At 36.7% G+C, this 115,343-nt stretch carries 109 protein-coding genes (2 of these 109 only partly in view); 36 read left to right on the forward strand and 73 right to left on the reverse strand.

Going from position 1 to position 115,343, the window contains the following annotated elements; all coding sequences use genetic code 11:
• The 3 genes from ACQ33O_RS04075 to ACQ33O_RS04085 form a co-directional block, all read right to left on the reverse strand.
• A protein-coding gene (locus tag ACQ33O_RS04075; RefSeq protein WP_430994283.1) for a gliding motility-associated C-terminal domain-containing protein crosses the window boundary here: on the reverse strand, positions 1-1,987 show its start. The gene continues 2,984 nt to the left of window position 1, outside the view; the window shows 1,987 of its 4,971 coding nt (coding positions 1-1,987); its start codon is at positions 1,985-1,987; the stop codon falls past the left edge of the window.
• Between the two features lie 426 nt (positions 1,988-2,413).
• Positions 2,414-3,277: a hypothetical protein gene (locus ACQ33O_RS04080; protein ID WP_430994284.1), complete on the reverse strand. Its 864-nt coding sequence runs from the start codon at positions 3,275-3,277 to the stop codon at positions 2,414-2,416.
• A 361-nt stretch (positions 3,278-3,638) separates the two neighbouring features.
• The gene (locus tag ACQ33O_RS04085; RefSeq protein ID WP_430994285.1) at positions 3,639-6,626 is read right to left on the reverse strand and encodes a T9SS type A sorting domain-containing protein; all 2,988 of its coding nucleotides are present in this window, start codon (positions 6,624-6,626) and stop codon (positions 3,639-3,641) included.
• A 496-nt stretch (positions 6,627-7,122) separates the two neighbouring features.
• Here ACQ33O_RS04085 and ACQ33O_RS04090 point away from each other — a divergent pair, with 496 nt between their 5' ends.
• Positions 7,123-7,836, forward strand: a complete 714-nt coding sequence (locus ACQ33O_RS04090; protein WP_430994286.1) for a LytR/AlgR family response regulator transcription factor — start codon at positions 7,123-7,125, stop codon at positions 7,834-7,836.
• Between the two features lie 15 nt (positions 7,837-7,851).
• Positions 7,852-9,219: a sensor histidine kinase gene (locus tag ACQ33O_RS04095; RefSeq protein ID WP_430994287.1), complete on the forward strand. Its 1,368-nt coding sequence runs from the start codon at positions 7,852-7,854 to the stop codon at positions 9,217-9,219.
• On the opposite strand, the gene ACQ33O_RS04100 is transcribed toward ACQ33O_RS04095, so the two are convergent.
• The 6 genes from ACQ33O_RS04100 to ACQ33O_RS04125 form a co-directional block, all read right to left on the reverse strand.
• Positions 9,220-10,047, reverse strand: coding sequence for a phytanoyl-CoA dioxygenase family protein (locus tag ACQ33O_RS04100; RefSeq protein WP_430994288.1), 828 nt, complete (start codon positions 10,045-10,047; stop codon positions 9,220-9,222).
• Positions 10,048-10,140: 93 nt separating this feature from the next.
• Complete coding sequence (locus ACQ33O_RS04105) at positions 10,141-10,302, reverse strand: hypothetical protein (protein ID WP_430994289.1); 162 nt, start codon at positions 10,300-10,302, stop codon at positions 10,141-10,143.
• 38 nt (positions 10,303-10,340) lie between these two features.
• Positions 10,341-10,517, reverse strand: a complete 177-nt coding sequence (locus ACQ33O_RS04110) for a hypothetical protein (protein WP_430994290.1) — start codon at positions 10,515-10,517, stop codon at positions 10,341-10,343.
• A gap of 301 nt (positions 10,518-10,818) precedes the next feature.
• A complete protein-coding gene (locus tag ACQ33O_RS04115; protein WP_430994291.1) occupies positions 10,819-12,141 on the reverse strand; it encodes a M23 family metallopeptidase in 1,323 nt (440 codons plus the stop codon).
• A gap of 78 nt (positions 12,142-12,219) precedes the next feature.
• Positions 12,220-12,816, reverse strand: coding sequence for a YdcF family protein (locus ACQ33O_RS04120; RefSeq protein WP_430994292.1), 597 nt, complete (start codon positions 12,814-12,816; stop codon positions 12,220-12,222).
• Positions 12,817-13,062: 246 nt separating this feature from the next.
• Positions 13,063-13,986: a PfkB family carbohydrate kinase gene (locus tag ACQ33O_RS04125; protein ID WP_430994293.1), complete on the reverse strand. Its 924-nt coding sequence runs from the start codon at positions 13,984-13,986 to the stop codon at positions 13,063-13,065.
• Between the two features lie 187 nt (positions 13,987-14,173).
• Here ACQ33O_RS04125 and ACQ33O_RS04130 point away from each other — a divergent pair, with 187 nt between their 5' ends.
• A complete protein-coding gene (locus ACQ33O_RS04130; protein ID WP_430994294.1) occupies positions 14,174-14,782 on the forward strand; it encodes an L-threonylcarbamoyladenylate synthase in 609 nt (202 codons plus the stop codon).
• A 90-nt stretch (positions 14,783-14,872) separates the two neighbouring features.
• On the opposite strand, the gene ACQ33O_RS04135 is transcribed toward ACQ33O_RS04130, so the two are convergent.
• Both ACQ33O_RS04135 and ACQ33O_RS04140 read right to left on the reverse strand, forming a co-directional pair.
• On the reverse strand, positions 14,873-15,175 hold the full coding sequence (locus ACQ33O_RS04135; RefSeq protein ID WP_430994295.1) for a hypothetical protein: 303 nt from the start codon (positions 15,173-15,175) through the stop codon (positions 14,873-14,875).
• A 108-nt stretch (positions 15,176-15,283) separates the two neighbouring features.
• Positions 15,284-15,880 (reverse strand): ribonuclease HII, encoded by a 597-nt coding sequence (locus ACQ33O_RS04140; protein WP_430994296.1) that lies wholly within the window; start codon positions 15,878-15,880, stop codon positions 15,284-15,286.
• A 61-nt stretch (positions 15,881-15,941) separates the two neighbouring features.
• Here ACQ33O_RS04140 and ACQ33O_RS04145 point away from each other — a divergent pair, with 61 nt between their 5' ends.
• Together ACQ33O_RS04145 and ACQ33O_RS04150 are read left to right on the forward strand one after the other, a co-directional pair.
• Entirely contained in the window at positions 15,942-16,871 is a 930-nt protein-coding gene (locus tag ACQ33O_RS04145) for a COX15/CtaA family protein (RefSeq protein ID WP_430994297.1), read from the forward strand.
• Positions 16,872-16,917: 46 nt separating this feature from the next.
• Positions 16,918-19,137: a hypothetical protein gene (locus ACQ33O_RS04150; RefSeq protein ID WP_430994298.1), complete on the forward strand. Its 2,220-nt coding sequence runs from the start codon at positions 16,918-16,920 to the stop codon at positions 19,135-19,137.
• 1 nt (position 19,138) lies between these two features.
• Here the strand turns inward: ACQ33O_RS04150 and ACQ33O_RS04155 are convergent, their stop codons facing one another.
• The 5 genes from ACQ33O_RS04155 to obgE form a co-directional block, all read right to left on the reverse strand.
• Positions 19,139-20,038, reverse strand: coding sequence for a diacylglycerol/lipid kinase family protein (locus ACQ33O_RS04155; RefSeq protein ID WP_430994299.1), 900 nt, complete (start codon positions 20,036-20,038; stop codon positions 19,139-19,141).
• Positions 20,039-20,046: 8 nt separating this feature from the next.
• Positions 20,047-20,589: a hypothetical protein gene (locus ACQ33O_RS04160; protein ID WP_430994300.1), complete on the reverse strand. Its 543-nt coding sequence runs from the start codon at positions 20,587-20,589 to the stop codon at positions 20,047-20,049.
• Between the two features lie 82 nt (positions 20,590-20,671).
• Positions 20,672-21,607: a CPBP family intramembrane glutamic endopeptidase gene (locus ACQ33O_RS04165; RefSeq protein WP_430994301.1), complete on the reverse strand. Its 936-nt coding sequence runs from the start codon at positions 21,605-21,607 to the stop codon at positions 20,672-20,674.
• 100 nt (positions 21,608-21,707) lie between these two features.
• Positions 21,708-22,523: a hypothetical protein gene (locus tag ACQ33O_RS04170; RefSeq protein WP_430994302.1), complete on the reverse strand. Its 816-nt coding sequence runs from the start codon at positions 22,521-22,523 to the stop codon at positions 21,708-21,710.
• A 70-nt stretch (positions 22,524-22,593) separates the two neighbouring features.
• Positions 22,594-23,598 carry a GTPase ObgE gene (gene obgE / locus ACQ33O_RS04175; RefSeq protein ID WP_430994303.1) on the reverse strand — a complete coding sequence of 335 codons (1,005 nt, stop codon included), beginning with the start codon at positions 23,596-23,598 and terminating at the stop codon, positions 22,594-22,596.
• Between the two features lie 56 nt (positions 23,599-23,654).
• Here obgE and ACQ33O_RS04180 point away from each other — a divergent pair, with 56 nt between their 5' ends.
• Complete coding sequence (locus ACQ33O_RS04180) at positions 23,655-24,113, forward strand: DUF1801 domain-containing protein (protein ID WP_430994304.1); 459 nt, start codon at positions 23,655-23,657, stop codon at positions 24,111-24,113.
• A gap of 85 nt (positions 24,114-24,198) precedes the next feature.
• Here the strand turns inward: ACQ33O_RS04180 and ACQ33O_RS04185 are convergent, their stop codons facing one another.
• From ACQ33O_RS04185 to ACQ33O_RS04215, 7 genes are all read right to left on the reverse strand, one after another.
• A complete protein-coding gene (locus tag ACQ33O_RS04185) occupies positions 24,199-24,480 on the reverse strand; it encodes an antibiotic biosynthesis monooxygenase (RefSeq protein WP_430994305.1) in 282 nt (93 codons plus the stop codon).
• The gene (locus ACQ33O_RS04190; protein WP_430994306.1) at positions 24,481-25,125 is read right to left on the reverse strand and encodes a DsbA family protein; all 645 of its coding nucleotides are present in this window, start codon (positions 25,123-25,125) and stop codon (positions 24,481-24,483) included.
• Positions 25,126-25,159: 34 nt separating this feature from the next.
• Positions 25,160-28,015 (reverse strand): DNA polymerase I, encoded by a 2,856-nt coding sequence (gene polA / locus ACQ33O_RS04195; RefSeq protein WP_430994307.1) that lies wholly within the window; start codon positions 28,013-28,015, stop codon positions 25,160-25,162.
• A gap of 111 nt (positions 28,016-28,126) precedes the next feature.
• A complete protein-coding gene (locus ACQ33O_RS04200; RefSeq protein WP_430994308.1) occupies positions 28,127-28,858 on the reverse strand; it encodes an esterase family protein in 732 nt (243 codons plus the stop codon).
• Positions 28,859-28,913: 55 nt separating this feature from the next.
• Entirely contained in the window at positions 28,914-30,896 is a 1,983-nt protein-coding gene (locus ACQ33O_RS04205; RefSeq protein ID WP_430994309.1) for a hypothetical protein, read from the reverse strand.
• Positions 30,897-30,935: 39 nt separating this feature from the next.
• Entirely contained in the window at positions 30,936-32,969 is a 2,034-nt protein-coding gene (uvrB, locus tag ACQ33O_RS04210; protein WP_430994310.1) for an excinuclease ABC subunit UvrB, read from the reverse strand.
• Positions 32,970-33,016: 47 nt separating this feature from the next.
• A complete protein-coding gene (locus ACQ33O_RS04215) occupies positions 33,017-33,469 on the reverse strand; it encodes a methylglyoxal synthase (protein ID WP_430994311.1) in 453 nt (150 codons plus the stop codon).
• 202 nt (positions 33,470-33,671) lie between these two features.
• On the opposite strand from ACQ33O_RS04215, the gene typA reads away from it, so the two are divergent.
• Positions 33,672-35,480 carry a translational GTPase TypA gene (gene typA, locus ACQ33O_RS04220; RefSeq protein ID WP_430994312.1) on the forward strand — a complete coding sequence of 603 codons (1,809 nt, stop codon included), beginning with the start codon at positions 33,672-33,674 and terminating at the stop codon, positions 35,478-35,480.
• A gap of 122 nt (positions 35,481-35,602) precedes the next feature.
• Positions 35,603-35,830: a hypothetical protein gene (locus ACQ33O_RS04225; protein WP_430994313.1), complete on the forward strand. Its 228-nt coding sequence runs from the start codon at positions 35,603-35,605 to the stop codon at positions 35,828-35,830.
• Here the strand turns inward: ACQ33O_RS04225 and meaB are convergent.
• From meaB to ACQ33O_RS04245, 4 genes are all read right to left on the reverse strand, one after another.
• Positions 35,824-36,714, reverse strand: a complete 891-nt coding sequence (gene meaB, locus ACQ33O_RS04230; protein ID WP_430994314.1) for a methylmalonyl Co-A mutase-associated GTPase MeaB — start codon at positions 36,712-36,714, stop codon at positions 35,824-35,826. The two genes, ACQ33O_RS04225 and meaB, sit on opposite strands and share 7 nt — an antisense overlap.
• Positions 36,715-36,729: 15 nt before the next feature.
• Positions 36,730-38,520 carry an ABC transporter ATP-binding protein gene (locus tag ACQ33O_RS04235; RefSeq protein ID WP_430994315.1) on the reverse strand — a complete coding sequence of 597 codons (1,791 nt, stop codon included), beginning with the start codon at positions 38,518-38,520 and terminating at the stop codon, positions 36,730-36,732.
• Between the two features lie 99 nt (positions 38,521-38,619).
• Positions 38,620-39,423, reverse strand: a complete 804-nt coding sequence (locus tag ACQ33O_RS04240) for a glycosyltransferase (protein ID WP_430994316.1) — start codon at positions 39,421-39,423, stop codon at positions 38,620-38,622.
• A 13-nt stretch (positions 39,424-39,436) separates the two neighbouring features.
• Complete coding sequence (locus ACQ33O_RS04245) at positions 39,437-40,480, reverse strand: glycosyltransferase (RefSeq protein ID WP_430994317.1); 1,044 nt, start codon at positions 40,478-40,480, stop codon at positions 39,437-39,439.
• Positions 40,481-40,577: 97 nt separating this feature from the next.
• Between ACQ33O_RS04245 and ACQ33O_RS04250 the strand changes: the two genes are divergently transcribed.
• The 8 genes from ACQ33O_RS04250 (at position 40,578) to ACQ33O_RS04285 (ending at position 48,399) form a co-directional block, all read left to right on the forward strand.
• The gene (locus tag ACQ33O_RS04250) at positions 40,578-41,213 is read left to right on the forward strand and encodes an LON peptidase substrate-binding domain-containing protein (protein WP_430994318.1); all 636 of its coding nucleotides are present in this window, start codon (positions 40,578-40,580) and stop codon (positions 41,211-41,213) included.
• A 98-nt stretch (positions 41,214-41,311) separates the two neighbouring features.
• Complete coding sequence (locus ACQ33O_RS04255; RefSeq protein ID WP_430994319.1) at positions 41,312-42,043, forward strand: type III pantothenate kinase; 732 nt, start codon at positions 41,312-41,314, stop codon at positions 42,041-42,043.
• Positions 42,036-43,388, forward strand: a complete 1,353-nt coding sequence (locus tag ACQ33O_RS04260; RefSeq protein WP_430994320.1) for a hypothetical protein — start codon at positions 42,036-42,038, stop codon at positions 43,386-43,388. The genes ACQ33O_RS04255 and ACQ33O_RS04260 overlap by 8 nt, the downstream gene beginning before the upstream one ends.
• Positions 43,389-43,399: 11 nt before the next feature.
• Complete coding sequence (lptC, locus tag ACQ33O_RS04265) at positions 43,400-43,978, forward strand: LPS export ABC transporter periplasmic protein LptC (RefSeq protein ID WP_430994321.1); 579 nt, start codon at positions 43,400-43,402, stop codon at positions 43,976-43,978.
• A gap of 27 nt (positions 43,979-44,005) precedes the next feature.
• Positions 44,006-44,362 (forward strand): ArsC family reductase, encoded by a 357-nt coding sequence (locus ACQ33O_RS04270; protein WP_430994322.1) that lies wholly within the window; start codon positions 44,006-44,008, stop codon positions 44,360-44,362.
• Between the two features lie 38 nt (positions 44,363-44,400).
• Positions 44,401-44,811: an OsmC family peroxiredoxin gene (locus ACQ33O_RS04275; protein ID WP_430994323.1), complete on the forward strand. Its 411-nt coding sequence runs from the start codon at positions 44,401-44,403 to the stop codon at positions 44,809-44,811.
• Positions 44,812-44,975: 164 nt separating this feature from the next.
• Complete coding sequence (locus tag ACQ33O_RS04280; protein WP_430994324.1) at positions 44,976-45,794, forward strand: SDR family oxidoreductase; 819 nt, start codon at positions 44,976-44,978, stop codon at positions 45,792-45,794.
• 118 nt (positions 45,795-45,912) lie between these two features.
• Complete coding sequence (locus ACQ33O_RS04285) at positions 45,913-48,399, forward strand: DUF5916 domain-containing protein (RefSeq protein ID WP_430994325.1); 2,487 nt, start codon at positions 45,913-45,915, stop codon at positions 48,397-48,399.
• On the opposite strand, the gene lysS is transcribed toward ACQ33O_RS04285, so the two are convergent.
• Positions 48,400-49,929, reverse strand: coding sequence for a lysine--tRNA ligase (gene lysS, locus ACQ33O_RS04290; RefSeq protein WP_430994326.1), 1,530 nt, complete (start codon positions 49,927-49,929; stop codon positions 48,400-48,402).
• 128 nt (positions 49,930-50,057) lie between these two features.
• Between lysS and ACQ33O_RS04295 the strand changes: the two genes are divergently transcribed.
• Together ACQ33O_RS04295 and ACQ33O_RS04300 are read left to right on the forward strand one after the other, a co-directional pair.
• Positions 50,058-50,762: a DUF4197 domain-containing protein gene (locus ACQ33O_RS04295; protein ID WP_430994327.1), complete on the forward strand. Its 705-nt coding sequence runs from the start codon at positions 50,058-50,060 to the stop codon at positions 50,760-50,762.
• A gap of 17 nt (positions 50,763-50,779) precedes the next feature.
• Complete coding sequence (locus ACQ33O_RS04300; RefSeq protein WP_430994328.1) at positions 50,780-51,241, forward strand: energy transducer TonB; 462 nt, start codon at positions 50,780-50,782, stop codon at positions 51,239-51,241.
• 8 nt (positions 51,242-51,249) lie between these two features.
• Here the strand turns inward: ACQ33O_RS04300 and ACQ33O_RS04305 are convergent, their stop codons facing one another.
• Complete coding sequence (locus ACQ33O_RS04305) at positions 51,250-51,507, reverse strand: hypothetical protein (RefSeq protein ID WP_430994329.1); 258 nt, start codon at positions 51,505-51,507, stop codon at positions 51,250-51,252.
• Between the two features lie 92 nt (positions 51,508-51,599).
• Between ACQ33O_RS04305 and ACQ33O_RS04310 the strand changes: the two genes are divergently transcribed.
• Positions 51,600-52,259, forward strand: a complete 660-nt coding sequence (locus ACQ33O_RS04310; RefSeq protein WP_430994330.1) for a sterol desaturase family protein — start codon at positions 51,600-51,602, stop codon at positions 52,257-52,259.
• Here ACQ33O_RS04310 and ACQ33O_RS04315 read toward each other — a convergent pair whose 3' ends face one another.
• The 6 genes from ACQ33O_RS04315 to ACQ33O_RS04340 are packed head-to-tail and all read right to left on the reverse strand — an operon-like array spanning position 52,260 to position 57,637.
• The gene (locus ACQ33O_RS04315; protein WP_430994331.1) at positions 52,260-52,580 is read right to left on the reverse strand and encodes a hypothetical protein; all 321 of its coding nucleotides are present in this window, start codon (positions 52,578-52,580) and stop codon (positions 52,260-52,262) included. It lies immediately after the preceding gene.
• Entirely contained in the window at positions 52,580-53,326 is a 747-nt protein-coding gene (locus ACQ33O_RS04320) for a TIGR02757 family protein (protein WP_430994332.1), read from the reverse strand. The genes ACQ33O_RS04315 and ACQ33O_RS04320 overlap by 1 nt, the downstream gene beginning before the upstream one ends.
• Before the next feature lie 28 nt (positions 53,327-53,354).
• Positions 53,355-54,494: a cystathionine gamma-synthase gene (locus tag ACQ33O_RS04325; protein WP_430994333.1), complete on the reverse strand. Its 1,140-nt coding sequence runs from the start codon at positions 54,492-54,494 to the stop codon at positions 53,355-53,357.
• 44 nt (positions 54,495-54,538) lie between these two features.
• On the reverse strand, positions 54,539-56,422 hold the full coding sequence (asnB, locus tag ACQ33O_RS04330) for an asparagine synthase (glutamine-hydrolyzing) (RefSeq protein WP_430994334.1): 1,884 nt from the start codon (positions 56,420-56,422) through the stop codon (positions 54,539-54,541).
• Between the two features lie 33 nt (positions 56,423-56,455).
• Entirely contained in the window at positions 56,456-57,013 is a 558-nt protein-coding gene (locus ACQ33O_RS04335) for a DUF2911 domain-containing protein (RefSeq protein WP_430994335.1), read from the reverse strand.
• A gap of 24 nt (positions 57,014-57,037) precedes the next feature.
• Positions 57,038-57,637, reverse strand: a complete 600-nt coding sequence (locus ACQ33O_RS04340; protein WP_430994336.1) for an ACP phosphodiesterase — start codon at positions 57,635-57,637, stop codon at positions 57,038-57,040.
• Positions 57,638-57,754: 117 nt separating this feature from the next.
• Here ACQ33O_RS04340 and ACQ33O_RS04345 point away from each other — a divergent pair, with 117 nt between their 5' ends.
• The 6 genes from ACQ33O_RS04345 (at position 57,755) to ACQ33O_RS04370 (ending at position 65,516) form a co-directional block, all read left to right on the forward strand.
• Positions 57,755-58,729, forward strand: coding sequence for a deoxyhypusine synthase family protein (locus ACQ33O_RS04345; RefSeq protein WP_430994337.1), 975 nt, complete (start codon positions 57,755-57,757; stop codon positions 58,727-58,729).
• Positions 58,730-58,803: 74 nt separating this feature from the next.
• Positions 58,804-59,493 carry a DUF4919 domain-containing protein gene (locus ACQ33O_RS04350; protein WP_430994338.1) on the forward strand — a complete coding sequence of 230 codons (690 nt, stop codon included), beginning with the start codon at positions 58,804-58,806 and terminating at the stop codon, positions 59,491-59,493.
• A 177-nt stretch (positions 59,494-59,670) separates the two neighbouring features.
• On the forward strand, positions 59,671-60,777 hold the full coding sequence (locus tag ACQ33O_RS04355; RefSeq protein ID WP_430994339.1) for a DUF4856 domain-containing protein: 1,107 nt from the start codon (positions 59,671-59,673) through the stop codon (positions 60,775-60,777).
• A gap of 105 nt (positions 60,778-60,882) precedes the next feature.
• On the forward strand, positions 60,883-61,971 hold the full coding sequence (locus tag ACQ33O_RS04360; RefSeq protein ID WP_430994340.1) for an imelysin family protein: 1,089 nt from the start codon (positions 60,883-60,885) through the stop codon (positions 61,969-61,971).
• 10 nt (positions 61,972-61,981) lie between these two features.
• The gene (locus tag ACQ33O_RS04365; RefSeq protein ID WP_430994341.1) at positions 61,982-63,340 is read left to right on the forward strand and encodes an HTTM domain-containing protein; all 1,359 of its coding nucleotides are present in this window, start codon (positions 61,982-61,984) and stop codon (positions 63,338-63,340) included.
• Positions 63,341-63,431: 91 nt separating this feature from the next.
• Positions 63,432-65,516, forward strand: a complete 2,085-nt coding sequence (locus ACQ33O_RS04370) for a TonB-dependent receptor family protein (protein WP_430994342.1) — start codon at positions 63,432-63,434, stop codon at positions 65,514-65,516.
• Positions 65,517-65,518: 2 nt separating this feature from the next.
• On the opposite strand, the gene ACQ33O_RS04375 is transcribed toward ACQ33O_RS04370, so the two are convergent.
• The 5 genes from ACQ33O_RS04375 to prfA all read right to left on the reverse strand — a co-directional run bounded on the left by ACQ33O_RS04375 (position 65,519) and on the right by prfA (position 70,668).
• Positions 65,519-67,099 (reverse strand): M28 family peptidase, encoded by a 1,581-nt coding sequence (locus ACQ33O_RS04375; RefSeq protein ID WP_430994343.1) that lies wholly within the window; start codon positions 67,097-67,099, stop codon positions 65,519-65,521.
• A gap of 66 nt (positions 67,100-67,165) precedes the next feature.
• Positions 67,166-67,615: a ribose 5-phosphate isomerase B gene (gene rpiB, locus ACQ33O_RS04380; RefSeq protein WP_430994344.1), complete on the reverse strand. Its 450-nt coding sequence runs from the start codon at positions 67,613-67,615 to the stop codon at positions 67,166-67,168.
• Positions 67,616-67,703: 88 nt separating this feature from the next.
• Positions 67,704-68,588, reverse strand: coding sequence for a twin-arginine translocase subunit TatC (tatC, locus tag ACQ33O_RS04385; protein WP_430994345.1), 885 nt, complete (start codon positions 68,586-68,588; stop codon positions 67,704-67,706).
• A gap of 317 nt (positions 68,589-68,905) precedes the next feature.
• The gene (locus tag ACQ33O_RS04390; protein WP_430994346.1) at positions 68,906-69,529 is read right to left on the reverse strand and encodes a hypothetical protein; all 624 of its coding nucleotides are present in this window, start codon (positions 69,527-69,529) and stop codon (positions 68,906-68,908) included.
• A 74-nt stretch (positions 69,530-69,603) separates the two neighbouring features.
• Positions 69,604-70,668 (reverse strand): peptide chain release factor 1, encoded by a 1,065-nt coding sequence (gene prfA, locus ACQ33O_RS04395; RefSeq protein ID WP_430994347.1) that lies wholly within the window; start codon positions 70,666-70,668, stop codon positions 69,604-69,606.
• Between the two features lie 136 nt (positions 70,669-70,804).
• Here prfA and ACQ33O_RS04400 point away from each other — a divergent pair, with 136 nt between their 5' ends.
• Positions 70,805-71,989, forward strand: coding sequence for an amidohydrolase family protein (locus ACQ33O_RS04400; protein ID WP_430994348.1), 1,185 nt, complete (start codon positions 70,805-70,807; stop codon positions 71,987-71,989).
• Here the strand turns inward: ACQ33O_RS04400 and recO are convergent.
• Positions 71,984-72,715 (reverse strand): DNA repair protein RecO, encoded by a 732-nt coding sequence (recO, locus tag ACQ33O_RS04405; protein WP_430994349.1) that lies wholly within the window; start codon positions 72,713-72,715, stop codon positions 71,984-71,986. The genes ACQ33O_RS04400 and recO overlap by 6 nt on opposite strands.
• Before the next feature lie 156 nt (positions 72,716-72,871).
• On the opposite strand from recO, the gene ACQ33O_RS04410 reads away from it, so the two are divergent.
• On the forward strand, positions 72,872-75,274 hold the full coding sequence (locus tag ACQ33O_RS04410) for an efflux RND transporter permease subunit (protein WP_430994350.1): 2,403 nt from the start codon (positions 72,872-72,874) through the stop codon (positions 75,272-75,274).
• Position 75,275: 1 nt separating this feature from the next.
• Here ACQ33O_RS04410 and ACQ33O_RS04415 read toward each other — a convergent pair whose 3' ends face one another.
• From ACQ33O_RS04415 to alaS, 6 genes are all read right to left on the reverse strand, one after another.
• On the reverse strand, positions 75,276-76,442 hold the full coding sequence (locus ACQ33O_RS04415; protein ID WP_430994351.1) for a redoxin domain-containing protein: 1,167 nt from the start codon (positions 76,440-76,442) through the stop codon (positions 75,276-75,278).
• Positions 76,443-77,885, reverse strand: coding sequence for an Asp-tRNA(Asn)/Glu-tRNA(Gln) amidotransferase subunit GatB (gene gatB, locus ACQ33O_RS04420; protein ID WP_430994352.1), 1,443 nt, complete (start codon positions 77,883-77,885; stop codon positions 76,443-76,445).
• A 195-nt stretch (positions 77,886-78,080) separates the two neighbouring features.
• Positions 78,081-79,112: a PDZ domain-containing protein gene (locus ACQ33O_RS04425; RefSeq protein ID WP_430994353.1), complete on the reverse strand. Its 1,032-nt coding sequence runs from the start codon at positions 79,110-79,112 to the stop codon at positions 78,081-78,083.
• Between the two features lie 197 nt (positions 79,113-79,309).
• Positions 79,310-79,813, reverse strand: a complete 504-nt coding sequence (locus ACQ33O_RS04430) for a GNAT family N-acetyltransferase (RefSeq protein ID WP_430994354.1) — start codon at positions 79,811-79,813, stop codon at positions 79,310-79,312.
• A gap of 17 nt (positions 79,814-79,830) precedes the next feature.
• Positions 79,831-80,754 carry a bestrophin family protein gene (locus ACQ33O_RS04435; RefSeq protein ID WP_430994355.1) on the reverse strand — a complete coding sequence of 308 codons (924 nt, stop codon included), beginning with the start codon at positions 80,752-80,754 and terminating at the stop codon, positions 79,831-79,833.
• A gap of 21 nt (positions 80,755-80,775) precedes the next feature.
• A complete protein-coding gene (gene alaS, locus ACQ33O_RS04440) occupies positions 80,776-83,394 on the reverse strand; it encodes an alanine--tRNA ligase (RefSeq protein WP_430994356.1) in 2,619 nt (872 codons plus the stop codon).
• 215 nt (positions 83,395-83,609) lie between these two features.
• Here alaS and ACQ33O_RS04445 point away from each other — a divergent pair, with 215 nt between their 5' ends.
• The 3 genes from ACQ33O_RS04445 (at position 83,610) to ACQ33O_RS04455 (ending at position 85,823) form a co-directional block, all read left to right on the forward strand.
• Complete coding sequence (locus tag ACQ33O_RS04445; RefSeq protein ID WP_430994357.1) at positions 83,610-84,581, forward strand: peptidoglycan DD-metalloendopeptidase family protein; 972 nt, start codon at positions 83,610-83,612, stop codon at positions 84,579-84,581.
• Between the two features lie 145 nt (positions 84,582-84,726).
• Positions 84,727-85,257 (forward strand): MerR family transcriptional regulator, encoded by a 531-nt coding sequence (locus ACQ33O_RS04450; protein WP_430994358.1) that lies wholly within the window; start codon positions 84,727-84,729, stop codon positions 85,255-85,257.
• A 47-nt stretch (positions 85,258-85,304) separates the two neighbouring features.
• Positions 85,305-85,823: a thioredoxin family protein gene (locus ACQ33O_RS04455; RefSeq protein WP_430994359.1), complete on the forward strand. Its 519-nt coding sequence runs from the start codon at positions 85,305-85,307 to the stop codon at positions 85,821-85,823.
• Here the strand turns inward: ACQ33O_RS04455 and ACQ33O_RS04460 are convergent.
• From ACQ33O_RS04460 to rsfS, 6 genes are read right to left on the reverse strand one after another with little or no spacing between them, the layout of a single operon-like run.
• Positions 85,807-86,910 carry a mechanosensitive ion channel family protein gene (locus ACQ33O_RS04460; protein WP_430994360.1) on the reverse strand — a complete coding sequence of 368 codons (1,104 nt, stop codon included), beginning with the start codon at positions 86,908-86,910 and terminating at the stop codon, positions 85,807-85,809. The two genes, ACQ33O_RS04455 and ACQ33O_RS04460, sit on opposite strands and share 17 nt — an antisense overlap.
• Positions 86,911-86,918: 8 nt before the next feature.
• Complete coding sequence (locus tag ACQ33O_RS04465) at positions 86,919-87,740, reverse strand: hypothetical protein (protein ID WP_430994361.1); 822 nt, start codon at positions 87,738-87,740, stop codon at positions 86,919-86,921.
• Positions 87,741-87,761: 21 nt separating this feature from the next.
• Positions 87,762-88,517 (reverse strand): UDP-2,3-diacylglucosamine diphosphatase, encoded by a 756-nt coding sequence (locus ACQ33O_RS04470; RefSeq protein ID WP_430994362.1) that lies wholly within the window; start codon positions 88,515-88,517, stop codon positions 87,762-87,764.
• 44 nt (positions 88,518-88,561) lie between these two features.
• A complete protein-coding gene (locus tag ACQ33O_RS04475) occupies positions 88,562-89,188 on the reverse strand; it encodes a LutC/YkgG family protein (RefSeq protein WP_430994363.1) in 627 nt (208 codons plus the stop codon).
• A gap of 7 nt (positions 89,189-89,195) precedes the next feature.
• On the reverse strand, positions 89,196-91,280 hold the full coding sequence (ftsH, locus tag ACQ33O_RS04480; protein WP_430994364.1) for an ATP-dependent zinc metalloprotease FtsH: 2,085 nt from the start codon (positions 91,278-91,280) through the stop codon (positions 89,196-89,198).
• Between the two features lie 47 nt (positions 91,281-91,327).
• On the reverse strand, positions 91,328-91,732 hold the full coding sequence (gene rsfS / locus ACQ33O_RS04485) for a ribosome silencing factor (RefSeq protein WP_430994365.1): 405 nt from the start codon (positions 91,730-91,732) through the stop codon (positions 91,328-91,330).
• A gap of 134 nt (positions 91,733-91,866) precedes the next feature.
• Between rsfS and ACQ33O_RS04490 the strand changes: the two genes are divergently transcribed.
• Positions 91,867-92,607: a biotin--[acetyl-CoA-carboxylase] ligase gene (locus ACQ33O_RS04490; protein WP_430994366.1), complete on the forward strand. Its 741-nt coding sequence runs from the start codon at positions 91,867-91,869 to the stop codon at positions 92,605-92,607.
• On the opposite strand, the gene ACQ33O_RS04495 is transcribed toward ACQ33O_RS04490, so the two are convergent.
• The 5 genes from ACQ33O_RS04495 to ACQ33O_RS04515 all read right to left on the reverse strand — a co-directional run bounded on the left by ACQ33O_RS04495 (position 92,602) and on the right by ACQ33O_RS04515 (position 96,669).
• A complete protein-coding gene (locus ACQ33O_RS04495; protein WP_430994367.1) occupies positions 92,602-92,892 on the reverse strand; it encodes a DUF4157 domain-containing protein in 291 nt (96 codons plus the stop codon). The genes ACQ33O_RS04490 and ACQ33O_RS04495 overlap by 6 nt on opposite strands.
• Entirely contained in the window at positions 92,879-93,355 is a 477-nt protein-coding gene (bcp, locus tag ACQ33O_RS04500; protein WP_430994368.1) for a thioredoxin-dependent thiol peroxidase, read from the reverse strand. The genes ACQ33O_RS04495 and bcp overlap by 14 nt, the downstream gene beginning before the upstream one ends.
• A 59-nt stretch (positions 93,356-93,414) precedes the next feature.
• Positions 93,415-95,151 carry a M23 family metallopeptidase gene (locus tag ACQ33O_RS04505; protein WP_430994369.1) on the reverse strand — a complete coding sequence of 579 codons (1,737 nt, stop codon included), beginning with the start codon at positions 95,149-95,151 and terminating at the stop codon, positions 93,415-93,417.
• A gap of 70 nt (positions 95,152-95,221) precedes the next feature.
• Positions 95,222-96,175 (reverse strand): CvpA family protein, encoded by a 954-nt coding sequence (locus ACQ33O_RS04510; RefSeq protein WP_430994370.1) that lies wholly within the window; start codon positions 96,173-96,175, stop codon positions 95,222-95,224.
• Positions 96,176-96,246: 71 nt separating this feature from the next.
• Positions 96,247-96,669 (reverse strand): YMGG-like glycine zipper-containing protein, encoded by a 423-nt coding sequence (locus tag ACQ33O_RS04515; RefSeq protein WP_430994371.1) that lies wholly within the window; start codon positions 96,667-96,669, stop codon positions 96,247-96,249.
• A gap of 410 nt (positions 96,670-97,079) precedes the next feature.
• Between ACQ33O_RS04515 and carB the strand changes: the two genes are divergently transcribed.
• Together carB and ACQ33O_RS04525 are read left to right on the forward strand one after the other, a co-directional pair.
• Positions 97,080-99,923 (forward strand): carbamoyl-phosphate synthase large subunit, encoded by a 2,844-nt coding sequence (carB, locus tag ACQ33O_RS04520; RefSeq protein WP_430994372.1) that lies wholly within the window; start codon positions 97,080-97,082, stop codon positions 99,921-99,923.
• A 106-nt stretch (positions 99,924-100,029) separates the two neighbouring features.
• Positions 100,030-100,590 (forward strand): ORF6N domain-containing protein, encoded by a 561-nt coding sequence (locus tag ACQ33O_RS04525; RefSeq protein WP_430994373.1) that lies wholly within the window; start codon positions 100,030-100,032, stop codon positions 100,588-100,590.
• A gap of 562 nt (positions 100,591-101,152) precedes the next feature.
• Here the strand turns inward: ACQ33O_RS04525 and ACQ33O_RS04530 are convergent.
• The 9 genes from ACQ33O_RS04530 to ACQ33O_RS04570 form a co-directional block, all read right to left on the reverse strand.
• Positions 101,153-102,538 carry a Sau3AI family type II restriction endonuclease gene (locus tag ACQ33O_RS04530; protein WP_430994374.1) on the reverse strand — a complete coding sequence of 462 codons (1,386 nt, stop codon included), beginning with the start codon at positions 102,536-102,538 and terminating at the stop codon, positions 101,153-101,155.
• Entirely contained in the window at positions 102,513-103,808 is a 1,296-nt protein-coding gene (gene dcm / locus ACQ33O_RS04535) for a DNA (cytosine-5-)-methyltransferase (RefSeq protein ID WP_430994375.1), read from the reverse strand. Before dcm ends, ACQ33O_RS04530 begins: the two co-directional genes overlap by 26 nt.
• Complete coding sequence (locus ACQ33O_RS04540) at positions 103,798-104,127, reverse strand: helix-turn-helix domain-containing protein (RefSeq protein ID WP_430994376.1); 330 nt, start codon at positions 104,125-104,127, stop codon at positions 103,798-103,800. Before ACQ33O_RS04540 ends, dcm begins: the two co-directional genes overlap by 11 nt.
• Positions 104,128-104,214: 87 nt before the next feature.
• Complete coding sequence (locus ACQ33O_RS04545) at positions 104,215-104,664, reverse strand: very short patch repair endonuclease (protein WP_430994377.1); 450 nt, start codon at positions 104,662-104,664, stop codon at positions 104,215-104,217.
• Positions 104,654-105,400 carry a hypothetical protein gene (locus tag ACQ33O_RS04550; RefSeq protein WP_430994378.1) on the reverse strand — a complete coding sequence of 249 codons (747 nt, stop codon included), beginning with the start codon at positions 105,398-105,400 and terminating at the stop codon, positions 104,654-104,656. The genes ACQ33O_RS04545 and ACQ33O_RS04550 overlap by 11 nt, the downstream gene beginning before the upstream one ends.
• 290 nt (positions 105,401-105,690) lie before the next feature.
• Entirely contained in the window at positions 105,691-106,668 is a 978-nt protein-coding gene (locus ACQ33O_RS04555; protein WP_430994379.1) for a hypothetical protein, read from the reverse strand.
• Between the two features lie 21 nt (positions 106,669-106,689).
• Positions 106,690-107,379: a hypothetical protein gene (locus ACQ33O_RS04560; RefSeq protein WP_430994380.1), complete on the reverse strand. Its 690-nt coding sequence runs from the start codon at positions 107,377-107,379 to the stop codon at positions 106,690-106,692.
• Positions 107,380-107,685: 306 nt separating this feature from the next.
• The gene (locus ACQ33O_RS04565; protein WP_430994381.1) at positions 107,686-107,868 is read right to left on the reverse strand and encodes a hypothetical protein; all 183 of its coding nucleotides are present in this window, start codon (positions 107,866-107,868) and stop codon (positions 107,686-107,688) included.
• 48 nt (positions 107,869-107,916) lie between these two features.
• Complete coding sequence (locus ACQ33O_RS04570) at positions 107,917-108,396, reverse strand: hypothetical protein (RefSeq protein ID WP_430994382.1); 480 nt, start codon at positions 108,394-108,396, stop codon at positions 107,917-107,919.
• A 116-nt stretch (positions 108,397-108,512) separates the two neighbouring features.
• Between ACQ33O_RS04570 and ACQ33O_RS04575 the strand changes: the two genes are divergently transcribed.
• Positions 108,513-108,962: a hypothetical protein gene (locus ACQ33O_RS04575; protein WP_430994383.1), complete on the forward strand. Its 450-nt coding sequence runs from the start codon at positions 108,513-108,515 to the stop codon at positions 108,960-108,962.
• Positions 108,963-109,024: 62 nt separating this feature from the next.
• Positions 109,025-109,495 carry a hypothetical protein gene (locus ACQ33O_RS04580; RefSeq protein ID WP_430994384.1) on the forward strand — a complete coding sequence of 157 codons (471 nt, stop codon included), beginning with the start codon at positions 109,025-109,027 and terminating at the stop codon, positions 109,493-109,495.
• 5 nt (positions 109,496-109,500) lie between these two features.
• On the opposite strand, the gene ACQ33O_RS04585 is transcribed toward ACQ33O_RS04580, so the two are convergent.
• Positions 109,501-110,679, reverse strand: coding sequence for a class I SAM-dependent methyltransferase (locus ACQ33O_RS04585; protein ID WP_430994385.1), 1,179 nt, complete (start codon positions 110,677-110,679; stop codon positions 109,501-109,503).
• A gap of 174 nt (positions 110,680-110,853) precedes the next feature.
• On the opposite strand from ACQ33O_RS04585, the gene ACQ33O_RS04590 reads away from it, so the two are divergent.
• Positions 110,854-111,396 (forward strand): hypothetical protein, encoded by a 543-nt coding sequence (locus ACQ33O_RS04590; protein ID WP_430994386.1) that lies wholly within the window; start codon positions 110,854-110,856, stop codon positions 111,394-111,396.
• A 62-nt stretch (positions 111,397-111,458) separates the two neighbouring features.
• Here the strand turns inward: ACQ33O_RS04590 and ACQ33O_RS04595 are convergent, their stop codons facing one another.
• The 5 genes from ACQ33O_RS04595 to leuD form a co-directional block, all read right to left on the reverse strand.
• Positions 111,459-111,908, reverse strand: coding sequence for an RNA recognition motif domain-containing protein (locus ACQ33O_RS04595; protein WP_430994387.1), 450 nt, complete (start codon positions 111,906-111,908; stop codon positions 111,459-111,461).
• Between the two features lie 78 nt (positions 111,909-111,986).
• Positions 111,987-113,057 carry a 3-isopropylmalate dehydrogenase gene (leuB, locus tag ACQ33O_RS04600; protein ID WP_430994388.1) on the reverse strand — a complete coding sequence of 357 codons (1,071 nt, stop codon included), beginning with the start codon at positions 113,055-113,057 and terminating at the stop codon, positions 111,987-111,989.
• A 70-nt stretch (positions 113,058-113,127) separates the two neighbouring features.
• A complete protein-coding gene (locus tag ACQ33O_RS04605) occupies positions 113,128-113,415 on the reverse strand; it encodes a four helix bundle protein (RefSeq protein ID WP_430994389.1) in 288 nt (95 codons plus the stop codon).
• A 145-nt stretch (positions 113,416-113,560) separates the two neighbouring features.
• Positions 113,561-115,075 carry an alpha-isopropylmalate synthase regulatory domain-containing protein gene (locus ACQ33O_RS04610; protein ID WP_430994390.1) on the reverse strand — a complete coding sequence of 505 codons (1,515 nt, stop codon included), beginning with the start codon at positions 115,073-115,075 and terminating at the stop codon, positions 113,561-113,563.
• 71 nt (positions 115,076-115,146) lie between these two features.
• Positions 115,147-115,343: the final stretch of a 3-isopropylmalate dehydratase small subunit gene (gene leuD / locus ACQ33O_RS04615; RefSeq protein ID WP_430994391.1), read on the reverse strand. 400 nt of this gene lie beyond the right edge of the window; only the last 197 of its 597 coding nucleotides appear in the window; its start codon lies beyond the right edge, outside the window; the stop codon is at positions 115,147-115,149.

Here is a 115,343-nt window from a genome sequence, read left to right on the forward strand (position 1 = left end):
TTACTGATGCTGCAGTAAGATCTACTGTTGCAGGGGCGCAGACAGCAGGAGGGTTTGTAGTACTAAATGATATTGAACCGATAAAAACTGTATCAGGACAAGATTTTACATTATCATAAATAGCTCTATACATTGTTTGAACCGTTGGAGAAACAGTGATGGTGTTTGTTGTTCCGGTAACGCTTGTCCAAAGACCACCACCGTTAGTACTTTGTTCCCACGCATATGGCAATCCTGTATTGACGGTAGATAATTGAGTACTAAGAATAGATGTGCCACCTGTACAAACAGTTCTGTTAGAAGTTTTAACTCCGGCACAATCGCTTAATGGGGCAACATGGTATTGTGCTGAAGAAGAATAATGGTTGGCTGCTATCCATGTAAATAATTGTGCAGCCCGGCAGGTAGTAGCATCTTTCGATTGGTTGATACCTACTTCCATATTTAAAAAACCTTTGGTTACATCAATATTATTTGCAGCCAGCGGGATAGAAACTTCTACTATCCAGCTTGCAGCCAGTTTAGTGATCTTATGAGTAGCTCCTGCAAAATTGCCATAAGCCTTGTTACTCCCGGTAGAATAACCTGCACCAAATTGTTTAGGATTTCCGGCAGCATCTTTTATATAAATTTCAACACCATCCATCCAGTAATATTGACCAAGTGTGTTTGACGGATTATCATCATACACTTCTACATAGAAATAAATATTAGTATTATCATATACAGTTTTCCATCTTGCGGCAGGCGTTTCCTGTATACCGTTACCACCACAATCTTGTGCACCACCCAAGGCCAGGCTTTTACTTCCGTCAACCGAAACCCACGGTGCTGCGTACCATACCGGTTCTGTATCGGCCCCATCAACCGTGATAGATTCACAAACTTTAGGTATGGTAAATAAACCTGTAGGGCCGCAACAGTTAACGGGTGTAATGGTTGCGCTTACTGTTGCATTTGTTCTTGTACAAGTTACTCTATACATAGTTGCAACTGTTGGTGTAACATCATAGGTGCTTGAAGTGGTAGCGGTTACCGGAGTCCAGTTGGCACCACCATTTGTACTTTGTTCCCATGTATATGTATCGGTTATTGATCCGATACCTTGTGCAGTAAGTGTAGTTGGTGTTCCTTCACAAATACTTGTTCCGTTAGATGAAGCTAATTGTTGGGTGATGCAACCATATACCTCTATCTCATCAATACCCCATACATCATTATTGCCCCATGCATTCGGTTGAAAATTTAAAGTAAAACCATCATCGTTTGTATTATTCGGATTTTGTCCTAATTGAAAATTGCATTCGTACCAAGATGCGTATTCGTCCCACATTAAACCATAAGTTTGGTTGTTGCCATCCCAACCTCCTGTTGTTGTTTGATTACAGGCTGCATTATTTTCCACTCTTGTCCATGTACCGTTACTAACTCCACCACCTGAAATATCTAAGCCCGTAAGACTTCTAAATTTTATAGTCGTGTAAAGAGATTGATTACAATCTGCATACGCTGTTGCATTACGCATCTTTACTCTTACACAATATCTACCACCTGTTTGCAAACCAGTAATTTTGTAAACAGCAAAAGCATTTGCATTATCATTTGGTCTGATAAGAAATACGCCATCAGTAGTTTTATTTACCAATGCCGCACCTGTAGGTCCGTTTACTGTACTTGGGTTACTTACAATTGTATAAGTACCGCCGCCGGTGGATGTAAGATTTCCGTTGGTAGACGTATAGGCTGCCGGGTCTCTCATGTAAAAACTTTCGTTTGTTAAACCTCCATAAGCAAGGTCGTTTACAGTCCAGCGTCCAGTAGTGGTGCCGGTTGTGTTAGCAAAGGTTACCCTTCCTACAAGTTGAGTAGGGCAGGAGCTATTACAAGTAACATAAGTAAGCTGAGCATAAAGGTTCGAGCAAAAAACAGATAGGATCAAATACAAACAAGTACTACAAATCCTTCGGATCAATTTAGAATATTCCATACAAGCAGAGTTAAATTTTATTGGCCTCACAGCAAGCTCAAATATAAAGCATGTGCAGGGATGCCCTTTAATCATCAATTGATTTTCTCTGCATATAGTATCTGCAAAAGTGCTGCTTTTGTAGCCGATATCAGGATATCGGTATTATCGTTGTTTACCCGTTTTTACGGCGGATACCGAGACAAATGCTCGTGGTAATAAGAGATACAGTTAACGTGATGAATGCTGCCTGGTCAAATCTATCCATTACAGGGAATACACTTCACTTATTAACAGGTCACAAATCTAAATTTTATTTTGCAAATAACATTAATATTAAAGTGGTATGTAAAGGAATGTCGGGCAAATAGATATGCCGATTCTACATGGAGCAGATCGCTACTAAGGAAGGAATTATATTTTGGTCGCAATTTTTGTTGATATGCTTTATTTAATTACTCTTACTTTAAAAGTTCCCGAAGCAGGATTCTCGCCAAGTATATTCTTTGGAGAAAATCTCACCGTTACGGTATTGGCAGCACTCACCCATGCCATAAACATTGCTGTTCCGCTGACAGAGGCATCGGGAACACCTAAGATAACAGGGTCACCTACGGCTGCTCCCGTTACTGTAATATTTAAATCCGCAACAGACCCTGATCCGGTATTTGGAAAATCAAGTGCTGCAGAACCGGATAATGATTTGTCTAACGTATATGCATAGCTGGCATCGCTTAATGTAAGATCGGATCCGTTGTAATTAACAGCCCCTGTCTCTAATGTTGTTTGTGAAGCAACTCCACTTGTGAATTTTAATGGTGCAGTATTCGCAGTTGCGGTTCCTGCTTTTAAATGGAGTACCGCAGTTGGCGCAATACCAAAACCAATTCGACCATTACTATCTAACACCATTCTTTCGGTATTATTGGTTCGAAAACGTAGGCTTGCATTGTTTGTAGTACCTAAAAATTGCGATCCGGAATTTATTCCACTATTGCCTAATAAACCCCACACAGAATTATTGCTGAAAAGAGATACCCAACTTGCTGAACTTGAAGTTCCTGTGTTGAATTTGAAAGTACTGTCGGTTGTACTGAAAGCCAGTAGTCCTGTAGCAGGTAATGGAATGCTTGCTATTTGTGCTGTGGTCATTCTTGGTATCAGTAAACCTTTATTCGTACTGCTAATATCTAACATAGCGCTTGTGTCCGGTGTACTACCCGTAGCATTAATAGCAACATTTTGTCCGTGGCTTTCTGATAGCGATACCATCAGGTATAGCGACAAAGCGATAAGGGGCTTTTGTTTCATGTTATAGGATTTTGGACACCATGATAACGGGGATTTCGATCAAAATATTTTAATTTTTTTGTTTAATGTTTAATGTTTTTTATAAAAATCTATTAAACATATATTTTACGCAGTTTTACTGCTTTTTATACATACTAAAAAATAAAAATTTAAAAAGATGATAAAGTGTAAATCACATAAAAGTTTAGTACAGAAAAAGCGGCTAATCTATATTTTAATTTTTCTAATACTAACGGTTATGTATGTACCAACAATTAAAAAACAAAAAAGGGCTGGTAGAAACCAGCCCCGACTACGAAACAATCCTATATACCAAATAGAAAAACCTAATGCTTGACTATTAGTTCGTTTATCAAAATTTTTATTTAATTATTTTTTTTATTACTATGTTATTGGTTGTCTGAATCTGCATTACATAAGATCCTCTATTTAATCTGCTAAGATTTTCAATAGTAAGATTATTCATGCCTTTGTGAATGATTACTTGTTGATTTACAATAACTTTTCCTGTATTATCAAACAGACGGATATAAGCTATGCCGTTTGCATCAGATAATACATCCGCATTAATTTTATTGGTAAAAACTGTTGGATAAATTGTTGCAGTAGATACACTCTTGTTACTTGCATTCAACGCAATAACATTGCTATACACATAAGTTCCGTTTATATCTGTTGCTTTTACTCTGTAGTAATAAACACCGGCAACTATGTTGTCATTGTATTGATAATTTAAATCAGTGTTGCTGTTTCCCGCTGCATTGATCTTTCCAACAAGTTGATATGTAACTCCATTACTACTGCGTTCAATTTCAAACGAATAACTATTGATCTCTTGTTTAGTTGTCCATGTTAGCTTAGCTGTTCCATTGATGTAGGCACCTTTCAGTTTAGTTTGTTTAACAGCTAAAGGTCCGCCGCCTGAACACATTTGAGTATTAAACAGATACGCTTTTCCTACACCGTTATCACCGATCGCTAAACTGAATAAAGTGCCTAGTGTGCTGCCAAGGTTTAAAAGTCCTGCTCCAAAATCCAGGGTTCTTGATGGTGAACCTGTTAATATTCTGTTTTCGAAACTGCCACCCTTTACATGCCCTGCTCCAGCCACACTAAATCCAATCAACGAAGTAGTATTGATTCCTAAAAATGCATCTTCAGTTGCTGTTAATGTCCAAGCCGGAGTTGTTTGATAGGTGCCATTTGCTTTTCCAAGATAAACGTAAGCTGCACCACCCGAAACATTTGTATTCAACAATTGTAGTCCTGATGATGCCGGTTCACCAATAATGATATCTCCTATTCCATCACAGTTAACATCGTATGCATTATCAAGTGCATAACCGAACAAGAGATTAGCTTGTATGAATCCTAAAATTGTATTGCTATTTCGTGGCGAACTTAAAGTTTGATCAGGCGTAACAAATCCGCTTGGACTAGAGGTTTTCTTTTTGAAAACATTTACAGTTCCGGTTTTCAGATCAAGTCCTAAAACATTAATGATCGTTCCACCTAAAGGAGCACCTACTAACACGCCACCTGTTCTGTTACCGTTAGCATCTTTTATACCTTTTACAGATACACCAAACAAGTTTGCAAGATTGGCAACCGACCCGACAAGATTGGTAAGTAAACCACCGGAAGTAGCTGTTAGCGTAGCTCCCGGATTTACGTTTACACCTGAACCCGTACCATAATAAATACTGGCACTTCCTTGTAATAATTTACCATTTAGAATACCACCGAGTGAGCTAAGGTTAACTCCGGCAGGTGCCGATGCAACTACATCTGCTCTTCCGTCGCCATTGTAATCTCCTAAGCCATCTACGCAGTAACCAAAAAGCAAACCATTGATATTGTTTGCTAAAAGACCAAGTCCCAGCAAACTTGTTTTGATAGGGTTTAGTTTGATCAATGAATGAGAATCATCATTTTGATTTGATAGGAAAACAAATGCACCGCCAGATTGCACATCCAGCAAAGAAATACCTAAAACAGTTTTAATACCTGCGTAAGTAGGGGCTCCGACAATAATATCTTTTTTACTGTCATTATTTAGATCCTGTGTAACTGCTACAGAAAAGCCAAACAATGCCTTTACTGATAGATTGAGATTGTGTTCTAAAATACCATTGCCGTTTAACGATAAGGTTAGCAAAGGATTACAGCCTGTAGTCAACGTTGCTCCGTCGTACGCATATACTTTACCGATAGTGCCTGATGCTGTTGAGCTACCACCGGCAGAAATAGTTACAACATCCATCGGTGCACCAATAATGATATCATTCTTACTATCTCCGTTAATATCTCCACCGGCAATGCTGTAACCAAACAATGCACCTGCAATAGGTGTAGTTGGTTGCAGCACGGCAGATGGTGTAGTAGACAAACCTCCAATTCCTCCATAATATATAAACACAGCACCTACATTTGCCAGGGCGCTTGTTCCGGAAATAATATCAACACTAGCAGGGGCACCTACGGCAACATCATCAAATCCATCTCCGTTTACATCACCCAAACCGGCAACAGAAAATCCGTATGCTGCGTCGATGGCCAATTGACCAATAAGCGTAGGTAAGATACCATCAGCACTGGTGGTCCATTCTGGTGTTTTATTCAACGGATCAATTGTGAGCGGATACTTTGCATGCTGATCTTTTACTACGATAGCTACCAGATTGTTACCACGTAACTCCATAGATGCAGCGATAGGTTTTTGATCGGCATCCCATACGTTTAGATCCTGATAATATAATTTCACGCTACCGGCATCATCCTTAAACTCTAAGCCATTGTTAACCAATGATGGTGAAAGAGAACCATCAAGCTTAAGTAATACTTCTAAGTCGTCATTACCTGCAGGTTTGTTTTTTACAATAAAGTTTTGTCTTAAGCCGGCAGCGCTATTATTATATTCAATATCGAAATCTGTATATGAAAAAATTAAATTTGATTTGTTTGATGTCAGCGTGAATGTATTGTCAGGATAAAAATGTGTTGCACCTTTTTTTATTTCTGTAAGCGACAAGTTTTCTTGCCAATCAGGTACATCTTTCTTCATATGCGAATATTTTATCGGAAATACTTTGTAATCAGTAGGTGTGATAAAAAAACCTATATGTTGTGTCTTGTTAACCACAGTATAAGTAAATGCATTAGTATTTTCTTTAAAGAAATATTCGCTTTCTTTAATTATGTTTTGCGCTTTGTCAAGCCAAACTTCGTCTATGGAATTCTTTACACCTGTTGACAAGTTACTTTTAGTGAAATCTTGTTTTGTTTTTGTTTGAGTAAATGCTGTTGATAGCAGCAGCATTAAGATTACTGTAGAGGATAAGTGTTTCATAAAGTGTGGGTTTAGGTATGTTAAATATTTATTTTTTAAATTCTCACTTTACACATCATCAGCATATTATGCCCGTCAAATAAGGGTTTTATGTGTTATAAGAATATGAATTTTGTAATGGATAGTATCATGGGTAAGTATCATCTATGGAAAACAGAATTCTAAAAACTATCAAGAGTTGTAAGGGGTAACTCTGTTTCGATATTACATTTTCATTTGATCAAGAAAAGAGAAGATATTCTCAATTGATGATGAAAATACTAACGGTACAAACCTAGTAAAAGTGACCACCCTGTGCAATACTTAAATTTTATAAGCGTTATGAAAAGCAGAAAAAGTTATGTGAACGACATTTTCGAAACGAAAAAACACTTGAACATCACTTTGCAAAAAAATACACAACACTACTTGCAATTCAGATTTTAAGTTTGTAAATTTCTAATACGATAATGTGCATTAAACCCCGGTTTACATAACAGCATGAAAACCATTACCTATGACATTTACTATATTAGTAATAGAAGATGACCCGATCGATCTTATATCAATTAAGGCAAAACTTCGTGAGCTAGGTTATGATGAGCCAGTTGTAGCGGATCAAAAAGCTGATATTAATTCGATCATGCAAGCAACAACACCTCAATTGGTTATCTCTGATATTTATTATGATCATAAACCTTTAGGGCTTGCGCTGATCGACATTTGCAAAACATACAATACTCCACTCATCTTAATTACAGCCGATACCAGGTTTGATACTTATAATCTGGCCAGCCAACACGATAAGGTGACCTATCTGGTAAAACCATTTCATCATTTTACTTTAAAGACCTGTATTGATATGCTGTTAACGCAGGTTAGTACGCAGGCATCTGCTGACGACAAATTCTATTTTGTAAAGGATTATACCAATCATAAAGTAAAGCTGAACTATAAAGATATTATGTTCCTTGAGTCTGACGGGAACGCCTGTCATATACATTGTATGAAAGATAAATACCTCATGCGAATGAGTTTAGCCAAATTAGGTGCTGAGTTAGACGATCGTTTTGTACAGGTGCATAAAAGTTACATAGTGAACAGAGATAATGTAAGTAAAATTTCCGCGGCTCATTTGCAAGTTGCCACACATGAGATACCGATCGGAAGAAAATATAAAGGAGAGATCGTAAAATTATATCCTGGTGTAGTACACCATGGTACAAGCTAATATAAACAACATAGTATGAAAGGAAGATTACACATCGGTGTGATGAAAGGCATTGAAAAATTTGCTCAACTCGGAGTAGATGATTCAATGGACTTTGTTGTGCAAAAAAGGATCCGAACCATTAATCTAAGCATATTCATTTGTCTTCCGCTTATTTCAGTTTACTGGGCATTAAGCTATTTTTCCAAACACGTTCTGCTCGCAGACTTCTATCTCTTTCTTATTGTTACACTTATATTTATGCTATGGTGTAATTATCTTAAAAAAGGGGAGTCTTACCGTATTGGTACATTGGTAGTGTTGGTATTGTCAATGTCTGTGGCCGGAATATTGTTTAATAACGGTCAGGAGTACTATGTTTTATTAATATCGCTTTTGTCTATTCTTTTTTATGACCTCCGGAAAAAGCAATTATATCTGAGCATATTTTATGCTGTTTCATTTGTAAGCGTTGAAATCATATCAGCTTTTACAAACCCTGTTGAACAAGCCCCGGGATATATTAAAGTGGTTAATATGATCGTTGTGCTTTCGATCCTGCTATACTTTTTATACGATATCAAAAAAGTCTATATTGAATTTCTAAAGGAAAACATAGAAGAGAAAAGGTTGTTACAGGAGTCTAATAAACTTTTGGTGCAGCAAGCGGTTTCACTCGAAATAAAAAATAAGAATATTCAGGATCTGAAGAATAAAAATGAAGAACTTACTTCTGTCATTTATCATCAGTTGCGTTCTCCCATTGCTGCATTTGCCGATATTTTGACACAATACCTTGAATCATCAATTTATACAAAAGAAGAGTTCAGAGAAATGTCTGAATTGGTTCATAAAAAAGTAACAGGCACATTAAGTGTGGTTGACAATATGCTTAAATGGAGTAGAGAGGGAGTGGACGGATCAAAATCAAAAGATATGCTTTGCGATGTAAGCGATGTTATTCAAAAAGTGCTGATACAATTTCAGTCGCAGGTAGAGAAAAAAAATTTAAAAATACTTTTTTCTAAACCATTAAAAAGATATTCCAATGCTGATGAAGAGCACGTTTTGATAATACTGCAGAATGTTTTATCAAATGCGGTTAAGTTCAGCCCGCCGAATGAAGAAATTAAAATAGAAGTTACTTATTTGCCGGATGCCTGTCAGGTACTTGTAAGTAATAAAGGAACGGGGATCAGTGCAGATCGAATAAAAGCACTTTTCTCACATAGGCATATTGTTTCTGAAAAAGGCACCATGGATGAGACGGGTACAGGTTTTGGATTGAAAATATGCCAGAAGCTTGTTGAAAAAAATCACGGTTCTATTCAAATACTCAGTAAAGAAAATAGAAATACTACTGTTGTGATTGAATTACCGGTGATGATGCCTAAGGCAGGATGATCAAAAAAATCCTTTTACTTCTCTCATATCTCTTTGCAGCCAGTTATTTGCCGGATAATGAGTATTTCGGTTGATGGTATGAATAGAATATGCTTGTCTTGATTTGCCTGATGTATTGGGCAAACTATAATGAGGTAACAAACCATGTAACACAATGCAAGAGCCTTTTTTCACTTCCAACGGAATCATACCTTCCATTTCATAAGGAGTATTATCGAGTATCGCCATTTCTGTTCCGCCCCCTTCCTTTTTTCTAAACCAACTACGCAGTGGAGTTAGGTGTCCCCCAGGTTTTGCCCATAGACATCCGTTTTCTTTTGTGGCATCTTCTAAAGCAAACCAAAAGCCGATGCAACTATCAGGCTCTGTATATAAAAATGTAGAGTCTTGATGCGTATCTACCACACCGCCAATTTTAGCATGCTTAAATATCTGCATACTTTGAATGATCAGATAATCATCCAGCTGAAGATCACTTGCCAGCTTTTTCATTTGAGGTGAACGGGAAAAATTATTGAACACGGGATCAAGATCATGCAGGCCATGTCCGATCTTATTAAGCGAATGAAACAGATCGCCTTTTAATTTGCCTTTATCATCAAAAGCATCTTTTTCAAAAAAGAAAGAAATTTTATCTCCGGAATTTATAAAATAATCGTCGCTTGTTTTTGCCTGATCGGTAGTTTGAAAAACCGAAGGGTGCCCATCGAAGTTAAAATTTCTTGCCAGTTCTTCACCACGTTGCATGAGTGCATCGCATTCTGCAGCAGTATTGAAGTTGTCGAGAACAAGGTAGCCATTGGTTTGAAATTGTTGGAGGAGTGTCATTTAAACTATCTTCTTTAAAATGTTATTGCATTAAAGATAGTTTTTATTTATTATTTTAGATTGCAGCTCAATATAATAGCTGAAAATATCCGACTACGCTCTATTTCTCCTGTCAAACATTGTTCTTCCATGCCGATGGATATTCCAAAGATCAGCAGCTGTAAATACTTTTTTAAGATTATTTACAGTTGTTGTAGTTGCAGGATTTGCTGTTTTGCTAACTACTTTAAGTGGGTTGTTGTGTAAAGTGTTCATTTTGTTGTGTTTTAGTTGTGATGATTTTATTGAATTGTTTAAGCACATCTTCTCCTGTCAAACATTGTTCTTCCATGACGATGGATATTCCAAAGGTTGGCAGAAGTGAATACTGTTTTAAGGTTATTTACTGTTGTTTGATCTGCTGTGTTATTGATAACTGCAGTTTCTGTTTTACTTGCAACTTTTAATAAGTTGGTGTGTTGAGTGTTCATTGTTTTAAATTTTAATTGTTTATTTACTTTGATAACACAAAGATAAAAACATTTTAGTACTATGCAAAACAAAGTAGTAGTCTATGTTGTAGTAATATTCATTATTTTATACTCGATTTTGTCTATATAATATTGATAATCAATACTGTTTATCAAAATCGGTTTATCTAATCAATAATTTTGTTGATTTGATGAACGGCAAAAATAGCCATATGAGTGGTAGTTAACTCTGTAATCAAATTGGGGTTTACTCTAAAATCGATAAAAATCATCTTCCAAAATGCTTAAGAAAAGATGGATTTTAGTGGTATACCTTTAAAGAATGGTCGGTATTTACCTTTACAGTGGAGGAAGAAAAGGCTTTTAAGCTTCTGCATTCGGCAGTGGTATTAATAATGGGCAGGTTGGGAACTCCTGAATATATAATAACATTCGTTGTACTTGTTGGTACGGAGCCACAACTCCAGTTAGCTGCTGTTGCCCAATCTGTACTTGTTACACCGGTCCAGGCATTGTAATTTTCGCCACAGGTTCTTATCTCAAAATTTTTCGAACAGGTGATACCGTTATACACTGCCTGAAATGTATATATGCCCGGAGTTGTGGGTAGCTTTTTAGAAGCTCCATAAATCCCGTAGTTTATAGTAGATGCAAAACTTTGTGTCCATGAAGTACCAAAAACGGAAGCATCCGGGTTTAAAATACTCATTGTTGCTGTGGTACCGCTTGTTGGGTTTCTTACAAAAATGTAAAACTTTGCATAGCCCGGAGCTAATCCTGTTCCTTGAAAAGGTGTAACGAAAACACTGCTTTCATTTACCGTTTCAGTTGTTCCACAAATAGCCGGCGATGTATAGTCGGTTGTAAAAACAGCAGCTTTTATTACAGTGGGTTCGGTATATGGTTTTTGAGTGACCCATCTGCTGTTTAAACTAACGGTATTGCATGTACCGGAAAATGGATCAATATAAGTTGTATTGGTATTGCCTGTCCAAACTTCAAAATGCAGATGAGGTCCGGATGAGCTTCCCGAACTTCCTACTACTCCTAAATATTCTCCGGCGACTACGCTTTGTCCGATCGATTTGGTAGTAACCTTGCCCGATTTCATGTGCCAGTATAAAGTATACGAACCATCTGCATGTCCGAGAATTACATAATTAGCTGTGAGGCCGCTGCCAACTCCTACACAATTTCTGTCGTTCTCACCATCGTGTTTATCTATAATGGTCCCTGCAGCGGCAGCAATTACTTCTACCTGATTGTTATCCATTTTATAAAAACCAAAAGGGCCGATGGCAATATCAGTTCCTCTATGGCCATTATAGGTAATGGTACCGCAGTTGTAATCTTTAACCGCAGTTGTGTTATCATGATCTACGTGAGCGCTGATATAATAATAACTGCAGTCGGCAAGATCAGAAGCTGCTTTCAATGGCCAGTTAAGTAACACGGGAGCTTCGGGTCTTTTTAGTTGCACGGTTGTTGTATTCGCTTTGCAGCGCATTTCAATTGCAGCATATTGATGGGAAGTAATACAAGAATCATTTGCATTTTGTGCATGGCTTTTAAGTAGATGGATACTTAAAAAAAGTAGCAGTCCAATGGCAGGTTTTATTTTCATTCGTTCTGGTTAGAATACTGATGACCTTAGTATTGCTTTCGATGCCTACTAAAGGTAGGGAACTAAATTGAGTTGTTACTATCCCTTGATCTTGTAGATAACATAGGCTGCGGATTCTTTTAAATATTTATCCCAACTAAGCAGGTTTTCGGGAGAAGGGATGATTCCGTCAAGATGATAGCCTGCATTTCCAACTGTATAATTACAAGGAAACGAAACGGTTTTTACTCCTGCATTTTTAAAAATAAGCGATGCCCTTGGCATATGGTAGGCAGAAGTAACGAGTAGATACGGAGCTTTCAATCCTGCTGTATCAAGTAGTTTTTTGGTATTGGCAGCATTTTCAGCCGTGTTGTTAGATTTATCTTCATATAGGATAACGCTATCGGGAATACCCATTTCATGCAATTCTTTACGGACCCAATCGCCTTCAGTAAAATCTTTATTTGATCTTTTACCGTTGCCGCCACTGATGAGTATGTGTTGTATTTTTTTTTGTTGATAGAGTTTTACTATTTGTATGAATCTGTCAGATGTTGCATTAAAATAACCATTGTTGTTTTCGTCAGGGCTGGCAAATCCTCCTAACAAAATACCACAACTGTAAGTATTGTCTTTGGACACATCTCTTGGTTTTGGCTGCCACCAGTTTGCATACCAGGTTATAAGCCACATATTGCTAAATATAAGAAATACCAGCAATGCGGTATACTTGCAAATTTTTTTAACCTTCGGGGACTTAAAAATAAAATATGCAATAATCAGTATTACCAGCCAGTTAATGGGGGATAATATAAATGATAAGATCTGTGAAGCGATGATATGCATAATTTTAAATTTTAATGATATCTGAATAGTAGATTAAAAAATACCGATAGTTGTTTGGCTATCGGTATTGAATATTATTATTTTCGTAAAGATTTATACAAGGTCTATATCAAAATTCACTAATTGTACAAACTCGTCTATTCTTGAAGCGATGTCTGATTTAGTAATTTCTTTTAGTTTGTTAGGGCCGAATTTTTCAACACAAAAACTTGCTAAAGCACTACCTACAATGATCGCAGTTTTCATGTTTTCGAAACTGATATCTTTTGTTTTGGCAATGTGACCAATGAAGCCGCCTGCAAATGTATCACCAGCCCCAGTTGGATCAAACACTTCTTCTAGAGGCAATGCAGGTGCAAAGAAAACATGATTTTCATGGAATAATAAAGCGCCATGCTCACCTTTTTTGATGATCAAAAATTTAGGACCCATTCCCATTATTTTTTTTGCAGCTTTCACCAACGAAACTTCTCCGCTTAATTGCCTTGCTTCACCATCATTCACTAATAACACATCTACTTTTTTCAGCACTTCTTTTAATCCGTCCAAAGCAATATCCATCCAAAAATTCATTGTGTCCAGTACAATTAATTTCGGTCTTGTTTTAAGCTGGTTGATAACACTTAATTGAATTTTCGGATCAAGATTACCAAGCATTAAAAATTCTGCACCCTGATAACTATCAGGTACTATAGGATTAAAGTCTGCCAATACATTGAGGTCGGTAATCAATGTATCTCTTGAATTCATGTCAAGGTGATATTTTCCACTCCAGAAAAAAGATTTTTTATCGGCAACGATTTCAACGCCATCTAACTCAACGCCACGTTTTTTAAGGTCATCCATTTCTTCTTTAGGAAAATCATATCCTACAATAGAAATTTGTTGAATGGGAGTAACAAAATTGCTGGCTGCAAGCGCCACATAAGTAGCTGACCCCCCTATAATTTTATCTACTTTTCCAAATGGTGTTTCAATGGCATCAAAAGCCATGGTACCTACAGTAATTAAAGACATAGTTTACTTTTTTAATTTTTTATCGGTGCAAAAGTAACGGATTATAGGGGCTTTTGGGTAAGTTGCAGTGGGTTTTTATTATAGTTTAGGGGTTTAGTGGGTTTAGAGGTTTAGAAGGTTTAGTTTAAGCGTTTTTTTGAAAAATTTATAATCTTTAAATAACTCCCCTTTAGGGGATGGGGGTAACATGCTTATACAAATACATCCGGAGAATCCGCAGCCAAGGCTTATCAAGCAGGTGGTAGAATGCCTGAAAGACGGGGGTATAATTGTGTACCCCACCGATACGATCTATGGGTTGGGTTGCGATATTGGCAAACCAAAAGCTATTGAACGGATATGTAAAATAAAAAACATAGATCCTCAAAAGGCTCAACTTTCATTCATCTGTAATGACTTAAGCCATTTGAGCGACTATACAAAAAGCATTGACACACCGTTGTACAGAATGCTGAAAACATATCTGCCAGGGCCTTATACTTTTATTTTACCGGCAAGCAAACAAGTGCCTAAAATATTGCAGAGCAAGAAGAGTACTGTTGGTATTCGTGTGCCCGACAACGTTATATGTCATCATATTTTACGTGAATTAGATAATCCTATACTGAGCGCTTCTTTGCCCGGAGAAATGGTAGAAGAATATACAGACCCCGAGATCATCTGGCAAAAATTTGAACATCTGGTCGATTTTGTAATTGACGGCGGGATGGGAGGCATGGTGCCTTCTACCGTTGTGGATTGTACTTCGGATGAATGGTCAATTATCAGACAGGGGCTAGGTGTATGGGAGGAATAAAATATAATAGCCGGGAAGCCGAAAAGACGACTGTTATACTGTAACAATTTTTCGTCTTCCCGTCTCCCCGGCTATGTTTTTCAGTTTAACTTATTTTCTATCTCTTTTGTTATGTTTTTTACGGAAAATATCTCTGTTTGCATGTCTTTTATCTTTACGAATGTCTTTGCGTTCTGCCGGTGTAATTACACCATCTGCCTTAGCTACTTTTTTTTCTTTACGAATCTTTCTTTGATCGTGTCTTAATTTTTTTGCTTCGGCTTTAGTAAGTTCACCACTCTTTACACCTTGTGTAATGCGTTGGTGTTGGCTGCCAGTTGGCGATTGTGCATTAGCACTAAAAGTTGCTACACTTAAAAATGCAACTGTTGCAAGAATTAATTTTGCTTTCATGTTTTTATATTTTTTTAATGAATAATTTTTTAACCGGTTTAGTATATACAGACGGAAACGGGGAAAGAAGGTTTAATTGATCCGGATCGTTTTTTTGAGAACGAATTGTTAAAACAAGGGCAATTGTTTAGGAAGGATATTGAAACTCATGCGATGGTATTGGCATAATCCGTTTGTTTCAATGGCTTTGCGATGTGTGGCTGTGCCGTATCCTTTATTTTTATCCCAGCCATACTCAGGAAATTTTAAAGCAATTTTTTGCATGAACTCATCCCGATATGTTTTTGCAAGAATACTGGCAGCTGCAATGGAAGCATATTTCCCATCGCCTTTTACAATGCAATGATGTTGAATTTTTTTATAAGGTTTAAAGCGATTGCCATCTACCAATAACAATTCGGGAACTGTAGTAAGTTGATCTAAACTAAGATGCATGGCTTTATATGAGGCTTGCAAAATATTGATCCGGTCTATTTCTTCATTGCTTACCTGACTAACGGCAAATGCAATGCTTTCTTTTTCTATGATCGGCCTCAGCATATCTCTTTCTTTTTCTTTTAATTGCTTACTATCGTTCAATAATGGGTGATGAAATTTTTTTGGTAAGATAACGGCAGCAGCAAATACCGGCCCTGCGTAGCAACCTCTTCCGGCTTCGTCTAATCCGGCTTCAATAAGTTTGTTTTGATAAAACGGGAGTAACATTATCTTTCAAAAATAATCAATAAATAATCTGTTCAATCAAATGCTGTAATACCTTTGTAGTATGACAAGATCGATCAAACGCTGGGCCATTGCAACTTTTATTCTTTGTTTTTTAGTGATCATTGCCGGGGGGGTAGTACGTACTACGCAAAGCGGCATGGGGTGTCCGGATTGGCCAAAATGTTTTGGGAAATGGATACCGCCTACAAATGCAAGTGAACTTCCCGCTGATTTTGAAAAGTATTTACGCAAACAGGATATCGATCATACATTTAATGCTTTTCATACCTGGATAGAATATTTTAACCGCTTGTTTGGGGTGTTGCTTGGGTTATTTGGTATCATTCAACTGGTCCTATTATTCAGGAAACGCAATTTCAACAGACAAGCATATAAATTATCGGCCGCTTTTCTGATCGTGGTTATTTTAACCGGCTTATTTGGCGCACTGGTGGTTAAATTCAATCTGGCACATATCAGTATATCTGTGCATTTATTATTTGCAATCATATTAGTACAAATTCAACTGGCCTTACTGCTCTCTTTAAATGGCACATTGAACTCCGTTATTACAAGTGCTGCTTTTCGAAAATGGATGATGGTTTTTTTAGTGATGATTTTCATCCAATCTGCCTTGGGTACAATGGTGAGAATGTATGTTGATGATGTTTCAAAAGCATTGCACTATGGCGATAGAGGAAGTTGGCTGGCAGAGCAACCATTGGCTTTCATTGTTCATCGTAGTTTTTCGTGGGTTGCGCTGTTACTCTCAGGATTTATTTTTTGGAAATACAGATATTATTCTGAGCTTAAAAAGAAAGTATCTGTATTATTGGTGTTTGTTGTTTTAAATATGATAGCCGGAATAGTGTTGTATTATGCTGAGATGCCCGCTGTAGCTCAACCTGTACATTTGTTGCTGGCAACCTTTGCAATTACACAATCTGTGTATACCCTGCTACAATTAAAGACGGGAAAAAGCGTTATTTAGCTATATAGTTGTATCTTTTATCTGCTGATAAAACCATAGTCTATTTATGAAACGTTTGCTGAAAGATATCTTTTATTCTTTTCCGGTTCAGCTTTTCATTTTACATTTCCGTAAATACCAGATATTATTATTGTTTTGGTTTTTGATGACAAGCACTATCAACAGTGGGTTTATGCACAGCTATGGAGCCGATGCATTGTTCTTTGTTCCTGAATATCTTGGCAAAGTAAACGCACTGAGTACAGCTTTTGTAGGGATGGCGTTAGGTGTTTTTTTTATGTGCTGGAATATCACCACGTTTATTCTTCATACAAGACGATTTAAATTTCTGGCAACTGCATCCAAACCATTTTTAAAATACTGTCTTAACAATGCTGTTTTCCCTTTACTGTTTTTAATATTCTACATTATTAGGTCTTTACAATTTAATATCGATAAGGAACTTTTAAGTATAGGCGAGGCATTGGGTTTATTGGGAGGGTTTTTAGGCGGTTTCTTTGTTTTGATCGTTACTTCTTTTGTTCTTTTCTTTAGTGCAGACAAAAGAATATTAAAAGGAATTGCTCCGATAATCGGAAACCCGGACGCTTTTAAAGCAAGTTTTGATCCGGATAAAAAAAGACAGAGTGATGCTTTTGGAATGAAGGTAGGCTACTATTTCAGCACAAGATTAAAACTTAGAAAAGCAAGAAATGTTTCTCATTACAGTCAGGATTTTTTGGATGCGGTTTTTAAGCGGCATCATTTTTCAGGTATGATTGGTGTTATTGTCGCTTTTATTTTTTTAATTGTTTGCGGATTTTTTTTAGATCTTAAATTTTTTCAGGCGCCAGCTGCTGCTAGTATCATTATCTTCTTTGCAGTATTGATCGCTGTTATTGGCGCACTCACTTATTTTTTACAAAGCTGGAGTGTTTTATTTGTGATTATTTTATTTATTGCGCTGGATATTTTGTATCAGTACGATATTATTGATCCACGTAACAAGGCTTACGGACTTAATTACCTGAATAAAAATGAACGTCCGGAATACAGCAAAAGATCATTACAAAAATTATGTACGCCTGAACTGATAGATGCGGATAGGGCAAATATGCTGGCAATTTTGGAGCAATGGAAAAAGCGGCAAAATACAGATAAGCCTGTTATGTTATTCATCAATGTGAGTGGCGGGGGGATGCGTAGTGCAGCTTTTGTGATGAATACCTTACAGCAGTTGGACAGTAGCACCAATGGAAAATTGATGAAACAAACTTTCCTGATCAGTGGCGCAAGTGGTGGTATTTTGTCGGCAACTTATTTTAGAGAATTATATCGACAAAAAATAAACGGGGCGAATATTAATCTGTATGATCCGGAATATACAAATACTATTTCTCAGGATCTGCTTAATCCTATTTTTTCATCGTTGGTAAGCAGAGATATTTTTTCACCCGTACAACGATTTTCGGTTGGTCCATACCGTTATATAAAGGACAGAGGTTATGCCTTTGAGCAAAAGTTAAACGAAAACTCGGGCAATATTCTTGATAGGCAATTGAAGGACTATGTCGATGATGAAAAAAATGCAAGAATACCGTTGATGATCTATAACTCTGTAGTAACCAGAGATGGTCGTAAACTGATGATCGGAACACAGCCCCTCAGTTTTATGATGAAGCCGGCCTGTTATGCAACAGATAGTTTATATAGCCCGGATGCGATCGACTTTGCATCACTTTTTAAAAAGCAGGATCCTTTTAACCTTCGATTACTCACGGCATTACGCATGAATGCTACATTTCCTTATGTGTTACCAAATGTATTATTACCAACCAGCCCTGTAATAGATGCAATGGATGCCGGATTGAGAGATAATTACGGACAAGAAACAACCTTACGTTTTATAGATAATTTTAAGGAATGGATATCCGAAAATACAGGTGGAGTAATGATCATTCAAATTCGTGATAGATTGAAAGACAACTGGCAACAACCTTTTGAAACAGGATCGATCAGCGATATTGTTGTAAAGCCAGCTACTATGTTGCAACACAACTGGTATAAATTACAAGATTATTTTCAAGGAGATCAGTTCAGTTATTTAAATGATTCACTGCAAACAAAAACACAACGACTAACGTTTATGTATGTACCGGACAAGGAAGATAAAGGAGCTGCGTTGAATTTTCACCTGACTGCAATAGAAAGAAAGGATGTAGTTCAATCATTTAAAAAACCCTATAATCAGCAACTGCTGGAAATATTGAAAGCAACTTTGAAATAGTTTAAGGCTGTATCAATTTGAATGCATCCGGTATGATCTCGAATGTAAATTTTTTGGCTGTAGTTGCCGGATCACCATCGATGTGTAGTGGAGCATTCTCCGGATTTTTAATGATCAGTTTATCCGTTTGAAAATAGATAACATCTTTATCGTGAAAGGTTTTATCGGTGTAGTTAGCAGGTTCTCCTTTACTGATATGTTTAATAACGGTCCACAATAACCTCAGTTTGCTCATTTTTCTTACTATCACAACATCTATCAAGCCATCGCTAAGACTGGCTTTTGGAGCGATGGTAAAATTGTTGCCAAACTGGTTGCTGTTGGCTATACTAATAAAGTAGGCATGAGTGATAAAGGTTTTTCCTCTATCTGTAATTTCAAATTCAAAGGGCTCGGCAGATAAAAAATTATTGAGGGTTTGTTTTACATAAGTAGATAGACCCCTTGTTTGCTGATTAGCAAAATCATGGGCTACCTGTGCATCAAACCCCAATCCGCAAAGCATACAACTGAATGTGTCGTTAATGAAAAATGAATCTATATAAGAAGCTTTGCCTTTAAAGATCAGATCTAGTGCTTTATCGAATTGCCTTGGAATTTTAGCGGCCAGCGCAAGCCCGTTTCCTGAACCCAAAGGAATGATGCCGATCTTCACATCAACATCTAATAATGCATTAACGATCTTATTAATGGTGCCATCGCCTCCACAAATAACGATGTCGGTTATCTCTTCTTTATCAATTTTGTCTTTTAGAAAAAAGTAATTGCCGGCTGCATTTGTGTGTAGAATTTCGAAAGGGATGTTTTCCTGTGCAGTTCTCTCTTTTATCTTTTGAAGCAGTACCTGTTTATCCTTTGTGCCGGAAATGGGGTTAATGAAATAAATGATTTTACGCTGCATAGAGTTTTCTAGTTAACCCGTTTCAGATCTTTGAGTAAAAATTCTTCGTCGTAATTGGGTTGTGATCTTGTTTTATAATGAAACTCTAAAGAGTTACGCAAAGCCGCACTGCTTTTTATAAGTTTGTTTGTAAAGTAATCACTTAAAGGGTAAATTGAAAATTTCTCGCCTTCTTTTTTTATTTCTGCCAAATAGGTTCTTCCGGCAATAGTAGCATTTATAAATTGTTTGTCAACTGCAGTCGATAGAAAAGCTGTGCCTTTTATAGTGTCGTCGGTAACAACTCTGTATTTGATAAATTCCTCCGTATAGCCAATAATAGAAATATCATATTCCATATCATTCTTTTTAGAGAAAATAATTTTTACCGGTTCGGTTTTCGTGTGCTTGTCGTCGATTATTTTGGTAACCAGGGTTGCCCATTTGCCTAATAGTGATTCATCTACCGGTTGTTGTGGCTTTTCATCTAACGCATAGGGAGACGAGTATGGACAGGCCGTTAACGTAATGGCTAGTATAAACAGGATTGGTAAGTATAGAATGCGTTTCATTAGGTAGCCAAAATTACTTTATTGGTAAAAAAGCTAATTGGACATTTTATAAACGTATGGGGACAATTCTTTATTGCAAGGCTCATTTTTTTAACAGCCAGCCTAACCAACCACCTATTTCCATCATCCAGGCTATACCGAGGTGAACGATTAGTCCTCCCCAGATGCTTCCGGTATTAATGGAGATGATACCCAGGAGCATACCACCAAAAAAGCTACTAATGGCTTCACCCATAGGTTTTCCCAAATGTATGGTGCAATAAAAGCAGGCGATAGGGATAATACAGTGAGTGCCGCAAATTTGTGCAAGCGCAAGCACTAAGAAACCCCTAAAGAAAAACTCAATGCTTACAAAATCGAAACCGTAGCTTAATTCGAAAATAAGGTATCGCCACTTATCAGCCAATGAATTTGAAGGGAGATCGTTCAAGATCTTTGCCTTAGGATAAGTTTGCAGAAAATCATTTTGAGTGCTTGCTAAAGCTATTAATGGGATCATAATTGCCAGCATGATCAGGTAAGGAGACAAATGATCTAAAGGTTTAATACCGTAAAAGGGTTGATTGTTTCGGTCCTTTAAAAACCAGACAATAATAACGGGAATGAGTACAACAAACACCCGTACTATCCAGTTAATGCTTTGGAAATAAAATAATCGATCAGGACCATTCCATTTTGAAAACATCCATGCCTTATGAAAATCAAAGTTTACTCTGAAGGAAAAAAAAGCAGGGGCTAATAAAAGCATAATCCAGAACCAAACGTTTTTTATATGATCAATTTCTTTAAAGAAGAAAGATTGGATTGCAAATGCAATTGCAAATGGCACGAGGTATAAAAGATAATACAACCCAAAGCTTTGCAATTTTGTTTTACCGGTTGTTATATATTTTTTTTCGAGACCATGCCAGTAATTAAGATAGATAACGCCGCCAAGCATACAAATAATAATGCAGAAGTATAACCAGTTAAATTCTCGGTTGTAAAACTCCCTCAGATATTTGATGATCGATTGCAATAAGTTTTTTTTATAAAGATAATCATCTGATATTTTATTAAATAAAAACCTCCGTAGAAAACTACAGAGGTTAAATATATTACGAAGAAAGAAAGCCTATTTACTTGTAGCCTATCCAGGTTCTTTTTTCAATACTAAAAAGCCAGTAAATGCCATTTGCATAAGCAAAGTTGAAAGATTTTTCAACCGGAGCGTCATCGGGCAACAGAAGCTTACTTTTTAATAAACCTGTTGAAAGATCATATAATTCAATTCGCTTTTGTTCAACATTTAATAATCCAACTTCCGATTTAGCTAATCCGGTATAAATAATAGAAGTGTAATTATAAGTTTCGAGTGTTTCATCATCTGTATCTATAAAATCATCTTCTATTTTTCCATGATGTATCTGGATCGCATCTACAAAAACCCCATTGTTGTCATAACGGTCAATATAGGTTTTGTTTAAAAAAAGTACTTCATCTTTTCTGGGATTAAGAACACCAACACTCTGTGCATCAGGCTGATTCATGCCTTCAATGTCAATAGTATTGTCTTCAATAATACCTTTTTTATCGAGTGTATAAGTGAACCAGCCCCCATTGTCGTATGCGTTACCGCTGATGGCTTTGGTCTTTGGATTATACCATAAGCCTCTTACATCAACCATGGCGGTTACATCATCTTTTGATAAACGCTTTCCTTTAACATCAAAAACTGCAAATGGATACCCGGTATTGCCGGCAAAGGAAGCGTAATATTTTTTCTGTATAGGATGCCATACAACAGATGCCCCACGTGTGCCACACATATCATCATCGGCTGTTTTGGGCATTTTTAATTCAAGCGTTTTTTTAAGCTTGGCTTTTGTTTGGGCCGATATTTCGGTTGTAGAGAAAAAAAGACTGGCGATTGCTAAAAGGAGTATTCGTTGCATAAGGTTAAAGTTTTTAGAGTGCTAAGAAAATAATAAATAAGCTATAAAACAATACCCGTGCTATGGTATTTTATAAATTCTTTTTGGCGTCGTTGAGCGTTTTCCACAACATGTCTTTAAGTTCTGTTAAACCCTGACCTGCAACGGAGGATATAAAGATATGGGGTATTTTTTTAGGAAGTTCTTTTTTTATGGCGGCTTTCAACTCATCATCCAGCATATCGCTTTTGCTGACAGCGATCACAAAATCTTTTTGCAGCATTTCCGGATTGTATTCCTTCAATTCATTTACAAGAATTTCAAATTCTTTTTTATGATCTGCACAATCTGCAGGAATCAGAAAAAGTAAAATAGAGTTGCGTTCTATATGCCTTAAAAAACGATGGCCAAGACCCTTTCCTTCAGCAGCACCTTCAATGATACCGGGCAGATCGGCAATACAAAAACTCTTACCATCTCTATATTCCACCATACCCAACTGCGGTGTAAGTGTAGTAAATGCGTAGTTAGCAATTTTAGGTTTAGCTGCGGTTATGCTTGACAGTAAGGTTGATTTTCCTGCATTCGGAAAACCTACTAAGCCTACATCTGCCAGTACTTTTAACTCAAGCAGTTTCCATCCTTCAACACCCGATTCGCCGGGTTGTGCATAGTCGGGAGCTTGATTGGTAGCAGTTTTAAAATTTGAATTGCCTAATCCGCCTCTGCCACCTTTCAGCCAAATAACTTCTTGCCCGTCTTCTAAGATCTCTACTTCTTTTTGACCCGTTTCTTCATCTCTTGCAATAGTACCCAACGGAACCTCAATGATGATATCTTTACCAAACCTGCCTGTCTGATTGTTTTTATTACCACCTTCTCCATTCTCTGCCAGCACATTTTTATAATATCTGAGATGCAGCAGTGTCCATAGTTGCGAATTACCACGTAAAATGATATGTGCTCCACGACCACCATCGCCGCCATCGGGCCCGGCCATTGCATTGTACTTAGTGCGCATGAAATGCTTGCTGCCTGCACCTCCATGTCCGCTGCGACAGAATATTCTGATATAATCGATGAAGTTCTTTTCCATTATTGTGGCAAATATAACTTATATATTTTTTAGTAAATTTATTAAAACTTACTGCCATGCAATCGAAAGCTGCAACTGTTGATGCGTATATAAAAGAATTACCTCCTGAAAGGCAGGTAGCTATAAAAAAACTAAGAGCTCTTATCAAGAAAAACATACCAAAAGGGTTCAAAGAAGAAATGGGCTATGGGATGATGGGCTATGTAGTGCCACATAGTATTTATCCGGAAGGGTATCATTGTACTCCAGAATTACCGTTGCCATTTTTAGGGGTGGCATCGCAAAAAAATTTCATAGCTGTGTATCACATGGGTATTTATGCCGATAAAAAATTACTTGATTGGTTTACAAAAGAGTTTGCAAAAACAGGCTTAGGGAAATTAGATATGGGAAAAAGTTGTATGCGCTTTAAGAATCTCGACAAGATCCCTTACGAGTTGATAGGAGAGTTGGTTTCAAAAATTACTGTAGCGGATTGGATAAAATTGTATGAAGAAAAATTTAAAAAACGATAGAGGCACGGATGAGACAGATTTTTGCAGATTAAGCGGATAAAATCTGCGTTGGTCCGTATCAATCATCATTATCCGTGTTGCTATATCATAAAATACCTTCTTCCAATTGATCCAGATAAATAAACTCCGGCGCTTTAACACCTGCATCTTTTCTGATCTGTATCAATCCTGGTGATTCAAAAAAATGTTTTGCCTTTTCAAGCGATGACCATTTTGAAAAATGTACAATTTTATTTGAATTTTTTTCATACGCCAATACTTGATAAGCTATTTCACCTGCTTCTTTTCTGATGTCAGCGGCATTGTCAAAAATTTTTTTCCATGCAGGGTAGTCTGCTACTTCATGAATAATTAAAACGTATTGCATTTATTGTTGTTTAAGTACGGCTTCAATTCTTTCTTTTAATGTATCATATGGCGTAAATCCCTGGGCAAGTAAATAAAATTTTGACTCACTCATTTGTACAAGTACTTGTGGAAACGACTCAACATTTAGTTGTTTGCACAAAGCAAATTCGTAATAAGCCTTTTCTTTGTACTCTTCGCTTTTTAGTTTACTGTAAAACGTTTCAGCGTGTATCTGGTATTTTTCGAGAAGATGACGATAAGCTTCATTGTCGTCCAAATCTCTTCCTTCATATTTCAATGCATATTGTAGATCACTTGCAAAAGCTAATTGTTTATCAGGAAATAATTCTTTGAAGATGCATAATGCAATAGCAGGTTTTTCGGAATCCATTACCCAATCGCTTTTATCAGGATTGTTGATATGCCATAAAAAATCTTCGCCGAATTTTCTTCCGGTCAATTCTTCTACACGTTTATATGCACTTTGTATGAATGGGGCTATTTTTCCTATCGGCATTTTTTGTTCGCCGATCATCATGCCGCCGCTGAGAACTTCAATGTCTAATTGGTCTCTGTATTCTTCGGCAATTTCCAGCATTATAGGGCTGAAGCCGTAACACCAGCCGCAGTAGGCATCATAACAATAAATTAGGATAGGATTCATAAATTAGTTTTTTAATTCCTTCACTCTTTAATTTCTAATGAGCAACCAACCAATTTTCCCCAACACCAATTTCAGCATCTGTGGGAACGCCATTAGGTAAAGCCAATGCAGTTTGCATACAATTTAATATTACCGGTTTGATGATTTCAATTTCATCTTTGTGTGCATCAAAAACCAATTCATCATGCACCTGCAATAACATTTTGCTTTTGAAATTTTGTTTTTTGAATTCATGATGAATTTTGATCATTGCCAGTTTGATCATGTCTGCTGCTGTGCCTTGTATCGGACTATTGATGGCGTTACGTTCCGCAAAACCACGAACCGTAAAGTTGGCTGAAGTAATATCTTTCAACCAGCGCTTACGTCCCATCAAGGTTTCAACATAGCCCGTTTCTTTCGCAAAGTTGATGGTGTCGTCCATATATTTTTGGATAGAAGGGAATTCTTTTTTGTAGTTGTCTATTATTTCTTTTGCCTCTGTTCTTGAGATAGATAAATTTTCTGCTAGTCCGAAAGCACCTTGCCCGTAGATGATGCCGAAGTTTACACTCTTTGCTTTGTAACGCATTTCTTTTGTTACTTCTGAAACATCTACATTAAATACTTTAGCAGCAGTAGCGGTGTGAATGTCAATGCCGGTTTTAAAAGCATTGCACATGTTTTCATCACCACTGATAGCTGCAACAATGCGTAATTCTATTTGTGAATAATCGGCACTTATTAGTACATGATTTTCATCTCTTGGTATGAATGCTTTCCTGATCTCTTTTCCTTTATCTGTTCTGATAGGAATGTTTTGTAGGTTGGGATTGTTGCTACTCAAACGGCCCGTAACTGCTACCGCTTGTGCATAGGAAGTATGTACACGATTTGTTTTTCTGTTGATCATTAATGGCAATGCATCAACATAAGTAGATTTTAATTTGGTGTATTCTCTAAAAGCGAGAATATCATCAACGATTTTATTTTGTGATGCTAATTTCAATAAAACATCTTCGCCTGTTGCATACTGACCTGTTTTTGTTTTTTTTGCTTTAGGGTCTAGCTGCAGTTTATCAAACAATACTTCACCTAATTGCTTAGGACTTGCTAAGTTAAAACGAACCCCAGCTTGTTTGTATACACTTTCTTCTGCGGTCTTTGCTTCCCTCTCTAATTCTTTACTGTATTCGTGTAAGAATTTTTCATCAATACGAATGCCTTCAAATTCCATGGCTGTTAATACTTTTACCAATGGGTTTTCTACTTCATAAAAAACTTTTTCTACTTCTTTTGTTTTTAACATCGGAAGAAAAATATTCTTTAGTTGTAATGTGATATCTGCATCTTCAGCAGCATATTCTTTTACTTTTTCAATTTCCACATCTCTCATATTGCCCTGACCTTTTCCTTTCTTGCCGATTAGTTCATCAATTTTCACGGGAACATAGCCTAAAAATCGTTCACTCAGATCGTCCATGCTGCGTTTGCCTTCCGGTTCAATTACATAATGTGCAAGCATTGTATCGAAAATATTTCCTTTCAATTCAAAGCCATACCATTTTAAAATAAGCATATCATACTTGATATTTTGCCCAACCCATGTTTTACTTTCATCATTGAATAAAACTTCGAACTGCTTTAAGATCTTTAGTGTTTCTGGTTGTGAAGCAGGGCAAGGGATATAATATCCTTCGCCGGGCTTTATAGAAAAACTTAAACCAACCAACTCTGCGTCATTTGCATCAATGCCGGTGGTTTCTGTATCAAAACAAATTTCATCTGTTGTTTGAAGAAGCGCAACAAGACTTGCAATTTTTTCCGGTGTATCAGTTAATTCATAATCATGTTCTGTATTGTGGATGTTTTTGTCGGCAGCCATAGTAACCTGTTCTGAACTACTGTCGGGATTTTCAACCACCGTTGGAGTTTCGGGTGCTTCAATAATATTTCCGAAAAGGTCCATTTGAACCTGAGCAGGCTTAGCATTCTCAGTCGTCCGTTTTCCGTTGTCTGTCGTCGGCAAAGCAATATCTTCTCCAAGCAATCTTTTTCCAAGCGTTCTGAATTCCAATTCCTCAAAAATTTCTTTTAAAGCTGCTGCATTCTTTTCTTTTATTCTGAAATTTTCTTCATGAAATTCTGCCGCAGGAATATCTGTAATGATGGTTGCTAATTTTTTACTCATCAATGCCAGTTCTTTCCCGGCAACAATTTTTTCTCCGAGTTTGCCTTTGATGTTTTCTGCATTGGCTAAAACATTTTCTAAAGTGTTGTACTCTTTTAAAAGTTTAGCAGCAGTTTTTTCTCCTACACCCGGTATACCCGGGATATTATCAACGGCATCTCCCATCATGCCAAGTATATCTACAACCTGACTCACATTTTCTATATCCCATTTTTCGCAAACTTCTTTTGGACCGAGTATTTCGTGTGTATTGCCTTGATAAGGCGGTTTGTAAATTTTAATGTTTTCTGAAACCAATTGTCCGTAATCTTTATCAGGCGTAACCATAAAAACTTCATAACCGGCTTTCTCCGCCTGTTTTGCTAATGCACCAATTACATCATCTGCTTCGTAACCATCTATGGCAATAACAGGAATATTCAATGCTTCGATGATTCTTTTTATATCGGGGACCGCAGAAGAAATATCTTCAGGTGTTTCTTGTCGATTGGCTTTGTAATCTGCAAAATCTGTATGGCGTTCGGTAGCAGCACTTGTATCAAAACATACAGCCATATGTGTAGGTTTTTGATTAGTGATGAGATCGATCAATGTATTGGTGAAACCGAACTGTGCATTGGTATTACGGCCTTTGCTGGTGATACGTGGGTTACGAATAAGTGCATAATATGCTCGGAATACGAGGGCAAACGCATCTAAGAGAAATAATTTTTTTTGCATGGAGTAAAGATAGGAAAAAGGTAGGAGTGACCACGGACAACTGACCACTGACAACAGTCTGTACCTATAGTCATGGTTTGTTGTCAGTGGTCAGTTGTCCGCGGCACTACATTAAAATCTTGTCTCCAAATAATGTGGTAACATTGCTCGCCAGGTTTGCCAGTCATGTGGCATATCATGCCCCCAAATATCGAGTTCATAATTAATGCCTTTATCGTAAAGTTCTGCGGCAAAAGATGCAGCAGCATTTGGATCTTCGTGAGCTCCTCTGCCCGATAAAATATGTATATGATTGCTTTCTCTTATTTTTTCTAAATACCAGTGATTAGAAAGATTGGGGATGTATTGCATGGGAGAGTTGTAATAAACCTGTTCGTCCCAAAATCCATTTGTATAATAAGATAGATCATATACGCCACTCATGGCAATAACGCCATTGAGCAGATCGGGCTGTTTTAAAAATAAATTCATGCTGTGTAATGCTCCGAAGGATGCGCCGCAGGTAATGATAGGTGTATCCCAGGAAGTGCTGTTCTTTATAAAAGGGACTACTTCGTCATATACATATTGATTGAACTGATTATGTCTAATCGCTTTATGTTCAGGCAGCATTTCTTTGTTCATCCAACTTTCAGTATTAATACTGTCGATAGAAAATACTTTTACTTTTCCGCTGTTAATGTGTGGAGCAATTGCATCAATTAATTGAAAACGTTCATATTCCAGATAATCAGCACCTGCTGTGGGTATGAGCAATAATGCAAATCCAAAATCACCATATGTTACAATGGGCATGTCTTTTTGTAGAGACGGGCTGAACCATGAGGTTATTTCTCTTTTCATATTGCTAAGTTTTAATTTTTTATTTCATAGAGTTACTAACGGAAGTTAATTAATATTAATGATTCTGCCAATCCATTTGTACTCCCGGAGCTGCTTTCAATCCCGTAACTGAAAATTTGTTATTACTATTCAAAAATAATAGCTGAAAACCGGGAGAAAGCTGACCCATATCAACAGGATATTCTACACTATGCCACTGTGTATCATAATCCCAGCTGCTTTCATCTATTCTGGAGATCTTTCCATCATAGTCATTCGTATGAATGAATAAACGTTTAGGTTTTAGTACGAGAATGAGTTTAGTTTTATCGCCTATGTTCGGCATATATGGAATGATTAAGGTTCCGGTTTCGTAGACTGATGCCGATATATTAGCAGTATAACTTTGTTTCAGTATATGCGAATAATCCTGAAAACTCTTTTCAGCTGTATTATAAAAACCCAGTTTGAATAATTTAGGTTGACCCTGATAAGTATTGTTTGTACGAGTGATCTCTATTTCTATATAGCCTTCTCTGTATTGCCCACGAGGATCGGGCTTGAAATGCATAAAGCCGTTATCAACCATATTTGTTTGAGATGAGGTTGTTATGCTTTTATGTAGCTCTTCTTTCATTTTTTCTTTTACAGCATCCGGACAAGGAATGCCTGTTTTCTCCTCAGCAATTGCAACGGCATTATCTACTAACTGACCTTCGGCCATTTGTGCCATTTCATCAAAATTAGGAAGCGATGGGGGTAAGCCTGCATAAGCCATCGCAACATCGAAACCTATACCTACAGCACTTTTGCAAGTTTCGTTACTGCCACACACGGCACTTTGTAAATTGTTTTTTGCGAAGTTTTTAGTGTCGCTGTAAACTTTGGCTACGCCGTTGATTACAGCTTTTACGGCTCCACCGATACCATTAAAGGCTTTGTCAAAAAAGGATTTATCTTTTTCCGGTTGCGGACACATTATTGTGCCAACAGGAAAAGCTGATTTGATATTGCTATACAACGGACTACTATTTACAATAGCTTCGTTATAGCCGGTTATAACGTTACACAATTCATATTCAGCTTCTGCAAAATGAGGTTGTGTGTATTTGAATGATGTGATGGTATAATCGTTATACAATTTTAATTCTTCGGAAGGAGGTGGTGCCGTAAAAGTTAATGGAGTTTCATATTTTACTACAACTGTATTGCTTATGTCCGTTGTTATTGGATCATTGTTTGCATCCAAAGGAATGATCCGTACAAAATATTTACCGAAATTGCTGACTGCATTTAGTACGGAAAGATTAGAAAGATATAGGGTTGTATTACCCTCCGATTCGTCTTTCGGGAGTGTAACACTCTTTCTTATATTTTTATTAAGATTTGATCTCCCGTTGATAAAAAACGATTTACTGATCGAAGCATTTTGAATAAAAGGTTTGTTGGCATGTACCGGTTTTATTTTTGATAGCTCATATTTAGGTTTTGCGTTACTGTTATCATTTACATTTTCATATGAAAGTTTGAAAGCAAAACTGTCGGCACTATTCTTAGGCCGTTCAATAACGCCGCTTAATACAATACCTCCGAAATCTTTTTGTATTCCTTGGGGAAAAGGAAGTTCGGAAATTTCATATCTGGCTTTGTAAATACCTGAAGCAATATTTCGCCACAAAAATCCGATCTCCCATTTTTTTTGATCGCTATAAGTGATCATGTCGGATCCGGCAAAATAATATTGATGAACATCCGGGTCAATAGGCATATACTCTCCGGCTAACAAAGTGATCTTTTTTGTTTTCAGCAATTCTGTGTATAATGAATTTTTAGGAAGAAAGCTAAAGCTATTGCGGATCGTTGCTTTTTTGTCGGATCTTGTTGGGGTTGTTTGCCGAACTATAGGTGTACCCGGCCTCATTGTGTCAGCAGATTTTTGTTGTGTAACTATTTTTGTCTTCGGTTGAACTTTTATTGGAGTAACTCTTGTTGGGGTTTGTGCATTGAGTGTAAGGAAAGATAGTGTTGTCAAGATGTGTAGACAAAATATTAGTTTCATTGACATAATTAAATTTTTAAATTTGTCAATAAGGTAAAATTATTTTTTCATTTCACCTAACTCTTTCTGCATTCTAAACATTTCATCTCTCAGTTTAGCGGCTTCCATGAAATCCATATCCTTAGCGGCTTTTTCCATTTTCTTTTTAATTCCTGTTATGGCTTTTTCTAATTGAGGAATAGTATTGTAAACGATCTGCTCATCTGCTGCAACAGTCAATGTGCTTTCGTCGATGGAGTATGGGTTTGATGGGTCGTAACCCTTTACGTCCAATACAGAACCCTGAGCAAAAACTTGCTCTTTGCTTTTTATAATAGTTTTTGGAGTAATGCCGTGTTCAATATTATATGCGATCTGTTTTTCTCTTCTTCGTTGTGTTTCGTCGATGGTTTTTTGCATGCTATCCGTCATCTTATCAGCATAAAAAATAACTAAACCATCAGCATTACGGGCAGCCCTACCTGCAGTTTGTGTTAAACTTTTTTCGTTTCGTAAAAAGCCTTCCTTGTCTGCATCCAAAATTGCAACGAGTGATACTTCGGGCAGATCAAGGCCTTCTCTTAAAAGATTCACGCCAACCAATACATCAATTTCTCCTAGGCGAAGCTGTCGTAATATTTCAACTCTTTCTAAAGTATCTACCTCACTATGAATATATTTACTTTTTATGTTGATGCGATGAAGGTATTTGTCCATTTCCTCTGCCATACGCTTGGTAAGCGTCGTTACCAAAACCCTGTCGCCCTTATGTACTCGTTTATCTATTTCATCCAATAGGTCATCTATTTGATTGATTGATGGACGTACTTCAATTGGCGGATCTAATAATCCGGTTGGACGAACGACTTGTTCGACAACAATGCCACCGGTTTTTTCTAACTCAAAATTTCCAGGCGTAGCCGAAACGAAAATGGTTTGATTCAATATATTTTCAAACTCATGAAAATTTTGCGGACGATTATCTAACGCACTCGGTAAACGAAAACCATAATCAACCAGATTTAGTTTTCTGCTTCTGTCACCACCATACATGCCGCTAATTTGCGGAATGGTTTGATGGCTTTCATCTATTACACATAAAAAATCTTTCGGAAAATAATCAAGCAAGCAGAATGGCCTTGTGCCCGGTTTTCTTCTATCGAAAAAACGGGAGTAGTTTTCGATGCCATTGCAGTAGCCTAATTCACGGATCATCTCCAGATCGTAATTCACTCTTTCACTCACTCTTTGTGCTTCTATGTATTTACCACTCTTCTTAAAATATTCTTCCTGAGCTGCGGCTTCATCTTGTATTTCATGGATGACCTGTTGTAGGATATCTTTTGGGGCAACATATAATGTAGCAGGAAAAATAGCAGCATTTTCAACCAAGCCAATACGTTTGCTACTGCTTAGTTCCAGTGTTTCAATGGTTTCTATTTCATCGCCAAAAAAAGTAACTCGGTAACCAAAATCTACGTAAGGTAAATTAATGTCTATTGTATCACCCTTCACTCTGAATGTGCCTCTGGTAAAATCTCCTTCGCTTCTGTGATATAAACTATTTACGAGTGCATGTAAAAATCCCTGACGAGAAATAACCTGCCCCTGATGAATGCGAATGATACCATTTTCAAAATCAACAGGGTTGCCCATACCGTAAATACAACTCACACTTGCAACGATAATGATATCTCTTCTTCCACTAAGCAATTGTGCGGTTGCTTGTAAACGAAGTTTATCCAATTCTTCGTTGATGCTCATATCCTTTTCTATGTAGGTATTACTGGTAGGAATATACGCTTCAGGCTGGTAATAATCGTAATAGCTCACAAAATATCCAACTGCATTATCGGGAAAGAACTGTTTAAATTCTCCATACAATTGAGCCACCAACGTTTTGTTATGCGTTATAATTAGTGTTGGTTTTTGAATATTCTGTATAACATTGGCAATGGTAAATGTTTTACCGCTACCGGTTACTCCTAATAGAGTCTGGTATTGTTCACCGTCTATCAGTCCATTGGTCAATTGATCAATAGCTGAAGGCTGGTCACCTGCAGGAGAATAGTTAGATTGAAGATTAAATTGCATGGATATGCAATTTACAAAAGCTTATCTCAATTTTTGTGCTTTCGTAATTATAGCTTTCTGTTAAGATATGAACTATAGTCGGGAATATCAACTTCGTAATCATTCAGCATTAAAGGCGAAGTGAAAATAAAATCAGCCGTAGTTCGGTCACAAGCCATTAAAATATTCCAGGCAACACCGACCCTAAGCAAAGCTTTTACATCGCTGTCATGCGGTTGCGCTTGCATAGGATCCCAAAAAAATATCAAAACGTCTATATCACCTTCTGCAATCATGGAGCCGATCTGTTGATCTCCGCCTAACGGACCACTAAGTAGTTTTGTAACGGGACGATCCAATTGTTCCTCCAACAACTTGCCTGTGGTTCCGGTTGCAACCAATTCATGCCTTGCTAATGCAGTTTTATTGTGTACAGCCCATTCGATCACATCCTTTTTTTTGCTATCATGTGCCACTATCGCAATTTTTTTTCTACTACCCAGTTTTCTGATATTTGCCATCTTTAGTTATGTTATTAGTTCGTCTAAACACCGAATCGGGCATAAAAGTAGTATTTAACTGTATTAATTTGCAATTAACCTTGCCAAACGGCTGAAATAGCGTACCTTTGCGGCTTCAAAAAAGCTACATGAGTAGAGCTACAAAAAGGGCAAATTATTAGCTGCCACTTGGAGTTTGAAGCTTGAAGCTAAAAATTTTACAATGAATATTAGAAACATCGCCATTATTGCACACGTAGATCATGGCAAAACAACGCTGGTAGATAAGATTCTTCACAGCACCAATACCTTCCGTGAAAACCAGGAAACAGGAGAATTGATCATGGATAACAACGATCTCGAAAGAGAAAGAGGTATCACAATTTTCAGTAAGAATGTATCGGTTACATATAAAGGAGTTAAGATCAATGTGATAGATACTCCGGGTCACAGTGACTTTGGCGGCGAGGTAGAAAGAGTATTAAAAATGGCTGATGGCGTATTGCTGTTGGTAGATGCGTTTGAAGGCCCTATGCCACAAACACGTTTTGTATTACAAAAAGCGTTGCAATTGGGCTTACATCCGATTGTGATCATCAATAAGGTTGATAAAGAAAACTGTCGTCCTGATGAAGTGCATGATGCAGTTTTTGAATTGTTCTTCAATTTAGATGCTACGGAAGAGCAACTTGAATTCCCTACTATTTATGGAAGTAGTAAGCAAGGTTGGATGAATACGAGTCTGACACCTACAGAAAATATCCTGCCTTTAATGGATGCTATCCTTGAATATGTTCCGGAACCTAAAGTAAATGAAGGAACTACTCAGATGCAGATCACATCTTTAGACTACTCTTCTTTCTTAGGAAGAATTGCAGTAGGAAAAGTTGCCCGTGGATCTATTAAAGAAGGGCAGAACATTGTGTTGGTGCAGGCAAGCGGTAAACTTTTAAAATCGAAAGTAAAAGAATTGTACACTTTTGAAGCCTTGGGTAAAAAGAAGGCAACAGAAGTTTTTGCAGGAGATATTTGTGCAATTGTTGGATTGGAAGAATTTAATATTGGAGATACGATCTGTGATGCGGAATTTCCGGAAGCACTACCCGTAATCAGTGTAGATGAGCCAACCATGAGCATGATGTTTAGTATTAATAACTCACCTTTCTTTGGTAAAGAAGGTAAGTTTGTTACTTCACGTCACTTGAGAGATCGTTTATTTAAAGAAACAGAAAAGAATCTTGCACTACGTGTAGAAGATACCGATGGAGCGGATAGTTTTATGGTGTACGGTCGTGGTATCTTGCATTTGGGTATTTTGATAGAAACTATGCGTAGAGAGGGTTTTGAATTAACAGTGGGTAATCCGCAGGTATTGATAAAAGAGATAGATGGGAAAAAATGCGAACCTTATGAAAACTTAGTGGTAGATGTTCCGTCTGAATACAGTGGTAAAGTAATTGATCTTGTTACTCAACGCAAAGGCGAAATGTTGATCATGGAGAGCAAAGGTGAAATGCAACATCTTGAATTTGATATCCCTTCACGTGGGTTGATTGGTTTGCGTAGCAATATGCTTACGGGTACTGCAGGCGAAGCTGTAATGGCTCATCGTTTTACAGAATACAAACCATGGAAAGGAGTTATTCCGGGAAGAAACAACGGTGTATTGCTATCTAAAAATACCGAAAAAACAACCGGATACTCTATTGATAAATTACAAGACAGAGGTAAATTCTTTGTTGATCCGGGAGAAGATGTATACGCAGGACAGATCATAGCAGAACATATTAAACCGGGAGACCTGAATGTAAATGCTACTGAACCTAAAAAGTTAACCAACCATAGAGCCAGCGGTAGTGATGATGCATCACGTATTGCTCCCAAAACTTTAATGACATTGGAAGAATGTATGGAATACATTCAGCAGGATGAGTGTATTGAGGTTACACCAAAATCAATCCGTATGCGTAAGGTTATTTTAAATGAAGAAGAACGTAAACGTGTTTCCAAATCAATGGGAGCTGAAGCATAGTATTGAATTTATAAAATTGAAAATCCTCCGATAGCCGGGGGATTTTTTGTTCATGGTCTATGGTCAATGGATAAATACTCCATTCAAGCTTAAAAAACTTTCTCTAATTTTACATTATATAAATGAAGAAAGCTTCCATCATATTACTGCTAGTCATTGTTCATATTGTTTTACTACAATACAACTCATTGGCACAATGTGCACTCTGTACTAAAACCGCACAGCAACTTGGCGAAAAACCTGCATTAGGGCTCAATCAGGGAATTCTTTATTTAATGTTCATGCCGTTTGTTGTTGTAGGTGTTATTGGCTATAAGTGGTGGAAGAACAACAGAGATACAAATCAATAAAGCTCTATAAAACGGTACAGATTAAAATCGTCTCCGGCTTTTTCTATTTTATTTTTCAATTCAGCCTTATCAATATCACTCATTCTTTTTTTCTGAATTAATTGATATGCTTTTTCTGCAAGCAACCAACTTTTGTATTCGCTGTTGTGATGAACAGGATTTAAGATAGCCTTGTATAATTCGTTGATACCGGTTTTTTGCGAAGCAATTGTTTTTAATACCGGAATAGGATTTTCCTTTTTGTGAAAAGCGGGAGCCAACATTAACCTTAAATTTTTTACGAATGTATCTGCTTCAGAACGATCGGCTTTATTTACAACAAACATATCAGCGATTTCCATTAAGCCGGATTTCATTGTTTGTATTTCGTCACCGGCTTCAGGAACTACTACTACTACAGTTGTATCCGCAAGGCCAGCAATTTCAATTTCACTTTGCCCTACGCCAACCGTTTCAATAATGATGTGATCAAAATGCGCTGCTTTCAACAACTCTGTTATTTCAATGATCTTCGGATGCAATCCGCCAAGCGAGCCTCTGGTAGCGAGCGAACGTATATAAACATTTGGGTTATTGTACCATTCGCTCATGCGAATTCTGTCGCCGAGCAATGCGCCTAAATTAAACGGAGAAGAAGGATCAACACAAAGCACGGCAACTTTTTTGTTGTCTTGGATCAGTAAACCTATTAAACCATCTACCAGTGTGCTTTTACCGGCTCCCGGGGGGCCCGTAACTCCAACAATATGTGTATGACCAATCGGTAATGATCTTAATAATGCCTCATAACCTTCTGCTTCATTTTCTATCAAAGAAATGCTTCTGGCCAAGGTTTTAAAATCGCCTGATTGTAATTTTTCAATATGTATTTTATCGAGAGGCATTGTTATTCGTGTTCGCTATTTTATCTCCTGCATATCAACCAGCTTTTTGTAAAAGCCATTTTTTTCTATCAATGATTGATGATTGCCTTGTTCAATAATTTCACCGTTTTGTAAAACAATGATCTCGTCGGCATTGCTAATGGTACTTAGTCTGTGTGCAATAACGATAGAGGTTCTGTCTTTCATCAAATTATTGATAGCATCTTGTACCAGCCTTTCGCTCTCAGTATCTAAAGAAGATGTTGCTTCATCCAAAATTAAGATCGGCGAATTTTGAAGAACAGCTCTGGCAATGGTTAAACGTTGTTTTTCACCACCGCTTAATTTAGTTCCTCTGTCACCGACATTTGTATCATAACCTTCTTCTTTACGGGAAATGAAATTATCGGCATTGGCCACTTTCGCCGCATTGATTATTTCATCTTTTGCCGCAAGTGGTTTTCCCAACGCAATATTATTACTGATTGTATCATTAAATAAAATCGGCTCCTGCGTAACAAAGCTCATTTGATTGCGTAAAGATTCAATGGTATACTCTTTGATGTTCTTCCCATCAATCAAGATCTCTCCGCTTGTAACATCATGAAAACGTGGGATCAGGTCTACCAATGTACTTTTACCGGCACCCGATGAACCAACCAGTGCAATAGTTTTTCCTTTTTGTATAGTGAAATTGATATTCTTTAATACTACTTTGTCATCGTATGCAAAGTTTACATTTCTGAATTCAATACTTTGATTGAATTCTCTCATTTTGATCGCATCTGCTTTTTCTTCAACAATAACAGGAGCTTTAAGTACTTCTTCAACACGTTCCAATGCTCCCATACCTCTTTGAATATTAGCTATAGTGCCGGAGAGATTTTTTGCAGGATTGATCAACATTGCAAAGCTTAAAATAAAAGCTATCAGACTGCCTCCGCTAAGACCGCTGTCACCCATAAAAACCAATCTGCCACCGGCATATAAAATAATACACAATACAGTTACACTTAGCGTTTCTGTTAAGGGGCTTGCAAGATCTTTTCTGAAAGACATTTGGTTAGCGATCTGTACCACCTTACTGTTTGCTTCGTTAAATTTTTTAATCATTTTACTTTCAGCGGTAAATGCTTTTATTATCTTGATGCCTCCAAGTGTTTCTTCAATATGACTTAAACTGACACCGGTTGCTTGAGATGCTTTGGAAGATTTCTTCTTCAAACTTTTACTGATTCTGCCAATGATCAATGCGGTGATTGGGAGCATAAGCAATAAAAAAAGTGAAAGCTTCGGGCTAATAAATATCATGGCGAATAAAAAACCGATGATCGTCAGTGAGTCTTTTATTAAACCTTCCAAAGATCCAATAACATAGCTATGTATCTCATTCACATCACCGATCATCCGATTCATAATATCGCCTTTTCGCTTTGCAGAAAAAAAACTTAGAGGTAATTCAAGTATCTTATGATACAATCTCATTCTGAAACTCGAAAGAATATTGTTGCGTACAGGAGTGGAAGTATAGGACGATAGATACAAAAAAAGATTTTTCAAAAAAGTTGCCCCAATGATGATCAAACACATTATGGTTAAGGCATAAACTTTAGAATTGTTATTGATCAGGTCCTGAAAAAAAAATTTCAGTCGACCCAATGAATCAATATGGTTTGAATTCCCTAAAAATAACAATTCAAGAAACGGAGATAACATGCCAATGGAAACCACCGAAAAAACCGTGGCCAGTAACACAAACAAAATATAAGTGATCAGTTTGTTTGCAGGTATATGGATGTACCGAAGTGCCTTAAAAAAATTCTTCATATCAAATTGCTTATCTGTATACAATTGTACAGATTTGCAAAAATACGAAGTTCGGCTGTGGACTAGGGAAAGATTTTGATGAGTAGTAGCTGAGTAGTATTAGGGTAGTTTTGTTAATCCATTTTTGCAGGCGAAAAAGCCCAGTTTCATTTTCGGGTACATCATTGTCTCAAAGTTTTTTCGTTCCATTTCACGGTTAAAACGCTCTTCGTGATATAAATGGTAAACAATGGAGCTGAACTTCATTGAATGGAATGTTGCGCCGGAAGCTTCTAGTCGCCATTCTATATCAGAATCTTCGCCGGCACCCGGAGCTATGTAATCTTCATCAAATCCGTTGATAGTGGTTAAGCTTTTTTTAGCAATACCCATATTACAGCCAAGTAATCTCCCTGATTTTTTCTTCTTGAGTTTCTTTGTAAGTAAAGGTAGATATAACCCTTCTTCAACACGTTGGCAGCCCGTCAACAATAAGTTTAAAAAGTTAAGCGCTCCTAAACGTTTATTTTTTAAAAGTAGCTGAGTTATTTTCTCACTCAGTTTCACTCTTCTTCCAAACAATACATCGCCGCAGCTTTTTTGTTTTATATACTGTTTTATAAAATGTTTGTGAGGGATGCAATCTCCGTCAATAAAAATTACAAGATCTGTTGTTGCAGCATTTACAGCTTTGTTCAATGCTTTACATTTTCTGAAACCGGTATCTTCCTGCGACAGATGTATGATTGGGAAGTTTAGTTGCTTTCGCTGCTGATCAATAAAATGAACTGTTTCAATAGCGTCATCATCTTCCGAAATAATTACTTCAAATTCTCCTTTTGCAGACTGCCTGTTTAACCCAAGCAGAATTAATTCCAAGTTGGGAATGTTTTTGTAGTACGATATTACCACGGAAGCCTGCATGATTTTTTGATTTTTATAAATGTTTGAACAGTTCGATATATTTATCCGTCTGGCGTTTCATATCATGATTACTCTCTACATAGTTGAATGCATTGCTGATATATTTTTCTCTTTGTTCCGGATTGTCGAGAACCGTTTCTATGCCATTCGCCAAAGCCTGTCCATTCCTGATCTCACAAAGAAAACCTCTTTCATCTTTTAGTAGATCGGCAAGTCCGCCGGCATTGGTAGATACAACAGGAACTTTGTTGATGAAGGCATCCAATACGCTGCTACCCAACCCTTCTTCTTCTGATGACATCGTAAAAATATTAAATGAAGGAAAGAACGCCTCTACATTTTCAACGAATCCCATCAGAATATAGGTTTGTTGCAAATTGTATTCATTGATCTTTTGTGCTACAACATCTTTTAAGTTTCCAACACCAAAATGAAGAAAGACTATGTCGTTTCTTTTTTCAGATAATATTTTTATGGCTTCAACCATTGTAAGCGGATCTTTGTCACTTGCAAGAGCAGAAGTAGTGGCTATGATATATTTGCCGGCAATATTTAACGATGATAAAATTGCTTTTGCTTTTGTAGTGTCTAAATCTTTCTTCACAATGATCGATGAGATCATTTCTACATCCGTTCTTCCGGTAAACTCGGTTACAGTTTTTTGTATTGCATTGCTGATAGCAATTATCCTATCGGTAAAACGATATTTCAATTTTGTAAGAAAACCTTTCTGAATAAAATTTACTCTTCTGGTAAACAATACTTTTTTTCCGTGAAAGAGTTTTGTAAAAATGCAATAGGTTAATATTTGAGATGCTTGCGCATGGATAAGATCATACTTTCTTCCTTTACCGATGAGAAAAAATATTACACCTAAAGTTGAGTCAAAAGCATGTGTAACAAAGCCTTCCTGTTTAGCCTTAGCTTCAAGCTGAGAGCCTTTTCTGCATACCAGATGTGTTGCTATGCCGGCATTTCTGAACCCGATCATGGTGAAAATGGTTTGCCTTTCGCCACCTCTCCATCCACTTTCAAAATTAAGTTCAAGAATTGTCATTGCTAAAAAATTAAACGCAAGATAAATAACAATGATGGTAGAAAGTAAAAATTATCAGGTTGCGGTACATTGAGTTTTATTTACTTTGCAATTGTATATGACAAATTTTATTCCCATATTTCCGCTTGCTATTGTAGTGTATCCAGGCGAAGCTCTGAACCTGCATATTTTTGAACCGAGATACAAGCAATTGATTCAATATTGTATTGATAACAAGAAACCATTTGGCATTCCGTCGGTGATAAATAATCATGTAAATGAAATGGGCACTTTACTGGAAATAACGGAAGTGTCGAAAGTATATGACAATGGCGAAATGGATATAAAGACCAAGGGTATAAAAGTTTTTCGGATACTCGAAGTAGTGAAAGAACTTCCGGATAAATTATACAGCGGCGCAATTGTCAGCTATCCGGAAAACATCCGAAATGGCAGCAAAAAAATAATGCAAAAGCTTATTGATAGCACAAGACAGCTGCACGAAACACTAAAAGTAAGTAAGGATTTTAAAGAGGCAGATGCAGATCTAACCAGTTACGCAATTGCTCACCATGTAGGGTTATCTTTACAGCAGGAGTACGAGCTGCTTGGTTTGATGGAAGAAATTCAACGGCAGGAATATTTAAAGCGCCATTTGAAAAAAGTTTTACCTGTAATGAATCAAATGGAAACGTTAAAAGATAGGATACAATTGAACGGACATTTTAAAAATTTAGAAGGATTTGATATTTAGTATATAGTTTTCAGTTTATAGTTCTTAGTTTGACGTTGGCTTTAAATGTTGAAAAGAACACGATATAACTGAGAACTACAAACTATGCACTACAAACTATGAACCAAACAACACTTTGTCTCGATTTTGGTAACTCCCGTTTAAAATGCGGTGTTTTTGAAAATGATGTTTTCAAAGAAGAGATTGTTTTACCTAGCGATAGTAATGAAACCATAGAAAAATTGATATTCATCACTAAACCACAAAAGTCAATTCTATCATCTGTAATTAAACACAATCCGGAAATCGAAACAACCTTATCTAAAGCAACTAAATTTCACAAACTCTCACATCTCACAAAACTAAATTTCACTACAGCAGTAAGTAAGCCTGAAACGATCGGTGCAGACAGGTTGGCTTTGATGGCCGCTGCCGTGCACTTCTATCCAAATAAGAATAATTTGGTCATTGGTTTGGGTAGTTGTATTACCTACAATTTCATCAATCAACAGCATCAGTTTCTTGGCGGAGCTATTTCTCCGGGTACTCAAATGCGATTTAAATCAATGAACGATCATACCGCTTTGCTGCCATTAGTGGAAAAAGACTGGAATTTTCCCGTAATTGCATACGACACTAAAACTAATTTACAAAGTGGTGTATTAGCGGGTATTTCCTTTGAAATAGACGGTTTCATTGACTATTATGCCGCTAAATACGGGAACTTTAACGTGGTTTTAACCGGGGGGGATGCCGGGTATTTTGCCGCACGGCTTAAAAACAAGATATTTGCGGACTTAAATTTTATTTACAAAGGACTGTATGCACTCAGCGAAACTAACAATGGCTAAATATCTTTCTCTCTTTATAATTGCTCTCGGCTTTCAGCTTACAGCTTTTTCTCAGGAAAATTCACCTTATTCAAGATACGGACTTGGTGATCAGGCGCCGGATCATAATATTGTAACCAGGGGAATGGGAGGTATTTCAGCAGCGTATGTGAGTCCACGTTATGATAGCGCAAGAAACGGTAAAAATACTCAGGTGATCAATATGAATGCTCAGAGTATCAATTACATCAACCCGGCTACATATTCTAATTTTTATCGCAATACAATTTTTGATCTTGGTGCAGAAGTTGGCTCAAGAAAATTAAAAAGCATCAATCCGGTAAAAAATTTCACATCTACCAATGCATTGTTTTCTTATATGCAACTTGGTATTCCGATAAAAATGAAAAAGGCAAACAAAAAAGATATTTTTCTTGGTGTGAATATTGGTTTGAAGCCCGACACAAGAGTTAACTACAAATTAGCTCGGTTTAAAAGGGAGGTAGATAGTCTGGTGATCTTTGAAGAAGGTTCCGGCGGAACTAATGAAGCTTTTACAGGTGTTGGGTTATCTATAAAAAACTTCAGCATTGGCTTTAACATCGGCTATAAATTTGGTACTAAAGATTCCAGCAGTCAGATCACCTTTCTGAATGATACCATTGCATATTACGAATCTAATGCTTCAACCAAAACAAATTTCGGCGGCTTACTTTTTAATGCAGGTATCCAATACAAATTTAAATTAAAAGATAGTAGTGAATTTCGAATAGGCGCTTACGGTAGTCTTAAACAAAAATACTCAGCGAGTAAAGATGTGATCAGAGAAACGGTAAGCTATGATGCGGATGGAGCTTCAACTCGTATTGATAGTGTGTATGAAAATAATATCAGAGGTAATGTTGTTTACCCTTCGAATTTCGGTGTGGGGGTAACGCTCCAAAAACAGCATTGGTTGTTTGGTGCCGATTTTGAAATGACCAATTGGAAGGAATTTCGTTTTTATGATAAAGCGGATTTCACAGACAATAGCTGGAAACTTAGGGTAGGAACAGAATATTATCCAGCCACCAATAAAACCCCATTGAAAAAATATTTTAATTTTGTAAGATATAGAGCCGGATTTTATTACGGCCCGAATGCTGTTAACTTAACAACCGTTCCGGAGTACGCATTTACTTTTGGCGCTGGATTTCCGCTTAAGTTACGCAGAGGTTTTTATGATGATCAAAACTCAATGTTGAACACTGCTATTGAGATTGGCAGCAGGGGCGATAATAAATCGAATTTGAAAGAAAATTTTTTCAGAGTTTCTTTTGGCGTATCTCTTAGCGATCTTTGGTTCAGAAGATATAAATACGATTAAAAATTATATTGTTGTACCTACAAACAAAATATAAACCGTTTTTTATCATTACAGCTTTAGCAATGAGCTGTATTTTTTTTTACGGCTGTAATGAGCAAAAAAAGAAAGGAAAGTTTTCTAAATCGGAGAGAGCCGGAGTAGAGCAGGCTACAAATGTTACGCTTAACTATTCTATTGGCGGCAATCGAAAAGCGGTACTGACCGGTCCTTTAATGTTTAGAGTGCAGGACACAACTTCTTATATTGAATTCACCAAAACCATCCATGTCAATTTTTATAATTCAAGAGACAGTATTGAAAGCAAGTTGGATGCCCGATATGCAAAATATAAAGACAACGAAAATATTGTTTTTCTTAAAGACAGCGTGAGGGTTGTAAATGTGCAAGGAGATACTTTGTTTTGCGATGAATTGTATTGGGATAAGACAAGGCTTAATCAGGAATTTTATACAGAGAAGCCGGTGAGAATAAGAACACGTACACATATTATCAACGGAATAGGAATGGATGCCCGTCAGGATTTTAAAGAATGGCATATTGTGCAATCAACTGGTTTTGTAAAAGTGCCTGCATCGGAATTTCCGAATTAAACGGTCGGACTCGACCATAAATTTGTAATGAGTAAAATAATAATCTACGGCATACCCAACTGCGATACTGTAAAAAAGGTTTTTAACTGGTTCAAAGAAAATAAGATCGATTTCGAATTTCATGATTATAAAAAATCTGGAGTGTCCAAAGAAAAGCTAACTAACTGGTCTAAGCAGGTGGGATGGGAAACGATATTGAATAAAAAAAGCACTAGCTGGCGGGAATTGTCTGCCGAAATGCAGTCAAAAGTCACGAATGCAACTGAAGCCATTAAATTGATGATGCAAAACAACAGCATCATTAAACGCCCTGTAATAGAGCAAGATGAAACAATAATTTTTGTTGGCTTTGATAAAACAAAGTATGAACAAAAACTGTTGTAATTTCGCTTAAAATTATTTTACAATAAAATCAATCAATAATGAAACGTAATGCAACAGCCGTATGGAACGGCACCGGTAAAGAAGGAACAGGACACCTTACTACACAAAGTACTGTATTGGATAAATCTCAATACTCTTATAATACTCGTTTTGCCGATGGGATCGGAACTAATCCGGAAGAATTGGTTGCAGCTGCACATGCAGGTTGTTTCAGTATGAAATTGAGTTTTATATTGAATGCCGCAGGATTTACTGCAGATGAAATAGTAACTAAGTGTGAGATCACTTTAGACAACGGGGCGATCACAGAATCTCATTTGATCGTTTCTGCAAAAATTCCCGGTATTAGTAAGGAGGTTTTTGATGCTTCGGTTGCAGATGCAAAAGCAAATTGCCCGATATCAAAGTCATTGAATACAAATATTACGCACGAAGCAGTGTTGTTATAAACTGTTAGTTTAGAGAGTTTGGGGGTTTAGAAAGTTTAGTTCTAAACTCCTAAACATTCTAAATCTCTAAACATATAATCAACTACCACCTCTTTTACTGTCTTCACCCTTCCCACAAAACATTTCCTCCTCTTTTTTTGTTAGATTTGGCAAAACGATCAACTATGTCATTTCAAAATAAAACAGTTTTCATTACCGGCGCCAGCAGAGGTATAGGTAAAGCCATCGGATTGCGTTTGGCAAAAGAAGGTGCCAATATTGTTATTGCCAGTAAAAGTGTAGAAGAAAACCCAAAATTAGGCGGCACTATTTTTTCTGCGGCTGCAGAAATGGAACAGGCAGGGGGCAAAGCCTTGGCGGTGCAATGTGATATTAGAGATGAAGAGCAAGTGAAGAATGCTGTGGCACTGGCTGTGGAAAAATTCGGGGGTATTGATATACTGGTTAATAACGCATCGGCCATTAACCTGGCTTCGGCAGCACAAATTGAACCCAAAAGATTTGATTTGATGTACGATATCAATGTTAGAGGAACATTTTTTGTATCTCAGGCCTGTATTCCTCATTTGAAAAACGCTTCCAATGCTCATATCTTAAATTTATCTCCACCAATTAATATGGATAAAAAATGGTTCACTAACCATCTTGCATATACGATAAGCAAATATGATATGACACTTATTGCAATAGGTCTTGCGGCTGAGCTAAGGAAGCATGGTATTGCAGCTAATACACTGTGGCCACGTACAACCATTGCCACTGCCGCTGTAAAAAATCTTTTAGGTGGCGATGCATTGATACAGATGAGCCGAACAGTAGATATTGTGGCTGATGCTGCTTTTTATATTCTGTCGAAACCTTCGTTGGAATGTACAGGCAATAATTTCATTGACGAAGAAGTGCTAGCAAAGGAAGGGATCACTGATTTGAGTGAATATGCAGTTAATCCCGGCGGAAAATTGTACAGTGATCTGTTTATTTAACCTTGTTAATAAATATATAATTTGAAGGTGGTTTTGATGAGCGGTAATGATTCGATGTAATCTACCTGTATTTTCGTAGTCTCAAAACTGTTTGCTAAACTCAACCGACTGTATTTTAATGTATATCAAAACTACCATTGTATTGCTTGGCTTATCCATTGCTTCAATGAAGTGTATAGCACAGGCGGCCAAAAAAGAGTTGGTGATCAAAAGAACTACCGCAGCAATAAAAATTGATGGAGATCTGTCCGACTCGGCCTGGGCAACAGCGCCCCTGGCCACCAATTTTGTAGAGCGAAATCCCACACCATTCAAGCCTGAAGACCCTGCTAATGCCACCCAAATGTATTTGTTGTACAGTGACGAGGGTATTTACATCGGTGGTTATTTTCATGAAAGCAATGTAGATAGCATTGCAAAAGAATTAACGGGTCGGGACGGCTTTGGGAACAATGATTTTGCCGGAATAATATTCGATACATACGACGATCAGTTAAATGGGTTTGAATATTTTGTTACGCCACTCGGCGAACAATGGGATTCTAAAATGAGTTATGGAAATAGTGAAGATTTTGCATGGAACAGCGTATGGGAAAGTAAATCGAAATTGCAGAAAGACGGATGGAGTTTTGAAGTATTTCTGCCTTATTCTGCCATACGATTTGGGAAAAAGAAAGTGCAGGACTGGGGAATGAATCTTATTCGCCGCCGTCAGAAAGCAGCACAACAATTATTCTGGCAACCGGTTGATCAAAATATAAATGGTTTTTTAAGTCAGGAAGGAACATTGAAAAATCTTGAAAACATAAAACCACCATTGCGTTTACAATTCTCTCCTTACCTCTCTACCTATATCAACAACGATGGAGCAACCGATAAAACGACCACACAAGTAAATGGCGGAATGGATGTGAAGTATGGTATCAGCCCTGCATTTACGCTGGATATGACATTGATACCCGACTTTGGTCAGGTTGTAAGTGACAATCGTATTCTAAATCTTACTCCCTTTGAACAAAAATTTTCTGAGAACAGAGCTTTTTTTACTGAAGGAACAGAATTGTTTAATAAAGGAAATCTTTTTTACAGCAGACGTATCGGAGATTCAGAACCAATACATTTTTATGATGCGTATGATGCTACCGGAACCAATGAGTCAATTTCAAAAAATCCGAGAGGCAGCAAATTGATCAATGCCACCAAGATCAGTGGTCGTACACAAAAAGGACTTGGAATAGGGATATTAAATGCCATCACAAAACCCCAATACGCAACCATCATAAACTCTGTAAACAAAGAAGAAAGAAAATTTGAGACCAATCCCCTAACCAATTATAATGTGTTTGTGTTGGATCAAACACTTAAATATAACAGCAGTGTAAGTTTTGTAAACACAAATACATGGCGTAGCGGTAGTGATTATGATGCGAACGTTAGCTCATTTCTTATTGATTTGAATGATAAAACAAATACCTGGAATGTTGGAGGAAATGTAAGCGTTAGTAATTTAATAGGTATCAATAATAAAACGATTACCGGCTATGCTCATAGTGTTTATTTTGGTAAAAGAAGCGGCCATTTCACTTTTAATATATGGCAGAACCTGATCAATGCAAAGTATGAAAAAAGCGATCTTGGTTATTTTACCAACAACAATACAATGGATCAGGGAATATGGTTGAGTTATAATTGGAATAAGCCTACTAAATGGTACAATCAAGTGAACGTTGCGTTGGATACATGGCATGGCAGATTAGTATCCCCAATCGATGTATTGAAACGAAAAGAAATGATGTATCAAAACACCGGTTTCAGTCTTGATGGAAAAGCTCAACTGAAAAATTTATGGTGGGTAGGTATTACATTGAACGGAGCAATAAAAGAAAATGATTTTTATGAACCAAGGGTGTATGGAAGGTTTTTTAAAAATACACCAAGAATGGGCTTAAATCTTTGGTGGGAAAGTAATAATGCGAAAAAACTTTCTTTCTATGGTAATGTGTTTAATGCAGGCGGCAATGTTTTTAACAGAAGAACAAGAGAACTGGGATTGGGAGGAAAGATCAGATTCAACAGTAAGTTCTCCTTAGATCATTTCGTTTATATAACAAGGCATAGAAACCAGCAAGGGTGGGCTTATACAGGATATACAGGAACAAACGATCCGCTAGCCGACACAATAATTTTTTCGAGAAGAACGGTGAATACTACAGAAAATATTCTGAGTATGAAGTACAGTATCAATAATAGAATGGGTATTACATTCAGGGCAAGGCACTATTGGAGCAAAGTAGATCCCAAGCAATTTTATCAGCTAAATACAGATGGAAATTTTGAAACACCTGCTGTTCCTTTCACAAAAAATGTCAATCAAAACTATAATTATTTTAGTGTGGATATGGTGTATAACTGGCAGTTTGCACAAGGGAGTTTCTTTAGTGTGGTTTGGAAAGATATAGCAGAGACCTTCGATAGAAAACTCGATTCATACGGAAAGAATTTTTCCAATACTATTTCGAGTCCACAATTCAATAGCCTATCCCTAAGGGTCATCTATTTTCTGGATTACCTTACTTTAAAAAACCGTAAGAAGAAGACGGTGTAATTACTGGCCTTGTTGTTGCTCCGGCCTCATCATCGGGAAAAACAATACATCTTGTATAGAATGTTGATTGGTCAATAGCATAGCAATTCTATCTATACCAAAGCCAATACCACTTGTGGGTGGCATACCATATTCCAAAGCACGTAAGAAATCGTGATCAATGAACATTGCTTCGTCATCACCACGTTCCATTAATTTCACTTGCTCTTCAAAACGTTCTCTTTGTTCAATGGGATCGTTCAGCTCACTATAAGCATTGGCAATTTCCTTGCCGTTACACATCAATTCAAAACGTTCTACCAGTCCGGGTTTGCTGCGGTGTTTTTTAGTCAACGGACTCATTTCTACAGGATAGTCTGTAATGAAAGTAGGTTGTACATAATTGCCTTCACACTTTTCTCCGAAAATCTCATCGATCAATTTTCCTTTACCCCATTTTGCATCTGCATGAATTTTTAATGCGGCACAAACTTCTCTGATACCGGCTTCATCCATTTCACTAATATCATACCCTGTATGTTCTTTAATAGCGTCAAACATCGTTATGCGTTTGTATGGCGCTTTGAAATCAATTTCTCTGTCACCCACAATTACCTTGGTAGAACCATTCGTCGCAATAGCAGCTCTCTCCAGCATTTGCTCTGTTGTATCCATCATCCATTCATAATCTTTGTACGCTACATAAAATTCCAATACGGTAAACTCAGGATTGTGTGTACGGTCCATACCTTCATTTCTGAAGTTGCGACTGAATTCATACACCCACTCAAATCCACCAACGATCAATCTTTTTAAATACAATTCGTTTGCAATTCGCATGTACATAGGTACATCCAGTGCATTATGATGAGAGATGAAGGGTCTTGCAGATGCACCACCGGGAATGCTTTGCAATACAGGCGTATCAACTTCTAAGGCGCCACGTTCATTTAAAAACTCACGAATGGCATTCACCATTTTGGTACGCTTAACAAAAGTTTCTTTTACACCCGGGTTTACAATCAGATCGGCATAACGTTGACGATAACGGAATTCCGGATCGGTTACTTCATCAAACGCTTCGCCATCTTTTTCTTTTACGATCGGCAGTGGACGCAATGATTTTGTAAGAATGGAAAACTCACGTACATGAATAGATGTTTCTCCGGTTTTAGTAGTGAATACATATCCTTTTATACCAACAATATCCCCAATGTCAACTAATTTTTTCCAAACGGTTTGGTATAAAGTTTTATCCTCTCCCGGACAAATATCATCTTGCTTAATATAAAATTGAATTTTACCAACAGCATCCTGTATCACTGCAAAATTTGCTTTACCCATATCACGTACACTCATGATCCTGCCGGCAATGCATACATCAGCAAAATCTGCCTTATTTTCTTCTCCCTTATAATTTTCTTTTATATAAGCAGATGTGGCGTTTACCGGGTATAAAGCAGCCGGATAAGCATCAATACCTAATTTTTTAAGTTCTTCTAATTTTTCTCTACGGATGATCTCCTGTTCAGACAAGTGCTGTGTACTCATGTAATAAAAACTTTTGGGGTGCAAAGATACCGCATGCAACTGATTTGCCCATAAATACTGTCTATGGAACGAGAGATTTATATTTTGGCAAGAATCTTGCCTATCTTTAACTACTAAACATTATGAAAATGAAAAGAATTTTAGCTGCGTTGTCTTTTGCAGTAATACTATCGGGTTGTGACGAATTAAAACAAATTGCATCTTCCTCAGGTTTGGGTGGATTAACCGAAGCCGAAGCCGGCCAGGGTATAAAAGAGGCACTGGGGCAAGGCTTGGTGAAATCGGTATTACAATTAAATAAGCAGGATGGTTTTTTCGGAGATGCAGTTTATAAAGTGTTATTGCCACCGGATGCTCAAAAGATTGGGAATACACTGAGAGATATTGGTTTTGGAAGTTTAGTGGATAAAGCTATTCTATCCATCAACCGTGGGGCAGAAGATGCAGTTGGTGCAGCTAAGCCGATCTTTGTAGACGCTATTAAAAACATGACATTGCAAGATGCTATCGGACTAGTGAAAAATGGCGACACAAGTGCTACACACTTCTTCAGAGAAAAAACTACCGCAGCATTGGTTACTGCGTTTACACCAATCATTAAAGCATCTTTAGATAAAGTAGATGCAACAAAGTATTATGGCGACCTTATCAATAAATACAATAGTTTTCCAACAACGTTTAAAAAGGTTAATCCGGATCTTACAAGTTTTGTAACCGAAAGAGCAACTGTGGCGTTGTTTGATCTGGTGGCTAAAGAAGAAGTAAATATTCGTACAAATTTTGCTGCAAGAACAACCGATATTTTGAAAAAAGTATTTGGGCAAAAGTGGTAAAGTAATATCTTGGTGCTATGAAGAAGATCATGCTGCTTTCGGTACTTATTGTATTAGCTTCAAAAAATATTCATGCTCAGGATGGGTACGGTACTCCTCCGCCACCACCTTCCGGTGCACCCGGTAGCCAGGATGTTTATGATACACCTTTTACTAAAGTAGAGATTGATGAAAGTTTTCCTGGAGGAGATGGAGCGTGGAAGCGTTATTTGAATAGAAACATTAACACGAAAGTGCCCATTAAAAAGCGTGCTAAAAAGGGAACATACAAAGTGGAGGTAGAGTTTTGGGTTGCTAAAAATGGAGCGGTGGATAGTGTAGTTGCAAAGAGTAATAATGGCTATGGGATGGAAGAAGAAGTTGTGAGGGTTATCAAAAAAAGCCCTAGTTGGTCTCCAGGACAACAAAACGGTAGAAATGTAAAGAAAAAACGTTCTGAAACATTCGTTTTTATTGTGAAGAAAAGGCGTTTATTTTAGCTTCAGGCTTAAGTTATTGTTAGTAACACCTGCCAAGCTTCATCAACTTTTCCCCTATCGAGCAATTCTTTGGCGTATTGATGAAGTTCATATTCCATATCTGCCGGGTTAATAGAATAATATTGAATGATCTGTTTTAGCTTGTCGTTAGAAAATGTAGCACTAACGGCAGGTATTTCCTCAATATCACATAGTTGTTTTAAGTGAGATTGGCTTAATACTTTGCTTTGCAGGATAGAAGCCGGAAGCATTTTTTCTTGGATCATAGTAGAGATGTTGCCGTTGATACAATATTTGAAACCTATTGAGCCCTTTTTACAAAGATTGTTTATTTTTGCCTATATTAAATAAGAAGGTTATGGAGTTTCAAAAAATTCATAATAAAGGTCAGGCGCAGTTATTTAAAAATAACTACCTCGAGTATCTTACCAAAACTCATCCGTTGGTGATTTGGGGAATGTATTTGCCTGTATTGATCCTGTTACCGTATTATTCATTGAATAGTTTAGGTTTTGATGGGTTGAAGGTTACCCTTGTTTTTCTTGGAGGAATGTTTTTTTGGAGTTTGTTTGAATATGTGATGCACCGATTTGTTTTTCACTATGTAGCCGAGAGCGAACAAGGAAAGAAAATAAATTATATTCTTCACGGAAATCATCACGAGTATCCAAGAGATAAAGAAAGATTATTCATGCCTGCAGCACCGAGCTTGATCATTTCATCTGTATTGTTCTGCTTAATGTATTTGGTATTAGGTAAAAATGTATTTCCGTTTTTTCCTGGTTTTATGTTTGGCTATTTGATATACGGATCTATGCACTATGCCATACATGCTTGGAACCCACCTTTTAAATGGATGAAAGGGTTATGGCGTAATCATCATTTGCATCATTATAAACAACAACACAGAGGTTTTGGTGTAAGCAGCACTTTGTGGGATCATGTATTCGGCACCATGTTCGATCTGAAAAATGAAAAAGAAGATAAAGAAAAAGTAAGAGAGTTAATGTATAAATAATTACCATTGCTCTTCATTACTAATATTATTATCCCGTTGACTGAATTGTTGACGGGATTTTATTTTCTCCAACTGTCGTTCAATAATTGTATCTGCAATCACATTTCCTGCGTCTTCAGTAGTCTCCTGTAGTAGCTGTTTTAATTTAGGTTCACTTACATCAATACGATACAATATCGAAACTAATTTTTCAAAATTTGTTTTAATAAGAAAGTTAATATGCTCTGCCAATAATTTCCTTAACTCCTCGAAAGAAGTATTTTCAGGCAAAGCTATTGCAAGGTCTTTATTAATATTTTGTATGATTGCTTGTTGCTCCATTAATATTTTTCAATTGCTCCCAATCCAAATAATGCAAAATCATATTTTACAGGATCATGCTTATCTAAAGTTCGTAAATATTTGGTGAGTTCTATGGCCGTTTGCCAATCGGTTTGTGTTCTGTTTAAAAGCCCTAATTTTTTAGCAACCCTCACTACATGTACATCTAAAGGACAGATCAATTGCGATGGCTTGATCTTTTTCCAGATGCCGAAATCAACTCCTTTGTCATCGTTGCGTACCATCCAGCGCAGGTACATACTTAGCCTTTTACAGGTTGAATTTTTATCAGGTGATGCAATATGTTTCTTTGTTCTTTCGGGCACATCGGATAATGAAAAAAAGTAATTATAAAAGTGTACCAATCCGTTTTCAATGGTTTCATCAGTATTTTTTATTCCTTTTGCAAATGCCGATTCGAGTGATGCATTTGAACTATAATGAAATTTAAGAAATTCAATAAAATACAAAAGATCGGTTGCGTTGAAAGTTCGATGTTTAAAAGCCATCAATCTTTTTAAATCATTATCGGCATGTTGTGTGCAAAAATCATGCGGAGTGTTATCCATTAATGACAACAACTCTTTGCTTTTGTTTATGATCGTAGTACGGTTGCCCCAGGCAAAGATAGCAGCAAAGAAACCTGCAATTTCAATGTCTTGTTTTTTTGTGAAAAGATGAGGAATGCTGATCGGATCATCTTTAATAAAAAAAGGCTGATTAAATTCATCAACCTTTTTGTTCAAAAATTTTATCAATTCTTTTTCAATCATCTTAACCGATTGCTTGTTGTAGGTCTTCTATTAGATCGTCTGCATCTTCAATACCAACGCTTAGTCTGATCAAACCATCGCTTAATCCATTCTTTATTCTTTCTTCTTTAGGGATGCTTGCATGCGTCATACTTGCCGGATGATTTACCAGCGATTCAACACCGCCAAGACTTTCCGCTAGCGAAAATAATTTTGTGGAAGACAATACTTTGTTTGCAGCTTCAATACTTTCATCTTTTAACGTAAAGCTGATCATTCCGCCAAAATCTTTCATTTGTCTTTTAGCGACTTCATGGCCCGGACTGTCTTCAAAACCAGGCCAATACACTTTTGCAACTTTGGGATGTTTGCGTAACCAGTGTGCAATGATCTTTCCATTAAAACAATGTCTTTCCATACGAATGTGCAATGTTCTGATACCTCTTAACACTAAAAAGCAATCCTGTGGTCCGGGTACAGCCCCACAACTTTTTTGAATGAAATATAGTTTGTCTCTCAGTTCTGTATCATTGATCATTAAAGAGCCTTGTATCACATCGCTGTGGCCACCCAAATATTTTGTAGCAGAATGCATTACTATATCTGCGCCAAGATCCAACGGATTTTGTAGAAAAGGTGAAGCGAAAGTATTGTCAACACAAAGCAATGCTCCGGCTTTTTTAGAAATGGCAGCTACCGCTTCAATATCGGTGATGTTCATTAAAGGATTGGTAGGAGTTTCTACCCATATTAGTTTTGTATTAGCAGTGATAGCAGCTTCAACATTTTTTACATCGGAAGTATCTACATAAATAAATTTTATACCAAAACGTTCAAACACTTTTGTGAATAGACGATAAGTACCTCCGTACATATCGCTGGCTGCAATAACTTCATCACCGGGATTCAATAATTTTATGACCGCATCAGTTGCGGCTACACCACTGCTGAATGCTAAGCCATATTTGGCATTTTCTAAAACAGCCAATGCATCTTCCAACGCCTTACGAGTAGGGTTTTGACTACGGGCATACTCATAACCTTTATGATCTCCCGGAGCTTTTTGTACATAGGTAGATGTTTGATAGATGGGAGTCATGATAGCTCCTGTGCTTGGATCAGGCTCAGCTCCGGCATGAATTATTTTTGTTGCAATTTTCATGTTATTAAATATTGAAGTACAAAGGTGAGAAAAAAATAAAGGAATTACAGAATTTGTGCTGCACATAAATACCGCCAGTCAAAATTATCGGCACTATGGGCAGACATTGGGTTGATATTATTATTTAATACAGTTGGCGTTAAAATTTTTTGACTTACTAATTTTTTCTTGGCTTCATGAATATAATCCTGTAAAACAGGGTCGGTCATCCACTGTTGCTGTGGTGTTTCGTAGCCGATCTTGTCTTTTCTCCAAACAATTTCATCCGGCAATTTTTTATCCATCGACATCCGAAGCAGCCATTTGGTCCAACCGTCATGTATTTTAAATTTTGACGAAAGAGAAAATACAAATTCTACCAGTTCATGATTTAAAAAAGGTAGCCTTACTTCTGTACTATGTGCCATACTGTTTCTGTCTGCAAAGCGTAGTAATTCTTCAAGCCCTGACTGCATGGTGTTAAAATACAAAAGGTCATTCAGCTTAGTAACGATTGGTTTGTATATACCTTCTAATTCACGACCGCTCACAGATTTTGAAAATTCACGATCAATGAATTTATGCTGTTTTGTTTTACTAAGTTCTCTTTTTTCAAGAAAAATGGCAGTATGTGACGGGAAGTAAGATGCAAAATAATTTTTTATGCCCCAGTTAAATGTGGCGTTGTTTTTTTTGAAAATATTTTTTTCGGACCTCATGTTTTTGTATTCACCTCTTGCCAAAAGTTGTTGCAAATGCCAATGTATATATTTATGATAACCTCCCAATGTTTCGTCGGCTCCTTGTCCGTCAAGCAATACTTTTACGCCATTTCGTTTTGCCAACTCAAATACTTTGTATTGGGCATAAATACTTGAAGATGAAAATGGCTCTTCCTGATAGTAACAAAGTTTTTCAAAATCCCTGATCAGATCATCTGCCGAAGGCGATATTTTAAAATTTTGTATTTTAAAATTATCAATAATACTGTCGATGTATTTTGATTCATCCTTATCGAAATTTTCAAATACTGCAGAGAATGTCTTGAGAGTATTGCTATTTGTTTGTTGAGAGCAGATAGATGAAACAATAGAAGAGCTGTCTAATCCTCCACTCAAACTTGTACCAATTGGCACATCACTTCTTAAACGTCTTTTAATAGATGTGTTAAGTAATTCAGTAAATTTTTCTATTGCATCAGTATCACTGATATTAATTTCAGTCTCTTTATTTATATCCCAATATGAAAAAATAGAAAGCTCTCTTTTGAATGGCGAAAAACTTAGGAAATGCGCCGGAGGTAGTGAATAAATATTCTCAAAAAAAGTTTCTTTTTTTTCTTTTACATTTTGCAGATGACCAATTGTTATATAGTTGAGCAGCATTTTATTGTCGGGCTTTTTTTCTATACCAATGGCCCACAATGCTTTCATTTCACTTGCAAATACCAAATGATTGCTTTCTTCGTAATAATAAAATGGTTTTTCTCCAAAACGATCTCTTGCTGCAAAAAGTGTTTTATTTTTTTCGTCCCAAATGGCGAATGCAAACATGCCGTCGAACTCTTGCAGACAATCTTCTTTCCAGTGATCGTAAGCCGCTAAAATAATTTCTGTGTCAGATTGAGAAGTGAAGCTGTAGCCATGTTTGAGCAGCTCTTCTTTTATTTCTATGTAATTATAAATTTCGCCATTATAAACAATGGAGTATCTGTTTAAATAATGCATGGGTTGGCTTGCAGTGTCTGTCAGGTCAATGATGGATAATCTTTGATGGGCTAAGCCAACATTGCCTTCGTGGTTTATCCAGTATCCGTTCCCGTCGGGCCCTCTATGAGCAAGGGATCTGCCCATAGTTTGTAATAAATTCTTATTTACTACAAATGCATTGTATGATATAATGCCTGCAATTCCACACATATTGTAAATATCTAAAAAAAATCCCGGCATATAGCCGGGTTGCAAAAATATTATTGACAAATATTAAAATGAAATAGGCATTGTAGCTCTAACATCATCCCATGCAATTTGTAAATTAGAGCCTGTAGGCGTTTTTTCAAAGGTCATTGAAAAAGCCTCAACAATATCTGATTGCTTTTTTACAGGAACATCTATCCGAACTACATCTTTTGCTTGGTTGTATTTAAACGCTCCCCAGCTATCTGTGTCTTTGTTGATGATAAGTGTCCATTTGTCTTCGTAAGGAATACAATACAATGTATACCTGCCCTTTTTAACCTTTGTGTTTTTAATGGTTACATTTTTATAGAATTCTATTTCAGTAGCTTCATTTGCACCAAGACGCCAAACCTTGCCATATTCTACCAGCTCGCCAAATATTACACGGCCATTTTTTTGAGGGCGACTGTAAATTGCTCTTGCTACTAAAGGCTCGGTGGCTTTATCCTGAATTTTTAAAACAGGATACATATCCGGATAATATGCCATATCCATTGCTGATTTATCTACCGGCGAAAATTTTGTTTGTGCAAACAGGCTTGTTGAACAAATGCAAACCATTGCAAGAAGAAACTGCTTCATAGCTTATTTTTTTACAAATATAGTTTAATCGTTTTTTGATAATTGTTGCAAATGATGAACGGCAAAATTTTTTAGTTCTGGAAAAAAGGCATTGTAAAATTTTTTCAACTCATCATAATGCGTATTAAAAATTTCAAATGCAATTGCAGACTCAGTGAGATAAGCAGCTCTACGAACCAGTCCCCCGAAACTTTTTTCAATACCATCCGTAAACTGATAATTGTATAACCAGTTTTGTGTTTTCATGAACGGCAACATTTTTTGAAACCTTTCTGGTAAGACCTCAAAATGGTCGTAAAGTTTATTGTAAGTACTTTCGGAAAATTGCAGAAGGTTTTCTTCGGTTGGAAATTGGTTGGTGTCGGTCGCTAAAAAATGATCATATACCACATCTATGAATGCTCCGGCATATAAGCGGTATTGTGGTCTGAAAAACTGTTTAGCTTCCTGTGTTGCAGGGTGTGTGTCGGTAAAATCATCTATTGCCCTATGCAAAACCATGCCTTTTTGAATACCCGTGGCGTATTCAAATTTTTTTTTGCCTTTCACGAAATCACTGATCATATTGCCGGTCAATATGTCGGGATGATTGAAAGATAGATATGCATGAGCCAGATAGTTCATAATCTCTATAAAGATACTTTAATCTATGTTTAGCAAATTTCCGAAGTTTTAAAACTTCCGAAGTCTTAGTGAGCGTAACATAAAAAAAATTACTTTTGCAGTTCAAAATTTTTAATCATGAGTAAAGGACCGATCAGCAATTTTATTGAATATCATTATCGCCATTTTAATGCCGCAGCTTTGATGGACGCAGCTAAAGGATATGTGACACATTTAGATGAAGGTGGAAAAATGATGATCACATTAGCAGGTGCAATGAGTACTGCCGAGTTGGGGTTGAGTTTGGCAGAGATGATACGTCAGGATAAAGTATCGATCATTAGTTGCACGGGAGCTAATCTTGAAGAAGATATCATGAATTTGGTGGCGCACAGCCATTATAAAAGAGTACCTAATTACAGAGATCTTTCTCCGCAGGAAGAATGGGATCTTTTAGAGAATCACTATAATCGTGTTACTGATACTTGTATTCCTGAAGAAGAGGCTTTTAGAAGATTACAAAAACATATTCATGAAATATGGAAAGATGCAGATAGCAAAGGAGAAAGATATTTTCCACATGAATATATGTATAAGATGTTGTTGAGTGGAGTGCTGGAACAGTACTATGAAATTGATCCGAAGAATAGCTGGATGCTGGCAGCAGCAGAAAAAAATATTCCTATTGTGGTGCCGGGCTGGGAAGACAGTACTATGGGAAATATTTTTGCATCGTACGTTATTAAAAATGAAATGAAAGCTACCACAATGAAAAGTGGTATTGAATATATGGTGTGGCTGGCAGATTGGTATAGGAATAACTCATCGGGAAAAGGTGTAGGATTTTTTCAAATAGGTGGTGGTATAGCCGGAGATTTTCCGATTTGTGTTGTGCCGATGATGTACCAGGATCTTGAATGGCATGATGTTCCTTTCTGGAGCTACTTCTGTCAGATCAGCGACAGTACTACATCTTACGGATCATACAGCGGGGCCGTGCCTAACGAAAAAATTACCTGGGGTAAGTTAGATATTCATACGCCTAAGTTTATTGTAGAGAGTGATGCAACAATTGTAGCTCCGCTCATATTTGCATGGGTGCTTGGGTGGTAAAAAATTAAAAGCAGGTTTAAGCCTGCTTTATTTTTTCGGTTATTTTTTGTACATTGATAACTGATTCTACTCGTATGTTTCTTATAATTAAAAAAATAGCTTTCGTTTCAATATTGGTTGTTTGTGCTTTTTCTGCAACTGCACAAAATGGCAATTTCCGTAAGCCAGATTATCAATCAATGAAAAAAACGATAGCAGATGCTAACTCTCCCTTTTATTATCCTCCATTAATGAAACGCTATATGGCCGATGATACTACCCTTACAATAGAAGAATATCGTTATCTGTATTATGGATCATCTTTAGATACAGGGTATGCAGCTTACGGAAATCCATCTGTAAGAGAACAGTTACGGAATGAAAAAGATGTTGATAAGATCATTGAATTAGAGAAAAAAGCGATCAAAGAATTTCCTTTTAACATACGAGATATTTATAATTTAAACGTAAAGCTTGAAGAAAAAGGAGATAAAGTTGGAGCATCTATTTATAATCATAAACTTATTGGCATTGTAAAAGCGATCATGTCAACAGGAGATGGGTTAACAGATTCCACCGCAATGTATGTTATTAATGTAGGGCATGAATACGACCTGATCGGTTTGTTGGGTTATCAATTTGGAGGAAGCCAGGCTCTGATCCGTGCTAAAAATGAGAGCATGGATAAAATGAAGCTCAAAAAAAATGATGATAATATCGAATACCTGTATTTTAATGTTGATGCCTTGTTTGCCGGGTTGTACGATCTTTTCAAAACCGATTAGAGAATTAGTAGATGTAAATAATTGATTTTCATTTATTTAATATTCCGTTCCCAAGCCTCTTAAGACAATCTTCCATATTTTTACCGATACCGTAAATGCGTTTCCTCTATTCGTAACCCTCAGAAGCATTTCCTTCGTTGCTTTGCACACATTTCGAACCAAAACAACGAACAAATAATGAAATTTTTCTCTTTGAAAACTACTTTTCTTCTCTTAATTACAGGTGTAGTAGCGTTGACTTCTTGTAAAAAAACTGAAACGGTGTATGAATATTACACAGTTCCGGCCACCTATAATTTTACCGATGCTGACTATAGCGAAGCTACAGCAAGAGTAAATATGTGGTCTGGGTTAACAACTTACCTTGGAAAAGGTACAAGTCGCCAGCTTAGTCAAGACACTGCAGACTATTTGTGGAATAATACAAATTCAGCTTTTACAACTGAACTTATAGTAAATCTTCAAAATACAAAAGATGCTTTAAATAGCTCTGCATTTAAACTTTCAGATAAAACTGTTGATGCAGCAGCATTTAAAAAATTAATTGATTCTGCAGTTAAGTTGAGTGAATCTAGAGGCGCTACCGCTTCAGAAGGTGTACCCGGTAAAGTGGGTACAAGATTGGTTAATTATACCGGATCAGAATTTAATCAGTTAGTGGCAAAAGGGTTGATGGGTGCTTTTCAAATGAGTGCAGTTATCGAACATTTGAATAAAGTGCTTACCGATGATAATACTACTTTGATCTCGGGAAGAACTGCTATGCAAAAAGATTGGGATATGGCATTTGGTTATGCATCTCTTCCAAAAACATACGATAGTTCAATTCAATATGCAAATACCGTTTTAGACAGACCTTTGGGTATTGGTGGTTATTACAGAGAAAGAGGAAGATACATTCAAGCCGGGGGTAAAATTTATGAAGCCTTTTTAAAAGGTCGTGCTGCAATTGGCGCAAAAGATTATGCTACTCGTAACCAGGCCATTGCTACTATTAAAGAATATCTTGAAAAAACTTTAGCAGCAGCATGTTACGAATATGCAAATGTGGGAATTTCAGGAAGCGATCTTGCTGCTAAGTTCCATGGCTTATCAGAGGGGTATGGATTTGTGTTGGCTTTAAAATACCGTCAGGCAGGTAGTGCTTTGACTGATGCCAACTATCTAAAGCTGGTAGATAACTTTAAAACAAGTTTTTATACCCTAACTGCTGATGCTACAAATGCTAAAATGAATGAGGTGAAGGCAATACTGACCGCTGCATATGGTCAGTTGCAGCCTTAACAACAGAGATCAGTATAAAATTATACTTTTGGCAAATTTTTGAAGCATCCTTCAGGAATTTGCCTTTGGTTTTGAAAGGGTTTAATAAAATTACAAATACAGATTATGAAAAAAAGGTTTGGTGGAGTTGCTGGTATAATTGCTTTGGCTGTTTCTATTTTCTTTGTTGGATGTGGGAAAGATTCGGGTAATACCGGAACAGGAACAGATGCCAATAAGGATTTTAAAATTGCGATGCTTACAAATTATGCCGACAATCTTATTATACCTGCCTATACCGATCTTCAATCAAAACTCGATGTTTTGAATACGGCTGTTGAGGCCTTTCTTGCAAGCCCGTCAACTTCAACACAAGCGTCTTTAAAAACAAGTTTTAAAAATGCGTATTTGAGTTTTGAGGGTATATCTGTTCCAAACTTCGGACCTGCTGCAGTTTTGCTGGTAAACAATTATTCAAATACTTTTCCTGCTGCAATCAATGATGTAGAAAGTGGTATACTTAGTGGTACATATAATTTTGCACAACCAATTGCATCAGATAGCATACAAGGATTTCCAACCTTAGATTATCTTTTATTTTCTACTGATGCTGTGACAAAGTTTTCAGCACCGGATGCTGCCAATAGAAAAAAATATGTGCAGGATGTGATGGCAAGATTAAAATCTTTGGTTAGTAGTTCAATTACACAATGGACCGGAACATATAAAACTGCGTTTGTTAATTCTACAAAAACAGATGTTGGAAGTTCAATTGGTTATTTGATCAATCAATTTGCATTTGAAATGGATGCACTAAAAGGACCACGTATTGGTTGGCCTTATGGTAAACAATCGGGAGGTATTGTTTTTGCAGATAAATGCGAAGCATATTTCTCGGGCATCTCTGCTGATCTTGCAGTAGCCAACCTAGCCAGCCTTAAAAATTATTATAAAGGAGGAAGCGGAAGTGGTATTGATGATTATCTGATCTTACTAAATAAGAATCAGCTGAACGCTGATGTACTTGCTCAATTTGATCTTGCATTAACAGCTTTACAGGCAATACCAAGTCCGATGTCAGAAGCATTCACCAATAATAAACCTCTAATTGATGCAGCATATATTGAGATACAAAAATTGTTAACGCTGCTGAAAACAGACGTTGCTTCAGCAACTTCTGTTCGTATCAATTATCAGGATAGCGATGGGGATTAAAAAATAAAATGTGTTTGGATCAATAACAAAAATCAATCAAAGGTTTTCGCAACCGGTACACATTGCTCCACTTGTTACTTTCAGAGTAGCATTTGGAGCAATGATGTTTATAAGCATTATTCGTTTTTGGTTGAACGGATGGATTACTGAACTGTATGTGAAACCTTCTTTTTATTTCCCGTTTTTCGGCTGGGATTGGGTACAGCCATTGGGCAGCACTGGCATGCACCTGATCTTTGCATTGATGGCAATCACTTCATTGTGCATCATGTTGGGACTATTTTACAGAATTTCAACCATCATTTTCCTTCTAGCATTTACATATGTTGAACTTATAGATATTACTAATTATCTGAACCATTATTACTTTGTAAGTATTGTAAGTTTTTTGTTGATATGGTTACCAGCAAATAGATATTATTCTCTCGATTGTATGCTGCATCCGGATCGAAAAAACAAATTTGTTCCATTATGGACAATTGGAGCAATAAGGTTACAGCTTGCAATGGTTTATTTTTTTGCCGGATTGGCAAAACTTAATTCAGATTGGTTGATCAGTGCATTGCCGATGAAAATATGGTTGCCTGCAAAATCGCATTTACCCATTGTAGGACAATTTATGTATGATGAATGGGTGGCTTATTTCTTTAGTTGGTTTGGAGCTTGCTATGATCTTTTTATTGCTTTCTTTTTGATCAATAAAAGAACAAGACCTTATGCATATGTTTTTGTATTAGGTTTCCATATTGCCACCGCCATATTTTTCCCGGGCATTGGAATGTTCCCTTATATAATGATGGTCAGCAGTTTGATATTCTTTAGCAGTCATCTGCATAGAAAAATTTGGGAATGGATAGCCAACTCAAAGAAAGATGATCAGCCAGCTATTGAGTTTACATATAGTACCTTTGCAAAAAAATTGATAGGGTCTTTACTGATCCTTCATTTTACACTGCAGGTAATTGTGCCGATGAGGTATATTTTTTATCCCGGTCATTTATTCTGGACAGAACAAGGATTTCGGTTTTCATGGCGGGTGATGTTGATGGAAAAATCTGGCAATACTTTTTTTTATATAAAAGAACCTTCGTCGGGTAAGTTATTTGAGGTGAATAATGCAGATCATCTTACCAGATTGCAGGAAAAAATGATGAGCACACAGCCGGATATGATGGTGTATTATGCACATCATCTTGCAAAAAAATATGTAGCAAAAGGGATTAAAGATCCCGAAGTGTATGTTGAAAGTTATGTGGCATTGAATGGTAGAAAATCAACTTTATTTATTGACTCAACAATTGATTTGAATAAACAAAAGACCGGCTTCCGGAATTATGACTGGATATTACCTTTTAATGATAAGAAATAAAATGACTAGGAAATATATTTTTATTTTGCTGACTACTTTTTCACTTTGTACAATTCATGTTCAAGCGCAAAGTGATACTGTCCGAAAAACAATGGACACCGTAACTGTATTGAATGGAAGTACGCAGGCTTCGGGTAAATTAAGGCAGGTAGAAGGCGTGGCTATTTATGCCGGAAAGAAAACAGAGGTGATCAATCTTGCAAATATCAATGCCAATACAGCAACAAATAATGCAAGACAAATATATGGCCGTATTGTGGGTTTGAATATTTGGGAATATGATGGAGGTGGGTTGCAATTGGGTATTGGTGGACGAGGATTGAATCCAAGTCGGGTTTCAAATTTTAATACACGTCAGAATGGCTATGATATTAGTGCCGATGCATTAGGTTATCCGGAAAGTTATTATGTGCCACCAACCGAAGCGTTGGAAAGAATTGAAATTGTACGAGGAGCAGCCGGATTGCAGTACGGCACTCAGTTTGGCGGCTTGGTAAATTTTCAATTGAAGAAAGGCGCTCCCGATAAAAAATATGAAGTAGTATCAAGACAAACTGCAGGCTCATGGGGCTTTTTTAATACATTCAATAGTGTAGGCGGAACAGTTAAGAAATTAAATTATTATACATTTTATCAATACAAACGTGGCGATAACTGGCGCCCCAACAGTCACTACGATCAACATGCTGCTTATCTTCATCTAGATTATCCGTTGACAAGTAAATTAAAGATCACCGGTGAATATTCTTTCATGCATTATCTGGCCCAACAACCCGGTGGTTTAACAGATGCAGATTTTGAAAATGACCCATCCGTATCCGTTAGAACAAGAAACTGGTTTAAGGTAAACTGGAATTTGATTAATCTTTCTTTAGATTATACTTTTAATAATCACACAAAGATCAACATGCGTAATTACGCATTGGTAGCAGGGAGAGATGCATTGGGTATTTTGAATTATATCAATCGTCCCGATCCGGGAGGGGAAAGAGACATGATGTCTGACGACTACAAAAACATTGGTTCAGAAATAAGATTGCTTCATCAATACACAATGTTTAAAAAGCAAACGAGTACTTTTTTGATTGGTACACGTTTATATAAAGGGCTTACAAAACGTTTTCAGGGAGATGCTGATGCAGGAAGCGGCCCCAAGTTTGAATTTGAAGGGATTGAGCCGGATGGATCGGGGTATGATTTTCCCGGAAACAACTTTTCTGTATTCAGTGAAAATATTTTTCAGATCAATGATAAGTGGAGTATTACTCCCGGTGCAAGATTCGAATATATTTCTACAAAAGCCGATGGGTATTATTACCAACAAATGCGTTTTGTGCCAAATGTAAAAAGATTTGAAAAGAAAGAGAATAACCGGTCCTTCGTTTTCTTTGGAATAGGGTCGTCATACAAGCTATTGAACGGAGTTGAGTTCTATGCAAATATTTCACAAAATTATCGTTCGGTAAATTTTAACGACATCCGCATATTGAATGATAATGCAAGAGTAGATTCCAGTTTGAAAGATGAAAGAGGTTATACTGCAGATCTTGGTGTAAGGGGGAAAATAAAAGACTGGTTGTATTACGATATGACAGCCTTCTATCTTAAATATAAGAACAGAATAGGTTCTGTTTTTACCCGTGATGTTGATTTCATGGTATATAGACTTCGTAAGAATGTAGCCGATAGCCGTAATATAGGTTTTGAAAGTTTAATTGAAGCCGATCTTCTGAAAGCGATCACTTATGGCCGATCGCCATATAAGCTTTCAGTCTATACCAATTTTTCGATTATAGATGCCCGTTATTATAATTCAGCGGATGCATCTATTCAAGATAAACAAGTAGAGTTTGTGCCTCCGGTTTTGTTCAGAACGGGTATTTCTTTTGGCAAAAAAGCTTACAATTTCACATGGCAGTATTCTTATGTAGGGCAACAGTATTCCGATGCTACCAATGCTGAGTTTACTCCTTCGGCAGTTGATGGGTTGATACCATCTTACAATGTGATGGACATAAGTGTAAGCTATAAATGGAAATGGGCAACCATTTTTGGGAGCATCAACAATGTAACCAATACAAAATATTTTACAAGACGTGCAGATGGATATCCCGGCCCCGGTATCATCCCTTCGGATAAACGAGGTTATTTTGTAACAGTGCAGTTCAAATTGTAAATCTATCTTTCTCCGGCGGGTAAGGGCTTGTCTCTTTTCAACATCTTATCTCTGTTGGCAATTTCCCATGCGGTATGAAAGATCATACGGGCTCTTTTTTCATATATATCCCAGTATATCCTGTCAACAGTATCGGTTGGTTGATGATAATCTGCTAACAACATACCATCGTAGAAAAATAAAATTGGAACGCCTTTACGGGCAAAATTGTAATGATCGCTGCGATAATAAATTCTTTCCTGATCGTTGGGGTCATCAAATTTATAGTCGAGTGTAAGCCCGGTATATTTTTTATTTACTCCTTCGTTGATAATGGGCAGATCGCTGCTGAGTTTATCGTGACCAATTACATAAACATAATTCAATGAATCGTCTGTCATTCTTTCGGTATCTATTCTTCCTATCATATCTGTGTTAAGATCAACAGAAGTTTTCTTTAAAGGGAACACCGGATTGTCACTATAATATTCACTGCCCCAAAGCCCTTTTTCTTCTCCGCTAACGGTCATGAATACAACTGTTCTTCTTGGTCCGTTTCCTTCTTTGGCTGCTTTAGCAAAAGCTTCTGCCATTTCAATTACCGCACAGGTACCACTGCCATCGTCATCTGCACCATAATATATCTTGCCATCATGTTTGCCAAGATGATCATAGTGTGCCGTTAAAAAAACGTATTCATTTTTTTTATCTGTTCCTTCAATATAACCCAAAACATTGCTGGCATCAATTTGCTCATGCTTCTTTTGGTAATCGAAAGAGTAGTTGCTCACTACCTCAGACAGTTTATGCGCATTCAATAACTCATAATTTTTTGCTTTGTCTATTAGTAAATTAATTTGCCAGTCTGGGAATAGTTTTTTTAAAGTTTCATGAGCAACTACAGCATAGTTAATACTGATATAATTATCTTTTGGATAGTACATAGATGATCTGCTGCTTTTTTCTGCTAATTGAGCTGTGATAACACCAATATTAGGATTGATGATGATCGCTCCAATTGCTCCTTTTTTCTTTGCAACAGCTAATTTTTTTTGAATGCCCGGATAGGAGTATTCCGATGGACTTGAATTGCCCGACAATACATAAACTCCATCTTGCTTCGGTTCGCCTAAAATAATGACAACGATCTTACCTTTTACTTTTTTGCCCTTATAATCATTGTAATTTTTCTCATTAATGCCATATCCTGCAAACACAATTTTTTTAGCTTCTGTTCTTTTAGAATCGTTGAACATAACGGCTGTGTAATAATCTGCTCCATACACTAATCTTTCATTGCCGATGCGTAGATCATTACTGATCATGGAGTCTTTAAACAAAGGGAAGAACTGTTCATAGCCGTTTAATGCTGCTGCCGGCTTCAAACCTATCGCTTCAAATTGTTGTTGAATATATAAAGAAGCTTTTCGTTGCCCTGCAGTACCGGTTTCACGGCCTTCCATCTCATCCCCGGCAACAATGGTAAGATGTTTTTTAAGATCCTCTTTAGTAATAGTGGCGGCGTATTTTGCCGCATTGTCAACTTGAGCCAATACATTACCGGATGCTAACAATACAAAAGCAACAAAGAAATATTTCATCATACATTTTTTATTAGGTATTAAATGTACAATATCGATGTGAGATGCAAAAAGAAAAGTGATAGTCGGTTAGCAGGCAATTTTGTTTACCCTGTTTTGATGACGGCCACCTTCGAAAGGTGTATTGATGAAGAGGTCAATCATTTTTTCTACATCGCCTTCTCTTACAAATCGGGCAGGAATACAGATCACATTAGCATCATTGTGTTGTCTTGCTAGTTGAGCTAATTCTTCGCCCCAACAAATAGCCGCTCTGATCTGCTGGTGTTTGTTAGCGGTAATAGCAACACCGTTAGCACTACCGCAAAGTAAAATACCAAATGCATACTCGCCACTTTCAACTGCCGATGCAACAGGGTGAGCAAAATCCGGATAATCTGCCGAATGTTTATCGTAAGTGCCAAAATCTTTAAATTTCAAACCTTTGCCCTCTAAAAAAGAGATAACGTCTTCTTTGTAATCGAATCCGGCATGATCGCAGCCGATGGCTATAGGGAGTTGTAGATTGAAGACTGACATTTTTAATTATGAATTATGAATGTTGAATTATGAGTTTCTGAGGTGTAAAGTTAATTCATAATTTATAACTCATAACTCATAATTTAGATCAGCTCCATTCTTTTTCTTCTTTTAATTTTCTTCTTTCTACTCTCGATGCCAATATGATACTGATCCAGTAAAGAACCACCAGTGGGATAGCAACTAAGAACTGACTGGTCCAGTCGGGAGAAGGTGTGATAATAGCTGCTACAACTAAAATTATAACAAAAGCAAATTTGAAATATTTCTTTAAGAAAGAACCGGTTATCAATCCAATCTTCGCTAAAACATAGCAAAGCACCGGTAATTCAAATGCAATACCGCATCCAAGTATCAAATTGGTTAAACTGTCTATATAGTCATTAATGGCCGGCCTGTATTGGATCATTCCCGATTTGCCGAGTGTAAAACTTGCCAAAAAGTTAAAGGTAAAAGGAGCCAGCAAGTAATATCCAAAAGCTGCGCCGGTAAAAAAACAAAGCGACACCCAAAAAATACTACCTCTGCCATATTTTCTTTCTTTTGGAGAAAGAGCCGGTTTTATAAAACGCCACAATTCCCAAAAAATATAAGGGAATGCTAAAATGATACCACCGATCATTGCGATGGTAATGGCCGAAGAAAAAGTGCCGTTCACCTCTGTAACCTGAAAGTCAATTTTTACAGGAGGCATACAAAATGCATCGCCTACATGCAACCATTGTCCGAACTTGCATAAAGCGCCATAGGTTACAAATTTTTCGTTAGCAGGAGCCAGAATCAGGTTGTCATAAACCCAATCAATGTTTATAAAGATCAGAATAGCACCAACCAGCCAGGCAATTACACTACGCATGATATGCCAACGTAGTTCCTCAATATGGTCAAAAAACGTCATCTCCGTCTGCTCACTTTTGTCCTTGCCGGAAAGTCTGTTCAGGAAAGATTTTCTATCTGAAGTTGTTGTAGCCACCTAATAATGAATGATTGTTGGCAAAGGTAAATGAGTTTATTATATCAATTGGTAAAAAAGAGAAGCCCCGATAAAAATCGGGGCCGTTTACCAAAACTAACTGCTTATGAGAAAAATTTAATTCGTTATTTCTATTGTTATAAACGCAAATTCGGTGCCATTTCACATATTCTCATTGTTAAGAAATATATAATACTCAAACCTAAAAATGCGTATAAAAGAACTGTTGTAAATCTGACTCTAAGTTATATCAAGAGTTTAATGAAAATAAAAAAGCGTCCCTGTTAGAGGACGCTTTAACAATAAATTATAAATACCTATTTCATGAAGCCTTTTATCATATCCATAAAGCCACCACCACCTTCTTGCCTTTGTTGTTGCTGTTGTTGTGCGCCTCCGGTTACTTTGCTGATGATATCGCTTAATTCAACTTGTCCATCACCATCTGTATCTAAACCACCCCCTGCAAATTTGCTTACTAATCCGCCGAGATCAAACCCACCGCCACCAGTTTGTGCATTATTTGCTCCGCCTGTAAGGGAGCCGATCAGACTATTGATGTCAAAGCTGCTGTTGTTCGGGTCGTTAGTTTTGTTGATTAAACTGCTGATAACATTCGGTATCAAACTATTTGCAATACCGTTAGCCTGATTGCTTTCTATACCATGATTATTTGTAAGCTTATTAGTAAAACTGCCGATGATGGATTTAACTATTGGATTGTCTAGAAGGCCACCACCGTTTCCACCTGCATTTTGATTTCCAAAAAGAGAAAGAATATTTGTTAGTCCGCCACCTGCTAAAACATTTTGTAAACCATCTGCTACTGAGTGAGTTGCATCTGCAACAACGGCATCGTTTTGTTCGTTAGGCACAACAGGGTTGTTTATAACAGATTCCGTACCTTCTTCTTTGATGAGATTGAAAAGATTTTCTAACATGACTTTTAATTTAAATGATGAAGCTATAAAATATAGTCGACTGTAGATGCAATTTATGCTCTGTAAGTTGCATCCTAACCTTGTGTAGTCATTTTTTCTGCATTTTCTGCAAACTGCAATGCATCCAGAAATTCCTGAATATCGCCATTGATAACCTCATCCAGATTATATACGGTTAATCCGATCCGATGATCGGTTACCCTGCCTTGCGGATAATTATATGTTCTGATCTTAGCGCTTCTGTCACCCGTGCTTACCAAGCTCTTTCTTCTTTTAGATATCTCTTCTTCTGCCTTACGTACTTCCTCATCATATAATTTAGTCCGCAGCATATCCATTGCTTTTTCTTTGTTAGCAAGCTGGCTACGTTCTGTCTGACACATTACCACCAAACCGGTTGGTTTATGTGTTAAGAATACTTTTGTCTCTACCTTATTTACGTTCTGTCCGCCTGCTCCACCGCTTCGGGCAGTCTCCATTTTTACATCGCTTTCTTTCAACTCAAAATCAACCTCATCTGCCTCCGGCATAACTGCTACTGTGGCTGCACTGGTATGTACACGGCCACTGGCTTCGGTATCGGGTACACGCTGTACCCGATGAACACCACTTTCAAATTTTAAAATACCATATACATCATCACCTACAACTTCAAGTTGAACCTCCTTGTAGCCACCCACGGTACCTTCGCTTTCGCTGAGTAAAGTTGTTTTCCAGCCTCTTCTTTCGCAATATTTCAGATACATCCTTAAAAGGTTACCAGCAAATAAAGAAGCTTCGTCTCCACCGGTTCCGGCTCTGATCTCAAGAATGGCATTCTTTTCATCGTAAGGGTCTTTAGGAATCAGCATATTTCTAAGCTGTGCTTCCATCTGAGTTTTCTTTTCCTCGAGTCCGGGCAATTCCATTTTCGCCAGATCTCTCATCTCATCATCATCGCCATTCAATACTTCTTTATTGAATTCAATGTCTTCTAATGTGCGGATGTAGGCATTTCTTGCATTGACGATCTTTTCAAGACTACGATATTCCTTACTCATTGCACCAAATCGCTTATTGTCGCTCACAATTTCAGGATTGGTCAAAGCAACACCTAAGTCATCAAATTTTGCCTTTATTGCATCTAGTTTATCTAACATAGTGTATTTTTATTTTTGGACAAGCATTTGTAACATTTCTCAACATCGTTGTGTCACTCACTTGTACAGTATACCTTTATTGAACTTTTATCATGTTTTGCAATGAGCCCAATGGGCAGCAAAATTAACATATTACATGAGTTACAGAAAATTTAATGCCGATCATCTTTTTACCGGGTCAGAGATCATACATGGAAATGGGGTATTGATCACCGATCTTGGTGGAAAAGTGTTGGACATCGTTGATAAAAATGATGCAGGCGATGATATCGAGGTCTTTAAAGGCTTACTTACACCAGGGTTTATCAATAGCCATTGCCATATTGAATTAAGCCATATGAAAGATATGATCCCTGATAAAACGGGCTTGGTTTCATTTGTACAACAGGTAATGAGCAAAAGAGGCATAGCTGACGAGTTGAAGTTTGATGCCATGCGCTTGGCAGAGCAGGAGTTATATAATAGTGGTACCGTTGCAGTAGGAGATATTTGTAATACGACAGATTCGATCGATATCAAACAAAAAAGTAAGATGAAGTGGCATAATTTTATTGAGGTGAGTGGGTTTACTGATGCGTTGGCTGAAAAAAGATTTGAAGCGATTCAAGAAGTGGCACATCAGTGGACCATGGACCATGGTCCATGGTCCATAGTTCCACATGCCCCTTACTCCGTTTCAAAAAAACTATTTCAGTTATTGAATGAGGCAACCGCCAATCAATTAATATCCATTCATAATCAGGAAAGCGAAGAAGAAAATAAATTGTATGAAGACAAGTCGGGCAGCTTTTTAGAATTGTATAAAAATTTCGGAATTGATATTACTGGCTTTGAACCAAGTGGTAAAACAAGTTTTCAAACATGGTTAAATTATTTCACGAATAACCAATCGATCATTTTAGTACACAATACTTTTACCAATCAAGAGGATCTGGATTTTGTCTGTCGTCAGTCGTCCATTGTCCATCGACCATTGCATTTCTGCCTATGTCCCAATGCTAACAAATACATTGAAGGAAGAATGCCTCCGATCGATCTATTAAGGAAAAATAATTGCAATATCGTTATTGGTACCGATAGTTATGCAAGTAATTGGCAATTGAATATGTTAGAAGAAATAAAGACCATTCAACACAAAACAGCTTTCTCTATTCCTCTGGAAGAAATACTGCGATGGTCTACAATCAATGCTGCCAGAGCATTACAGATGGACAATGAATTAGGTAGCTTTGAGAAAAATAAAAACCCCGGAGTTATTTTAATAGATGAAATGAATGGATTGAATGTAACTATGAACTCTTCTGCAAAGCGACTTTTATAAAACCTCATGCAAAACCGTTAGCGTTTTTAATTGCCCGAATTCGGCAATGTGTAAAGCATAATAATTTTGATATTGTAACAATAAATTTCTTCTTGCATCTCTCGATAATTTTATTTGTTCCAATTCAAAAGGCAATAACACTTTTAGTATTTGCGAAGTTGTAAAGGCTTGTTCACCATCGATAAAATTATTATGATCGGGTTGTGTTGTTTCAAAACATCCTTCCTGAAGATCTAAGAAAGAATTTTCTTTACTATAATTATCTATCATTTTAAATCCCAGAAAGTGTGTCAACTGCAAGGTATAGTATAATGGAATATTTGCAGTGACCGATCTCTCGGCAGTATCTAATTCTTTCAAAACATCTTCACAAAAATTGAACAGATTGTGGTTTTCTTCCGGCTGTTTCAGGCATTTATTTAAAAGCTCAACCATATATAAAACAATACAGTTTTTGATCACATCGCTGAAATTGTGTTGATAGAGATATGCCCATTGAAATTCTTTTATTCGCTGCAGATTTTTTTGTTCGCTATGATAAACGACCAGATCAAGAATTGCACCCGGTAGAAAGCAATTAGCTTTTTTATTACTTTTTGAAGCGGTTCTTACGCCATTGACCATATAGGATTGCACACCAAATAGCTCGGTAAATATGGTAACAATAAGGCTTGTTTCGCCATATTTAACCGTTCTCAGTACAATTCCCTTTGTTTTGTGTGTCATCTTAAGCAGCTAAAATGCAATAGTAGTTAGATTTTTGAGTATGCCGTATAAATTATCTTTCTTTGCATCTCAATATTCAATATTAGGTACAAAAATATTCAATAATTTATGTGGCAACGCTTAGGTAGTTTCGTAATAAAATATAGGTTGGCTCTTTTGATAGCATTATTTGCAGTAACTGCTGTAATGGGCTACTTTGGAAGCAAGGTAAAATTGAGTTACGAATTTTCCAGAGCAATACCTACCGATAATCCAAAGTATCAGGATTATGTTTCCTTTAGATCTAAATTTGGTGATGATGGCAATATGCTAGTTGTGGGAGTACAGAGTGATAAACTATTTGAGCTAAAGACCTTCAAAGCATATGATCTTCTTCATAAACAATTAAAAAAAGTAATCGATGTAGAAGATGTATTAAGTGTGCCATCGTCAGTAAATCTTCAAAAAGATATTTTAACAGAAAAACTGAATGCAGTAAAAATATTTCCTGACAGCATTACAACACAAGCCGAACTGGATTCGGCAAAAAGCACTTTCTTCAATTTACCTTTTTATAAATCTTTATTATACAGTCCTGAATCTAATGCTTATTTAATGGGGGTTAGGATCAATAAAGATTCTCTCAATTCGGCAAAGCGTTCAAAAATTGTAGCAGACATTATTGCTGAGGTAAACAAGTTTGAAAAAGACACTAAGATAGAAGCTCATTTAAGCGGTTTGCCTTTAATAAGAACAGTTGTTGGCGACAGAATTCAAAAGGAAATGCGTTTCTTTTTAATTGGCTCTTTATTGTTGAGTGCATTGATATTATTATTGTTCTTCAGGTCGTTCGGAACTGCCATGCTTTCTTTAACAGTGGTATTGCTCGGTGTTGTGTGGAGCCTTGGTGTGTTATATTTATTCGGGTATAAAATTACGTTGCTAACAGCATTGATACCCCCTTTAGTAGTGGTGATCGGGATTCCCAACTGTATTTATTTCATCAATAAATATCATACTTCTTATCTGGCATCCGGAGATAAAAACAAATCGCTGGTTGATATGGTAAGTAAAATGGGGATTGTTACATTGTTTTGTAACATTACTGCTGCCATTGGTTTTGCGGTGTTTGCATTAACTAAGAGCGCTATTCTTAAAGAGTTTGGAATGGTTGCAGGTATCAGCATCATGCTAATATTTGTTATTTCTTTTATTCTATTACCGGCAGTGTTGAGCTATTTGCCAAATCCTAAATCATCGCAAACAAAATATTTGAACAACCGTTTTGTAGTTTCTTTCTTATTAAGAATTGAAAGATGGGTGATCAATCATAAAAAAACAGTGTATGCTGTAACAATCATTGCATTGGCGTTTGCGGTTATTGGAATTTTTAAATTGAAAACGGTTGCCTTTATTGTGGATGACCTTCCAAAGACCGATAAGATATATACAGACCTTAAATTTTTCGAAAAGAATTTCCATGGGGTAATGCCGCTGGAAATTGTTATCGATACTAAAAAAAGAAATGGCTTGGCGGGGATGAGAGCATTGTCTGTTTTTGAAAAGGCAGATTCTTTATCTCAATACATAACAGCACAAAAGGAAATGAACAGGCCTTTGAGCGTTGCGGAAGGGCTCAAGTTTGCAAAGCAGGCTTTTTATGAAGGCGATTCTGCCAACTATCTATTACCTAATACTTTCGATGGAGCTTTCGTTGGAGAATATTTACGTCCGAATAAAAATGACAGCGGGGCTAAAAATAATTTTGTAAAAATGTTGTCTGCTTTTATGGATTCATCCAGACAAAACACAAGAATTAGTGTGAATATGGCGGATGTGGGTACGATAGAATTGCCGAAATTATTGGATGGTATTCAAAAGAGAGCCAATGCATTATTTGATTCTACAAAATATAATTTTTTAGAACCGGATAGAAGATCGGCTTTTAAATTAGATACTATAGTAGATGAGTTTGATAGTTCTGTTGTTACCATCGATACAACTTTTGCAAAATACGATACCACACCTCAGTACAATGTAAAGCTAACAGGAACGAGTATAACATTTTTGGAAGGCAGTAAGTTTATCATCAACGGACTGAAAGAAAGCATTTTCTGGGCATTTTTGTTGATCAGCCTTTGTATGTTGTATTTATTTAAATCGGTTCGGGTGTTGCTTTGCTCATTGATCCCGAATTTGATCCCATTAGTGATCACAGCAGGAGTAATGGGTTGGGCGGGTGTTCCGTTGAAACCAAGTACTGTCCTTGTTTTTAGTGTGGCCTTAGGCATTGCGATCGACATTACGATCAGGTTTTTGGTGAACTACAAACAGGAGTTACCGGGCTTTGATAATGATGTTGCTAAAACGGTTTATTCAACGATCAACCATACAGGGTTAAGCATTGTATATACTTCATTGGTGTTGATAGCGGGCTTTATTATTTTCTGCTTCAGTAGTTTTGGCGGCACATTTGCATTAGGATGGTTAACATCAATAACATTGTTGGTGGCTACATTAACCAATTTGGTTTTGTTGCCGGTACTATTGTTATTAACAGGCAAGAAAAAGAAAAAATAAATTATTGCAATACTTCAGCTAATTTTTCGGCTAATCTTGGACCACGTAAGTCCATAGCAATGATCTTTCCTTGTGGGTCAATCAATACATTGAACGGTATTTCATCGAAACCATAACTATCGGCAATAGTGGCTGTAGTTTGCCAATCTTTTAATTCGCTGATATGTTGCCAGGTTAGCTTGTCTTTAGCAATAGCATTCTTCCAGGCAGTAGCTTCTTTGTCTAATGATACACCAAGAATGGTGAAATTTTTATTTTTAAAATTATTGTAAGCATTTACAATATTCGGGTTTTCTGCTCTGCAAGGGCCACACCAACTTGCCCAAAAATCGATCAGTACATACTTTCCTTTCAAACTGCTTAATGAAAAAATTTTACCATTTACATCCGGCATTGTTATTTCGGGAGCAATATCACCAACTTTTACCGGTTGAATTTGCGGTTGTGCATTTGTTTCTCTTGATTGTTTGATCTCTGCTATCTGTTGTTTTACTGTAAGCAATGCTGTAGCTACGGCAGTGCTTTTTGGAAAACGAGTACTCAACTTTTGTAAAGGGATGTCTAGTTTTTCTACATCTACAGGTGCTGCAGTTGCTGAAAATACAGCTAATACAGGACTTGTGGTAGTATCAGCATATTTAAAACAATATTTTGTGATCTGTTCTTTTTGTGTTTCAAAAATTGTTTTTTTTGCAATAAAACTGCTGTCTGTTTCCTTTATGTTCATCTTCAACATATTTTCTAACGACAGTAGGTGTTCGTCCAGTATATTTCTTAAGCTATCATTATAGCTCATAAATTTTGCAAGAGAATGATTAACGGGTGAATTGAACATCTGTTCACTCAACATTAATTTATTGGCATCGGCTGAAAAACTAATATTGTTTTTATCGTTGATGAAGATAAAGCCACTATTGTTCTTTTCTAAACGTAGGCGAAACAAACCTTCTTCTTGGGCAATGGCGCCAATTACAAATTTTCCGTTCTTGATCTCAGCTGTGTCTAATACCTCCGGAGCTCTTTCACCAAAAAAAAGTTCTTCAAGAAATATTTTCTGATCCGGAATATTTTTAATTTCTCCGGTTACTTTAAACTTGTTATCTGAGGTTTTGTTGTGGCAAGCAAATAAAACTGATGCAACGCTAAGGATAAAGAATATTTTTTTCATTTAACTTAATTTCTCTGCTAATAATTTGTTTACAATGTTCATGTCGGCCTTGCCTTTGCTGAGTTTTTTTACTTCGCCGGCAAACATTCCGATTAGCCCTTTTTTCCCTTTTTTATATTCAACAACTTTGTCAGGCATTTTGCCGATCACTTCATCTACCCAGGCTTCAATAGAGCAGCTATCGCTTTCCTGAATAAGATTTAATTCTGTTGCAAGTTGCAACGCATTTTTATCCGGAGCAGTTAGTAAAGCGTTAAATATTTTTGTAGAGGCTATGCTGAAGTTTACTTTACCATCGTCTACAAGTTGTATCAATTCAGCAATTTTTGTTGGCGTCAGCGTAAATGCCTCCAGCTCAATGCTGTTTTCGTTCAGGTAAGATTTTACCGGTCCCATTAGCCAGTTTACCGCTGCTTTGTAGTTAGACGTATGTTTGATGATGGCTTCAAAATAATCTACCAAAGATTTATCTCCGCAGATTACCTGTGCATCATAAGGCGGTAGATGAAAAACTTCTTTATATTTTTTCTCCAACGCTTCGGGCAAAGCAGGTAATTCGCTTTTTATTTTTTGTAAAAACTCATCAGTGATATTGAAAGGAGTGAGGTCGGGATCGGCAAAATATCTGTAATCATCCGCATCTTCTTTACTACGTAAAGAAAAGGTAGTGTTCTTATCTGCATCAAAACTTCTTGTTTCCTGCACAATTGTTCCGCCGCTTTCAACAATATCTATCAATCTGTCAACTTCAATATCAATTGCTTTTTTCACATTGCGTATGCTGTTCAAATTTTTTACTTCAACCCTTGTACCCAATTTGGTTTCGCCTTTCAAACGAATAGAAATATTTGCATCGCAACGCATACTACCTTCTTCCATATTACCATCGCAAATATCTATCCAACGAACCAATCTTCTTAGTTCAGTTACATAAGCAAATGCTTCTTCACTACTATGAAGGTCGGGTTCACTTACAATTTCCAATAAAGCAACGCCGGCTCTGTTAAGGTCTATTGCAGTATAATCCGGATCCACATCATGTAAACTTTTTCCTGCATCTTCTTCCATGTGAATTCTGTTGAGACGAATATTTCTTTCGCCATCGGCCGTTTTTATTTTTACAATGCCATTCTTACAAATCGGTGTTGTATGTTGACTGATCTGATATCCTTTCGGAAGATCAGGATAAAAATAATTTTTACGGGCAAAATAGTTGTGTTGTTCAATTTCGCAATGCAAGGCAAGGCCAAGTTTTACTGCAAACTCAATTGCTTTTTTATTCATCTTAGGCAATGTGCCTGGATGAGCCATTGTAATAGGGCTGATATGTGTATTTGGCGCTGCCCCGAAAGCTGCACTATCGCCACAAAATATTTTGCTTTTAGTTAGTAATTGAGCATGTACTTCAAGCCCGATCACTACCTGATATTTATCATTTTTCATTGGGTGCAAAGGTAAATAAGGATTAGGTATGATTTGTATGATTTTTAGGGTTATCTCACAGAGATATGCAACAAAAAGGCGATGCATCGAACGCAAATCAATTCGAAGCTAATCTGTGCATCTCTGTGAGATAAAACAAAAAAGCGTCAAACGGTTACCCGAATTGACGCCTGACCCTAAGCTATAAGAGAATTTTTACAGATCGGCTGTTTTTAGTTTTTTAGGGATCTTTACTTCGAAGCTCATTTCTTTACCCTCTCTTTTAGCTTTAATGCTATAATTGGTTTTTCCTTCTGTTGGCTTTAATTGTTCTCTTGCATCATCAGTGTTATTGATCTTATTCCCGTTGATTTCTGTAATGATATCACCTTCCATTAACCCTGCGTTGGCTGCTGCTGATTCATCAACTACGTCAATTACTTTCACATTACCACCCTCTTCCGTATCCTTAATTTTTAATCCGAGTTTTTGCTGACGAGGCATATTATCATTGAAGTGAAATTGTTTAAGCATGTTTTCCTCACCATCTTCAAATCCTTCCATATCCGGCGGCATTGGAGGAGCTGGTGGAAAAGGGAAATGCTTCATCATATCATTCGGGTTTCCTTTGAAAGAAAATGACATTGATCTTTTTTCTTTCTTTTCTCCCAAAGTTGCTTTAACATTGGCTTTTTTACCTTTACGCAAATAGTACACTGTTATTTCATCTTTCACTTTTTTTGCACCTATGATCTTTGAAAGACCGGCGCTGGTAGTTACTTGTTCGTCGTCAATTTTTGTAATGATGTCGCCTTCTTGCAGCCCCGCTTTTTCAGCGGCACTTCCTTCAATTACTTCAGTAATTTTTACACCTTTATCTTTCTTTTCAGTCGTTACACCTAAAAAAGGTCTGCTCTCTTCACCCCATTGGTCCATAAAATCTTCATTCAAGTTGAATGATTGTCCGCCCGGACCAAGATCAAAGGACATCATATCATCGCCATCACGAATGATCATTTTGCGTTTGTTGATGGTTATCTGATCATCTTTGAATTCGGCCAATGGTTTGCCGTTAACAATCACTTTGTCTCCTTTGATCTCAACGGTTACATTCATTTCTTTATCGCCTTTTTTTCGAATAACAACTTCTTCAGTTTCATTGTCTTTTTTTACATCTTCCTGTGCCCACAAACAAGTAGGGAAACCGATAAAAGCCAATACAGCAGTGGTAATTAATATTTTTTTCATAATGTTTATTTTTATGTACGAAGCCTTTAGTAGATCAAAAATAGAAAGAAAATTTGAATTACGAAATCTTTCGCAGATAATTTTAGGGCTTTAACAAAATTTTATGGGAGATGGGAACGCAGATGTTGCAGATTTTGACGGATTAAAACGGATTTATCTGTGAAGATCAGTTTTAATCCATGTAATCCGTGATTCTATCACTTAGTAATTATATAAACCTTAGTTCTACCATCGCAGTCATTAGTTTCTTTTAAATATTGCATACCTATTTTTTCAAGAATTTTCCAGGATGCGATATTATCTATATGTGCTTTGGCTATGATAGTGGATAGATTTAATTTTTTTAAGCCGTATTCAATTGTTGCGGCGGCAGCTTCAGAAGCATAACCATTGCCCCAGTATTTTTCAAAGATGCGATAACCAAGATCAATCTCATCATCTTCTTTAATATATTTTAAACCACACCACCCTATAAACTCGTTGTTGCTTTTTAAGTACATGGCCCATCTGCCTAAATTATTTTCGTATTGTGGTAAGATGATATTGACCAAAATATTTTCAGCCTGCTCTATTGTTTGTAAAACGGGTTCATGAACATATTTAACAACTTCAGGTGAGCTGTTGAGGTCTAGTAATAATTCAGCATCAGTTTTTGTGAACTGACGAAATACTAAACGTGGTGTTTCAAATAAAATGTTCATAGAAAGCTATTTTAAGGTTATATGAGCTCATTTACAGACCTACGAATGTTTTCTGAAATTTTATCCGTAGGCACATCGTTCTCATCGCCACCAAAAGGATCTTCAATTTCTTCAGCAATTAATTCCAAACTTGCCAGCACATAAAAGATAAATGCAACCACAGGAATAACATAGTAACCAAGATTGAATACATATCCAAACGGCAATGTCATCACATAAATGAAAATGAATTTTTTTATGAAAACGCTATAAGAAAAAGGAATTGGAGTGTTCTTAATTCTTTCGCAAGCGCCGCAGATATCTGTAAAAGATTGCAACTCTGTATTCAAAAATATGAGTTGATCGCCGGTGATGATCTTTTGCTGATAGAGCTCTTGTATTTTTTTGAAAATAGATGCTGCGATCTGATTGGGCAAATGTTTGCTTTCATCAATGGCATTCAATAAAGGATGGGCTTTATCTTCAGCAAATAATTCAATTCTTGTTTTTTCAGAACCTAAATGACTGCGTAAAGTGGCAGCATAAGCAGGAATAACAGTTCGGAAAAAACTACGGTTCTCTTCATCATTTTCCGGAAGTATGGCTGCTAATTTAATAGCCAGGTTTCTGCTGTTATTTACCAATGCACCCCAAAGTTTTCTTCCTTCCCACCAACGATCGTAAGCAGTGTTGGTACGGAATACCAACAACATAGAAATGGCAAAGCCAAGCAGACTGTGCATTACAGGAATATTCTTTACATAACTATTGGCTGATAATTGAAAATATTCTTTTTCAAGAAATGCAATGATGCCCGAGTAAGCACATATACCAAGAATAAGTGGAAACAATTTTCTGAATGTATCCGCTTTGTGTAAACGAAAGATAAAGGAGAACCACTCTTTGGGATTATAATTGATCATAGTAAGAATGATTGAGTAAAAAACGGACGAAGTTTTCAAAACTTCGTCCGTTTGTGAAGACTATAATAATGATTTTACTTTCTCTATAACGTCTTTCAAATTGGCAACGTTTTGTCCGCCTGCTGTAGCAAGGTTTTTTTGTCCGCCACCACCACCTTTGATCAATGGAGAGATATGCTCTTTAATGATCTTGCCAGCATCTAGTCCTTTAGCAGCAACAACTGTATCGGCAATACTTACGGCAACAAATGCCTTGCCGTCAATATTAGTACAAAGCACTGCTACGTGATTGTTTAAATGATTTTTCAGGTCAAAGCAAAGCTTCTTTAGAGCATCGGCATTGCTTACTTCAATAATATCTCCAACGAAATTGATGTTGTTGATGATCTCGTCTTTTTGCAATAGCTCATTGCGAATGCCAACTAATTGTCTTGCTTCTAATCCTTCAATACGTTTGCTGAGTGTATTGTTTTCGGCTAATAAATTTTCGATAGACTTGTTAATGTCTTTTGGATTTTTTAATAGGCCTTTAATAGTGTTGATCTCAGCGAATGTATTGCTTACTAATGTTTCTGCAGCAATACCACAAACTGCTTCTATACGACGAACACCTGCAGCAACGGCACTTTCAGAAGTTATTTTGAACAAACCTAATTCTCCTGTGCTACCAACATGTGTACCACCGCATAACTCGATCGAGTACGCCGGATCCATGATAACCACTCTCACTTTATCGCCATATTTTTCGCCAAACAAAGCCATTGCACCCATTGCAATTGCTTCATCTTTACTCATCTCTTTAATTACAACCGGGATATTAGCTCTGATCTTTTCATTTACTATTTGTTCAACTTTCGAAATTTCTTCATCGGTTACTTTAGCAAAATGACTGAAGTCGAAACGTAAATTTTCGTCGTTATTTAAACTTCCTTTTTGTGCAATGTGTTTGCCCAATACTTGTTGTAGGGCTGCCTGCAGCAAATGCGTAGCACTATGGTGTACTGTAATGTTTTTTCTTCTTTCTGCATCAACTTTTGCGATGACCTCCCCAGTTAGATCATCAGGAATAGACTCCGTGAAATGAATAATTAAATCGTTTTCCTTTTTGGTGTCAACGATTTTTAGTTTTTCATTTTTAATTATTAACTCTCCTCTGTCTCCAACCTGCCCGCCGCTTTCAGCATAGAATGGAGTTGTGTCCAAAACCAATTGGTACAATTCTTTTCCTTTGCCTGAAACTTTTCTATACTTAACGATCTTACTTTTTGTTTCTAAACTATCGTAGCCTACGAATTTATTTGCAACATTTTCAATAAGTGTTACCCAGTCTTCTGTATCTAATGCTGATGCGGAGCGACTGCGATTTTTTTGTTCTTGCATTTCTTTTTCAAAACCTACTTCATCAACAGATAAATTATTTTCAGAAGCGATCAATCTTGTAAGGTCAATTGGGAAACCAAATGTATCTAACAATTCAAAAGCTGCTGCACCGTTAATTGTTTTGGATGATTGCGAAGATGCAATTACTTCATCGATCTTTTTTAATCCTTTATCTAATGTTCTTAAAAATGCCTCTTCTTCTTCTTTAATTACTTTGCCTACAAAATCTTTCTGTGCATTCAACTCTGGAAAAACATTTTCGAATTGTTTTGCAATAACCGGCAACAATTGATGTAGCAAAGGTTGTTTGTAATCTAAATAAGAATAATAATAACGAACTGCTCTACGAAGGATTCGGCGTATAACATAGCCTGCACCTGTGTTTGATGGCAACTGCCCATCTGCAATAGTGAAAGATATGGCTCTTATATGATCTGCCAAAACACGGAAAGCAATGCTTTCTTTATCATCTCCGGCAGTATATTTTTTGTTGGTAATTTTTTCTATTGCTGCAAGGGTGCCTGTGAAAACATCGGTATCGTAATTGCTTTGTTTGCCTTGTAATACTCTTACCAAACGTTCGAATCCCATGCCAGTATCAACATGTGTAGCAGGTAATGGTTCAAGCGTTCCGTCTTTTTTTCGGTTATACTGAATAAATACATTGTTCCAGATTTCTATAACTTGCGGATGATCATTGTTAACTAAATCTTTACCAGGTATTTTTACTCTTTCTTCGTTGCTTCTGCAATCGACATGTATTTCAGTACAAGGACCACATGGACCAGTATCTCCCATCTCCCAAAAATTATCTTTTTTATTTCCAAAAATAATTCTCTCTTCTGGCAGTATTTTTTTCCATTCTGCTAATGCAATTTTAGATGGTGGTAAGCCTTCTTTTTCATCTCCTTCAAAAACGGTAACGTATAAACGGTCTTTATCCAATTTGTACACTTCAGTTAGTAATTCCCAACTCCAAGCTATGGCTTCGGCTTTAAAATAGTCGCCAAAGCTCCAGTTGCCTAACATTTCAAAAAGCGTATGGTGATAAGTGTCAACTCCTACTTCTTCCAAATCGTTATGTTTGCCACTAACCCTTAAACATTTTTGTGTATCTGCAATACGTGGAGAAGGAGCCGGTTTGTTACCCAAAAAATAATCTTTGAACTGGTTCATACCTGCGTTAGTGAAAAGCAAAGTAGGGTCATCTTTCAGCACAACGGGTGCTGAAGGCACGATCGTATGTCCTTTCGATTTGAAGAAATCAAGAAACTGTTGTCTTATCTCAGCTGCAGTCATAATAACCTTTGTATTTTTTGGGTTGATTTTTGGAATTTAACGGTCTATATTTGTACACTTTTGAGAAGTGGGCACAAAGGTAACGAAAACAGCCATTTTTTAGGGCTGAATAATGGTAAACTGTACAAGTGTGCGACGCAACGATGTTGCCATTGGTACTAAAGCCCGGACCGAAACCAAAAACCAACATTTTTTGCCGAAGGCAGAAATTGAGCATGAAAAAAATTAAATACTTCTATAATACTAATACGCTTCGTTACGAAAAGCTTGTAACGCCGCTGAGAGTGCGGCTACTAAGGGTTTTTGGTTTCGTTTCCGCATTATTGGTAAGCTCGGCATTGGTTATTTGGGTGTACACAAGATTTGTTCCCCGCCCTACGGATAAAGTAATGGAGTACCGATATAATTCGATGAAGGAAAATTATGCTACGCTGAAAAGTGAGGTAAAAACCCTTCAGGATCAGATAGCTCAGCTGGAGAAAAGAGACAATGAAGTTTACCGGAGTATTTTTGAGGCCAACCCTGTGCCGGATAGTATGAGGGTGAAATTGATAGAAAAGAAAAAGGAACTGGATAAAGTAGAAGCATTGAATGACGATCAACTGAGTAATGAAATAGCCAATAGTTTGAACAATATAGCTGCACGAATTTCGTATCAGCGAACCAGTTATGATGGTATTGAAAAGTTGATCAATAATCAGGAGGCTAAATTATCGAGTATTCCGGCTATACAACCACTAAGTAATAAAGATCTTACAAGAATTGCCAGTGGTTTTGGTATGAGGATACATCCTATTTACGGTATTCCTAAAATGCATAATGGGCTTGACTTTACGGCACCTCAGGGTACACCGATCTACGCAACGGGTGATGGCACTGTAACAACTGCAGGGGTAGGTAACGGCACAGGTAACCATGTGATCATTAATCACGGGTATGGTTACGAGACCGTATACATGCACATGGTACGCATTAAAGTTCGTGATGGACAGCATGTAAAACGTGGCGAAGTGATCGGGTGGGTGGGTAGCACCGGAGCCAGTACAGGACCACATTGTCACTATGAAGTACACATCAATGGTTCGCCGGTTGATCCTGTTTACTTTTTCTACAACGATTTAAATGCAGAACAATATGACAGATTATTGAAGCTTGCTGCAACGGGTAGTGCTAAGAGCTTCGATTAGGATTGTTGCCCCCATCCCCTAAAGGGGTGTTATTGATGCAGTATTTCTAATTATTATTATTATTTTTATACCAGCAGTAGTTTTTCATGGCATCATCGTTGTGTCACAATCCGTTCATCGGCATTACTACTATTAAACTTTTTTAATGGCACTTTCACAAATAGCATTTGATTTTTTTGATGATTCTCCGCAGCAACCCTTGCAGGAGAAGAAGAAAGCTGTTGCTAAAAAGAAAGAGCCGAAAGTAGTTGTAGAGTCTGTAGTAATTCCAAGACCCAAGGTAAAATCTACCAGAGGTAGAAAGAGTATTGAAGAGATGAATGCAGGTGTAGAACTGGTGAACGTACCGGATGATGAGGAGTTGTTCTCTAAAATGTATTACTCTATTGGCAAGGTGGCAGATATGTTTAAAGTGAACCAGTCGTTGATACGTCTTTGGGAGAATGAGTTTGATATCTTAAAGCCGAAGAAGAACGGTAAGGGCGACAGGTTGTTTCGTCCGGAGGATATTAAAAACATTCAGTTGATCTACCATTTGATGAGAGAAAAAAAATACACCATGCAGGGTGCTAAAGATTTCATCAAACAAAATAAAAAGGCAGAAGAAAAATTTGCTGCCATTGATGCCCTAAAAAAAATGAAAGGGTTTTTATTGGAGCTAAAGGCGAATCTATAAGCCAGGAATTGCACTAACTTTCACGAATGTTTTATACACGGGATTCTATGAGAACATTTTTTACACTTCTTATATTATTTTTTTCTCACACAATTTTTGCTCAGGTAGAGTACGAAATAAGTCAGGACCCCAAACATCCTGAAGTAACCATCTACCGAGGAACGATCGATAAATATTTATTGCAGAATACTCCCGAATTTGCAAAATGGTATAAACAAAATCAACAAGGGTATGCTCCCGATTCAGCTGTGCTGAAAAGTTTTGAAAAAGCAAAAGATACAATTCAGTTTGTGATCTTTGGCGGCACCTGGTGTGACGATACTCAATATATACTGCCAAAGTTCTTTAAACTGCAGGAGATGTCCGGCATTCCTGATTCTTCTATTACTTTATTCGGTGTGAACAGAAAGAAAGTGGCGTTGGGTCATATTGCCGAAGCATTCAATATTACGGCTGTACCAACCATTATCATTATGAAAGAGGGTAAGGAAATGGGCAGGGTTGTCGAATATGGTAAAACCGGTAAATGGGATAAAGAGTTAGCGGAAATTATTCGTGTTCTCTGATATCGTTGTTTATGGCAATTGTATTTACTTCTCCGGCAAAATTGATCTCATTCTCTTCCAGCATTTTTTTTATTTCAAAGTTGATGGTTTGTTTAAGTGTATCAAATTCATCCATTGAAAATGGTTGTGTAAAATATTCTACCGTAACTACAATGCCATTTCTGCTGATGTCTTTTACAAACACTGAGTGAGATGATATTTGATCTTCTCTTGCTGCCAATGATTTTTTTATAGCCTCAGTTAATGCTTGTGTAAGGGCCAATGATGTTTTTGATGATAGTTCTAATTTTATTTCTGCTCTTCTGTTTGTACGCATGCTGAAGTTATCAACCATAGTGTCAACCATTTGTTTATTGGGTACAGTAACCAATGTTTTATCGGTAGTACGGATACGGGTGCTGCGTAAACCAATATGTTCAACTTTACCTGTAACTGTATTTACTTTTACTATGTCGCCTGTGAAAAATGGTTTATCAAAAAAGATGATAAAAGAAGCGATGAGGTTTTCTAAACTTTCTTTGGCGGCAAGTGCTAATGCGGCACCGACAATGCTCAGGCCGGTTAATAATTGGCCAATAGGTTGATGAAAACAGGCTTTGATAATTAATAAAACACCAATTACACCAATGATTACTTTTAAAAAATCTCTGAAGAAAACAATAAGTTGATCATCTCTTGTATCGGCAGTAAGATTGGCTTTATGCTCCATTACCATTGCAACAAAATCTACAAAACGCAATAACAACCAAGTAAACGCAATGATGATGATACCGATACCAAGTCTTGATGCAATATCACGGGTGGTGTGTCCGTAAATATCATATTCAAGGGCCTGCGGAAAATTAAGTTTATCAATTGCAAAAATGGAAATGAAAATAACGAGAAACCATTCCAGTGGTTCAACAACAAGATCAACAAATGTTCTTTTTTCAATGGTTGACCAAATTCTGTGTACCAACCTGTAGCATAGTGCAGCAATATATCTCGACAAATATCTTTTTAAAAGCAGTACAACTAATATTGTTGTGCCAACAATAATATAACTGCGAATGGTGTTGTTGAAATGTATCTCGTCTAAAAAATTCATGAGCAAAATTACTGAACTTTATATATCTCTAATCCGTCGCGTTTTAACAGATATACCTTATTGTTTTCAATTTCAATTTCGGATGTGTTTGAAAAAGATGCAGGTAAAGCATATTCTTTTAAATTCAAAGATTCCAGCGGGTATTTGTATAAACAGGTATCTCCAAATCCATAAAGATCTTTATTAAATACTTCTACATTTTTCCAATGTAAAAAAGGGATATTGCTTTTTAGGGCTCCATAATAATCAAAAATGTAAAAGCCTTTATTGCGGTCATACAGATACACAAAATTGTCCCTGTCTATAATTTTTTCCGGAGCCGGAAGTGTATCAAATATTTGCCTGAAATCAATGGTTTCGCTGAGTACGTCCCCGTTATCATCAATTTTTTTTAGCTTCCCGTCACCTTCGTCGAACAGCCAAATATTGCCATCGTAAGATGTTGTGATTGCCTTAACCTTGAATATATTTTCTCTACGCAGATTGATCGTGTTACGTTTATTCAGAAATCTATCCAGTACAACAATCGTAGAAAAATTCTGATAATACAATAATAGTTTTAAAGGATTGGTTGCATCTATGGATGTTAGCTTTCCATATTTACGAACATCGTTGAATACGCCAACACTATCTCCATTGCTATTTAGTTTTTTTAATTGATTACTGTTATTAACCAGGTAGATGTTGTTTAAATTATCAACGGTGAAATAAGCAAATTCGCCGGGGATGATTTTGGTTAGCACGAATGAAGAATCTTTTTGAGCATTTGTTGTTTTGACTACAAAGGCACAAAGGCAAAAAGGAAGTAATAAATATAAAAGAAACTTCATTGATAATGTCTTTAAGCCCTTTTAGGGTTTTGTGGTATAATATTCCAACTTAGTGTTTTCTCCATCAAAAACTGCATAGCTGTTGTAATTGATCCACTCGCCAAGATTGATGTATTTGCTTTTTTCATTCAATGCAAAATCTATAGGCAGATGTCTGTGTCCAAAAATAAAATAATCAAAATGCTCTTTCTGCAAAACTTCCTTGCAATGTATCAATATCCATTCGTTCTCTTCCCCCAAAAACTTTTGAATATGTTCCTGTGTTGTTGAATTTCTGCTTCTTGTAGAAAAATAATTTGCAATACCCATGCCAATTGCCGGAGGAATAATGCCAAACAACCATTGACAAACGGGATTTCTAAATATCTTCTTTAAAAATTTATATTTATGATCTTTCGGACCAACACCATCGCCATGTCCGATCTGAAATTTTTTGCCGTTGAACTCAAAGTTTTTAGGTTCAAAATAAACATCGATGTTCAGCTCTTTTTTGAAATAATTGTTCATCCACATATCGTGGTTACCAACAAAAAAATGTATGCGAATGCCGCTATCAGTAAGCTCTGCAAGCTTACCTAGCAATCTCACATATCCTTTTGGAACAACGGTTTTGTATTCAAACCAGAAGTCGAACATGTCACCAACTATGAAGATCTGTTCTGCTGAATTTTTTATTTCATCAAGAAATTGAACAATGCGTTTTTCTCTTTGCAAACTTGTAGCTGCATCAGGTGCTCCCAAATGAAAATCAGAAAGAAAGTAGATTTTTTTATTCAATGTTAAAGTAAGTTTGAAACTTACTATAAAAGTAAGAAGAAGTATTAAGACTTAGCCGGGGTATCTACTAAAAACAAGTAAACCTCTTTTGGGCCATGCACACCTGTTACCAATGTTTTTTCAATATCGGCGGTACGGCTTGGCCCACTTGCGAAAGTTATAAGTGAAGGAATATTGCCGGCATATTTTTCTTTGATGGACTGTAAAGCATCCTTTATATCAAAAACCAACTGGTTGGTAAATGCTACACAAATATGTATCGGGGCATATACGCTTGTTGTACGACCATCTTGTTGTGCTGCGCTTAATACAATGGATCCCGTTCTCGCAACTAAAAATTCGCAACCTGTTATAGATGCGTTACAGGTTTCTAAATTGATCGTATTGCTGAATTGTTTATTCCATCTATTATCGTTGCAATATATCTTTGTCCATTCTTTTTTATCGATAAGTTGACGCAATTGAATTAGCAGGTCATTTTCATCCATACAAAAAACAAACTTACCTTGCAACTTTGTAAACTCATGTGCGAATATGACTTCCAGTTCATCCGTTGGCTCAGTGAATACAGAATTATTCCCTTCGCTTTGAGAAAAAGGCAAAGGCACCGGATTACTCAGTGCCTGCCTAATTCGTTTTAATATATTTTCTTTTGCCGGTGTTACAGACATGTTGAAATTATATTTGTGGTGGATGAAGTTCGTTTTCAGGAAGCTCTCCGGTTGGGGCTTCTGCTACTGCACCCTTAGCTTCTTCATCCGTTAATAATTTTTTTTCTTCAAAAGGCCTTTTGCCAATCAATGCTTCTACATCGCTTTTGAATAACACTTCTTTTTTCAATAATTCTTTTGCAAGCAATTCCACATCGCCTTTTTTCTCTGTCAGCAATTCCTTTGTTCTGATGTAGGCTCTTTCAATTAGTTTTCTGATCTCTTCATCAATCATCTTTCCTGTTTCTTCGCTGAAAGGTTTGGTAAAAGTATTTTCCTGATTAGGATCGTAATAACTGATATTGCCCACTTTGTCATTCATACCATATACGGTGATCATGCTGTATGCAATTTTGGTGATCTGTTGCAGATCATTACTTGCACCTGTACTTATTTTACCAAAGAAAATATCTTCTGCAGCTCTTCCACCCAAAGTCATACATATCTGATCCATCAATTGGTCAGTATTGTACAAGTATTGTTCTTTCGGAGTGTATTGAGCATATCCCAATGCAGCAGTGCCTCTTGGTACAACAGTAACTTTTAATAACGGATATGCATGCTCTAAATACCAACCGCAAATAGCATGGCCTGCTTCGTGGTATGCAATGATCTCTTTTTCTTCAGGAGAGATGATCTTGTTTTTCTTTTCCAACCCACCGATGACCCTGTCGATAGCATCCTGAAAATCCTGCATATCAACCGCTTCTTTATTTTTACGGGCTGCTATCAAGGCCGCTTCATTACAAACGTTCGCAATGTCGGCTCCTGCAAATCCGGATGTTTGTTCTGCTATTTTATGAATGTCTAAATTTCCAACAGTTTTAATCGGACCAAGATGCACTTTAAAAATTGCTTCTCTACCAACAAGGTCTGGACGATCAATAGAAATTTGTCTGTCGAACCTTCCCGGACGAAGCAATGCACTATCCAATACATCCGGACGGTTAGTAGCAGCTAGTATAATGATTCCAAGATCGGTGCCAAAGCCATCCATTTCAACCAACAGTTGGTTCAATGTATTTTCTCTCTCATCATTACTCATCATTACATTTTTACCTCTTGCTCTACCAATGGCATCTATCTCATCAATGAAAATGATACACGGAGCTTTTTCTCTTGCTTGTTTGAACAAGTCTCTCACACGGCTTGCGCCCACACCTACAAACATTTCAACAAAATCGCTACCGCTTAAACTGAAGAAAGGAACCTGTGCTTCGCCGGCAACTGCTTTTGCCAATAATGTTTTACCTGTACCCGGAGGGCCTATCAATAAAGCGCCTTTTGGAATTTTACCGCCAAGTGCTGTATATTTTTTTGGATTTTTTAAGAAGTCAACAATCTCCATTACTTCTACTTTGGCTTCATCTAATCCGGCAACATCACCAAAGTTGATATTTACTCTCGATGCTTTATCGAACAAAGTGGCTTTTGATTTTCCTATATTGAAAATACCACCTGGTCCGCCGCCTGCACCACCTGGCCCGCCTACTTTACGCATCATCATAACAAACAGCAAACCAATTAATAAAACAGGTAAGAGTGTGCTGATCACCTGCCCGAAAAATTCACCTTCGTCATCGGGAGAATCTTCAACAGGTTTGATGGTTGGATTCTGTTGATAGAAGCTACGCATATCATCAGAAAATGTTTTATCATCTATAATGTTGAAGTAAAGTTGTGGTTGGCCTTCTGCTATTTTTTCTACTACTGCATAATCATGGCCAAGTTCTTTTTTATAGAAGTCGGTTTTTTTAATAATACTGTCTTTGTTTAAATAAACTCTTACAATTTTTTTATTACGAATGGTCTTGATTTTTTCTACATCACCTTGTTTTACAAATGAAAGAAATTTCAATTTGCCTGTTTCCATTCCAGCAGTTGCACCGCTTCTATAATAGCCATATACCATAATGGCCGCAAAGGCCAAAGCATATATCCAGTAAATATTAAAACGGGGTTTATTCTTTGGTTGATTATCGTCTCCAAAAGGAGGTGTGTTTCCCGGGCCGAATTTTTTATTGGGGTCTTGTTGATTATTTTGATCTGCCATAATTTATTTAAGTATTCTAAAAGATATCAGGTGATTTTTTATTGAGTTTAGTCTTTGTGTTCCATCATGGGAGCATCGCTCCACATTTCTTCCAGTTGATAAAACTTTCTTGGTTCGGGCATCATGATATGTACTACTACATTGATGTAATCGATCAATATCCATTGCTGTGCAATTTTACCTTCATGTTTATACGGAATTTCGGCACATTTGTCTTTTACTTCTTTCTCAACAAAATCGGCGATCGCTTTCAATAAGGTATTATTGTTTGCTTCGCAGATAATAAAGAAATCTGCAACAGCTTCCGGTATTTTCCGGAGATCAAGGCTAATAATATTTTCGCCTTTTTTCTCCTGTATTGCGTGAATAATTGTTTTAACAATTTTACTACTTCGGGTTAATCTTGTTACACTGCTTTTCTTTGGAGCAGCAACTTTTTTCTCTTTACTCAATCCTTTATATTTTGGTTTTAATATTACATGGATTTTGCCATGTGCTAATTTTTTGTAGCAATTTCAACTTATTGTTTTTATAAGTAGATTGCAATGGTACTCAAAAGTACTATTTCTTTGTCAATCGGTGTATTATGACTTCTATTGAAAATTCCTTTACAATACTAAGTTCGGTAGATAGTACCAACAACTATGCCATGGCAAGGGTGCATGAAGGATTGGCGAAGCATGGAGATGCATTCTTTGCAGTAGAACAAACGGCAGGAAAGGGCCAAAGAGGGAAAAACTGGCAAGCAGCTGAGGGCCAAAACATTGTTTTGAGTGTTGTAGCTGAACCTTTTCAATTGAAAACACATCAGCAATTCAGTTTTTCCATAGCAGTTGCTTTAGCATGTTATGATTTTTTTAACGGATATGCCGGCGATGAAACTAAAATAAAATGGCCAAATGATATTTATTGGCGTGACAGAAAGGCAGGGGGGGTGCTTATTGAAAATATAAATAGGGGCAATAGCTGGAACTGGAGTGTGATCGGTGTGGGTGTGAATGTTAATCAAACCGTTTTTGAGGCTTCATTGAAAAACCCTGTTTCTCTCAGACAAATTACAGGTAAAGAGCATAATGTGATTGCTTTGGCTAAAGAACTTCAGGCTTCTATTATTAGAAGGCTAGAAGAACTTCATAGTTCAGGCGTTTCGACATTACTTACAGAATACAATCAACATTTGTTTAGAATGAACGAATTGGTAAAACTGCGTAAGGATAATCTTGTTTATGAAACAAAGATCATGGGTGTGAATGTTGAAGGGAAACTGCTTACAAGAGATGCTTTTGATAGAGAAATAGGTTTTGAATCGGTTGAATGGGTCTTATAGTTTTTCCGCAGCTCTGGCTTCTACTTCAAAACGATTATTAGTATATCCGTTCTTTATACTTTCCCAGAGATACAGCAGTATGAATTTTATAAAACCATAGTGCTTGAATTGTTGTACATGGCAGAGCTCATGCTTTACCCAACTTTCATTTTTTAAAAAATCTTCTTTTTTAGTATTATAGAGATGAATGGTATTTCCCAATACCATTGCTACAGAAGTGGTGTGAAGCTTTTTTGCCGCCAGTTTTGCTAAAAAACTGTTTTCTTTTATTTTAACCTTGCTCAATTTCTTCCCAGGCTTTTAATATTTCTTCAGTATGTTCTTTGCTTTTGGGTTTCAAAAATATTTTTCTGATTATACCTTTTTCATCAATCAAAAATGTAGTACGATGCAGGCCCATATAAGTTCTTCCGTATAATTGCTTTTCTCCCCAGACCCCGTATTTGTCAATAATGCTATGATTGGGATCCGCTACTAATGTAAAAGGCAGATCATATTTTGTTTCAAATTTTTTGTGTTTTTTGGGTTCATCAGGACTAACCCCTAAAACAACAAATCCGTTTTTCTTCAGGAGGCTGTAGTTATCTCTAAGGTTGCATGCCTGTACTGTGCAGGTTGGGGTATCGTCTTCCGGATAAAAATACAAAACCACTTTTTTGCCTTTGTAATCAGTCAACGAAACAGTATTACCGTTCTGATCTTTTTCCTTAAATGTTGGTGCTTTTTGGCCTTCAGTTAAATTTGTCATTCAGGTTAGTTATATGTAGTTTCTAAACCATGGTCCATGGTCTATAGTCCATCGACCATCTATCTTGTAAAATTATATGTTCTTTCCGACCGATTCCCCACACAATCCTCCACACTGATTCTTAATACATGATCACCCGGAGGGCAATGTTCATCAAACTTATAAATGAATGTTCTGCCTTTATCATTGCTGAAACAAACCCATTGATCATCTATGTAAGCGTTAAAATTTTGCAACTCTTCAGTATTATCGATAATAACAAACTTTATAGAATATTGTTTGCTCATATCCATTCCATCTCTAAAACCCACCGGTGTAATTGTTGGAGGAATAAGGTCTTCTATTAATTGCACATTGCCGAAAGCTCTGAACTTTGATTGATACCAGCCGGGTTCATTCTTTATTTTCACTGGCTCAGCTTTTGCATAATCATCTTTGCTTCCCCACCAGCGGTGCATGACTAATTTATCGGGAGATGATGTAGTAGTGTTTCTTATTCTAATGGGAAATTTACATTGTACCGGAACATTTCCATTGTGTAATAGAAAGATATTGCTGCCATCGGTCTGTGGCGTTTCTCTATATTTAAAACGGACAGAATCGTACAAGGCATTTTCAGGCATGAAAAAACTGATCTTATCGTTTTCAAAAATGTTGATATAATTCGGATGAAATTCTTTTGGATCATAGAACACCGATCCATCATCTTCGTTTGTGGCCTCACCTTTTATGTCAAATTTTATGGTAGAAGTATTGTCGTTCGGATCTTTTACTTCAATCGATATATGATGAACATTCCCATCTGCAATATCAATAACTCCATCGCCGCTTACATCTTTATAAATACCGTAAGTATAGCCTGGTAGTCTGGAAAGATGTTGAACGAAAGGCCCGCCTGTACTGCGTAATTTGTAATCCACGTGTGCATTCAGGTATCTTGTTTCATCATAGCTGATACTATCCATTTGAAAGCCTACAACAGGCTTATCGTCGTCGTACAATATAGCTTCGTAAATACCATTTTGGTTGGTAGAGCCGGTATATTTATCAAAAGCCGTAATGGCAAAACTCACCTTGCTTGTTTTCTTTAAAATAAGAGCGGGGGAGGTAGTATAATATCCGCCAACTTTTTTAAGCGTATAAAATTGCGGCGACTGCTCGTAAGTACTGATAGTTCTATCGTATACGGCTAAACGAAGAAGAGAGGGTGGAATATTATCTGGTACCGGAAAGTCAAATAATAATGGATTTAATACTTTGTCTGTTTCAGTGTCTCTAATTTCAAAATGTAAATGTGGCCCCTGGCTACCTCCGGTGTTGCCACTCAACGCTACTTGTTGTCCTTTTTTAACCTCAAGCAAATGTGGAGGAATATCTATAAAAATTGCCCAGTTTTTTTGTTTGTACTGTTGTTCTTTTACATAACGTTGCAATGCCGGGTAAAAGCTGTTTAAGTGAGCGTATAAAGTTGTAAGCCCGTTTGGGTGATTGATGTAAATAGCTTGCCCAAAACCGGAGGGTTCAATTTTTACTTTTGCAATGTATCCATCAGCGGCAGCTAAAATCGGTACATTTTCTTTTTGATCTGTTTTACAATCCAAACCCATGTGAAAGTGATTAGGTCTGAGTTCTCCGAAGTTGGCCGCCAGTGCTATTTTAGCCTGCACAGGCCAGGCGAAATATCCTTTCGGATATTTTTTTTCAGCAAATATTTGCGCCGATATGCTTAAGTGTAGCAATAGCAATATATAAATACAAAACTGTTTTTGCAGAAAGTGTGCAAGAGATATATTCAAATCAAATGGTTTAGTATTACAAAAGTCGGGCATACTAAAGGTAGAGCAAAAATTATTTTAGTAACGGGTGTTAATTTCTGAATTCCTGCGATATCATTAAACCATATTCGCCTGCATCTAATATACCAATACCAATTCTTCCAAAAGCAGGGTTTAAAATATTGGCTCTGTGTTCGGGAGAGAGCATAAGTTGTGTGTGCGCTTTATACAGATCATGTGAGATTGCAAGATTTTCGCCGGCCACTGAAAAAATTATTTTAGCCCTTCTCATCCGCATGAATGGATCAACACCTTCCGGTGTGTTATGAGCAAAATAGCCTCGTGTAAGCATATCACCGGAATGTGCCGTGGCAACTTTTGTTAACTCTTTATCGTATGCAAATGGTGGCAAATGTTGAAGGTTTCTTTCTTTATTAAGAATATCGAGCATTAATAATTCCAAGTCGGTTCTTTTGGAAAAATTATTTGATTTGAAGGGAAGTTTACTTCCTTGTTGAATTTCTCCATGGCCTGCCGCAGCAACATTTTCATAGTCGGGAGTTTTTTGTTTTGTTGGTAGAATAGTATGTTCTGGCATTTCTACTAAAGTCGTTACCCAACTGAATGTCCTGCTTGTTTTTATAGATGCATTTACAATTTCATTGTCGAAAAAAAAGTTGTTTAGGTTTAAGCAAGCGTATATCATTGCAAGACTCAGCGCTATGCCGGGGATAATGCCTGTTAATTTATTTGCAAGATGTTTGCTGACTTGAACGGGAATAGCTCTTTTTAAAAATGACATTAAGATGTAGTACAATACAAAGAAAAAAACGGTAGGAATCACGAGCGCTAAAGTCGTATTATACGCATTGTTGGGAAGTAAAGTATCTAAATAGGAGCATATGTTTTTTTGAAGTAATATACCGAAGAAGATAGCCGCAGCAAGACTGATCATATCTATTAAACTAGAGATGAATCCTTTTTTATATCCCAAAAATATTCCTATAATAATGATGATCAGAGAAATGATATCGGTATAATTCATGGCTATATTGTCATTGATTGATACTTGGTCTAAAAAAGCGGAGCATTTCAACTCCGCTTTATACGCTAATGTTATTTTACCCTGCCATCTTGTTTATCCTGCGAACGACCGATGCCATAACCTACACCACCACCTATAACACCACCTATAACTGCACCGGCTACACGATTTCTTTTGTTAATGATTGCGCCTGCTACTGCACCGGTACCGGCGCCAATTGCAGTTCCCTTAGCGGCTTTACTCCAACCTTTTTTCTTAGCCGGGGCTGCAGCTGTTGTGGTTTGAGTTGTTGCAGGCACTACAACGGTTTTTTCTTTTACTACTGTGGTAGTTGCTGCAACTTTTGCATCACGTTCTGCTTTCCATTGTGAAAATGCTGCAGAATCTTCTGACGAAACGCCTAATACTTTGGTATCATCTGTAACGGCCGTTTTGTTGTTTTTACAAGAGACCATTAAAACTGTTGCTGCTAATATGATCGATATCTTTTTCATAAAATTTAGTTTTAAGTGAACAATAGACTTTAAAGTCTTTTCACTGGTATGACTTGAAAATAATGTGCCAGTTAAGCTTGTAATTGTTAAAATAATGTCAAGTTGATTCATTGCCACAGGTAGCGGCCTGCCTTTTAGTTATTTATGAATTTTAGTTTATCGGAATTATGTAAATAATTTATTTGGCAGACTATTATAAATTCTTCAGTATTCACTTATTTTCCTGCCAAAATTGTAACAAAAACCCCCTTATGTAAAAAATAGTTGAATAGAACTGTAATAGTACAAGTGAGTGACACAACAATGCTTAATAGAAGCACTAAAGCATGGTCAATAAAATGAAAAAACAAAAATATTTATGCTCTTCAAGCCTTAATTTTGCACCCCGACAAACAACACTGTTTATACCCATGCCAAAAGACAACTCCATAAAATCAGTATTAATTATCGGCTCCGGACCTATTGTTATCGGACAGGCCTGCGAATTTGATTACAGCGGTACGCAAGCAGCCCGTAGTATCAGAGAAGAAGGCATAAAAGTTATTCTTATTAATAGTAATCCGGCAACCATTATGACCGACCCAATGATGGCTGACAGGGTTTACCTTTTACCACTGGAAGTAGAAAGCATTGAACAAATTTTAGAAGAAAATGATATTGATGCTGTTTTGCCAACCATGGGCGGACAAACGGCTTTGAATCTTTGCAAAGAAGTAGATGAATTGGGGATCTGGGAAAAATACAATGTAAAATTAATTGGGGTAGATATTAAAGCCATTGATAAAGCGGAAGACAGGGAAAAATTCCGCCAGTGGATGATAGAGATGAATATACCGGTTTGTCCGGCACATATTGCTAACTCGTTTTTAGAAGGAAAAGAGTTTGCTCAAAATATTGGTTTCCCGTTAGTATTGCGTCCTTCATTTACCCTTGGGGGTAGTGGTGGTGGAGTTGTATTTAAAAAAGAAGAATTGGATGAAGCGTTGAACAGAGCTTTAACTGCCAGTCCGATACATGAGGTGCTTGTAGAAAAAGCGGTGTTGGGCTGGAAAGAATATGAATTAGAATTATTGAGAGATAATGCAGACAATGTTGCGATCATTTGTACGGTAGAGAATTTCGATCCGATGGGAGTTCACACAGGAGATTCTATCACTGTAGCCCCTGCAATGACATTAAGCGATACAGGTTTTCAATTGATGCGTAACACTGCTATTAGTATGATGCGTAACCTAGGCAATTTTGCCGGTGGTTGTAACGTACAGTTTGCAATGAATCCGCAAACAGAAGAAATTATTGTGGTAGAAATAAATCCTCGTGTGAGTCGTTCTTCTGCATTAGCGTCTAAGGCTACGGGTTACCCAATTGCAAAAATTGCTGCTAAGCTGTCTATTGGTTATAATTTAGATGAACTAAAAAATCAGATTACCCAAAGTACTTCAGCATATTTTGAACCGGCATTGGATTATGTAATTGTAAAAGTACCTCGTTGGAATTTTGATAAATTCAAAGGAGCCGATGATACATTAGGTTTTCAGATGAAATCGGTTGGTGAGGTAATGGGTATTGGCAGAAGCTTTGCTGAAGCGATACAAAAAGCTTGTCAGAGTTTAGAGAATGAAGCAGTTGGCTTGGGTTATTACGGCCAAAGTTTAATGAAAGCAGATGACTTAATTGAGTACATTAAGATACCGAAATGGGATAGAGTTTTCAGAATTAAAGATGCATTGATGGCAGGAGCCAGTGTAAAACGCATTTGCGAAAGCACGGGTATCGACAGATGGTTCATTTACCAAATTCAAAAAATTTGCAATTGCGAAAAAGAGATCATGAAATATGATCTGAAATCTTTACCGGATGATTTGTTGAAAGAAGCAAAATTTTTAGGCTTTAGCGACGAACAGATTGTTCGTATCATGAAAGAAGAAAATGCAGAAGATATTTACGAACGTAGAAAGAAAATGGGATTGACCAGAGTATACAAAATGGTTGATACTTGTGCCGCAGAGTTTGAAGCAAAAACACCTTATTTCTATTCTACATTTGAAAATAAACCGACGAACGATAGTAAACTGATTAGTAACGAAAGTAAACGATCAGACAAGAAAAAAATAATCGTATTGGGTAGTGGTCCTAATAGAATTGGTCAGGGTATTGAGTTCGATTACTGTTGTGTGCATGGATTGTTGGGTGTAAAAGAAGCAGGTTACGAAGCCATCATGGTAAACTGTAATCCTGAAACGGTAAGTACGGATTTTGACATTGCAGACAAATTGTATTTTGAACCTGTTTTCTGGGAGCATCTATGGGAGATCATTGAGCATGAACAACCGGATGGTGTGATTGTTCAGCTTGGTGGGCAAACTGCTTTAAAACTTGCAAAAAAATTACATCAAAAAGGGATAAGAATTGTTGGTACATCTTTCGACAGCATGGATATTGCAGAAGATAGAGGAAGGTTTAGTGATACATTAAAGGAGTTAGGTATTCCTTATCCTAAATACGGAACTGCTTATAATACAGATGAAGCAATTGAAGTAGCAAAAGAAGTTGGTTACCCGGTGTTGATTCGTCCGAGTTATGTTATTGGCGGACAAAGAATGCGTATTGTTCTAAACGATGAAGAATTGGAAAAAGGAATTCTTAGTTTGATCAAACATTTACCGGGCAATAAAATTTTAATTGATCATTTTTTAGACAGATGTCAGGAAGCAGAGATCGATGCAATATTTGATGGTGATGAATTTCACATCATGGGTGTGATGGAACATATTGAACCGGCGGGTATCCATAGTGGTGATAGTAATGCGGTATTGCCACAGTTTAATTTATCGCCATTGATCGTTCACACCATGGAAGAGTATGCTGAGAAGATTGCACGAAAGTTAAATATTAGAGGATTGATCAATATTCAGTTTGCTATTAAAGATGGTAATGTATATGTGATAGAAGCTAATCCAAGAGCTAGTCGTACAACACCTTTCATTGCAAAAGCGTATCAAATTCCATACTTAAACATTGCAACTAAGGTAATGCTTGGAGTAAATAAATTAAAGGACTTTAAATTTGATAAAAAGATGACAGGCTTTGCAATCAAGGAGCCCGTTTTCTCTTTCAATAAATTCCCCGGTGTAAATAAAGAGCTTGGCCCTGAAATGAAAAGTACCGGCGAAGCCATTCGCTTTATCAAAGATCTTCGTGATCCATACTTCAGAACTTTGTATAAAGAGAGAAGCATGCATTTGAGTAAATAATTCAAAGTTCGACCTTGATACGATAAATAGCCAGGCATTTAAATGTCTGGCTATTTTATTATACAACCTTTTGCATTTTACCAACGTCTGATTTCAAAAAGCCACCATGCAAATAATACAAAGCATCCAAAACAGGATATATGAAATTAGAGGTGAAAGAGTAATGTTGGACCGAGATCTGGCATTTCTATACGAAGTAGAAACCAGGGTATTAAATCAAGCGGTAAAGCGAAATATTAAACGTTTTCCCAAAGATTTTATGTTTCAGCTAACAAAAGAAGAGTTTGAAAGTATAAAATTTCAGGTTGATACCGTAAAAGATCAATTTAGTATGTCATCACAATTTGTGATGACATACCCAAACAAGCGTCCAATCTCAGCATTGCCCTACGTCTTCACCGAACAAGGCGTAGCTATGCTCAGCGGTGTTATTAACTCCGACAAAGCCATTAATATGAATATTGCCATCATGAGAGCTTTTGTAGCAGTACGACAAGTATTACTAAAACAAAATGACATTAAAGAGCAGCTAAAAGAAATTAAAGAACGTATTGGTGAGCATGATGTGCAACTCAACCAAATATATGACGCAATGGAAAATTTATTGGATGAAAAAGCTGCCCAACGTAAATGGGATGAGAGGGAAAGGATTGGGTTTAAAAAATAACTTATAATAAACGTTTTATTTTCCGTTTAATACTACTACTATTTATCAAACAGCTATATAAATTTTGATATTCGGCTTCTGTAAGTCTTTTTCACAGCAACGTCCCCACCTACGCACAAGCTCATAGAGGAGACGTTGCCGGGAAAAGAAGAACGAAGAACCACTCACTTGTACCGCATACCGTTATTGAGCTTTTATTGAAGCAGTTGATTGTGGGAAATGGGTCTTGTGACAGCAGCCAAGGTGAAGAATACCACACTAATTACATGAAAATATTATACTTGACGCAACGTCCCGTGCCGGAGACGTTGCTGGGACAAAGAACGAAGAATCACTAGCTTGTACGGCTGACGCCATACTTGGCTTGTAGCTGGCGATAACCACAGCCGGTGTTCAGGTACTCCTGAATAACTTGGTCTTTTTGGTCCATTTTTAGTTGTTTTTTTAGACAACTTATTTCAGGATGAAACATTACAATAGTTGAAACACGGCTTCCGTCAGCCTGCATTTTGGCAATACCAATGTAATCGGCTGCCCTTCTTCGTTCCGAGTCAGCACTGCTTTATTTGAGATAAATTTCATCTCTGATGTAATTGCTATTAAGCCAAAAACAATGTTTAGTATAGTCTTTCAATTTTGAAACCTTATCCTTTGTCGGCAAAGGATATGTATCATTTGCATTTTTTGCATGGGGTCTTACATGAGAAACTGTGTTAAATTCCTTGTTTGGGAAATTCGTATAGCGAATTTTATTTACTACTTTTTCTACAATGTCGCCACTTGCAACTATAGCTTTTGTCTTAGTCCAAACTTTTTTTGCCTGCAAAATATCTTTATAAGGCATATTCCAAAATTTTACCTTTTTGAAAATAAGTTGTCCCTTTGAAAATTGAAAAAATACAAAGAGGAACTTATGTTCTAGTAATTCTTTAAACTCCGAAGTTTCCCAGTCTTCTTCAATTAGTTCCTCATATTTAAAAGTTGGGAATGAAATATCTTCTTTCGGAAGGTTGTTTTCTTTAAGTCTTACAGTCTTCACTATTATTTCAGCTTTTTCAAACTCTTCAATTTCTTTGTCGAGTTCAACACCAAGAATCGCTTTGGTCAAACTTGCATAAAAGCTTTTCGCATTTAAATTTAGTTTAATTCCTAATTTTTTAACTATTTGGTCAATTGTCAAGCCATAATAGGGTTTAAATTTCGATAAAACAATCTCCTCTAAGCTTTTCTTTTTAACTTCTGTATTAGATTTGATGAGTTTGCCATAAACACCTGTGGCTTCATTGGCGATTGAAGCGATTATATGATTAACATATCCTTGTTTCAAAGAATAGGCTCTTTGCTTTGCAGGCAATGGATTGTTGGGTTGTGGCCTTTCATTGCCACCTTTCCCTCCTTTTGTACATGCACCTAAGTAGAAAGTATCACCTTCTGATAATTCATGTGCCTTACCATCAGTAATTTTCTTTTTTATGGTTTCCCAATCTCTTTTAATAATTTCTAAATCATTAACTGGAAAATTCCATTCATCTACTAATTTGATGATGTAATCTAAAAGATTCTGATTGGGGTTGTGTAAATAAAAAATCAACAAAATATTGGCGTTCTTTTTCCAAAACGAACTTGTTGCAAAATCTTGATTTACGACTTCGAGATAGTTTATAATATTGAGAACTAATCTTTCCTTGGAGCGAAACTCTTTATTCTTTAATTGTTTTAACGGAGAAGATTTAAGTTCAAGACCTATTTCGTTGAAATCTGCTTCTGATTCAGAGTTTGGCTCATATTGGAAGTAATACTTCTCAAGTATCTGTCCAAAATTTCCTTTGCCAGAATATGTATGTTTTAAAATTGTTGAATCACAGGCCTCTCGAAGTGTTTTGTTTCTTAATTTTTTTGCGAAGGTTAAAACTGATTGTTTGTCAGACTTGTTGTACAAGGGCTTCATTCTCAATTTTTTCCTTTAAAGCTAAGCCGATTTTTTCAATAACACCTACAACCAATGCATTTCCCATAAAGAAAGCTCTTTTTGTATCTGAGACGCCATCTAATTTTGTATGATTGTCTGGAAACATATTCAGTCTCTCAAGCTCGACAGGGGATAACCGTCTATACCCTTTTTTAGTTTGTATGACATGCTTAAACCTTGAAGGAGATGAACCTCCTTCACCAGTAATGATAGTCCGTGATGGTTTGTTTAGTGAGTCAGGAAATACCATACCGCCCTCGCTGTAATTGTATTCAAACCCTTCTGTGTTTACACGGATTTCTTTTTTGGGACCTTTTAAATAGCGCCATTTATCGAGGTCTTTGTCATTAATGTAAAACTCTTCGGTTACTTCCCCATTCTGAATAATGTCATTAAGAACAACTGGCTCACCATAAAATTCAGGAAAGGTTTTTAATGTTGTTACAATACCCCTAATCATAACTCCACTATTTTCAAATAGTGATGCTCCGCCATTTTTATTAAAAGAAGAAGATATTTCAACAATATCACCATTCAATTCAAATTCTGTGGGGAGAACCAACTCGTTTGAAGTAACAGGAAAGGCAGAAGCAAGAGTCCCTTCATTAAGTATCCAATCTCTAGGATCACATCTTTTGAGGTCTTTGTATATGGATGCTGTTTTTAGGTATGCTAAAATGAAGATTCTTCTTCTTCTTTGTGGCATTCCATAATCAGCCGCATTGATTATTCTCCATTCAACTGCATAGCCAAGGTCATCTAGGCTTTTTAAAATTATTGCAAAATCCCTTCCTCGTTGTTTAGAGGGTGAAATAAGTAAGCGGTCAACATTTTCCAAAAAAATGTACTTTGGCTTTTTCTTTTTTTCGCTTAATATTTTATGTATTGACCACCATAACACACCTTTTTTGCCAATTAGTCCTTTTGAGTTTTTTAATGTAGTTGCTACGGAATAGTCCTGGCAAGGGAAGCCGCCGACTAACATGTCGTGGTCAGGGATTTTTGTTACGTCAACAGTTGTTATATCCTCGTTGCTGTGTCCATCTTTACCAAAGCGTTGCTCATATACTAATGAGGCATGTTGCGTTTTTGTCGATGGTTCCCATTGGTTACTCCAAACAACTTCATATACTGACTTAACAGATTTGGTATAGCCTGAAGAGGCGGATTTCTTTTTCCATCCTTCTAATCCTAGTCTGAAACCGCCAACTCCTGCAAACAGTTCTGCAACCCTAATTTTATTTGGCATTGTGATTAGTTTTTAAATATTCAACTTTATCTTCTGCAACTCTGAACGTATCTAAGTCTGCTTCTTCTTCAAGTATCTTGTAAGCGAATTGGTCGCTTAACAACTCTTTCAATAATTTTTTTTCATCGATTTTATAAAATGCAGCTAATTGTTTAACCTGTTCCTTTGTTGCTTGTCTTTCATTGCGTTCAATTTTGCCAAGCAGAGAAGTGTCGATACCAATGTTTGTTGCTACTTCTCTCAAAGGAAGGTTTGCCTTTTCCCGTATTGTTCTGAGTTGCTCCCCAACTGTCGATATGTTTTTTTTGGAAAATGCCATTTGGGACATATTTTGTCCAAATGTAGGAGAAGAAACTGAGAAGGACAAATTTTGTCCAAAATAGTTTTCAACATGAGGTTAACAAAATCAATATCCGATTTTGCGTATTATCGAATTTAGTGTTTTATCAACTTTATGTTTCTTTAACTGGCATTCCCAAACATTGATTACTTTCCATTTCATTTTTTTCAACTGCATAATCTTTTCCTTATCCCTTCTTACATTATTACTAAATTTATTTTCCCAAAATTGCTTATTCTGTTTAGGTAATTTATAGTTACAATACGTACATCTATGCCAAAAGCATCCATTTATAAAAACTGCAACTTTTCGTGAAATAAAGCAAACGTCTGGCTTTCCTGGAATCTTCTTTGGATGAATTCTATATCCCCTTATTCCATTTTTCCAAAGTAACGTTCGCAAAAGCAACTCGGGCTTTGTATCTTTTCCTTTGTTGTTGCTCATGACTTTTGATACATTCTCACTTGAAGGAGTGGGAGATCTTTTATCCCTTACATATTTCTTTTTATCTGCCATTTGGAACAAAACGAAAAGCTGCTTTACCAATCTCAATTCCCCAAGGAAACATTCTAGCTGCAAAATAACCTATAGGCATAGCACCTCCTAACAATTCTGTTTGAAATTCTTCCTTTCGAATTATCCTGCTAAACCAACGGTCTCCTCTGTTAGCCTCTTCGCATAATACAAGGCCAGCAAAAGTTAATGCAAGAATTCTCGCTGGTATTAATCCTTGTTTAGTTGATAATGGTTGATAAGAGGAATTATTGAAGTCAGGTAAATGCTTATTAACAATAAGAATTACTTCATTGACTAAAGATTGTAACGTAGGAGGAGTAAAGCCATGATGAGTTGTGTCACTAGATAAAGTCGAAACATCAGGTATATTGCCGAGTATATTGAATGAAATGTCTTGAAATAGTGGTGTCAAATCAAAATTCCTAGTTCCGGCCCATTCTATCAATTTATCAACAATTTCTAAATGCAATGGCGCATTTACGATATTATGTTGGGGATTTTGTAGCTCTAAAAACAAAGAATGTTGGTGTATTTGATGTGTGTCGCAAAGACCGCTAGTTCTGTTTCGTCTTATGGCTGTAGTACAAGCTGAAAACCGACAAGCGTTACTACTCTTGTCATAATTTAGTTTATTATTATTTAAATGAAACCGAGTGCCGGGGGCAACCAAATCTCTGATGATAATCTGCCATTGAGAATTGGGGTCAGTAATAGATGCAGTTGGAATTGTAGGCATATTAAGTAAAGTGTCGTTTTAATTATTTTAGTTTGTCCAGCAAAGTAAAGTAAAAGATGAATTTTAATACTGCCGCCGATAGGGTTGCCGATAACGAGCAGGGCTTTATGCAGGTTGGGAATTAGGATTCCGTCTGCCGATAACCGCTGCTGATTGAAAATATGTTGATGAAGTTAAGTACAAAAGCTGATAGATTTTCGTCTGCTGGAACTGATGCTGGGATTTGCACTTAGCTGATGTTACAAGGTCAAGCCCAACTTGCATAAAACCCAATGTTGCCTGCAGTTTTGCTAAGAAAATGTTTCATTTGATTTTACTATGTAAGCAATTTCTTTTCCTGAAAATTTATTCTCTGATTCCATTAATTCAATTTCCTGATTATATACATTAAACAGTCTCTCGACTAGCTTTTTAGGTTCTGTAAATAGTTCAATAATCCCAACACATATTGTTTGAAAAAAACCATAAGTATATTTTAGATTATGAAGCTGTAAATCCTTTTCATATTCTGAAAGCAAATATTCCAGTTCATCTTCTATTTCGGAAATTGATTTATTAGAGCTAGCTACATTATTAATCCAATTTTTTAAGGCAAGAAATTTATTCCTGCTACTCTCATCACTTTTATACTCTATTATGTGCTCCCAACTTACATCGGCTGATGGCAAAGGCATTCTATTTAAAACTATTCTATGTACTTCTTGCTTTTTCGTATCAGAACCCTTTTTGAAAGAATTAATTGACGATAGTAGCGGAATACATGTTGCACTATCTTTTTTAAGTGAATAATATATCGAATTCAGTCTTATTTCTCTTTCCATCCATTCTAATGCGTCAACTTTATTTTTCTCATACGATTGACGAATTGTATCTAACTTACTTTCTATTAGCTTTCTATTGTATTCATTTACACCTCCTCTTAAATATGCCTCATATATTAGTGTATTCATGAATTGCTTTGGGGCTTCTTTTGATTTTTCAATCGCCTTTTTCAATGATTTATCAATAGATTCATTTGAGATTTCGCTGTGGTGAACTGGTTTCACTAAATAATTTTTGTCCATTAATATTTTGAATCGACAATACCTTTCATAATATCCAGGCAAATCCCAAAGGTCTGATAAGTAGGCAAAGTCAATTTCAAAGAGAGGTAAGCAAACTTTGTCAAACAATAATAAATTTCTCTTTAATTCTCTTTCAAAAGGGGTAAAAAGTTCATCAGGCAATATTGCGGAGATAGAAGTTTGGAATACTATTAATTCAGCCATAACAAGTGGAATTTATAATATCTATTTTAATAGCTTGACGATTTCACTCAATAGCAAATCAATAGCTTGGGAATAATTTACTTGCTGCTCAAGTGGTGTATCTTCCTTATTAGAAATATGGGTATGAAGATAAAGGTCTGCGATTTTTCTAGAAGAATTGTCTAGCGTATGCATTGTATCCTTAAAGCTTTTCGGGCCATAATTATTCGCAACTTCTGAAAAGGATTTTTTGCTAAATATTGGTGGTATATGGTCAAGTAAAGCTCTGACCAATATTATTGTTGCGATGAAACATCTGTCGCTAAATGTGTGATTGATTTCGTCACAAAGTTTAATTACTCTTTTAAGGTCAAAACTTGAATTATTAATTGAGCGTAAATCGTCAATCCTTATTTTGTTCACATATGGATATTCAACAGTAACAGCTTGCTTTCTTTCTGCTGCGAATTTTCTTATAAAATCATTCGTAACATCATTAAAAAGCTTTGCAAGTGTATGTGGTTTAAAAAAAACATATTCGCCAGCAAAATAGCCTTCTTTCAAAGCTTCTTGACTAGCATTTATTTTGGTATGGTAGTCATCGGGATGGTCGTAAGCAAAGACACGAAACTCTTGAATTTCTTTTAAGTCATATTTGCGACCTGAATAAAAGAAGCTGTCCAGTCTATCTTCGAAAGCAGAAGCGATAGTTTCAGTGTCTTCCTTACTCAAACGCTGAATTGTATAATATGTCTTTGGTAACTGTATGCAAACTGTGTATGTCATAATAAAATTGCAGGCAACACAAATATATATGATATTAGACGCTATCATAGATTTTTTTGAAGTTGAAAATCAACGTTTTAGTATTATACTTTTTGTATTGTCGTTGCGGCAATACAGTTTGCCTTTTATTTTTTTGTTTGCATTAGCTAATTTAAATAATCAATTTAAATTTTTACATGGCCTGCAAATTTTATAACCACAACTACAGGTTTAGTAGCCCCTCTTACTATTTCAGTAAGTCTACCTACAAACTCAATAACCATACCTACAAGATAAGTAGCTACCACCTACTAAATCAGTACCTCTACCTACTATTTCAGTAGGTCTACCTACTAATTCAGTAACTCCACCTACTAAACTAGTGCCACCACCTACAAAATCAGTAGGTACACCTACTAAAACAGTAGGTCTTCCTACAACTAAAGTAGCAGGCATAAAAAAGGATAGAGTTTTTGCTCTATCCTTTTAATTGTTCTTGCCTTTTTACTCAGTTGGTGTCGGCGTATCGGTAGCAGATTTGCCAAACCTGGCATTGTAACTATCTATCTCACCCATGGCAGCATCCAAAGCAGTATTACCGCTACGGGAGGTTTGCAGGTAACCGTTATAACGATCGTACAATGCCATCAGGTCAATACCAACTGCGGTTTGGGTATCTTCCATCATTTCCATTAACTGTTTAATAGCTTGTAAGGCCTGCCCGCCATCTTCATAAGCTTTTAACAATGTTGCCATTTCCTGAGGGTCTTCGTTGCGTGGCAAACTGTTAATGTGTTGTGTGGCAATTTTGCTGATTAGCCTTACCATACCTTCTCTGCCTTCTGCCATAGTACGGCTCCCTTTTCTTTGCTCATCGGTAAGGGGTACATGAAAGGGCGTTAGTTGTTGAATGGAGTTGTTGGTAGCTGTTGCAATGTTTGTAGATACAGCTGCTGTTAGTGGGTTGGAAATTAATTTGTTCATACAAAATAATTTTAATTAAAAAATAGGTTACCTATATATGACTGATTTTTTATTTATATGGTTGTAAGTATTGAAAAAAAGGAACTACATATTTTATATCTTCATTACCAAATTCCATGACACTCAAACAAAAAATACACCACCACTATCTCCAACTGATAAACGAAAAGATCGATCAGCTCCAACAAGTTTTAGCAGATCTTAAAGAAAGCGGTGCCAATGAAACCAAAAGCACTGCCGGCGATAAGCATGAAACCGCTTTGGCAATGTTACAAATAGAGCAAGCAAATAAAAGAGCGCAATTACAGGAAATCGTTGCACAGAAATCTGCATTGGAAAAGATCAATCCGGCTTTATCTGCATCGATGATTGTAAATGGTAGTCTTATTAAAACAAATAAGGGTTATTTTTTTATGAGCGTAGCATTAGGTAAAGCAACAATAGCGGGAATAAATGTTATTGCGCTTTCACCGCAGTCTCCTCTGGGAATGAAATTAATAGGATTGAAAAAAGGAGATACTGTTACGTTGAACGGCAATATTTATATTATTGAAGGTATTGATTAATATTTTTTAACTATTTAGTAAGACAGGTATTTGTAAATTAGATCAACAATAAATCAATAGATATGAAAAATTCGTTGTGGTATAGTAGAGCAGGAATATTTTTTGTGCTATCCATTTTTGTTTTTGTAGGAGCTTGTAAGACAGCGGCAGAGACTAAAGGTTCAAAAATTGAAAAAACATTGGTACAGAAAAAGTGGAAGCTGGATCAATTACGGAATGTTATCAATGGCAAATACGGATGTTATATTCGTGACAGCATCAATACAACCGGGGTTGATTACGATAAATTAGAATATACTTTTAATGCAGATGGAACGGGTAAATATGTTGATGAAGTTGGTAAAAGTCATGCTGTTAAATGGAATTTTATTTCTTCGGACAAACAAACTTTGGTTTTTGCAATTGAAGGCAACAGGCCGGATATTTGGGAGACGATTGTAATAAAGGGGGAGTATTTGTACGCCACAGAAAATTTCCCTGTGAATGGTAATCCAAACAATATGCATAGCTTTCGCTTGAAACAAGTGCCTTGAAAATTTTATATTCCTATGGCCTTTTCTAAATAATGTTGCTGAATGCCAAAATACTTTTTAGCATCTTTTATTTTTTGAAGAATAGTTTCTTTGTCAATGGCAGATTTGCTTTTAATACCTGTGATCATAATGTTCTTCGGTGTGTGTGCGTCAGTAATGAATTCAAATACTTTTGTTTTGTAACCAAAATATTCTAATACCATTGCACGTATGGCGTCTGTAACCATCTCTGCTTGTCTTTCTAAAAAGATACCATGTTTAGTAATGAAATCAATGTCGTTGATCTGTTTGTATTTTTCTATCTCTCTTCTTATTTGTTTATGACAGCAAGGAGCCACAACAATTAAAGATGCATTTGCTGCAATGCCTTTTGCAATGGCATCGTCGGTGGCGGTATCACAGGCGTGGAGGGCAATTAAAACATCTATTGAATCGTTCTCATATTTTTCAATTGAACCTTCTTCAAAAAATAAATTGGTAAAATTACTTTTAGTGCTGATCTTATTGCAAAGATCAACAAGGTCTTTTCTAAACTCAACTCCGGTTACTTTAGCTTTTTTGTTTAATACATTGGTAAGATAATCGTACAAAGCAAATGTGAGATAACCTTTGCCTGAGCCCATATCTACTACATTCAACAAATCTTTTTCCGGCAACTCTTTTAAAAGAGAACTTAAAATTTCTATATAGTGATTGATCTGTTTGTATTTATCCTGTGTGGCTTTAAATACATTGCCGTTGGCATCGGTTATTTTTAATTCGGTTAAATAGGGTTTCCCTTTAGCTGTAATAGGATGATTTTTTATTTTATCATGACTGAGTGATGGCAACTCCGATTTTGAAGCAGTAATTTTTTTCAACAAATAATTTCCATTCTTTTGTTGCTCTAATATTTGATCAGACTCTGTTGTAAATAATGTTGCAAACTTAAATCCATCTTGCAAAGCAATTTGTATTTGCTCAACAGCTTCTTTAATGTCGAAATTCTTTACAATGTCTTTTGTTTTATATCTGTAGGTAAAACTTAATTTTTCTTCTGCTTTGATGATTGTTTTTTTTATGTAGATATTTTTTAAATGCTCTTCGGATCCTTTATAATTTCCAAGAGTGATTGAAACGAAAGTATTACTCGTAAGGCTTTCTTCTATCGCAACAATAAAGTCTTTTATTTTGTCAGGGAGCATTTTTATAAAGCGTTAGTGTGCAAATTACTTAATTGTACAGAAGAATTGAGGAAGTATTGCATTTTCAATGAAGAAAGGTTATCTTACCGAAACAAGTGATCCTTCCCCCATACTACTCTTTAGCATCCACATTCTATCAAACCATTTTTATTCATCATTAAACCTATATTAAGTATGAAAAAATTAATGCTAATTGTTATTGCAGCAATTTTTGCAACAGGATGCAACAATACCACCACTGCAACAAAAGAAGATGCAAAAGAGTCTTCTTCAACAGAAAAAATTGATTATGCGTATTTGCCGGCAAATCATGAACCCGATTATTGGGAAAGAGGGGATCAAAAAAACATTGCTATTGTATTAAAATCATTAAAGGGCTTTGAAAATAAAAATGTTGAACAAGCAATTGAGCCCTTTGCCGATAGTGTACTTTGGCAGGTTGGGGGTGTAGATGCAAAGTTATCAAGAGACTCTTTGAAGTCGATGATGACAAATGATTTAAAAAATATTGCATCTGTAAAGATCGTGATGAATGATTATGAGTCTGTTATTTCTAAAGATAAGAAACTGGAGTATGTGTCTTTATGGTACAAGCAAATCACCACCGATGCAAAGGGAAAAGTTGATTCTATGATCTGTATGGATGATGCTAAAATAGTGAAAGGAAAAATTGTTGAACTGGAAGAAAAAGTAAGGCCGTTAGGTCCAAGAAAATAATCGGTATTTACAATAAAAAAAGTGTCGAATTGTTTCGACACTTTTTTATTAATAGTATGATCTTATCTGCTATAACCACCACCACCTCTGTCATTTCCACCACCACGGTATCCGCCTCCATTCCCTCTATCTCCTCCGCCACGGTATCCGCCGCCTCTATCATTTCCACCCCCACGGTACCCACCACCGGAACCACCTCTGTCATTTCCTCCACGATATCCGCCACCGCCTGAAGGAGGTCTGCTGCTTCCTCCGCTGCTTCCACCACCCGGACGATCTTCAGCTTGTTTTACTACAAGAGGTTTTTTACCTAAAGAGATATCATTGAGTAATTCGATCGCTTCTTTTCCATCCTCATCATTTTTCATTTCCACAAAGCCAAACCCTTTACTTGTTCCAGTGTCTCTGTCCATCGCTACTTTGGCAGAAACTACTTCTCCGCATTTTTCAAATATTTCCATTAATTCTGCGTCATCCAAATCATAAGGGAGGCCGGCTACAAAAAGTTTCATAAAGTGTGTTTTGGTAATAAATGTTGCCGTGGTTAAAAAACCTCAGCATTTCGCTTTCTTAAATATAGTACATAAAATTTATATCCTGCTCAAAATTTCCTCGCCGATTGCATCGGTACCTAAAATTTTATCAGCAGGTGTTGTTGCATCTGCAATATCTCTTGAACGGAAACCTGCTTTTAACACCTGGTCAACTGCGTTGATAACTGCTTCGCTTTCAGCTTTTAATCCGAAAGAAATATCCAATAATAATGCAGCGGATAAAACAGACGCCATTGGATTGGCTACACCTTTACCGGTGATATCATGTGCCGAACCATGTATTGGTTCATAAACACCTGTACCATCTCCGATAGATGCAGATGCCAACATACCCATTGAACCTGCAATTTGTGAAGCTTCATCGGTTAAGATATCACCAAACAAATTACCTGTTACTACAACATCAAAACGTTTTGGATCTTTAATTAAGATCATCGCTGCTGCATCAACAAACTGATGCTCTAATTGAACTTCAGGATAATCTTTAGCTACTTCTAAAATTGTTTCTCTCCATAAACGACTGCTTTCTAAAACATTCGCTTTATCTACACTCATTAATTTTTTACCTCTTGTCATTGCAGCATCAAAAGCTTTACGTGCAATACGCTCCACTTCATATTTGCTGTAGATCATTGTATCGTAAGCAGTGTTACCATCAGCAGATCTTGCTCTTTCGCCGAAATATACGTCACCCGTTAATTCTCGGAAGAATAAAATATCAGCACCTTTCAATATTTCAGGTTTAATGCTTGATGCACTCAGCAATTCATCAAATAATTTTATCGGACGAAGGTTAGCATATAAGCCTAATTCTTTACGCATTTTTAATAAACCTTGTTCAGGACGAACTTTTGCTGAAGGATCATTGTCATATTTCGGATGACCAACTGCACCAAATAAAACTGCATCAGAGTTTCTCATTTTTTCAAGAGATTCATCAGGCAAAGGGTTTCCGGTAGCTTCAATCGCTACGTGACCTATCAATGCTTCATCATAAGTGAACTCATGTCCAAATTTTGCAGCAATTTTATCCAATACTTTTTTACCAACAACAGTTACTTCTTGTCCGATTCCGTCTCCAGGAACGATAACGATGTGTTTTTTCATTTTTGTATGAGGCAAAGAGTAGAGAGGCAAGGGGGCAAGGAGTATGCTTAGTTGGCTCTTTTCTCAGTGCTTAGTTTATTTTTTTAATAATAGTATACAACATTTTATCTATTTCAATACATAAGCTAAATACTTCTTCAAAAGTGATCAAGTCTATGTATTTTAAATTATTTGCAATTTCAATTTGTGTTTGTAATTCATACAAAGAGCCTAAAGATATTTGCAAAAATCGCTTATAATCATTTGTGGAATTTCTTCCATAACCCTCGGCAATATTGCTTGGAATAGAAACCGAACATCTTCTGATCTGGTTAGTTAACCCGAATTTCTCATCGGTTGGAAAAGATTTTGAAATCAAATATATCTTACTAACCAACAACATCGACTTCTGCCAAACAAAAGATCTTTATACGATTTAATAGAATTCATAGATATTGAAATAATAATTCTTCAAATTATAAAACTCCAAAACTCTTTGCCTCCTTGCCTCACACCTTTTTGCCTCAAATCGTATTCAACATTTTTTGTGTTGCCTTGATAGCAGCAATAGTTTGATCTGAGTCCAATCCCCTTGTCTTAAATTCTCTTCCTTTCAAATTCCATGTAATGATCGTTTCACACAATGCATCTGTTTTCCCTCCCGGCGGAATGCGTACAACGTAATCCGTGAGCAAAGGCAATTCTAAATCTTTTTTTGCATACACTTTTTTAAGTGCATTCATAAAAGCATCGTATTGTCCATCACCTTCAGCACTTGCTTCATGCAAACCATTGTCTTCAAATTTTATTTTGATAGTAGCATATGGTTTTAAATCATTCGATACAGTTAGTATATATTTTTCTACTTTAACTTTTTCAACTAGAGTAGCACCATCCAATACATCTGACAAAATATAGGGAAGATCTGCTTGCGTAACCGTTTCTTTTCTGTCACCTAATTCAATGATACGCTGTGTAACTTTTTTTAAGTCTTCGTCTGATAATTGTATGCCGAGCTGTTGTAAATTATTTTCAATATTTGCTTTGCCGGATGTTTTTCCTAAAGCGTATTTTCTTTGTCTACCGAAACGTTCAGGCATTAACTCGTTAAAGTATAATTGATTTTTTTTATCGCCATCGGCGTGAATACCTGCAGTTTGAGTAAATACATTTTCTCCAACAATTGGTTTGTTTACGGAGATTCTGAAACCTGAAAAGTTCTCTACGAGTTTACTCACAGAGTGCAAAGATTTTTCTTCAACACCGGTTGTTACATCTTTTTGATAATCGTTCAACACAGCAATAACGCTTGCTAGTGGAGCATTACCTGCTCTTTCACCCATACCATTTACGGTAAGATGAAGACCATGAGCACCTGCTTTTACCGCTTCCAAAACATTTGCAACACTGAGGTCATAATCATTATGTGCATGAAAATCAAAATGTATGGAAGGGTATTTTTTTACTATTGCAGAAATGTATTCAAATGTTTCGGAAGGGATCAATACACCTAATGTATCAGGCAATAAAATTCTTTTAACCGGTTGTGTAGCTAAAAAATCCAAATATTGGAAAACATACTCTCTTGAGTTACGCATACCATTACTCCAATCTTCCAAATACACATTGCATTGTAAACCTTTGCTTTTTGCCAATGCAATTACTTTTGCAACATCACTAAAATGTTGTTCCGGTGTTTTCTTTAATTGATGTGTAAGATGATTTAAAGAGCCTTTGGTTAACAGGTTCATTACTTTTGCACCGGCTTCGAGCATCCAGTTTACAGATGTTTCGCCGTCAACAAAAGTTAAGACCTCAACTTTATCTAGGAGTCCTTGTTTATCTGCCCACGCAGTAATTTTTTTAACAGCATCCAACTCGCCTTCAGAAACTCTTGCAGAAGCAATTTCAATTCTGTCAACCTTTACTTCTGTCAACAGCAATTGTGCTATGGTTAATTTTTCTGAAGATGAAAAGGATACACCACTTGTTTGTTCTCCATCACGGAGGGTGGTGTCCATTATTTGAATCTGTCTCATTGTTCTTTGTTAAGCTTAAGGCTTAAAGCTAAAAGCTGAAAGCTTTGTGCTTTCCACTTTTAGCCTTAAGCTTAGTACAGACTCTTGTCTGCGAATTCTTTTATCTCTCCTTTCATAGCTTGTAGATAATCGATATCATCGAAGCCATTCATTAAATTATGTTTCTTGTATGAATTGATGGTAAAGCTTTCTTTTTCACCTGTTGCAACAATAGTAACTGTTTGATCAGGAAGATTTACTTCTATCTCAGCTTTTGGATCAGCTTCGA

It is taken from the genome of Ferruginibacter sp. SUN002, from assembly GCF_050611725.1.
In the GTDB taxonomy this organism is placed as follows: Bacteria; Bacteroidota; Bacteroidia; order Chitinophagales; family Chitinophagaceae; genus Ferruginibacter.

Coding starts and splice junctions, on each gene's coding strand:
- ACQ33O_RS04145 (WP_430994297.1), top strand. CDS start 15,942: ATGACAAGATCGATCAAACGCTGGGCCATTGCAACTTTTATTCTTTGT.
- ACQ33O_RS04525 (WP_430994373.1), top strand. CDS start 100,030: ATGCAAATAATACAAAGCATCCAAAACAGGATATATGAAATTAGAGGT.
- ACQ33O_RS04155 (WP_430994299.1), bottom strand. CDS start 20,038: ATGCAGCGTAAAATCATTTATTTCATTAACCCCATTTCCGGCACAAAG.
- ACQ33O_RS04170 (WP_430994302.1), bottom strand. CDS start 22,523: ATGCAACGAATACTCCTTTTAGCAATCGCCAGTCTTTTTTTCTCTACA.
- obgE (WP_430994303.1), bottom strand. CDS start 23,598: ATGGAAAAGAACTTCATCGATTATATCAGAATATTCTGTCGCAGCGGA.
- ACQ33O_RS04515 (WP_430994371.1), bottom strand. CDS start 96,669: ATGAAAAAGATATCGATCATATTAGCAGCAACAGTTTTAATGGTCTCT.
- ACQ33O_RS04455 (WP_430994359.1), top strand. CDS start 85,305: ATGAGAACATTTTTTACACTTCTTATATTATTTTTTTCTCACACAATT.
- ACQ33O_RS04110 (WP_430994290.1), bottom strand. CDS start 10,517: ATGAACACTCAACACACCAACTTATTAAAAGTTGCAAGTAAAACAGAA.
- ACQ33O_RS04270 (WP_430994322.1), top strand. CDS start 44,006: ATGAGTAAAATAATAATCTACGGCATACCCAACTGCGATACTGTAAAA.
- ACQ33O_RS04545 (WP_430994377.1), bottom strand. CDS start 104,664: ATGGCAGATAAAAAGAAATATGTAAGGGATAAAAGATCTCCCACTCCT.
- typA (WP_430994312.1), top strand. CDS start 33,672: ATGAATATTAGAAACATCGCCATTATTGCACACGTAGATCATGGCAAA.
- ACQ33O_RS04350 (WP_430994338.1), top strand. CDS start 58,804: ATGTTTCTTATAATTAAAAAAATAGCTTTCGTTTCAATATTGGTTGTT.
- ACQ33O_RS04340 (WP_430994336.1), bottom strand. CDS start 57,637: ATGAACTATCTGGCTCATGCATATCTATCTTTCAATCATCCCGACATA.
- ACQ33O_RS04095 (WP_430994287.1), top strand. CDS start 7,852: ATGAAAGGAAGATTACACATCGGTGTGATGAAAGGCATTGAAAAATTT.
- ACQ33O_RS04200 (WP_430994308.1), bottom strand. CDS start 28,858: ATGAAAAGAGAAATAACCTCATGGTTCAGCCCGTCTCTACAAAAAGAC.
- ACQ33O_RS04430 (WP_430994354.1), bottom strand. CDS start 79,813: ATGAACATTTTATTTGAAACACCACGTTTAGTATTTCGTCAGTTCACA.
- ACQ33O_RS04160 (WP_430994300.1), bottom strand. CDS start 20,589: ATGAAACGCATTCTATACTTACCAATCCTGTTTATACTAGCCATTACG.
- dcm (WP_430994375.1), bottom strand. CDS start 103,808: ATGCCAAATAAAATTAGGGTTGCAGAACTGTTTGCAGGAGTTGGCGGT.
- ACQ33O_RS04370 (WP_430994342.1), top strand. CDS start 63,432: ATGGACACCGTAACTGTATTGAATGGAAGTACGCAGGCTTCGGGTAAA.
- ACQ33O_RS04530 (WP_430994374.1), bottom strand. CDS start 102,538: ATGAAGCCCTTGTACAACAAGTCTGACAAACAATCAGTTTTAACCTTC.
- ACQ33O_RS04570 (WP_430994382.1), bottom strand. CDS start 108,396: ATGAACAAATTAATTTCCAACCCACTAACAGCAGCTGTATCTACAAAC.
- ACQ33O_RS04240 (WP_430994316.1), bottom strand. CDS start 39,423: ATGCAGGCTTCCGTGGTAATATCGTACTACAAAAACATTCCCAACTTG.
- ACQ33O_RS04460 (WP_430994360.1), bottom strand. CDS start 86,910: ATGAATTTTTTAGACGAGATACATTTCAACAACACCATTCGCAGTTAT.
- polA (WP_430994307.1), bottom strand. CDS start 28,015: ATGCAAAAAAAATTATTTCTCTTAGATGCGTTTGCCCTCGTATTCCGA.
- ACQ33O_RS04450 (WP_430994358.1), top strand. CDS start 84,727: ATGGCACTTTCACAAATAGCATTTGATTTTTTTGATGATTCTCCGCAG.
- asnB (WP_430994334.1), bottom strand. CDS start 56,422: ATGCCGGGATTTTTTTTAGATATTTACAATATGTGTGGAATTGCAGGC.
- rpiB (WP_430994344.1), bottom strand. CDS start 67,615: ATGTCAGTCTTCAATCTACAACTCCCTATAGCCATCGGCTGCGATCAT.
- ACQ33O_RS04280 (WP_430994324.1), top strand. CDS start 44,976: ATGTCATTTCAAAATAAAACAGTTTTCATTACCGGCGCCAGCAGAGGT.
- ACQ33O_RS04255 (WP_430994319.1), top strand. CDS start 41,312: ATGAACCAAACAACACTTTGTCTCGATTTTGGTAACTCCCGTTTAAAA.
- ACQ33O_RS04310 (WP_430994330.1), top strand. CDS start 51,600: ATGGAGTTTCAAAAAATTCATAATAAAGGTCAGGCGCAGTTATTTAAA.
- ACQ33O_RS04445 (WP_430994357.1), top strand. CDS start 83,610: ATGAAAAAAATTAAATACTTCTATAATACTAATACGCTTCGTTACGAA.
- ACQ33O_RS04130 (WP_430994294.1), top strand. CDS start 14,174: ATGCTTATACAAATACATCCGGAGAATCCGCAGCCAAGGCTTATCAAG.
- ACQ33O_RS04355 (WP_430994339.1), top strand. CDS start 59,671: ATGAAATTTTTCTCTTTGAAAACTACTTTTCTTCTCTTAATTACAGGT.
- ACQ33O_RS04550 (WP_430994378.1), bottom strand. CDS start 105,400: ATGCCTACAATTCCAACTGCATCTATTACTGACCCCAATTCTCAATGG.
- ACQ33O_RS04285 (WP_430994325.1), top strand. CDS start 45,913: ATGTATATCAAAACTACCATTGTATTGCTTGGCTTATCCATTGCTTCA.
- ACQ33O_RS04400 (WP_430994348.1), top strand. CDS start 70,805: ATGAGTTACAGAAAATTTAATGCCGATCATCTTTTTACCGGGTCAGAG.
- ACQ33O_RS04575 (WP_430994383.1), top strand. CDS start 108,513: ATGACACTCAAACAAAAAATACACCACCACTATCTCCAACTGATAAAC.
- ACQ33O_RS04305 (WP_430994329.1), bottom strand. CDS start 51,507: ATGATCCAAGAAAAAATGCTTCCGGCTTCTATCCTGCAAAGCAAAGTA.
- ACQ33O_RS04510 (WP_430994370.1), bottom strand. CDS start 96,175: ATGAATTATACCGATATCATTTCTCTGATCATCATTATTATAGGAATA.
- prfA (WP_430994347.1), bottom strand. CDS start 70,668: ATGTTAGATAAACTAGATGCAATAAAGGCAAAATTTGATGACTTAGGT.
- ACQ33O_RS04125 (WP_430994293.1), bottom strand. CDS start 13,986: ATGTCTTTAATTACTGTAGGTACCATGGCTTTTGATGCCATTGAAACA.
- ACQ33O_RS04205 (WP_430994309.1), bottom strand. CDS start 30,896: ATGAAACTAATATTTTGTCTACACATCTTGACAACACTATCTTTCCTT.
- ACQ33O_RS04120 (WP_430994292.1), bottom strand. CDS start 12,816: ATGTGGCTTATAACCTGGTATGCAAACTGGTGGCAGCCAAAACCAAGA.
- ACQ33O_RS04360 (WP_430994340.1), top strand. CDS start 60,883: ATGAAAAAAAGGTTTGGTGGAGTTGCTGGTATAATTGCTTTGGCTGTT.
- ACQ33O_RS04090 (WP_430994286.1), top strand. CDS start 7,123: ATGACATTTACTATATTAGTAATAGAAGATGACCCGATCGATCTTATA.
- ACQ33O_RS04100 (WP_430994288.1), bottom strand. CDS start 10,047: ATGACACTCCTCCAACAATTTCAAACCAATGGCTACCTTGTTCTCGAC.
- ACQ33O_RS04390 (WP_430994346.1), bottom strand. CDS start 69,529: ATGTTAGAAAATCTTTTCAATCTCATCAAAGAAGAAGGTACGGAATCT.
- ACQ33O_RS04135 (WP_430994295.1), bottom strand. CDS start 15,175: ATGAAAGCAAAATTAATTCTTGCAACAGTTGCATTTTTAAGTGTAGCA.
- bcp (WP_430994368.1), bottom strand. CDS start 93,355: ATGACAAATTTAACTGAAGGCCAAAAAGCACCAACATTTAAGGAAAAA.
- ACQ33O_RS04490 (WP_430994366.1), top strand. CDS start 91,867: ATGACTTCTATTGAAAATTCCTTTACAATACTAAGTTCGGTAGATAGT.
- ACQ33O_RS04585 (WP_430994385.1), bottom strand. CDS start 110,679: ATGCTCCCTGACAAAATAAAAGACTTTATTGTTGCGATAGAAGAAAGC.
- ACQ33O_RS04300 (WP_430994328.1), top strand. CDS start 50,780: ATGAAGAAGATCATGCTGCTTTCGGTACTTATTGTATTAGCTTCAAAA.
- ACQ33O_RS04325 (WP_430994333.1), bottom strand. CDS start 54,494: ATGAAAATTGCAACAAAAATAATTCATGCCGGAGCTGAGCCTGATCCA.
- ACQ33O_RS04580 (WP_430994384.1), top strand. CDS start 109,025: ATGAAAAATTCGTTGTGGTATAGTAGAGCAGGAATATTTTTTGTGCTA.
- ACQ33O_RS04215 (WP_430994311.1), bottom strand. CDS start 33,469: ATGGCAAATATCAGAAAACTGGGTAGTAGAAAAAAAATTGCGATAGTG.
- ACQ33O_RS04590 (WP_430994386.1), top strand. CDS start 110,854: ATGAAAAAATTAATGCTAATTGTTATTGCAGCAATTTTTGCAACAGGA.
- ACQ33O_RS04080 (WP_430994284.1), bottom strand. CDS start 3,277: ATGAAACAAAAGCCCCTTATCGCTTTGTCGCTATACCTGATGGTATCG.
- ACQ33O_RS04185 (WP_430994305.1), bottom strand. CDS start 24,480: ATGCAATACGTTTTAATTATTCATGAAGTAGCAGACTACCCTGCATGG.
- ACQ33O_RS04190 (WP_430994306.1), bottom strand. CDS start 25,125: ATGAATCCTATCCTAATTTATTGTTATGATGCCTACTGCGGCTGGTGT.
- ACQ33O_RS04565 (WP_430994381.1), bottom strand. CDS start 107,868: ATGCCTGCTACTTTAGTTGTAGGAAGACCTACTGTTTTAGTAGGTGTA.
- ACQ33O_RS04415 (WP_430994351.1), bottom strand. CDS start 76,442: ATGAAAAAAATATTCTTTATCCTTAGCGTTGCATCAGTTTTATTTGCT.
- ACQ33O_RS04115 (WP_430994291.1), bottom strand. CDS start 12,141: ATGAAAATAAAACCTGCCATTGGACTGCTACTTTTTTTAAGTATCCAT.
- ACQ33O_RS04540 (WP_430994376.1), bottom strand. CDS start 104,127: ATGGCATTTTCCAAAAAAAACATATCGACAGTTGGGGAGCAACTCAGA.
- ACQ33O_RS04245 (WP_430994317.1), bottom strand. CDS start 40,480: ATGACAATTCTTGAACTTAATTTTGAAAGTGGATGGAGAGGTGGCGAA.
- ACQ33O_RS04275 (WP_430994323.1), top strand. CDS start 44,401: ATGAAACGTAATGCAACAGCCGTATGGAACGGCACCGGTAAAGAAGGA.
- ACQ33O_RS04150 (WP_430994298.1), top strand. CDS start 16,918: ATGAAACGTTTGCTGAAAGATATCTTTTATTCTTTTCCGGTTCAGCTT.
- ACQ33O_RS04235 (WP_430994315.1), bottom strand. CDS start 38,520: ATGAAGAATTTTTTTAAGGCACTTCGGTACATCCATATACCTGCAAAC.
- ACQ33O_RS04375 (WP_430994343.1), bottom strand. CDS start 67,099: ATGATGAAATATTTCTTTGTTGCTTTTGTATTGTTAGCATCCGGTAAT.
- ftsH (WP_430994364.1), bottom strand. CDS start 91,280: ATGGCAGATCAAAATAATCAACAAGACCCCAATAAAAAATTCGGCCCG.
- ACQ33O_RS04105 (WP_430994289.1), bottom strand. CDS start 10,302: ATGAACACTTTACACAACAACCCACTTAAAGTAGTTAGCAAAACAGCA.
- ACQ33O_RS04140 (WP_430994296.1), bottom strand. CDS start 15,880: ATGTTACTCCCGTTTTATCAAAACAAACTTATTGAAGCCGGATTAGAC.
- ACQ33O_RS04085 (WP_430994285.1), bottom strand. CDS start 6,626: ATGAAACACTTATCCTCTACAGTAATCTTAATGCTGCTGCTATCAACA.
- ACQ33O_RS04250 (WP_430994318.1), top strand. CDS start 40,578: ATGACAAATTTTATTCCCATATTTCCGCTTGCTATTGTAGTGTATCCA.
- ACQ33O_RS04180 (WP_430994304.1), top strand. CDS start 23,655: ATGCAATCGAAAGCTGCAACTGTTGATGCGTATATAAAAGAATTACCT.
- lysS (WP_430994326.1), bottom strand. CDS start 49,929: ATGAGTACACAGCACTTGTCTGAACAGGAGATCATCCGTAGAGAAAAA.
- ACQ33O_RS04345 (WP_430994337.1), top strand. CDS start 57,755: ATGAGTAAAGGACCGATCAGCAATTTTATTGAATATCATTATCGCCAT.
- ACQ33O_RS04335 (WP_430994335.1), bottom strand. CDS start 57,013: ATGAAGCAGTTTCTTCTTGCAATGGTTTGCATTTGTTCAACAAGCCTG.
- uvrB (WP_430994310.1), bottom strand. CDS start 32,969: ATGCAATTTAATCTTCAATCTAACTATTCTCCTGCAGGTGACCAGCCT.
- gatB (WP_430994352.1), bottom strand. CDS start 77,885: ATGAAAAATGATAAATATCAGGTAGTGATCGGGCTTGAAGTACATGCT.
- ACQ33O_RS04315 (WP_430994331.1), bottom strand. CDS start 52,580: ATGGAGCAACAAGCAATCATACAAAATATTAATAAAGACCTTGCAATA.
- alaS (WP_430994356.1), bottom strand. CDS start 83,394: ATGACTGCAGCTGAGATAAGACAACAGTTTCTTGATTTCTTCAAATCG.
- ACQ33O_RS04555 (WP_430994379.1), bottom strand. CDS start 106,668: ATGGCTGAATTAATAGTATTCCAAACTTCTATCTCCGCAATATTGCCT.
- carB (WP_430994372.1), top strand. CDS start 97,080: ATGCCAAAAGACAACTCCATAAAATCAGTATTAATTATCGGCTCCGGA.
- ACQ33O_RS04425 (WP_430994353.1), bottom strand. CDS start 79,112: ATGAAAAAAATATTAATTACCACTGCTGTATTGGCTTTTATCGGTTTC.
- ACQ33O_RS04595 (WP_430994387.1), bottom strand. CDS start 111,908: ATGAAACTTTTTGTAGCCGGCCTCCCTTATGATTTGGATGACGCAGAA.
- leuB (WP_430994388.1), bottom strand. CDS start 113,057: ATGAAAAAACACATCGTTATCGTTCCTGGAGACGGAATCGGACAAGAA.
- ACQ33O_RS04475 (WP_430994363.1), bottom strand. CDS start 89,188: ATGTCTGTAACACCGGCAAAAGAAAATATATTAAAACGAATTAGGCAG.
- ACQ33O_RS04225 (WP_430994313.1), top strand. CDS start 35,603: ATGAAGAAAGCTTCCATCATATTACTGCTAGTCATTGTTCATATTGTT.
- ACQ33O_RS04610 (WP_430994390.1), bottom strand. CDS start 115,075: ATGAGACAGATTCAAATAATGGACACCACCCTCCGTGATGGAGAACAA.
- ACQ33O_RS04465 (WP_430994361.1), bottom strand. CDS start 87,740: ATGAAGTTTCTTTTATATTTATTACTTCCTTTTTGCCTTTGTGCCTTT.
- meaB (WP_430994314.1), bottom strand. CDS start 36,714: ATGCCTCTCGATAAAATACATATTGAAAAATTACAATCAGGCGATTTT.
- recO (WP_430994349.1), bottom strand. CDS start 72,715: ATGACACACAAAACAAAGGGAATTGTACTGAGAACGGTTAAATATGGC.
- ACQ33O_RS04260 (WP_430994320.1), top strand. CDS start 42,036: ATGGCTAAATATCTTTCTCTCTTTATAATTGCTCTCGGCTTTCAGCTT.
- ACQ33O_RS04295 (WP_430994327.1), top strand. CDS start 50,058: ATGAAAAGAATTTTAGCTGCGTTGTCTTTTGCAGTAATACTATCGGGT.